Origin of the sequence: Akkermansia sp. JRP_AM1 (genome assembly GCF_049262625.1) — a bacterium.
GTDB lineage: Bacteria > Verrucomicrobiota > Verrucomicrobiia > Verrucomicrobiales > Akkermansiaceae > Akkermansia > Akkermansia massiliensis.
The window spans coordinates 115,344-230,686 of the sequence record NZ_CP118234.1 but is presented as its reverse complement, the minus strand read 5'-3'; the positions used below and the strand labels follow the sequence as shown (position 1 = coordinate 230,686).

Genomic DNA, 115,343 nt, shown 5'->3' with positions numbered 1-115,343 from the left:
AGACCATGGCGCTGACATGAATTCCATCATCTGGGAGAATGCGGGCAACCGGGTTCTGCGTGTGGAGGGATTTGGCAGCAATGCCACTCTGAATCTTACCGGAGCGGTCACGTTCCGCAACAATACGGGAATCTATGATGATTCCACCGCTCCGGGCGGCGGCGCGATTGCCATTCAGGGTCAAGGTCTCGCTTCAGTCTCGCTGGATGACAATGCCGTTTTCACCGGAAATTACGCATCTTCCGCAAGCGGAGAGGTTAGAGGAGGCGCAGTTCTGGCGTTCTCCAACGACGCCCGGATCACTCTGGGCAACGGCGCCGTTTTCCATGCCAACCATGTTTTGGCGTCAGACAAAGCAGGCGGCGGGGGCGGCGCAATGTTTACCAAGGGCGGTTCCTCCTCCATTGAAATAGGTGATGACGCCACATTCACGGACAACTATGTCCAGGCTGGCAAGTCCAGCTACGGAGGAGCGATAGGCGCCGATAGAAACGCCACCTCCATTACCCTGGGAGACCGCGCGACTTTCAGCGGCAACCATATTTCCACCTCGGCAGACGGAGCAGCCAGTGAAGGGGGGGCGATCAGCACCTACATCACGATTAGAGACGCCTCCGTCACACTGGGAGACAGAGCCGTCTTCACCGGGAATTACATCTTGGCCGCCGGAACGGGAAAAGGGGCCGGCGGGGCGGTTGCGGTGCGGGCAAATGGAGGCCCTGCATCCCTCACCGTTGGGGCGGGTGCAAGCTTCACGGGCAACTATATCTCCGCGTCATCCGGTGACGGAGGTGCCATCTGGATGTCTTCAGGGGGGCCTGCACTCTGGGAGCCAACGTTTCCTTCACCGGAAATTACATTCAGGCGTCTTCCGGAAGTGGCGGAGCGATTTACCTGAAGAATCAGCAGCTGACCATTCGGGACGGGGCGAATTTCACGAACAATTACGCGCCCACGGCAGGGGGAGCCATCCTGATCAACAATTTCGGCACCAACGCCGCCCAGCAATTCCTGGCGCAGACCCACGACGTTCTTTTCAGCGGCAATATGACAGGGGGAACCTTCACGCGCAACGATAACGGAACGTTTACCGTAGACGGGGGAACAGCCAACGCCATCCATGTTGAAAGGTTAGGCTCTTTGCAGTTGGCGGCCGGAGAAGGACGGAACATCCAGTTTGACGACCCGATCACCTCAGGAACGGACTACGCAATAACGCTCGCGATCAACCGGTATACGGATGACAATGGGACTGATCACGACACCTCCGGCACGGTCGTCTTCAGCGGAACACGCTATCAGGGTACGGACGCCCATCTGGTTGCCAGCCGTTACAACAATTTCCGGGGAAAAACCACTGTATACGGAGGTACGCTGGAACTCAGGGACGGGGTCGTTTTCGGCCGCACGGGGAGCATGACGGACACGGGAACCTCCTTTACGCTTAATGCCGGAGCCACTCTTCGAAGCAAAGGCGCCGTCAGCGAGATCAATGCCGCCTCGATCGTTCTCAACGGCACGGTAGACACCGAAGGCACGCTCCTGCTGAACGGAAACGTCACAGCTTCCGACGCAATGCTCAAAACCGGACAGGGAGTCCTTGACCTGAGGAATACCGGAACCAATCTGTTCACGAACGGAGTTGCGCTCAACGAAGGCAGCATCCTGATTAACGACATGGAACAGATTCGGACCGGCTCAGGCGCGTACATCACAGGTTCCGGCACACTGGACATCCGGTCCGCAGGCACCGTAACCCTCCCGGATTCGCTGGCCGGATTTGGCGGAACCATTGCCCTGACTGATACCCGGCTCCGTCCGGACGCCACAGGACAAACCGTGCTCGGCACCGCAACCCTGCGGCTCGGAAGCGGCTCCGAACTCTCCGTCGCGGAAAATTTTTCCATCAGCAAGCTGCATCTGGCCGGAGGAACGCTTACCGTCCAGGTGGATGGTGACGCTTCCCGGCTGGAACACCAGCTCTCCGTCTCCGGCAGTCTTGACATCACGTCGGCATCCACGCTGGCCGTCTCCGGTCTGAAAGACAGTCTGGACCACATAGCTCCCCAGCCGGGCTTCCTGGACCGCGATCTTCAGGAACTGGCTCTGGACGGCACCATCAACGCGGACGCCCTGCTGGTGGTACAAGCCGGGAACGTCGCGAATACAACTCTTCTGGACTTGGTGGATGCCGATACGGGCGAAGCCATCACCGGCGGCGAGGAACGCGAAGTTACCTATCAGGATACCGTTACCGCGACCTACAGCTACATTGCCGTAGCCGGCACCAATGAGCACAGCGGCCAGACGGGGATCCATCTCACCTACGGACTCAAGGAATTGAACATCCATGATGGGAAAACCTGGGTTCTGGACGCTCCGGCCGATCCGGACAGCGACCGGACGCTCATCGCCCGGATTACAGGCGGCGGCGCGCTGCAGCTGAATAGTGACGCGGCCGGCATCACCATCACCTCCGCCACGAGCCACACGGGGGAACCCTCATCAATTCCGGCCTGGTCACTGCCGGAGCGGACAACCTCTTCAGCGCCGGAATCCTGGAGGTCAAGGAAGGTACAACATTTGACACGGCCGCCACCGCACAAACCAACAGTAAAGGGTTTATTCTGCAAGGCTTGCTCAAGGGCGGCCAGGCATTCTCCAACACGGACGCCATGTATGTCTTCACCAGCGCGCAGGTGGAATCGGCGCTTGCCAACACCGGAACGCTCCTATTGGCCAATACATCGGGCACAGGGCAGGACTTCCAGCTTTCGGGAGGCCTGAAGGGCGACGGAGGGCATGTAGCCTTTGAAGGAAGCGGCCGTGACACATTGAAGCTCGGCTCCCTCTCCGGATCGCAGGCCTTTACCATGAACATCAACCTGGCCGCCGGAACAAGCGACCGCATCGCCATCGCCGGGGAGGCTTCCGGCACGCACACGGTTCATTTCATCCTGCAAGGCGGCATTCCCTCCTCCCCGTCCTTCATACACGACATGATCACATGGGACAGTCTGGCGGAAGACAGTAATGCGGCAACGCTCTTTACCGGAACGCTTGATGCGGGTTTTTACTCCTACGGCCTTAAACTCAACGCAGCAGGCAATGGATACGACCTGTCGCCGGAGGGCTACAACAACCTGGGCGGCGTACTGCTCAATGTGCTTGGCTGCATGAGTACGGGATGGTTTGAACAGCTTGACACCCTCTCCAAACGCATGGGAGAGCTGCGCATGGGAGCGGACTTTTACAGGCAGCAGGACCAACAGGCCAGGAACGCCGGAGAGGCGCCCAGGGGGCACTACTGGGCGCGCACGGCTTCCGGACGCACGGACACGGACCTGGGCATCGCCGGAGTATGCGGCTTTACGGAATACCAGTATGGGGCGGACAGCGGCGCGGACTGGATTGTTGCATCCGGGAGAAACAGCATGCTGGCTGCCGGTCTCTTCGGAGGATATCGCCGGAGTGACCGCCGCTTCCATGACGGCTGGGGAAGCAAGGGCAGCACGGACAGCGGTTACGGAGGCCTTTACGCCTCATGGCTGCACAGCAGGGGGTGGTTTGCGGACGCGGTTCTCAAGGGAATGAGCTACAATGCCGCATGGAGCGCGGTCCAGCCCGGGGGCACGGAACGTGGCGGCTATGACAACTGGGGATTGGGAATGAGCATGGAAGCCGGGCGGCAGTGGAGCAGCGCCGGAGGATGGTTCCTGGAACCCTCCGTGCAAATCGCATGGCTCCATTCCGGTTCCACGCATATCGTCACGAACCAGGGCCTGGAGGTGGCGGGAAGCGCAGCCGACGTCTGGCAATTTGCCGGACGCCTGCGAGCCGGACGCACATGGAGCGTCAACGGAGGCAGGCAGCTGGTGCAGGGCTACGTGAAAACTGGTGTTACGCAGCAGGCAAGCAATGGCGGTGAAGTAAAGGCCGCCGGCAATCAGTGGCGTCCGAATACGGATGGAACCCGCGGCATGGTTGGCTGCGGCGTAGCATGGCAGCTCAGCGCCCGCGATCAGGTGCACCTGGACTACGAATATGTCTACGGAGACAAATATGATCGTCCCTGGACGATCAATTTGGGATATACGCGGAGCTTTTAGGCACAAAGGAATTCATATCTCTTCCTCCACCCGGCAAGTTCACTCTTGCCGGGTGTTTTGTTTCTGCCGGTCCTGCCGGAAAGTCTTCTCATGAGGAATAAAAAAGACCGCTTCATGAATGAAGCGGTCCTGAAGATTGGAAAAATCAGTATTTGACGCTTAGTGCGCCTTGCAAATTCTTCAAAGCGGTCCAGCGCTTCTTTCAGAATGTCCAGCGTGGTGCAGTAGCTGATGCGGATGGCCTTGTCATTGCCGAAGGCGATGCCGGGGACGGCTGCCACCTTGTAGCGTTCCAGAAGCTTGTCGCACAGGTTCAGGGAGGTGAGCCCCAGCTTGCTGGTGTCCACAAAGAAGTAGAAGGCTCCCTGCGGTTCCACGACGCTGACGTTCGGGATGGCGTTGAGGCGGGAGAGGACGTACTGGCGGCGCATGTCGTATTCGTCACGCATGTCGCTGATGAAGCTCTGGTCTCCCGTGAGGGCCTCAATGCCGCCGTACTGCGCGAAGGTGCAGACGTTGGAGGTGGTGTGGTCCTGAATCATCTGGATGGCCTTGGCAATGGGGGCCGGAGCGGCGGAGTAGCCCATGCGCCAGCCGGTCATGGCGTAGCCCTTGGAGAAGCCGTTGATGGTGATGGTCAGGTCGTACAGTTCCGGGCTCAGGGAGGCGATGCTGACGTGCCTGGTGTCTCCGTACACGAGGTGTTCGTAGATTTCGTCAGCCAGGATGAGGATGTCTTCGCTCAGGGCCACTTCTCCCAGGGCGCGCAGTTCTTCTTCTGAATAAACGGCTCCGGTCGGGTTGTTCGGCGTGGTGAGGATGACCATCTTGGTGCGGGGGGTCATGGCTTCCTCAAACTGTTCCGCAGTGAGCTTCCAGCCGTTTTCCGGCGTGGTTTCCACGATGACGGGAATGCCGCCGCACATGCGGACCATTTCCGGATAGCTGACCCAGTACGGGGAGGGGATGATGACTTCGTCTCCCTCGGAGACGGTCGCCATGATGGCGTTGAAGCAGGCGTGCTTGGCGCCGGCGCCCACGGTGATCTGGCTGGGATCATATTCCAGATTGTTTTCCCTCTTGAGCTTGTCGGCAATGGCCTGGCGGAGTGCGGGCAGACCGGCGGAAGGGGTGTACTTGGTAGCTCCGTTATTCAGGGCCGTGATGGCTGCCTGCTTGATGTTGTCAGGAGTGTCCATTTCCGGCTCACCGCCTGCCAAACCGTAAACTTCTTCACCGGCGGCCTTCATAGCCTTGGCCCGGTTGGTCACCTTGAGGGTCAGGGAAGGGGTCAATGCAGCAATGCTGGGGGAAATCATGTCCATTGTTGTGGTGCGATCGTAGAATTTTGATGCCCTGGCGGAAAACAGGCTATTCCCCGCACAGGCGGAAAAACTTTACTCACTGAGCGCACCCCTGGCAAGGAGAATGCTTGTGAAGACCATTCTTTTTCTTGCGGAGAGCGCGCCTCCCCTCGCGGAAGGGAAGTTTCAATGTCAGCGTTTCATGAATTTGGCCCGTACCGCGTCCAGTTCCGGCGTCTTGAACAGGAAGGCCGCCGCCAGGTAAACGATCCCGGCGCAGCCGCAGACCAGGGAGATGCCCAGGAGCCTGGCCGGGAAGGACCAGTCCAGAAAGCCCTGGAGGAACCACGTTTTACCCGCCCAGCACACGGCTCCCAGCAGGACTCCCGCCGCCAGAATGCGGCCCAGGCCAGAGAACAGCGTCCGTCCGTCCACGCCGCCCAGCTGGCGGCGCAGGTAAAGGAAGTAGAAGAGGAAGTTGAAGGTGGTGACCACGGAGGTGGTCAGCGCCAGCCACGCCGCATTTTTATGCAGGCCGTAGACAAAGTAGTAGTTGAGGCCAATGCTGATGGCCAGCGCCACGGCGGCGGCGATCAGGGGAACCCAGCGTTTTTCCAGGGCCAGGAAGACGGGCTGCACCACCTTGGTCCCGGCGTAGCCCAGCAGGCCCAGGGAGTAGGCGCCCAGCACCTCCCCGGTATAGCGCACCGCCTCCTGGTTGAAGCGGCCCCACTGGTACACGGAGGAGACGAATTCCGTTCCCAGGATGAAAAGGATCAGGAACGCGGGCACCGCAAAAAACGCCACCAGCCGCAGCCCTTTGGCGATGTGGGCAGCCACTTCCTTCCTGCCGTCTCCCACCATCATGCGGGAAACCGCGGGGAGGACCACCATGCCCGTCGCCACGCCGAAGAGACCCACGGGAAGCTGCCAGAGGCGGAACGCCGTGGTCAGGGCGGTGACGGAGCCTTTCTGGAGGTCCAGGGCGAAACCCGTATTGATGAAGATGGTGAACTGCGTGACGCCGGAAGCCAGCACGGAGGGAAGCATCAGCCCCCAGATTTTGCGCACGCGGGGATCGTCCCAATGGAAGTTGGGCTTCCACCGGAAGCCGGTTTTGCGCAGCTTGGGGAGCTGCACGGCAATCTGGGCCGCCCCTCCAATCGTGACGCCGCAGGCAAAGCCGTACAAAGCCCTGGGGCCGAAAGTGGGGTCAATGAAGTATCCGATCAGCAGGCCGAACAGGATGGAGGTGACGTTGAAGGCGGCGGAGGCCAGCATGGGCAGCCCGAAGATCCCCACCATGTTCAGGGCCCCCATGACGAGGGCGGACAGGGAGGCGAAGCCGATGAATGGCCACATGATGCGGCTCAGGTCCGTGGCGAACAACTGGTCCGTCAGGGAATGGTCCCCGCTGTAAAGGGCCTCCATGACGGGGCCGGCAAACAGGATGCCCAGCGTCACGATGGCGACCATCAGCGTGGAAAGCTGGGTGGCTACCTTGTTGGTCAGCTCCCAGGCGGCCGCGTCGCCTTCCGCCTCCCGTGTTTTGGAGGCTACGCTGGTGTAGGACTGGGAGAGAGCCCCTTCCGCAAACAGGTCCCTCAACAGGTTGGGGATTCGGAAGGCCGTATAAAAGGCATCCAGCACCCCCGTAGCGCCGAACAGGGAAGTGTACACGATTTCCCTGGCCATGCCTGTCAGGCGGCAGGCAAAGATGGCGCCGGAGGCTACCAGGCTGTTCCGCATCAGGGACATGAAAGAGAAGGGCTTACTTGAACAGTTGGCGGCAGTACGGTTCCACGCGCTTCATGGCCGGATTGTCCTTGACGGCCTGGTCGCGGTCATCCCGGCAGGGGAAGAGATACAGGGCGTACCCTCCGTAGCCGCCGCCCAGGTATTTTTTGGCAAGGGCGTTCGGGATGTCCGGCAGGGGCTGCATTCCTTCGTCAAGCTGAACGCTGTAGTACAGGGCCACGCCTGCGGCCAGGGTGTTGATGTTGCGTTCCAGCACTCCGGTGCGGGCAATGAGGGAGGATTGGGAGATGCGCACGTAATCGCGCTGTTCGTCCGCCATTCTGGGAGTGTCGTGTTCCTCCCCGTGTACAGAATGGCCATTCTTCCTTCCAGGAAGTCGCCCGTGCCCTTGACGTCCAGCACGGGGGAACTGCCGGAACGCCAGACGCACAGCCCCGTTTCCGCAATGACGGCGGGGTCCTGCCAGCCGACGCCCAGAGCGAGTTCGGAAGCGACCGGGTCGCGTCCTTCCAGCATGGCCCACGCGCCGCTGCCGCCCAGTCCGGACCGCTTTTCATACGGCCATTCGCAGAGGGACACCATGGGGGTGATGGCGCAGTTGACCACATAGGAGCCTTTTCTGGCGTAGCGGGGAACGTCCAGCCATCCTCCGGCAAAGTCCACGCGGAGCGGCACGGTGGACGGGGCCTTGATCCGGTTCACCAGCATGGTGGTGGAAACGGGGGCGAATTTGGGAGGCGTCTTGGGAAGCACCACATAACTCGCGCCCACACGGGAGCACAGCTCCTTCTTGATGCCGCTGTAAAGGTCGTCCTCCGTCACGGCCAGGACGTCGGGCCTTTCCTGAAGAAATTCCTCTTCAAAGTCCAGGCCCTTCTTCATGCCGGTGCCCAGAATGACCTTGTCCACCATGCGCAGGCTTTCCAGCAGCACTTTCTTGTGTTCGTCCGGAATGGACGGTTTGCGCTGCTTGTGGTGCCACAGCACGGGTTCCGAGGCAAAGGAGACGATCAGATAGTCGCCCAGGGCCCGGGCTTCTTCAAAAAACTGGATGTGACCGGCGTGAACGATGTCATAGCAGCCTGAAACGAAAACTTTTTTCATGCGCGTGGTGATAGATAATTAGTCCACGGCAGTATGCCCTATTGCTCCGCCGGATGCAAGAGCCGGGTGGAAGTACGCCAAAAAACGGCACGGACCTTAGAAGGCCCGTGCCGTTGAAGAAAAAGAAAAATCAATGTCTGCCGGAACCGGTCAGGACGCCATGGCTTCCTGGTAGCGGCGTTCCACGTCGTCCCAGTTGATGAGGCGGCAGAAATCTTCAATATAATCCGCCCGGAGGTTCTGGTGCTTCAGGTAATAGGCGTGTTCCCAGACGTCGCAGACGAGGATGGGGACGAGACCGGGAATTTCCAGGTTCTGGTGCTTTTCCGCGCCGCAGATCACTAGCGTCTTGCTCATGGGGTCCACTCCCAGAATGCCCCAGCCGGAACCTTCCACGCCCTGGGAGGCGGCCTTGAATTCCTTCATCATGGCTTCCAGGGAACCGAATTTTTCCTTGATGGCGTCCACCAGGGGGCCCTGCGGTTCCTTCTTGGGATCGGGCGTCATGTTGGTCCAGTAAATGGTGTGGAGGACGTGGCCGGAAACATTGAAGGACAGGTTGCGCACCCAGTTGGTAGTGGCGGAGGCGTCCAGCTTGCCGTCCGCGATTTCACGGAGCTTTTCAGCCGCGGCGTTCGCGCCGGCGACGTAGGCCGCATGGTGCTTGTCATGGTGGATGCGCACGGTTTTTTCATCCAGCATGGGTTCCAGTGCGTCGTAGGCGTACGGAAGGGGCGGTAACACGTACTTGCCGTCGGCATAGCCGACCGTGGAGGGATCTTGCTTTTTAGTCATCTTGTGCTGTGGTTGTATAGACGGCCCTGTTGCCCGGGCCTGGCTGATTGTTCCCAGCGCCGCCAATGAGGAAAGGGCGATGAAACGCCTTCTGTTCATGTCCGCGCCACGGGAATTCATGGAAGTTTGGACATGGATGGATTTGGAGTTGTTCAAAAAACTTAGAACATCGGGCATTTTTTTCCTTTCCCGCCGGAGGCTGCCGGAAAAAGCTTCCTACCTTCTGGCCGCCGCGGCGGGGCCCTGGGCTCCGTAGGCGCTGACGCCCCTGACGGCGACGGACCCGGCATCCCCCAGGAAGGATTTGGGCAGCGTCACGCGGGTCTGGCTGCCCGGCAGAAGGATGCGCGTGGCCCACTGGCTGCCGTAGCGCGCCTGGACGGCCCATTTCCGGGAGGGATTGCCGGACGGCTGCCAGGAAAGGGTTACGGTGGAACCGTTGTCCGCCACGTAAAAATTTGCGGCTGGCCTGGCGTTCCGGTTCCGCACCAGGGCATGGCGGGAGGGACGGCCATGGAGGGATACAGCCTGTTCAGGTATTTCTGGATGCCTCCGGCATTCCGCATGATGGATTTGACGCTCCAGAAGCACTGCCCGGGGGCGCTTCTGGCCAGGGAGCGGGAATAGTTGACCTGCGCGGCTATTTCAGAGGCGGGGCGCCCCGGGTCTTCGCTGCTCATGATGCGCGCGGTGGCGATGCCGGGCCACACCGGGCGGCTCGTGTTCTGGGCGGCCCACCACTGCATCAGGACCGGAAAGCTCTGCTTGGCCGGGCTGCAGCGCCAGTAAAGCTGCGGGGCCAGGTAATCCACCCATCCGCGGGAAAGCCACTTGCGGGCGTCGCAGGCCAGGTGCTCGTAAGCGTCCACTCCCGCTTCAATGCCGCCGGGAACGCCCGGACGCCAGATGCCGAACGGGCTGATGCCCACGCGTACCCAGGGTTTGGAGGATTTGACGGACTTGTACATGTCATGCACGAAGTCGTCAATGCAGGCCCGGCGCTGGGAGGGAGACTTTCCGTCGCTGAAGCTGGCGGGGGACCAGGTGCGGCCGGGCGTGGGGTAGGGGTAGAAATAGTCGTCCAGGTGCACGCCGTCAATATCGTAGCGGCGCACGACGTCCAGGATAACCCTCATCGCGTGGTCACGGGAGGCGGAGGCGCTGGGGTTCATCAGCAGAACGGAGCCGTTGCGTTTCATCAGGTCCGGACGGGTGAGGGAAATGTGGTTGCGCCCCACGGCGTGCTTCACATTGGCCTTTGCCCGGAAGGGGTTGAACCAGGCGTGCAGTTCAATGCCGCGGCGGTGGGCCTCCTGAATGGCGAAGGCCAGGGGGTCATACCCCGGATTGACGCCGGGCCCGGAGAGCCACTGGCTCCACGGCTCCAGGGAGGACTGGTACAGGGCGTCCGCGTTCGGGCGCACCTGGAGAAAGACGGCATTCAGCTTCAACTGAGCGCAGGTATTCAGGATCGTCAGCAGCTCCGCACGCTGGGCAGCGCCGGAAAGGCCGGAACGGGAGGGCCAGTCAATGTTATGGACGGTGGAAATCCACGCCGCGCGGAATTCCTGCGGGGCGGCGGGGACGGATTCTCCGGAGGGCTGCCACCCCAGCGCCTGGGAGGCCAGGGCCAGCAGGGAGCAGGAAAGGGCATGGAAAAAGGGAAATCTGGTCATGATGGGATGGTGAGGAATGCTTCCGGGACATTTAACGCCCATTCGGTGAATCTGTCCATGGCGGATGCCGGCGGTTCCGTCATGGAAGGGCGGCGGCCGCGGCATTCAGCGGGGCCGGGACGCCAGGCTGTTGACCAGATGAGCGTTGAATCCGGCCCCGAAACCGTTGTCTATATTGACGACGGACACGCCGTTGGCGCAGGAGTTCATCATGGCGAGCAGCGTGGTTACTCCGCGGAAATTGGCTCCGTAGCCCACGCTGGTGGGTACGGCGATCACGGGGGCTTTTACCAGCCCGGCCAGCACGCTGGGAAGCGCTCCTTCCATGCCTGCCACAGCCACCAGCACGGTGGCCCGGCGGATGGAATCCAGATGGGAAACCAGGCGGTGCAGGCCCGCCACGCCGCAATCCCGGTACCGGAGCACCCGGCTGCCCAGGAATTCCGCCGTCAGGGCGGCTTCCTCCGCTACGGACTGGTCCGAGGTGCCCGCGCTGACGATGCCGACGAAGCCCTCCGTCTGCGGAACGGGGTTCGCCATGATGCGCATGAGGCGCGCTTCCGGGTGCATGTCCGCCTCCGGAAAGGCGCGGTTCAGGTAGTCCAGCGCCTCCACGTTCAGGCGCGTGGCCAGCACGTTCTGTCCGGCGGCAAGCAGGCCGCGGGCTATCTCTTCAATCTGGTCCGGGGTTTTTCCTGCGCCGTAAATCACTTCCGGGCATCCGGTGCGCTCCAGGCGGCCGTAATCAATATCCGTATGGGAAGATGCGGGCGCAGTGGCGGCCCGGATTTTTTCCGCCGCTTCCTCCGTGGAAAGGCGGCCTTCCTCAAGCTGATGCAGGATGGCGGTAATGTCATTCATGATGGTTCGTTCATGCTGCCTCTGGAATATCCTTCCAGGTCCAGGGTGATGTAGCGGAAGCCCAGCTCCCGCAGGCGGTGCGCTACGGGAGCGGCAAGCTCCCCGCTCCGGAACAGTCCGCGTTCCTCCTCCGGCAGTTCAATGCGGGCCAGGTCGTCCCCGTGAACCCGGACGCGGCAGCCTTTCAGCCCCAGGGAGCGCAGGAAGGCCTCCGCCGCATCCACGCGCCGCAGCAGGGATTCCGTCACGGGGCGGTTGTGCTCCAGCCGGGTCAGCAGGCAGGCATAGGCCGGCTTGCCGCTGACGGACTCCGGCAGGCCAAGTCCGCGGGCCACGCTGCGGATGTCCGCCTTGTCCATGGCGGCTTCCAGAAAGGGGCTCAGAATGCCGAGTTCCTGCAAGGCTTTGCGCCCGGGGCGGTAGTCGCCCAGGTCATCCGTGTTGGAGCCGTCTGCCAGCAGGGGAAAGCCCGCTTCCGCGGCTCTGGCAGCCAGGGCGGAAAACAGGGCATGCTTGCACAGGTAGCAGCGCAGTGGCGGATTATCCGCAAGGGAAGGCAGGATGGGGAACGCCAGTGTCTCCTGGCGAATGCCCAGGCGGCGGCACAGCTCCGCGCTGTCCCGCACTTCCTCCTCCATTACATAGGGAGTTTGCGCGGTCAGGGCCAGGCAGTGTTCCGGCCCCAGAACCTTGGCGGCAGCAGCCAGCAGCACGCTGCTGTCCAGCCCGCCGGACAGGGCGACGGCGATGCGCTCCCTGGGGAGCAGGACGGCGCGCAGCCGTTCAAACGGAGTCTGTGGAGGAGAAGTCATGGGAGGGGGTGGGGAAAAGCCCCATCAACTGGCACTGTTCCAGCGGCAGTCCGGTGTTTTCCGCCAGGGTTCTGCAATCTTCAAATTCCGCCTTCCGGTGATGGGGGCGTCCGTTCATGAAAGAGGTTTTTACATGCACCGTTCCGTGGGGAGTGCATACGGAGGCGCTCTCCCGGCGCAGGATGTGGCGGCACGTATCATGCTGGCGTATCCCCGGCGTGCTGCTGTGCAGGAAAAACGCTTCCCTCACGCGGTCCGCCTGTTCCGGCAGGCACAGGGCGCAGACTTTGACCGCCAGGCGCCCCTTCTTCATGCAGATGGACTCCTGCCAGGCGTCCAGCGCGCCGGCCTCCATCAGCTTTTCCGCCAGGTAGGCGGTCTGTTCCGGCGTCATGTCGTCTATATTGGCGCACAGCTCCGTCAGCAATTCCGGGAACTCTCCTGTTCCTCCGTTTCCACCAGCATCACCCGGAGGATATTAGGCAGGGGGAGCCCCTGGCGGTGGCCGATGCCGTAGCCGGTTCCGGTGATGCGGCCCGCCAGCGGGGCCGGGACAGGCCGCGCCAGGGCGGCAATATAAGCTGCTCCGGTGGGAGTGGTGGCCTCATGGGTGGTTCCGTTCAGGGTGGACTGGAAGCGGCTCGCCAGCAGGGCTGTGGCCGGGGCCGGAACGGGCATCGTTCCGTGCTGGCAGGTCACGGTGCCTGAGCCCAGTTCCACCGGTCCAGTGAAGACGGCGTCCGCCCGGAGCAGCTCCAGGCAGATGGCGGCCCCCGTGATGTCAATGATGGAGTCCACCGCTCCCACTTCATGGAAATGGACTTCCTCCGGCGTGGTGCCGTGCACCTGGGCCTCCGCCTCCGCCAGCAGGGAGAAAATGGAAAGGGCCGTCCGCTTTACGGCGTCTGAAAGGCCGCTTGCCCCAATAAGCCTGCGGATATCCGCCATGGTCCGGTGATGGTGTGCATGGCCGTGGCCGGAATGGCCTTCTTCCACCGTCAGTACGTCAATCCGCGTTCCCTGGATGCCGGACTGCTGCGCACGGCGGCATTCCAGTTTCCATTCCCCGTGCACGTGCAATTTGGACAGCTCCCGTTCCAGGCTTTCCCTGTCCACGCCCAAATCAATCAGGGCGGCCAGATTCATGTCTCCGCTGATGCCCGCGCTGCAATCATAGACCAAGGCTCTCATGATAGGCCAGTGTAGAAGGAAAACATCCCGGCTCAAGGTCAAAGTGAGCCTTATCTCCGCAGGGTTCCCGGCGTCCGGCAGCGCGGGTTTGGCTCATTGCCGCCCGGCCATGCAAAGATGGCCTGTGAAATACATTGCTAGAGAACTTCAAATATGCCACAATTCCTGCGGCGCTGACCAGCGCCGGCCCTCGTCCATATCATGTCCATCCCGTTCTTTTCGAAATTACGATCCCAGAAGCACTATCTTCAACTGGTCAAGCCGGAATTGAAGCAAGTTTCTGAGTTTGTGGAAGCCCAGGCATCCTGTTTTGACCCGGAAGTCACCGACTACATGGAAACAGTGTGCCAGTCCAAGGGGAAAATGCTCCGGCCGGCCCTGGTTCTGCTGGTAGCCGGCGCCACGGGCGGCATCAAGGAAGCCCACATCCGGCTGGGAGCCCTGCTGGAAATGGTGCATCTGGCCTCCCTCGTGCATGATGACGTGATTGACGAGGCCGACAAGCGCCGTGACGAGGCCACCGCGAACGCCCTGTGGGGCAACAGCCTGGCCGTACTGCTGGGGGATGTTCTCTTTTCCCATGCCATGGTGCTTGGTACCGAGTTCGGCAGCACGGAATTCTGCCGCAGGCTGGCGAACACCGTCAGGGACGTATGCCAGGGGGAAGTGGCCCAGTCCAGCCGCCTGTATGACCTGAGCATGACCCGCGAGGAATACTTTGAAATCATCCGGAAAAAAACCGCCTCCCTGTTCTCCGCCGCTACGGGCGGCGCGGCGTGGATCTCCGGAGTGGCCCCGGAAGTGGAGGAATCCCTTTACCAGCTGGGAGACCTGCTGGGGGTGGCCTACCAGATTTACGACGACTGCCTGGACATGGTGGGCGATGAAGACGATGCCGGCAAAACGCTCCACACGGACGCCACCAAGGGCAAGCTGACCCTCCCCATCTTCAACCTGCTGGAATGCGGGGACAGGAACGTGGAAGCCACGCTCAGAGACGCCATTGAAAACCGTGAAGTGGTGGATTACTCCGCCTTTCAGGATAACCCCGTTTTTGCGGAGGCCCTGGACAAGTCGATCCAGGTGGCTCTGGAGAAAAACGAGGCTGCCCGTGAAATCCTGTGGCTCCTTCCCCAGACGGAATACCGTGAGGCCCTGGCGGAAATGACCTTCTACATGGACGAGTTGCTCAACGACTGCCGTATCTCCTGAGCTTCATTCACATCCTTAAAAAAGGGAGGACGGTTTCCGGAAATGGACTTCGGCAACTTGTCTGGAATCCAGAACGCTGTTCACGAAGGCAGGCTCCGTGGCATTTTTTTAAACCGGGACCGTTTCCCAGGGCTCCTTCCTCATGAAACGGTCCCTCTATCCGGGCCTGCGTGCCTCCCTGCTTCACTGGACGGAAAATCCGTTTCCATGGGCTGGCTTTTTTAGAGCGGGAGACCGATGAAGATGCCTTGCAGGTCAGCAGGCGCAGCCTCTCCGGCGGCCTGGCGAAGCTTGTGCGGGCAGGATGGTGATGATTTGGTTCTGCAGCAACTACACTTTGGAGGCGCGCTGTGCTGTGATGTTATTGGTTTGCTGGAGGGGATAACACCCTTGATTGCTGTTACCGAGCTCATCTATATCAAATAACCGGTTTTCTCCCCAGTGCTTGGCGAGCAGTTTGGAGTTATCCGTTGTTGCATATCCGGCAATAACGCACCAATGTGCATGCGGAAGGTCCGTCCACTGGACGCCAGTCCGGGGAAACCGTGTTTTTCGTTTTGCTTATCATTGATAACTTGAAAAGGAACGAGGGCATACCCTCCCTGATCAATGGTGTCCCGGATGGTTTGTTCATGAAATAACTGGCAGGCGGCGGAGCAGCTTCCGTTGGCTCTCGCATGGATGAAACGGGCAAAATCGTGGGGATGGAAAACTTCCCCTACCTCGCTTAAACAGCCCTCTGCACGATTGGTGAGGGGATATTGAACGGCCAATTTTAAAAGCTCCATATTCGTCCATGCGGCATCAGGATTGAAGCAATTGAGGACATAGGAGGCTGCGTAAAAGCCGCAGGAGGGGTGGGACGTCTGCCGGTCCATCTCCTCCCGATAGGTATTGGGAACGGTACACATGACGTAGCCTGCGTAATGGGCTGAGGAGAAGGCGAGTATATTTTGGTTCCGTGTCATCTTGATTACCGGGGTTCATGGAGCCGGTGAATGAAGATATACGGCTGGAGGAAAATTCCGGAAAGGCTGGCTTGGCGGGAGGAGGCATCCGGTTTTTAAAAGGCGCCTAAACCATGTTGAAAAAGGGCGCCGTATTCAGGATTCGGGGTGTAGCGTTGGCTCGTTTGGAACTATACGGATGGGAACAGGTAGATAGCAAATGGAGAGGGGCAACGCGTTTTTTGGCGGCGGCAGGGAGCATCCGGAATGGTTTTATCTTTTTCCTCAGGCGTCAGCCGGGCCTGCGAGCATGCGCGGAGGCGGGACGGCTTGCAGACAGCCAGCTTCCATGCTAAAAGGCAGGGAAGGAAAGTAGAATAATTCGGCGGGTATGGAAGGAAAGTTTTCTCCTGCGTTCTGCTTCCCGGAAAACGGTGATTCCGGAACATTGAAGCAAACACGGAGCGGCAACTCCCATCAACATGATATGACTGAAAACGAGACCTTTGAGAAAGTGGATTTCCATGAAATGGAGCTGGATGATGAATACTATGATTGCGTATTCGTCGCGTGTGATTTTTCAAAGCTGGTCATCCGGAATACCGATTTTGAGAAGTGCGAGTTCAGGGCGTGCAATTTCACGCTGGCCAGCTTCAAGGGAGCCCTCCGGGATGTTGCCTTTGCCGACTGCAAGATGACTGGCGCAGACTTTACGGACATCGACAGGTTTTCGGACGGCCTGGTCTTTGAAAACTCGCATCTTGATTATGCCAGCTTTGTAGAAGCCAGGTTGCGGAAAACCGTTTTTCGCGGCTGCAAGATGTATGAGGGGTACTTCAATGACGCCGACATGGCGGAATCCGTTTTTGACCGCTGTGACCTGGAACGGGTTTCTTTCGTCGGAACCAATTTGGAGAAAGCCGATTTTTCAACCTCTTTCAACTTTTCGATCAATCCCGCCATGTGCAAGCTGAAAAAGGCGGTCTTTTCCCGGCATGGGCTGGAAGGGCTGCTCGCCCATCTGGACATTGACATCAGGGGATAGGAGCGCGGCCACGGTTTAACTGGAATACGGAATAGGCCGTTATAGCGGGTAAAACAAGAATGCGGGCATTCCCGTTTCAGGAATGCCCGCACCGTTTCAACGCAGGTTAGAATTTGGAATTCCGCTTCTTCACTTCCTCTACGAGTTTGGAAAGGGATTTTCCCTTTTTGCGCTTATCATGTTCCGAAGCGGAAAAGTATTCCGCTTCCCGCCGGAGCTTCAGATAGCTTTCATAAACCTCGCGGTCCAGCAGGCCGGTGTTCACTGCTTCCAGGACGGCGCATCCGGGCTCATGGATATGCCCGCAATTCTTGAAACGGCATGCCGCCGCGAAGTCGGAAATATCCAGCGCTTCTGCAAGGGAACCGGGCTGGCCGATCGCCAGGCCGAATTCCCGGACGCCCGGAGTGTCTATTAAAACGCCCGAACCGTCCATCAATACCATTTCCCGGCGGGTGGACGTGTGCCGTCCTTTGCCCGTGGAGGAGCTTATATGGGAGGTGGACAGGACCGGTTTTCCGCACAGCGCATTCACCAGGGAACTTTTCCCGACGCCTGAGGAACCGACAAACACCACTGTTTCCCCTTCCGGAATGGACTCCCGTAGCCGTAGAATCGACTGGGGTTCATGAATGCTTGTAAAAAATACAGGCATCCGGCGCTCCAGGTGTTTGACCTGTTCTTCAATGCCCTGCCTGTCAAACCCTAGATCGGCCTTGTTCAGCACCAGTACGGGTTTGATTCCCTCTTCCAATATCTGAACCATGAAACGCTCGGCTCTGCGGATATTGAAATTATCATCCAGGCTCTGGACAATGAATGCCTTGTCCACGTAAGAGGCGATGGCCTGCCTGTCGGAAACCGTTCCGCTTTTCTTGCGGTACAGGGTCCGTTCATGGGGCAGCACATCGACGATGATTCCTTTCGTTTCATCAAAGGGCTGGAAAATCACCCAGTCGCCCGTGCAGGGCAGTTCAAAGGCTGGTTTTTCATACATCATGTTTCCCCTTAATTCGCACTGGAACACTCCGTTCTCCGCCACGATCTCATAACACGTCCTGTGCACGATGGCGATGCGGCCATGGGGCAGGGCGCTGTACGTAGATTCCCGTTTGAGCCGGCTTAACTTCTCATTCCAGCCGTAAGCATTTAAATGAATCATTGTTCCATCTTTTTTGCGATGTAAAACACGTAGCCGTAGAATTCCTTGTACCTGCGGTATAATTCCTCTTCATGGCGCAGGGATGCGACTAATTCCGCGGCGGCTTCATTTCCCGGATATTGATGAAGGAACATTTCCTGCACGGGAACCTGCGGAGCGTAATAATGCTCCGTCCAGCAGCTTTCCGGCAGAATGAAGGAAGCGACAGGCACGTACCCGGCCCTCTGTATCTGGGCTATCTTATTGGGTATGGTGTCTATCTCCGGATACATGTCCATCCAGAAGCGGTGAATCTCTTCCGGACGTTCCGCGGTAAACCACGAGCTTTCGGAAATGGCCAGGTAGCCTCCCGGTTTCAGGAACTTGCGCCATTCGTTCAGCCCCCGTTCAAAGCCGATGTTGTAAATGGCCCCTTCCGACCAGATCAGGTCCAGTTCTTCTTCTGCAAAAGGGAGCTTGTCCATGGAACCGACGATGCCTTCTACCCTGTCCTGCAAGCCTGACTGCGTTGCCTGGCGGTTGAAGATGCGGATGAAATCCGGGAACAGGTCAAGCCCCGTAACGCTTCCCTGAACATGTGCGGCAAGCGTCCTGGTCTGTCCGCCCGTGCCGCAGCCGAGGTCGGCGATGCAGGATTGTCCGGTCAGATTGTCAATGAAGCCGAGGGCCTTGAGGGTAGCCTCCGGGCTGCCGGGGCCCTGCCGTTCCAGGCGCGAGAAATATTCGCAGATGAAATTGAAATCGAATTCGTGAATTGTTTTGTTTTTATTACTCATTAATTTAGTAAATGTTGTATGCCATGAGGGCACGGCACAGCGGCGCCGTCATCGTGGCAGATAGATTAACGTTGAAATTCCAATAATACGGAACTTCCTCCCGGAAGGGATCATCCGGGAGCAAACAAAAGGGGACAACCGCTACGGAAAGTACCGGTTGTTTACAAGGCCGAGGCCGATTTAAATGAAGTATTAAACATGAAGCAAAGATATATCGTCTTGTGCCGGACTGGAAATGCGCTGCCGATAAGATTGTTTCAGAAGCAACTTTTCCGGTGCGGCGGGGAACAGGGGTAAATCCCCGTTCGCCTCATATCTTCTCTGTAATTTGTATTTCCAATACTTTCCCGAAAGTATGCCCGCGTACAGGATGTGCGGGCCGTGCCGGAATTTCGCACGGTCCGGCTGTCTTTTTCAAGACATTATTATGTCTGCTGTTCTCCGGAGCCGGAAAAAACGTCATTCCCGCGCGTCGGGGATGCTTCCTCTACTCCGTCTTTCCGTACCTGCGCGCCCGGAAGGAATAGGCCACCGCCACCACGGCGGCGAGTATGGCGTACAGGATGAAGCGGTCCGTGGAGATGGCGTTGGCGGATTCTCCGTTGGACAGGAAAAAGGTGATGGCGGCCACCAGCATGTTGCCTGCAAAGATGGTGAGGTTCCAGAAGCTGGTGATGACGCTTTTCAAATGCAGCGGAGCCTGCGTGTAGGCGAATTCGAGGCCGGTGGTGCTGAGCAGGATCTCGGAAATGGTGAGTACGCAGTAGGGGATCAATTGCCACGCGATGGACATGGAGGCTCCTCCCTCCAGCCTGTATTGCAGGAAAGCGACAATCAGGAACGTCACGGAGCTCAGGGCCAGCCCCGTTCCAAGGCGCACCAGGGGCCGCGCCAGCGTCACCACCTTCGGATAGACGAATACGGTGATCAGTGGAATGAACACCATCACGAAAATGGGATTGGCCGCCTGGATTTGCGCCGGCCCGATGGACCAGTCTCCGCCGCCCGGGAGCGGGATGGAAAGGGGAATCATCCTGCTGCCCTGGGCCACCCAGGAGGAGGCCGTCTGTTCAAAGATGGACCAGAAGGGAATGATGAAGACAAAGATGGAGAGGATTTTCAGGATGTGCCGGGCGTCCTCCACGGCGGAAGCTCCGCAGCGTTGCTCCGCATTCTTCCAGCCCCCGTGGAACAGGACGATGAAGAGCACTTTCCAGAAGCCGGCGCGGCCGTTGTTGCGTTCAGGCGGCGTTCTGTGGTACTTCTTGCGGCCCAGCCAGAAGACGAAGGTGGCGATGCCCATGAAAATGCCCGGAACGGCAAACGCCCAACTGTACCCGTAATGCTGTTCCATGGCCGGAATGACCAGGAAGGAGAAGAAGGAGCCCAGGTTGATAGCCCAGTAAAAGGCATTGAAGGCCTTGGTCATCAACTGCGGGGATTTATTCGGAATCTGGTCCCCCATGAAGGCGGAGACGCAGGGCTTGATGCCTCCCGCGCCCAGCGCGATGATGAACAGGCCCGTCATCAGGATGTAACGGCGCGCTTCAATGGTATGGAAGAGGTCCGCCGTGGCCAGGACTCCGTGCCCTACGCAGTAAAGCAGGGAAATGTAAAGAATGGTCTTGTACCGGCCCCATACCTTGTCCGCCAGCCATGCGCCCGCCAGGGGAAGCAGGTAAACCATTCCCGCGAAGACGTGGAGGGTGGCGGTGGCCCAGTTTTCGCTCATCAGCAGGTGGCCCGTCATGTACAGCATGAGGATGGACTTCATGCCGTAGAAGCTGAAGCGTTCGCAGGCTTCCGTTCCGATGATGTACCTGGACTGGGCAGGGAGGGCGCTCATGGATGATGAGGGGGAGGGGGTCAGGGATGGCGGAACAAGGGCAATAAAAATGATGGCCCCGGTGCGGGGGCCATCATAGGAAGGCATTTTGGCGGCATTCCGCCCCTGTGCGGCGGGACACGGGGGTAATGACGGCTGCCATGGAAAGGAAGGGTGTTAGCGTTCCTGGTTCAGGATGGGGGCGATCTCCACCTTGTACTGGGCGATGCACGCTTTCAGCCAGTCCAGCATGATCATGGATTTGGCCTGGGCGGTCAGGGCCGGGGCAATCTGCTGGGTGGCCTTGATCTGGAACTCCGGCGTATCCTCCAGTTCGCGCTTGACGAGCTGGGTCAGCAGGATGCCGTCCCCCGTGTTGATGGGCTGGGCCATCCGGCCGGGGTTAATGACGGAAACCGCCTGGAATACTTCTTCAGGGACCGGGAGTTCCTTGGGCGGAGCCAGGCGGGAATTCATGGCGCGGTCCAGAAGGGCCTGGAGTTCTTCCTGGCTTCTGGCGTTTTGGAGGTTGACGCTGCTCAGGAGGGCGTTCGGATTGATGAAGGGACCGTAGGCGGCGGTCTTGGCTCCGGCCTTCCCGGCGATGGCGTTGAACTGTTCCACGGGCTTTTCAGCCTTCTGCAATTCCGTGTTGAGTTCGGCGGCGGCTTTGTTCATGGATTCCACGGTCATGCTTTCCAGCAGGTCAGCGCGGGCGCTGTTGCGGGCGGTTTCATAAGGCAGCGCCTTTACCGGGGTAACGCCTTCCAGGCGGACCAGGACGACCTGTCCGTTTTCCAGCACCTGCATGGTGCTGATCTGTTCGGCTCCGGTCTTGGCGCGCGCTTCTTCAATGGCCTTGGCGTCCGCATCCGCATTCAGGGCGGGGGCTCCCGTCAGGGAGAAGGCCACGTCCAGCAGGGTGGCGCTGCGTCCGTCGGAGGCGGACTGGTTGATCGGCTGGTTGATTTCCTGGGGCGCATTCTTGCGCGTCACGGCCGTGTAGGACTTCTTCTCCATCTTGCAGACGTCGGGAGTCTTGGCCAGGGCTTCACTGATGGCCTGGTCCATGTTCCTGCCGTTGGTGGCGTTCAGCGGTTCCCAGATGTCATTTTCCACCAGGTTCATGGTTTCCATGGTGGCGTTGGAAATATCGCCGGGCTTGGGAGCCTGGGCATCGCCCGCGGGGGTGAAGGTGTACACGGTGAAGAAGCGGGCTTCCTCGTTCTTGTAATTTTCCTTGTGCTTGTCCCAGAAGGTTTTGATTTCCTCTTCTCCCGGGTCCGTCTTGGGACGGAAGGCGCTCTTTTCCAGGAAGGCGGTGTTGACCGTGATCTGCTGGCTGTTGGACTCCGCCACGGCTTCGGCAAAGCCGGATTCCACGGAAATGCCGCCGGTCAGCACATCCTTGATGCGCACCAGGCTGATGGTGTCTTCCATCAGGCCGCGCAGCAGTTCCTCCTGAAGCTTCTTGCCCATGTTGCCGCGCATGGAAATGAAATTGTCGTACTTCCGGGGGTCGAAGACGCCCTTCTCATCCTGGAATTCGGGAATGTTGCAGATGGCGTCGTCAATCTCCGTAGTATTGGGCGTCAGGCCCAGCCGGCTCGCCTCCCTGCGGATGATGCCGCGGTAGGCCAGGAAAGCGGCGTTGGGATTATTCGTTTTCAGCAGGTGGCAGAGTTCCCGCAGGCTTTCTTCCGAGCTGAAATTGTCCTGGAGCAGCGGGCCGAAGGTGGAAGGGAAGGAGAAAGCCACGGACAGGCCGGTTCTGCCCATGCTGTTGTAATCCTTTTCTCCGTAAGACTTGCCGTCCACGGAAACGAAGGTTTGCTTGAACATGCCGGTCAGGGAGCCGCCGCTTACGTCCCCGCCGATGAACATGAGGCCCACAAACACCAGGGCCATGGCTGCCATGATGACGATTGTATGTTTACGTAAGTAATCTAACATGGAATGTTAAGTTGAAGATGCGCGTGTGGCCGGTCCCGGACTGACGGCAGCCTGGACAGCCCGGACCTTTTACACCTTTTCCCGCCGCTAGGCAAGAACGAAGCTTTCCGCTTCCGGCGGCTTTTCCAAAACATTGCGGCATGCGCTTTCCTGTCATGAAGGGCGTTTCCGGTCACGGCAGAACAGTTTTTGACCTCGACGGTGATGCAAATACCCCTTATGTTGCTCCTGCGCGGAAGGTTCCGGATGCCGCAGGGCGGTCCGGCCTCGTGGGGCCTGTTCCCTCCCGCGCATGTCCGTAGCCGGATGTTCCTTTAATCGCAAGGATTTATGCTGAACCAGGTAGTAGAACTCAAAAGAGAAGTGACGGCGGTCCAGATCCCCAGCGGGGATGTGCTCACGCTGCCGGAGGGGGAACGCGTGTATATCACCCAGATACTGGGCGGCTCCTATACCGTGGCTACGGACCATGGCCTGGCCCGCATCTCCAGGGAAAATGCGGACGCCCTGGGAGCGGAAGCGGCGGAAGCCTCCCCGGAGGCGGCTGAACTGGATGAAAACGCCACGCTTGAAGAACGGGTATGGGATACGCTGAAATGCGTGTACGATCCGGAAATCCCCGTGGACATCGTCAACCTGGGCCTGATTTACGACGTGACCGTCATCGAGCTGGAAAACGGCCTGCATCACGTGGCGGTCAAAATGACTCTTACGGCGCCCGGCTGCGGCATGGGACCCCATCTGGTGATGGAGGCCAAGGACCGCATTGAAGCGCTGGAAGGCGTGGAGGCCGCGGATGTGGAAATGGTGTGGGACCCCCCTGGAACCAGGACATGGTCAGTGAGGAAGGCAGGATGAAACTCGGATTGATCTGACTCCATGCCGGTGACATTGAAATTATCCGACGACGAGGCGCGCGATCTGGCGGAAATGCTTTCCACCGCCGCCACGGTGGCCGCCTCCAACCAGCAGGATGGGGCGGAAGGACGCCTGGTGGCGTGGGGAAAGCTGGTCTCCCGGCTGATGGAGGAACTATCCGCCACGCCCAAACTGAAGGGCCGCATTGCCTACGCGGACGATCTGGGCGGTTACGCCTTCACCCGGGAATATGAGGAAAACGCCTTTTTCCAGGACTGCCTGGACGAGTACCGGGACAACATTTTCTGGGCGGACCTGGTGACGCGCATGGCGGACAAGGCCATCAGCGAACACCTGGGGCCGGAGTACTTTGAAAGCATGCCGGAGGAGGAACGCCGCCGGACGGCGGAAGCCCTGGAAAAATCCCTGTGGCAGGAATGCGCCAGGTACGGCATTGACCGGCTGGGTTTCATCCTTCCCCCGTCGGACGGTTAAAAGGGAAAATTGTTCAAGGAATATCCGTGAACCGGATACTGCCTGAATGGCGGACGGCCCGGACTGCATGCGTGGATGCGCTGGGGATGGCTGGCGCGTGCGTCGTGCGTTTGCGTGGCTATTGAGCAGATGGACGGCGTATTTATCCTGTTCCAGGTTTTTGGCTGGCACGCGTTGCGGAAGCGCCGCAAGCCCTGCGTCAGCTGAAATGAAAAACGTCCGGCAGGGGGTACTGGTTTTCAGGATAAAAAGTCCGCTGGCGCTCAGTTTTACCTTGAGGGCCGCGGGGGGCTGCGGCAATCCCCGGATGGGCAGGACAAATCCGGGCAGTTTCCGCGGACCGGGAATTGTTCATGCGCCGGGCCGGAGCCTTATTCCTCCGGGTCCTCCGGCATGGGAGGGGTGGGGCTGCCCAGGTGTTCCGTCTCCTTGGGAGTGGAGAGCACCTTGTAATACGCCCATGCGGCGGCGGTCAATACGCCGCCGATGGAAACGATCATGGTTAGCCAGCCGGTAAGGGACATGATTATTTGATGTTCTCCTGAACGAGCCTGGTGACGACTTCATCAGGCTGGACAGGATTGGCATCCTGGGGCAGGGGACGGTTCTGGAACAGTTTGAAATCCGTCATTTTTGTTTCTCCGCCCGTCTGGAGCAGAACGGAACCGTTGGGCTGGATGTCTGCCATGACGTTGGTGGAGGGGGTGGGATTGCCGGTGAACGTCACGCTGGTGTTGGGGTGCCATTTGCCGTCCTTGTATGCGAAGCTGGGGCCGAAGAAGGCGCCGCGGGCTTTCTTGGCGGATTCAAAGTTGCGCATGAAGTCTTCCACGAATCCGACGGAGAAGGAAAGTTCCTTTTCCGAGGAATGCGTTTTCCATTTGGAAATGAGGTCCCAGGACTTGTCCTTGTTGTTGAAGTAGTAGCCGCTGATTTCCTTGAATTTCCCCATCTTTTTGACGCAGACGAGGAAACGCATGTTTTCCCCGACGGTCCAGGGATAGTCCACGAAGCTCTGGCCGCCCGTTCCTTCGCCGCCGAAGCGGCCGGAGCGCGCGTTTTCACCCAGCTTTACCAGTTTGGTGCGCTCTTCTTCCGGCACGCTGTTGGGGTTGTCCCCATGGGCCACCGGGTCCCAGATGGAAAAGATGATGACTTTTTTACCGTTGGACTGTTCCTGAAAGCCGATGTAGCCGTCGTCAAAATTCATGGCGCAGAAGTAGGTGCCCGGAACGGATGTCTTGGCTTTCACTTCATTGTACAGGGCGCTCGCCTGGGCCGGGTGGCCCTGCTGCATGACATGGACGGAACGGCACTGGCGTTTTGCCAGCAGTTCCGGGTCTTCCTGGGCATGCAGGAGAGTGGTTCCGGAGAACAGGGCGGCGCAAACGACGGCTGTGGCGGAGAAAAGACGCATGGTTTTGAATGATTGATTGATGGTTGGCCGCTCTCCGTCCGGAGGGATGGAGGCTAGCAAATAATTAGTACGGGCTAATTACGTTTGCCCTGTGGGAAATCTCGCATGGAAACTGCACTTTTTTCAAGATTTTTTCGGCATGAGCATTCCGGAGAAATTCATGAAACTGGGGGAGAACCGCAAGCCTTTACGGCAACCGGAATTGCATATCCGGAAGGACGCCCCCATGATGTGGTCTTCCATTTGTTTGCTTTCGTTCAATGCGGCTGATTGATTCCTTTAACTGCCGCAAAGGCCCGCGGCGCTTCCGGAATGAAGAAGGCCGTCCCGCGCGGATGCGGGAACGGCCTTCGGGATGATGAACGGGAAGTGTCGTTCTACCGGATGGGGTTCAGGAAGAGGGGCATCAGGCCTCCCAGCACGATGAAGATGGAGAAGGCCGCCAGCATCACTCCGGAAATGACGGGAACCTGTACGGGGTCCGCGTCTTCTGCGGGCTTGTCCCAGTACATGGAGCGGATGACCTTGAAGTAGTAATAGAAGCCGGAGGCCGCGCAGATGATCATGACGGGGAGCATCCAGCTCAGGTACAGGCCCGTGTTGATGACGTGCACGAAGGAGATCATTTTGGCGAAGAAGCCGGCCGTCAGAGGCACGCCCGCCAGGGAGGCGAACATGATGGTGATGGCCAGGGCCAGCCGGGGATTGGTCTTGCCCAGGCCGCGGAAGGCGGAGATTTCCTCGCTCCCGCGCTGGATGCGGATCATGGCGAGGGCGAAGAAGGCGCCGAAGGTCATGACCAGGTACACGGCCAGGTAGAACGGGGCGTTCGGGGCAAGCCGCCCATCCACGGTGCCGATGAAGAGGGGAAGGATGAAGCCGGCCTGCGCGATGGAGGAATAACCCATCATGCGCTTCAGGTTGGTCTGCGGAATGGCGCCCAGGTTGCCCACCAGCAGCGTAGCCGCAGCCATCAGGGCCACGACGAATTCAACGGGGGGCAATGCGGCGAAGGGAGCCAGAATGATGTTGAGCAGGGCGAAGCCGGCCACCTTGGAGGCTACGGAAAGGAAAGCCGTCACCGGAGTGGGTGCGCCCTGGTATACGTCCGGAATCCACAATTGCATGGGAACCGCGCCGATTTTGAAGGCCGTGCCGAGCAGCAGCATGGCGAGGGCCAGGTACATGGCGGGGGCCGTCTGGCCCGCCAGCGCGTGGCTGACGATGGCTCCGTCATAGATGAAGGTTCCCGTGACGCCGAAGTACCAGGCCAGGCCGAAGACGAGGAAGCCCGTGCTGACGGCGCCCAGAATCAGGTACTTGATGCCCGCTTCCGTGGAGCCCAGGTTCCGGCGGAAGTAGCCCACCATGATGAAGGAGCTCAGGGTAAGCACTTCTAGGGAGACGAACAGTTCCACCAGGTTGGAGGCTTTGCACAGGGAGGTGATGCCCACGCAGGCCAGCAGGGGAAGGATGTAGAATTCCCCCGTGCCGTCCTGGGACTTGGAGTCGTTGGAAGAGAGGTTGATGACGGCCCGGAAGTCCACGGACAGCAGCAGGGTGACTGCCGTGGCGACAAGCGCCAGGATGATGTAGACGTTGTCATAGAGTCCCCCCATGTAGAAGGGGAGCATCGCCAGGGCACCCGCCGCGCCAATCAGCCCGAAGACGAATTTGGGCGTCTTTTTGCAGAAGGTCTCGGCCAGGGGCATAAGCATCGCCAGGCCGGCCAGGATGAATTCCGGAATATACGCTTGCATGGGTAAAAGAAGATTGGGTTAAACTTGGATTGTATTCGGAAGGGGAATCAGGAGAAGAACTGGAGCACCAGCGTGGGGAAGAAGCCGAAGACCGCCAGGGTGATTGTCAGGAAGTAGTTGGCCGCCCGTTCGGAAGGCAGCAGTTCCGTGGCGTAGGCTGCGGCCTTGGAGAGGTCCCCCTGGAAGATGTTGCGGTAGGCCCTCAGCATGTACACCGCGCCGATGACCAGGCCCCAGAGGCACAGAATGGTGGCGATTTGGACAGGGCCAAAGCTGTCGTTAAATCCGGCGAAGCCGGAGAAGAAGACCATGAATTCCCCCGGGAAGTTGGCGAGGCCGGGGAGGCCGATGGAGGCCATGCCCGCCAGGCCGAAGACGAAGGCCATGCGCGGCAGTCTGGTGCTCAGGCCGCCCAGGGAGTTGATTTCCAGCGTGCCGGTCTGCTTTTCAATCTGTCCGCAGAGCAGGAAGAGCAGGGCGATGGTCAGGCCGTGGGCCAGCATCAGCAGGGCGGCCCCTTTCAGCGCCCAGGGGTTGGCTTCCGCGGAACCGGAGGCCACCAGGGCGGCGAAGGCCAGGAAGATGTAGCCCATGTGCATCACGGAGGAGTTGCCCAGGAGCAGATCCAGCCTCTTCTGGTTGACGGTTACGTAGCCTACCCAGATGACGTTGCAGACGAGCAGGACAAGGAGGATGTTCGTCCAGGGGAGGAAGCCAGTTTCCATCAGCGGCTGGAACATGAAGAGTCCGTACAGGCCGAACTTCTTGAGCACGCCCGCATGCATCATCGCCACCGGAGCGGGGGCGGAGGCATACGCGGGGGCTGCCCAGGAGTGGAAGGGGAAGAGGGAAATCAGCGTGCCGAACCCGGCGATCAGCAGGGCGCCGATGAGTTCCGCGTGGGCGAGCTCACGGCCGCCGGCCATGAAGTCTTTCAATCCGGAGAAGGTGAAGCCCGCCTGCGTGCCGATCATCAGCAGGGCGGCCAGCAGCACCATGGAGGCAAGCCCCAGGTAAAGCGTGGCTCGCCAGGCCGTGGTGCGGCGGTCGCCGCGTCCGTACAGGCCGATCATCACGAAGGTGGGGATGAGGGCCAGCTCATGGAAGGCGAAGAAGGAGATGATGTTGTCGGACAGGAAGGCCCCGGTGGCGCCCGCGGAAATCAGCAGGGCGGAGTTGTACCAGGAGGCTTCCCCTCCCTTGGGCGGGTTGGTTCCCAGCACGGTGGCGAAGGTCACCAGGATGGTCAGCAGCAGCATCACTTTGGCCAGGGCCGGGGCCAAGGTGAGCTGGAGGTCCATCCCTTCAAAGCGGGACCAGCAGGAGGAGCAGCCGTCAAAGCTAACCAGGGCCCAGATGCCGAGGGCCAGCGTCAGCGCGGCGCTGAGCAGGGCTGTCGGGCGTGCGGGCGCCTTGCACAGACCGATGAGGGCCGTGGCAATCAGAGGAATGAGAACAAGCCAGATAAGCATGGTGTGTGATTGGTTGGTAGGTTAGCAGGAATAGAAGACGGTGAAGTAGATGACCAGGAGCAGGCCGATGCCGAAGAGGGCCGTGTAGGCGGCCATGCTGCCGGACTGGAGGCGGCGCAGCAGGGACCCGACGGCGGCGGTCAGCCGCGCCAGGCCGCCCACGATGAGGCCGGAGATGATGAACTGGTCCATGAAGTCGATGATGGCGGCCAGGGAGCCCTGGATGCCCCTGACCAGCACCTTGTCATAGAACCAGTCAATGTAGAGGCGGTTGGCGAGGGCGCGGGAGACGGCATTGCCGGAGAGCTTGTCGGAGGCCGGGGAGCCCGCATAGAAGACGGCCGCCAGCAGGATGCCGAGCACCAGCGCGCCCATGGAGACGTAGAAGGGCATGCCGATATGGAAGCTTTCGGAAACGAACCCGTTGAAGGGCACCAGCCTGTCAGCCATGAAGCCGTAGCCGGAGATGAGGGCCAGCACGGCCAGAATCAGCAGGGGAACCAGCATGAGGCCGCCCACTTCCGTGGCGTGTTCCGAGCTGTGGCTGCGGCTCTTGCCGAAGAAGACCACGAAGATCACGCGCATCATGTAGAAGGTGGTCAGCAGGGCCACGCCCGCGCCGATCCAGAAGAAGACCGGGTTTTTGTGCAGGGCGGCTTCCAGAATGGCTTCCTTGGAGAAGAAGCCGGACGTGAACGGAATGGCGACCAGCGCCATGGTCGCGATGATGAAGGTAAGGGAGGTCAGCTTCATGCGCTTCATGATGCCGCCCATTTTCCAGATGTCCTGTTCATGGTGGCAGGCGAAGATGATGGCGCCCGCGCCCAGGAAGAGCAGGGCCTTGAACCAGGCATGGGTGAAGAGGTGGAACATGGCCGCTTCCCCGGCCAGCAGGCCCAGGGCCATGACCATGTAGCCCAGCTGGGAGAGGGTGGAGTAGGCCAGCACGCGCTTGATGTCATTCTGCTGGGTGGCCATGAAGGCGGCGATGACGGCCGTGACGGCGCCGATGACGGCAATGACGTTGCAGGCTAGGGCGGGGAAGGCTTCCACGCCGATGGAGTACTGGACGCGCACCATCATGTACACCCCGGCGGCCACCATGGTGGCCGCATGGATCAGGGCGGAGACGGGGGTGGGGCCTTCCATGGCGTCCGGAAGCCACACGTGCAGCGGGAACTGGGCGGATTTGCCCACCGCCCCGCAGAAGAGGCACAGCACCGTGATGTTCAGCAGGGTTTCACTGAGGCCCGCGGGCATTTCCATCAGGCTGAAGTCCAGCGTGTTGGTCAGCGCCCAGAGGGTCAGGATGCCGATCAGGAAGCCGAAGTCCCCCACGCGGTTGCAGATGAAGGCCTTTTTGGCAGCGTTTGCGGCGGCGTCCCTGGTGTACCAGTGGCCGATGAGCAGGTAGGAGGAAAGGCCCACCAGCTCCCAGAAGATGAAGGTCATGGCGATGTTGTTCGCCAGGACGATGCCCGTCATGGAGAACATGAAGAGGCTCAGGCTTGCGAAGTAGCGCGTTTTCGCCTTGTCGTCCGCCATGTAGCTCAGGGAGAAGATGTGGACCAGCAGGCCGATGCCCGTGACCACCAGCATCATGCGGGTGGAAAGGGGGTCCAGCACAAAGCCCAGGTCAACGGAAAAGACGTCGGAGATCGGAAGCCAGGAGAAGGAGTCCGAGCCGGTCTGGTCCAGCAGGCCCAGGGAAAGAACGAAGGTCGCCAGGCAGGAGAAGGTGGAGGTGAGGGCCGCGACGTTCGGACGCCGGGTCAGCAGGAACCAGTTGAAGGCGGCTACGACCAGCGGCAGGAAGAGCAGGAGCCAGGTGTATTGAATATCAATATTAAACATGTTCTTGAAGTGGTATGTTGCTCTTAGTCTTTCAGCGTGTTGAGGTCCTGCGTGCTGGCCGTGCGCCTGGCCCGGTACAGGGAGACGATGAGGGCCAGCCCGATGGCTACTTCCGCCGCGGCGATGGTCAGGATGAAGATGGAGAGGGCCTGTCCGTCGTAATTGGGCAGCCCCATGGTGCCCTGGGCGCGTGAAAACGCCACCAGTGACAGGTTGGCCGCGCTGAGCATCATTTCCAGGCACATGAAGATGACGATGATGTCACGCCGGACAATCACCCCCATCAGGCCGATGGCGAACAGGACGCCGGAGAGGATCAGGTAATGCGTAAGAGGTATCATGATGATGGCTGTGGTAAGGGGTTCGGGTTATTTGCCGAAGGGGCGGCGGCTCAGCACGACGACGCCGATGGAGGCCACCAGCAGGGCCAGCCCGGCGATGACCAGGCTCCGGTTGTATTTGTCAAACAGGGTGCGGCCCAGCAGGGCGGTATCCGGGAATTCCCCGTTGTCTATTTCCGCGCGGATGGTGGTGCCTTCCGGATAGAGGTGTGCGGAACATTGGGGGAGAGGGGAGGGAGGGTGATGGACGGTGCTATGCCGCAGGTGGAATGGAGCAATTGGTCAAGAGATGTCTTGGTGATGGCATAGTCCGATCCTCGTGTGCATCCGCCGGAAGCAACGCAGGGTTTCTGCGCGCATTCCCCGGAAAGGTTGTTGGTTTCCGTTTTCCCGGAATTGGCGCTGTCCTGGCCGATCTTCAGATCGTTCCACGCCTGTTCCGCGGTGGCCATCGGGCAGCGGTGCGTTTCCTTCGCGCCGGGCAGGGAGTAGATGATGCCGATGAGCTGGCCGAGGAAGAGGCCGGCGATGATGACGCCGATGGCGACGGAGACGGGCCGCCGGAAGGGGGAGGTTTCCCGCTTCACGTTCAGCAGCATGATGATGAACGCGAAGAGCACCATGATGGCTCCGGCGTATACCAGAATCTGGAGAATGCCCAGGAAGTGGGCGCCCAGCCCGATCATGACGGCGGCCGTGGCTCCGAAGGAGAGGGCCATCATCATGGCGGAGGAAACGGGGTTGCGCATGAAGACGACCATCAGGGACAGGATCACGGCCAGGGCCCCGAAGACGTAAAAGAGTATGTCACTGGCAAAAATGTTCATAACGTACGGAAATTGGAGTGAATGTTTCGGGGTGATTTATTTGTATTGGTTCCACTTGTTGACCAGTCCCTTGCGGGTGCCCCCCATTTCGTAGAGCTTGGCCTTGTTGTGGATGGCCTGGGCCTTGTCCGTGGGGGTGAACAGGTAGTCCTGGCTCATGAAGATGGCCTGTTCCGGGCAGGCTTCCTCGCACATGCCGCAGTAGATGCAGCGGAGCATGTCGATTTGGAATTCCCTGGGCGCTTTTTCCACCTTGCCCCAGGGGCCTTCCTTGATGGCGCCGGGGGTGATGGTGATGGCGCGGGCAGGGCAGATGAATTCGCAGAGCTGGCAGGACACGCAGCGTTCGCGGCCGTCTTCCCCCTTCACCAGGACGGGAGCCCCGCGGTAGTATTCCGGCAGGTGCTTGTCCCACCGGAATTCCGGGTACTGCATCGTGACGCCTATGCCGGAGCCGGCCAGTTCCTTCTTGTTGCGGGATTTGCCCAGCAGAGCCAGAACGAGGTGCTTGATGGTGATCCAGAGACCGCCAAGGATGGATTGCAAGTAGAACCGCTCTCCGAGGGAAATCTTCGGGCGCTTGATCGTTTTGAAGGCCATAATAGTGATGTTGTCGGGATGAAGAAGGTTGATTACTTGACGAAGTACAGGATGGCGGCCGTGATGAAGATGTTGATGACGGCCAGTTCAAAGAAGACCATCCAGCCGAGCTTCATCACCTGGTCGTAACGGAAGCGGGGAGCGTCCAGCGCACCCAGACGAAGAAGAAGACGAAGAAGAGGAGCTTGAGCACGTACGCGATGAGCTGGCAGATGACCGCCACCCAGTTGGCTACGTGTTCGTTGAGCCACCCGTCCAGGCCGAAGCCGATGGACCAGCCGCCCAGGAACAGCGTGATGACCAGGGAGGAGCCTACCACCATGGCGGCGTATTCACCCATGAAGAACTGCGCGAATTTCATGGAGGAGTATTCCGTGTGGTAGCCGCCCACGAGGTCCGTTTCACATTCGGACATGTCAAAGGGCGTGCGGTTGGCTTCCGCGAAGATGGAGGTCAGGAAGATGATGAAGCTGATGGCGATGGGAACCAGCAGGATCCAGCGCTGCCAGCTCAGGCCCTCGCCCCACACGGGAAGCAGCAGCCATCCGTTGGCGGCCTGGTATTCCACGATGTTGGAGAGGTCCAGCGTGCTGTAAATCATCAGCACGGGGATGATGGACAGGCCCATGCTGATTTCGTAGGAGATCATCTGGGCGGAGGAACGCACGCCGCCCAGGAAGGGGAATTTGGAGTTGGAGGACCATCCGGCCAGCACCAGGCCGTATACGGAGAGGGAGGAGATGGCGAACATCCACAGGGGCCCTACGCTGAGGTTGGCCACCGCCATGTTTACGTTGCCGTAGGAGGTGTGAAGGTCTCCGGCAAAGGGGACCACGGCCGCCGTCATCAGCGGGGGGGCCAGCACCAGGATGGGGGCGATCCAGAAGTACACGCGGCGCACGAAGGGAGGCGTGAAGTCCTGCTTGAGGAACAGCTTGCCGCCGTCCACCATGGGCTGCACGAGGCCGAAGATCGGAATGTCGCGGTCCAGGCGGAAGAAGCGGCACAGGTTGGCGATTTTGCCGTCGTGGGGAAGGCCGAAGTAGTCCAGCGTCTTTTTAAACGGCAGGTCTGACTTCGCCCCGAAGCGGCGGAAGATGCTCAGCGGGATGCCGGCGCGGTTGGGCCCCACGCGGTCCTGAATCCAGGCGGCCACCCGGCGTTCAATGTACACGCAGACCGGAATGAACAGGATGGTGATGGCGAAGCAGATGACGATTTTGATCAGCAGGGTGATGACGTAGAACCACACAGGGTTGCTGAGCACTTCGTCGCAAAAGGTTAGAATCGAATCAATCATGGCGGATTAACAGGTTGTGTGCGTGTGAAGTGTGATTAGCGGCCCTGGCTTTTTTCATGTTCCACCACGGGAATGGTGACGCCGGTTTCCAGAATGGGCTGGCCCCCGTCTCCTATGGAGCCCCAGGTGACGCCGTTAAGGGCGCCGTATTCCGTGCTCATGACGGTGAGGATGTCCAGGGCGGAGTTGAAGTCTTTCAGCGCGGGGTTGCCGCCCAGCAGAAGGGTGATGTCCCGGAGAATCTGCCAGTCATCCCTGGCGTAGCCCACGGGCTGGATGGCGCGGTTCAGGCGCTGGATGCGGCCCGTGACGTTGATCATCGTTCCGAATTTTTCAGCATACGTGACGCCTGGCAGAACCAGGTCCGCGTGGCGCGCCGTTTCATTCACGCTGTGGGCGGTCATGAACAGGTAATCCAGCTTTTTCAGGTCTTCCGCCGTGAAGCCGGCTTCCGGGGCGGTGAGGTCTTCCCCCAGCGTGAGGATGCCCTTGATGGAGCCGTTGCGCACGCCGTCGCGGATGGCGGCCAGCCTGGAGCCGGGTTCAATGCCCAGCACCAGCTTGGCCCCGTTCGTGTTCGGGTTGCGGTCCGCGGCAATCAGCATGCCGTCGCTTTCTCCCATGCGGGGGACGATGTCCACCATGTCCGTGCCGATTTGCGCGGCCAGGTGGCGGACCATGTAAAGTTCTTCGTTGGTCATGCGCCCGGAGGCGATGATGGCGAGCTGGTGCGGGGAGACGCGCTTGACGGCTTCCGTGACGGAGGCCAGGGCGGGTTCCCAGGTGGACGGGCGGTGGGGCGCTCCCGCGTCCGTGCGTATGACGGGCTGGGGAATGCGCGTTTCCGCGTTGATGTATTTGTAATTCAGGCGGTGGGAGTCCGGCATCCAGCAGGAGTTCACGGCGTCGTTCGGGCGCGGGGTGATGCGGTACACCTTGTCTTCACGCGTCCAGAGGATGATGTTGGTGCCCGTGCCGCAGTCCACGTCAATGGTCTTGGTTTCCTTCAGGAACCAGACGCGCATCTTGAAGCGGAAGTCCTTGGAGGTAAGAGCGCCTACCGGGCAGAGGTCCACGGTGTTCAGGGAGTAGTTGCTGTCCAGCTCACGGCCCGGATAGACCGTGATGGCGTTGAAGGTGCCGCGCTGGGCCATCGTGAGAACTTCGTCATGCATGATGTCGCGCATGAAGCGCACGCAGCGGCCGCAGAGCACGCAGCGCTCCTGGTCCAGGTTCACGCGCGGGCCGATGCTCAGGTTCTTGCCCTTCTTGGTCTTCTTTTCCTCATAGCGGCCTTCCACTTGGCCGTAGTCGTTGGAGTATTCCTGGAGCTTGCATTCCCCGGCCTGGTCGCAGATGGGACAGTCCAGCGGGTGGCTGGTAAGCAGGAATTCCATCACGCCGCGGCGCGCCTCGCTGGCGAGGGGGCTGTCCGTACGGATGCCCATGTTTTCCGCCACCGTGTTCGCGCAGGAGATGATGGGGCGCGGCATCCACTGGATGCGCTGGTAGCCGTTTTCATCATAGGAGGGAGTCTGGCCCGGAGCCAGCCGGGGCGGCATCCCCTGTTCCACCATGCACATGCGGCAGGAGCCGACGACGGCCAACTTGGGGTGGTAGCAGAAGCACGGGATGGGAACGCCTACGGAACGGCAGGCGTCTGCAATCCGCGTGCCGCGCGGGAACCGGTGCCACGTTCCGTTGATCTGGACGTTCACCTTGCCTTCCTCGGCGGCAATGTCTTTGGGGAGTTTGGAAGCTTCTTCACTCATGATGACGGATGGGAGGGAAATGGTATTGAAAAGTGGTGTTGCGTTCTGCTGTTAGCGGGTGAGGAAACGGGTTTGTTCCCGGCCTTCCCTGGTATGGGGCAGGCAGGCGTTGAAAGGGTCCGTCAGGGCCACGAATTCCTCCTTGAACTTGGAGACCATGGCCTGGGTGGGCCATGAGGCGGCTTCACCGAAGGCGCAGACCGTTTTCCCTTCAATCTGGTTGGCCACTTCAATCAGCAGGTCCACGTCGGACGGAGCGGCCTTGCCTTCCAGAATGCGGGTGCTGAGCTTCATCATCCACGGGCAGCCTTCCCGGCAGGGGGTGCACTGGCCGCAGGATTCATGCGCGTAAAAGCGGTTGATGTTGTTCATGGCCCAGGGCATGGAGCGGGAGTCGTCCATGACGATGACCGCGCCGGAGCCGGACATGGAGCCGTGCTGGGAGATGCTGTCCAGGTCCAGCGGAATGTCGAAGAAGGAGATTTTGCCCATGGTGCCGTCCGGGTTCTGCACCTTGTATTCCACGTCCGTGCGCATGACCTTGGAGGAGGAGCCGCCGGGAATGACGGCCTTGAACTCGCGGCCGTCCCGCGGGCCTCCGCAGACGTCATACAGCAGTTCGCCGAAGGTCATGGAGCCGGAAACGATTTCATAGAACCCCGGGCGTTTCACGTCGCCGGAAACGCCGATGATGCGGGTACCGGGGGAGCGCCGGGCACCTTCCTGGCTGTAGGCTTCTCCGCCCATGGCGATGACGTGCTTCACCTGGCAGAGGGATTCCACGTTGTTCACGATGGTGGGGCAGCCGTACAGGCCGATGGCGGCCGGGAAGAAGGGAGGCTTGATGCGCGGGTAGGGGCGCTGGCCTTCCAGGGAGTTGAGCAGGGCCGTTTCCTCACCGCAGATGTAGGCGCCCGCGCCGCGGTGCACGTGGATTTCCAGATCGTAGCCGGAACCCTGGATGTTGCTGCCCAGGAAGCCGCGTTCGCGCGCTTCCTGAAGGGCCTTGAGCATGATTTCCGCGGCCATGGGGAATTCCTCCCGCATGTAGATGTAAGCCAGGTGCGCGCCTACCGCGTAGCTGGAGATGACCATCCCTTCAATGAGCTGGTGGGGGTCCTGGTGGACGATGTAGCGGTCCTTGAAGGTGCCGGGTTCGGATTCGTCGCAGTTGCAGACCAGGTAAACGGGCTTCGTGTTGTTCGGCGGAATGAAGGTCCACTTCACGCCTGTGGGGAAACCCGCGCCGCCGCGGCCGCGCAGTCCGGATTTTTTCACCTCGTCAATGACGGCCTTCGGCTCCATGCCGAGCGCCTTTTTCAGTTCCTCATAGCCGCCGTCGGCCAGATAGCAGTCAATGGAAGTGTTCCATCCTTCGCGGTTGACGTTTTTCAGGATGCGGCGCGTTTCCCTGGGGTGGGGTTCTTTACCGGGAAGATAGGTGATGCTCATGGCGAAAATCTGGTGCGGGGTGGAAAGGGTTAGGCGTTCTGGTGCTTGGCGATCACTTCCTCCAGCAGTTCCGGAGTGACTTTTTCATACAGAAGGTCGTTGACCATCATGTTGGGGCCGAATCCGCAGTTGGCCAGGCATTCCACTCCCTCCACGCTCCACAGGCCGTCCGGGCTGACGCCGATGGGGTGGTGGTGGTCAATGCCGCTCTTGTCAATGCCCAGGCGCGCGCAGATGGCGTCAAAGAGGCTGTCCGCTCCCGCCATGGCGCAGGAGAGGGTGCGGCACACGCGGATGTGGGTCTTGCCGGGGCACATCTGGCGCAGGCCGGGATAGAAGGTGACCACACCCAGCACGTGGGCGGCGGAGATGTTCAGTTTTTCACCCACCCAGGTGATGGCGTCTGCGCTGATGAAGCCGAATTTTTTCTGGATTTCATGCAGGATGGGAAGCACGGCGGATTTCTGCTTGCCTTCCGGATAATGCGTGACGTATTCGCTGGCGGCGGCGTCAAGCTCCGGCGTTACTTCAAAGGCCGGGTAGAACCGTTCGCCCGGGCTGGGCTGGTGGGCGATAGTCGCGTCGATGGCGTTTTCAGCGTAATCGGACATGGGGAGGAAATTTGGTGTTTGAGTTGGAAAGGAAAAGGGAAGCGTGTGTTTAGCGGTCGCATTCGCCCATCACGAAGTCGAAGGAGCCGAGAATGGCCGGAACGTCGGAAACCAGGTGGCCTTTCAGCAGTTCCGGCAGGATGGACAGGTTGCAGAAGGAGGGGGAGCGCATGCGCAGGCGGTTGGGAAGGCCGCCGCCCTTGGAGTCCAGGAAGAAGCCCAGCTCGCCCTTCGGGTTTTCCGCGGCAAAGTAAACCTGCCCGGCGGGGGCGTTCACGCCCATGGTGGTGGCCATGAACTGGCGGATCAGGGATTCCATGTCCGTCATGACCTTTTTCTTTTCAGGCAGCGTGCCCTTGGTGTCCACCATGTTGATGGGGCCGTCCGGCATGGTTTCAATGACCTGGCGGATGATGCGCAGGGACTGGCGCATTTCTTCGATGCGCACGGTAAAGCGGTCGTAACAGTCGCCGTGTTCACCCACGGGAACGTCGAACTCGTAATTCTCATAACCCAGGTAGGGGTTGGTTTTGCGCAGGTCGCGCTTGACGCCGCTGGCGCGCAGGTTGGCTCCGGTAATGGCCCAGGAGAGCGCCTTTTCACGGCTGATGACGCCCACGCCCTGAAGGCGGTCGATGAAGATTTTGTTCTTGAGCAGCAGGGCTTCCGTTTCATCCAGGGTCTTGCCCGCTTCGTCACAGAAGACGAGCACTTCCTTCAGCATTTCATTGGGGACGTCGCGCGTCTGTCCGCCGATGCGGGTGTAGGAGGAGGTGAAGCGCGCTCCGGTGAGCTGTTCGTAAAAGTTATGGATTTTTTCGCGTTCCTCATAACAGTACAGGAACACGGTCATGGCGCCTACGTCCATGCCGTACACGCCGACGCCCAGGATATGGGAGGAAAAACGGGAAAGCTCCAGGGCCAGCACGCGCAGGGCCTGCCCGCGGGGCGGCAGCTCCCAGCCCAGCAGTTTTTCCACCGCGCAGGCATAGGCGATGTTGTTGGAAAGAGGGGCCAGGTAGTCGAAGCGGTCGGTGTAGGGGACGAACTGGTTGTACTGGATGGTCTCCCCGATTTTTTCCATGCCGCGGTGCAGGTGGCCCACCACCGGATCGCAGCTAATGATCTCTTCACCATCGAGTTCCAGCACCAGCCGCAGCACGCCGTGGGTGGCGGGGTGGGAGGGGCCCACGTTCAGGGTCATCGTTTCTCCGAGCGGTTCGGAAGTATTGGTGAGATAGTCTGCGTTAGCGGCTGTATCTGCAATGGCGAAAGTTTTAGTGCTCGTCTTCATGTGGATGTCCGTGCCTGGCTGAACCTGATAATGGTGCCGAATGATTATGCCACTTCACACCATGCGGGCAAGCCAAATGTCAGTTTTTTTGGCATTCCGGGGAGCTTTCCACGTTGATGCGGAAGTCTCCTCAACTTATGAATGTTAGGCTATTCTAACATTGAGCCCCCATGTGGGAGAGGAGGAATGGGAGGAGGAATGCATTTGGAATCCCATGCCGTCTGCAACGGCAGGAAAAACATGAACCGGGGATATATTTTTCTGTCCGGAGGACCCCATGTCCGGGAAGAGAGGGCGGCGGATTTTCCGGCATAAAACTTTTCCGCAGGAGAACGGAGAGGGTGTTAATGATTTTCTCCATTTTCTCACGTTTTGCAAAAGATGCGGCTTCTGGCCGCATATGCTCTCAGCTGCCGCAAGAGCTTGCAGCGCTCCCTTCAATTTGCTGGAAAGAGCCCTGGTTTCTCAGGGGTTTTGAGACTTGCGGGTTTTTAGGAGCTTTTTCCGCCACATTGCGGAGGGAGAGTGCCATCTCTTTTTCCGTTCGGAGTTTTTACAAGGGGCCGGAGACCCTTGTTCCCAGGAAGGAGTTTATGGCGGAAAACACGGGTATGAAGTTTCCGGTTGCCCGTTTACCCGCGCTCCGGAGGGACGATGGCTGCGACAGCAGCCGGAATTATTTGACTACATTCTGGGGAATGAAGTGCATTTCCTGCTCCGCGATGCCGAATTGCCAGGTGGCTGTCTGCCACAGGTTGGCGGCAAGGTTTTTCCAGCGCACCTGGACGGTTACGGGGCTGAGGCGCAGGGGGCGGGAAGGCGTCCATTTCAGGATTTTTTCCTTGGGGTCATACTGGGCATTCACCAGGCCGAAGCCGGAAACGCGCATTTCCACCTGTTTGGGATCGAAGGCTGGTTCACGGGCCAGGGAAATGGAGATGTCCGGGTTCTGGTTTTTCACCACGGTATTGGCCGCCGGGTAGACAGGCTGGGCCGGGGCCGGATAGGAATTCAGGCTGTTCCCGCTGCTGCTATTGTTGCCGGGAGTGGCCGACGGCGTTTCCGGAGCCGTGGGCACGTTGAAATTCAGGGCTCTGGTGAATGTCTTGGGATCCTTGCCAAAAACCATGTAGCGGTGAACCCGCCAGCGGTCCGTGTCCTTGGTTACTTTCTTGGGAATCACCGTGAAGGCCGCCTGGAATCCGGCTTCCTCCGCCTTGGTGATCATGTCCGGCAGGACGAATCCGCCCGGGTAGCAGTAGGCTTCCACGGCGGAACCGGGGAATTTTTCCTGAAGGATTTTCCGGGAATTGCTTATTTCCGCCGTAGCCAGGTCCAGAACCGCCTGGGTTCCCTTCCGCTGGGCGGCGCGCCATGATCTGGGGTACAGGTGGCTGACGGAGTGGCTGCCCAGCGTGGCGCCGTTATCCAGCATTTCCTGGATTTGGTCATGGCTCATGGCGGAGCCGCGGCCCGTGATGAATTTGGTATAGGGGAAAACGGTGAACGGGAATCCCGTTTCCTTCAGGATGGGGTAGGCATCCGTGTAAACGCTCTTCCAGCCGTCGTCAATGGTGATCATCACGCATTTGGCGGGGAGCTGCCTGCTTCCCAGTTTCCATTCCAGGAATTCCTTCATGGAAATGACGGGCACGCCGCTGGCCTTCAGGGCCTGCATCTGGGCGCGGAACACGTCCGTATTCATGCGCATTTCCGTGGCGGGAAGGGTACGGCTGAAATCATGATAGCCCAGGATGGCAACGCGGGTTTCATGCTGGGGAACCGGAACGGGGGAAAAGGCCGTGGGAGGAATGACCGGGACCGGGCCTGCGGGCTGCACCGGGGCATGCAGGTTCGTTTCCCCGGGAATAGGCTCCGCATTCGGGATGGGCTCCGCCTGGGGGATGGAGGAAACCGTTTCTCCGGGAATGGGTTCCGCCATGGGAATGTTTTCATTCCTGCGGTTGGCTTCAATCAGTTCCCTGACGGGGACAACGCCGGCGGCAGGGTTCCCCTTGATAGTGCCGCCGATGACCGGTCCGGGCGCGAGGGGAAGGGGAGTGGCGGGCGGCAGGTCGGGCGGAAGCTCCGCGCACGCGACACCGGCTGCAATCAAGAAAATGGAAAGGAGGCCTGGGGCGGAGCGCATACCTGCAACTACTATTTTTAAGTTTCCTGTTCAACCTTAAACTCAGGCAGGCATGACAGCCTTTTCCCTGCCGTGCGCGCTCCTTTTCAGGTCCGTGCGGGCTTTTCCCGCCTGAACGCGTTCCCGTTAAAAAGCATACAGACTCATTTTCAGCTCGCGGAAGAAAGGGGAGGTGTTTAGTCTGTCCGCAGACATGAGCTGTATTTGTCATTTCTTCAAAGTTCTGGCGCGCCGTGCGGGTCTGCTCACTACCGTGGCTGCCGCCGCCTTTTTCCTGGGGGCTCCTGCCGGTGAAGCTTCAGCTCGCGCGGCGGAACCTGCCTATCCCGCTACGGAAGTGGGGGGGAATCACAGTACAGCCATTTTCCCATTCCCCTGAACCAGTACAAGCCCGCGCCGCCGGATGCCAGCCTGTCCCAGGTGCTCACGGAGCGCAACAAGCAGTCCGGCGGGTTCAACCTGGCCGTGACGCTCGTGTTCCTGGGGGCTATTATCCATACGTTCCTGGCCGGGCGGTTTGAACGCTATTCCCACAAGCTGGCCCTGCGCTACAAGGAAAAGCTCAAGGAAACCAACTTCCGCGTGATGCACCCGGAGGAGCGTCTTCCGGTCTCCTTCGCGTCCGCCATCTTCCATTTCCTGGGGGAAGTGGAAGCCGTGTTCGGCATCTGGATCATCCCCTTCATGTTCGTGTGCTGGAAGTATTATTCCTTTGAGGACTTCTCGGCCTACTTGAATTACGACTGCTCCTTCACGGAGCCCATGTTCGTGATGATTATCATGATCATCGCCTCTTCCCGCCCCATCTTCAAGCTGGCGGAATCCGTAGTCAACTACGGCGCCAAACTTGGAAAATCTTCGCCCGGGGCCTGGTGGATTTCCGTGATGACCCTTGCCCCCCTGCTCGGCTCCCTGATTACGGAACCTGCCGCCATGACGATCGGCGCCCTGATCCTGAGCAAGAAGTTTTACGACCTCAAGCCGAAGAAGACCCTGATGTATGCAACGCTGGGGCTGCTTTTTGTGAATATTTCCATCGGGGGCACCCTGACGCATTTTGCCGCCCCCCGTGGTGATGGTGGCGGAAAAGTGGGACTGGGGTCTTGCGCACATGATCCAGCACTTCGGCTGGAAGGCCGTTTCAGCCATCATCATTTCCAACCTGGCCTACTTTTTCCTCTTCCGCAAGGAATTCGCCCGCCTGGCCGCCCAGCAACGCGAGTTCAACGAGTTTGACGACGCCGTTCCCCAGTCCTGGGAAGACCGCAATGACAAGATACCGGCGTGGGTGACGCTGGCGCACGTCTGCTTTCTGACCTGGACGGTTCTCTTCGCCCATGAGCCGGTCATGTTCATCGGCAGCTTCCTCTTCTTCATTGGCTTTACGGTGGCTACCCCGCAGTACCAGAACCAGATGTCCCTGCGCGTTCCCATGATGGTGGGCTTCTTCCTGGCGGGCCTGGTCATTCTGGGCGGCGTCCAGGCCTGGTGGCTGGAACCGGTGCTGACGCGGCTGGGGGACTACGCCATGATCGGGGCCACGCTGCTGACAGCGTTCAACGACAATGCCGCCGTCACCTTCCTGGCGTCCACGGTTCCCAACCTGCCGGAAGCCGTCAAGTATTCCGTGGTGGCCGGCGCCGTGACGGGCGGCGGCCTGACGGTAATCGCCAACGCCCCCAACCCGGCGGGGCAGGCCATTCTGGGCAAGTACTTCAAGGGCATCAATCCCCTGTGGCTGTTTGCCTGGGCGGCTTTTCCCACCGCCATCGTGTTCATCTTCTTCACCTGCTTCGGCCATTAAGGGCCGGAACCGGAGCTTACTCTTATGTTTACCGGACTCGTTGAAACAACAGGAACCGTGGAAGGGTTTACGCCCATCAACGGCGGAGCCAGACTGACGCTGATTATTCCATTCGGCCATGAACTTTCCCTGGGGGATTCCGTCGCCGTCAACGGTTGCTGCCTGACGGTGGACGCCCTGGACGGTGAGCGCGTCTCCTTTGACCTGCTTTCCCAGACCCTCCGCGTCACCAGCCTGGGAAACCTCCAGCCGGGGGGGCTGGTGAACCTGGAACGCGCCATGTCCGCCATGGACCGCTTCGGCGGCCACTTCGTGATGGGGCATGTGGACAATACCGGAACTATTACGGCCCTGGAGCCCGTGGGGCAGGACCACCGCCTGGAAGTGCGCATTCCGGATGAACTGGCCCGCTACTGCATTGACAAGGGCTCCATCACCATTGACGGCATTTCCCTGACGATTGCGAATTTGAACGGCTCCCTGCTTGAATTCTGGATCACGCCCCATACCTTCGGACGCACGAACCTGCAACGCGCCGTTCCCGGCCAGCCGGTGAACCTGGAAGTGGACATGCTGGCCAAGTATGTGGAAAAACTGTTCGCCTCCCGGGGAAATACAAGAATATCGTTCTAGAATAAATTAATTTACGGAATTATATAGAATAATCTTGTAACGTCGTTTTTCTTTTCTGCCGATGGTATTTGAATGACAGCTACAGAAGAATGTTGGTCGGAGCAAGATTAAAGTAAATAATTCTGTTAATTTATTTCTGAGATTAACTTCTCTACTCCCCTGATAGAATCCATAACTTCATCAGGAGTAGGTTCTCTTTCTTTAGAATGAGCGCTCATATTTCTAATATCTCCGAGCCTTTGTATTAATCTCCAAGTTGGGAGATCAATGATTTCTAATTTTTTTAATTCTTCATTAAAATCAGATATTGTTGGATTTTGTTTCCGGAATATAATGTTATGAAATTTACACACTTTTAATAAATGAGTTTCGAGAGTTACTCCTGCTAGTACTCCAGCTGCCCTTATGTACTTTTTATTAAGTAAATTTTGTGCAGCTTGCAACTCATTTTCAAAGAGTTCATATTGTAACAATTCTTCAATATTTTCTAATTTAGAATCTATAAGTTTTAAACAAGCTTCTAATATTGAAATTTGTATAGACATTTTTGAAGAAAATATACTAATACGATCTACAATTTCCTCTGATCCTTTTTTAACGACTAATCCTAAAAAATAATCACTTATTGTATATGTTAAAGAATCGATACTTTTTCTTTTTTCTGTTTTATATAAATCGTAAAATTCCTGATGTCTATCAGGTAATATCTGCCGTACGATATTGTAGGATTTTGTAAACCAATCTTGATAGGAGGAAAGCAGCGAGAGATTTTTGTTTTTGTATTCTTGATAGCTCGGTTTATTTTTTATTATATTTTCTGTTTCTTTAGGAATCTTTTTATATTTAATGGCTTCGTCTATAAGAATCATGTTGCCGTATTCATATAGATATTCTAATTCACGTTTTATATGTTCTTTGCTTTTTGACATAAATTATATTAAAATGATTAAGTTGATTAAAGGGAACCTTTAGCCGTGACCCATTTGCCGCGTTTGATGACCCGATCAAAGGAAAGGCCGTGATGTTCCGCTGCCGCCTTCGTTTCTTCCCACTGGGAGGCCAGAATCCCGGAAATGACCAGCACGGCATCCTTCTTCATCGCCGCGATGATATGGGGAAAAGCCTTTTGCAGAATGGTGGAAAACAGGTTGGCGACGACCAGGTTGCCCTTCTGCCGGGCTGCGGGCGTCCATTCAAAGACGTCCCCTACAAATAAATCCAGCTGTTCCGCCGTGACGGCATTGCGTTCCATGTTGTGACGGGCCACTTCAACCGCCATGGGGTCAAAGTCGAAGGCCGTGGCGTGTTCCGCCCCCAGCTTCAGCGCCGCAATCGCCAGTACGGCGGTTCCGCAGCCGATGTCCGTCATGGTCCAGGCTGTTTCTTTGCGTGATTGGGCGAAGTCGGCAATGAAGCGCAGGCAGGTGGACGTGGTGGCATGGTCTCCGGTGCCGAAGGCCATTTCCGCCGGAACGCTCAGGATCCGGCGTCCGGGGAATTGTTGTTGCAGGGCGGCAAGCTTTTCTGCGGAGCTCTGTTCCGTGATGACCAGGGAATTCCTTATCCTGAGCGGGGCGCGTTCCTCCCGGTTCTGGGCCGCCACCCAGTCACGTGTCTTGATTTCCCGGACAGTGCCGCCAAAATACTGCTTCAGGGTCAGGGCGTCTTCTTCCCGGTCACAGTAAACGGTAATCCTGATGGTCTTGCCTCCCTTGATGATGGTGATGGAGGCATTGGGATTTCCGGCAATGCGCTCACTCCACGCGTCTTCCCATTTGGCGGGGGACAGTTTGTTCCAGCTCCAGGTCATGCGGGGAGTATGGAAGCTTTTCCGGCAGGAGGCAAGGACGGATGCAACGGAAGGAAAAGTTGAAGAAAGCTGCAATGGGTTATCCATTCCAGGGGGTTATTCCCATAAAGGCCATGAAGCGGCGCAGGGGCTTGCGGCGCTCCGGAAACTGGCCGGAACTTACAGGGATTTTCCGTTGGGCCACATCAGCATCCGTTTCAGGAAGCGTTCATTGTTGACGGTGACCTTCGGGAAGAGGCGCCTGCTGGATTCCTTGAGCGCCCTGATGGCGTCTTCGCCCTGCAGCGGCGTGCGGTCCGAACCGCCGATGACGGCGCGCAGCCATGCGGTCTGGGGCATGTCATAAGCTTCCACGGCTTTGAAGGGCATGCGTTCACGCCAGTTGGCGCCTCCCGTGGTGCCGGGAATGTTCAGGCGCTTGTTGACGTCAAAGAGGGCGGGCCAGAGGATGGCCGCGTAACGGGAGTTGGAACGGAACAGGGCATTGTACATGGCCGTCTTGATTTCCAGGTTCCAGCAGGAGAGCCATGTTTCCGGCTGCATGCCGGCGAAGTCCGCAAACCATTTCAGCAGGCGCGCTCCGTCTTCCGCCTGGTGCACAATGCTTTCCTGCTCCGGGCCGGACGGCGTTTTGGGAGAGGTGCCGTCCCACAGGCCCAGTTTCTGCGCACGCTCAATCTTGGCGTAGCTGTCATTCCAGGTCTGCATGATGGTTTCAAAGTCATGCGTGCCGAACGCCGCAAAGGAGCATTCATGGTATTCCTTTCCGGGGGTGATGGTGCCGTCCGTCCTGATTTCCCAGTGGGGTATCTTGAAGCCGGGAATGTTAAGCTGGCGCATGTTCGGGCGCACGTAATCCGGCACGCAGCCCAGGTCTTCCCCCACCACGCTGACCCCGGGGGCGGCGGAGAGCAGGAGGCGCAGGTACAGGTCTCCGTCCGTCAGGTTCAGGTTGCGGTCCACGGCGTTGTCATCCCCGCGGGGCTTGAAGCCGGGAAGCCTGCCGCCCGTCCTCTGGGCCGCCTGCTCAAGGGTAAGAGGCAGGAAAACCTCGTTTTCCGTGGGTTTCCACGGGAAGGAGTAAATGCGGTAAAAACCCAGGATGTGGTCAATCCTGTACATGCTGAAAATCTTGGTGCAGTATTTCACCCGGCGTCTCCACCAGGCAAAGTTGTCCTGGGCCATGACGTCCCATTTGTACAGGGGAATGCCCCAGTTCTGCCCCCATTTTCCCGTGAACGGGTCCTCCGCGTAATTGCCTTCCGCCGGGGCACCGCCGCACCAGTCCGTATCAAACAGGTAGCGTTCAAAGAAGACGTCCGCGCTGCTCAGGGAAACGCCGATGGGGATGTCCCCCATCAGTTTCACGTTGCGTTCGTCCGCGTAAATCCGGATGAATTCCCACTGCTTTTCACAGAGCCATTGAAGCCAGCGGGTGAAGTCCTTTTCCTCCTCGTAATCGGCGGCGATGGCCTTGGCCCGTGCGGGGTCCTGTTCCGGCCAGTGCCACCAGATTTCCGTGCCGAACAGGTCACAGAGGACCTGGAAGCAGGCAAAGTCTTCCAGCCAGCTTCCCTGTTCCCTCACCCATTCCCGGAACTTGGGCATGATGCCTTCATATTCCGGCTTGGTCTTAAAATTGTTCCATGCATCCCGCAGAATCCACATTTTCCAGAACCTGACCTTGGGGTAGTCCACCAGGTTGGGGCCGGAGGGCTGTTCCCACGGCAGCGTATCCCCGGTTTCATTGAAGACGCGTTCTTCCAGGCCGGGAATGGTCCAGGGTTCCAGGGAAAGGTACAGGGGCTCCAGAGCGATGGAGCTGATGGCGGAATAGGGGGAAGGGCATTCGTCCCGCCCCAGGGCATTGACGGGCAGGAGCTGGAGAAATCCCACGTGGGCGTCCGCCGCCCAGTCAATCCACTGGCGCAGGGCCGTCAGGTCCCCGATGCCGTGGTCGTTGTTGCGGCGCAGGGAGAACAATGGCAGAACTACGCCGGCTAATCTCTTTTCATCCATATCAGAACGCATGCTTGAACGGTTTCCCGGATGGACCTGTGCCAGCCGTGGAAACCGTGAGAGGCAGAATAGCATTCCCCGGAGGAATGCGGCAAGCCTAATACGTTGCCTTTGCGCCATGATTCGGGGTTGGCGCAGGAAAAACGCGCGGTAGTTTTCCCGCCTGTCCGGCATGAATGGAAGGCGCTTGGACAGGAAAGACAGGATTTTTCTTTTTGAAATGGCATCCTGAATAAACAGGCGCAAATTCTGCTTCCATCCGCAATCTGTGCCAGTTAAAATCATACGCAAATGAAATTGGCACTTCTCCCTTCCGCCCTGCTGGCGCTTCTGGCTTCCTGCGGTCCCAACAAGCATATGAATGCCTGGGAGCGGCAGAGTTCGGCGCTGGATCCCGTGGGCATCACGTCCAAGAAAATGGCGGCCAAACACAGGGCGGACCAGGCGTCTTACAAGCCGGGGGAATCCGTCACGTTCAAGAAGGAAAAGTTGATGGTGTTCGAACAGAATCCGGAGAATAATTTTTCCACGAGCGGAACCGTCAAGGGGGGCGTGAAAACAGCCAAGGTGCTGGTTTGCGGAGATTTGTTCGCCAAGGTTGAATTTGAGGACGGCAGCCAGGGATACGTGAGCCTGTCAGAAGTAGTCAATCCGCAGGAAATGATGGGCTTTTATCCCGTCACCGCTCCCGACATGGCAGGGCCGGACGGGGCCCTGCTTCCGCTGCCCGCCAATATGGGCGCCGTCAGCCCGGAAGCCGCAGCGGCTTCCCGTGAGCTGGATATGTCCCGCATGAACACCTCCCTGGTTCCTGTGCCGGACTCCGCTTCCCCGTCACCTTCGGGAGCCGCGCCGCAGGAAGCCCCTCCGGTCAGTGCGCCTCTCCCGGAATCAAGCGTGAAACAATAAGCGCCTTTGGCGCAGATGCCGGGGAGCAGGGATGGGACGATATATTTCGGCTCGCGCCGTGCTGGTTTCCCTGAATCCTGTTTCCTCCCTGCCTGACCAATGGCGGCAGCCTATTCCGCCGTCAGTTCATACGCCACGGCATCCGTTACGGTGACGGTGGCGAATTCGCCGACAGGCAGCGTCAGGGGGACGGAAACGGTGCCGTCGATGTCCGGGGCGTCCCATTCCGTTCTGGCAACGCCGGGAGCGTCCACCAGCACGCGGATTTTCCTGCCGATCTGTTCCTGGCCCGTTTCCGAGGCAAGGCGGGTCAGGAGCATGGTGGCTTCATTGTAGCGGCGCGCCTTGGTGCGGTGGTGCACCTGGTTCGGCATCTTGTAGGCCTTCGTGCCTTCCTCCCGTGAGAAGGTGAAGATGCCGGCCCGTTCAAAGCGGAACTCCTCAATGAACTCCATCAATTCCTGATGGTCGTCCTCCGTCTCTCCGGGGAATCCGGTGATGAAGGTGGTGCGGATGGCGATTCCCGGAACGGCCTTCCGGATGTCCCGCAGGAGGTTGCGGATGTAGTCCCCGTCCGTCACGCGCTGCATGGCGCTGAGCATGTTGCCGGAAATGTGCTGAAGGGGGATGTCCACGTAGCGGGCCACCTTGGGGCTTTCCGCGATGGCGGCGGTCAGTTCGTCGCTCCAGTGGGCGGGGTGGGTGTAAAGAAGCCTGATCCAGAATTCCCCTTCAATGGCGTTCAGGGCGCGGATCAGGGAGGCCAGGGATTCCCCGCGGGAGGAGTCCACCGCGCTGCGGCGGTTCGGGCGCGCATCCGTCCATTTGTCCATGCCGTAGTAGGTAATGTCCTGCGCAATGAGGCAGATTTCCTTCACGCCGGACCGGATGAGGGCTTCCGCTTCACGCACCACGTCCTGCTGGGAGCGGCTGCGGTGGCGTCCCCGGATTATCGGGATGATGCAGTAGGCGCAACCGTGGTTGCAGCCTTCCGCTATCTTGATGTAGGCCGTATGCGGGGGAGTAAGGCGGTAGCGCGGCGTGTCCCAGTCCGGAACATACTTGCACTTGCCTTCAATAAAATTTTATCCGGAGCGGTCCGCTCCATCACCTTCGTGATGATTTCCGGGAGTTTGGTGACCTGGTCCGGGCCGATGAAGGCGTCCACCTCCGGCAGCAGGGCGGGCAGTTCCTTCTGGAAGCGCTGGGACAGGCAGCCCGCTACAATCAGCTTCTGGTTTTCCGGATAAGCTCCGCTCTCCCGGGCGCGCACGACGTCCAGAATGGCGTCGATGGCTTCCTGCTTGGCCTGGTCAATGAAAGCGCAGGTGTTGACTACCATCACGTCCGCCAGCTCAGGTTCCGGAGTCATGGTCATGCCGGCCTTCTGCATGTGGCCGATCATGATTTCAGAGTCAATCAGGTTCTTGGGGCAGCCCAGGGAAATAAGTCCAACGGTGAGAGGCATGGCAGTGAGTGAAAAGCGTGATGGCGTCAGTCCCCGGAGGGGGAGTCGTCCCTGACGACGACGAGGTCGAACGGACGGATGTCCACGACGCGCACAGGGGTACCCTTAATGAGTATGCCTTGTCGAGAGAAAACCTCGCATATTTCGCCATGGATCATGGCCTTGCCGTTGGGCTTCAGCTCCGTGACGGCGTTCCCCCGGTCGCCTACCTGCACGCGCGCAATGTTGACGGCTTCCCCGGCGGGGCCGCCGCTGACCGTGGCGTTCGTGACGCGGCGCATCAGGACGGAGTCCGGCAGGTACTTCATCAGCACGGCGATCAGGATGGCGCCCCCGGTCAGGCCCAGGGCCAGTTTCAGGAGGGGGATGCCCAGGACCATCGCCAGCGTGTTGACGTCGTCCCACTGTCCGTTCCGGATGATGTGGTCCCATTCCCAGGAGCTGATCATGCCGCCGAACAGGGCCAGGAAGATGCAGATACCGCCCGCAATGGCCGCAATGAAGGTGCCCGGGATGACGAAGAATTCCACGCACAGCAGGACCACGCCCAGAATGAGCAGGGCCGCCGTTTCATACCCGGCCAGGTTCCCAGCGATGTTGTTGCCGAAGAAGAACAGGGCAAACGCGGCAATGGCCACGATGCCGCCGATGCCGAACCCAGGCGTCTTGAATTCCATGTAGATGCCGCCGATTCCCAGCAGGATCAGTATGGGGGAGGCCCACGCAATCCAGAGGCCGATGCGTTCAAAGGCGGTGGGTTCCGCCGTGACCGTGGGGGCGTCCACCTTCTCCTGGGCCAGCAGGTCCGTGACGGAGGTGGCCGTTCCCTGGGCCAGCAGGGGCCTGCCGTCTTCCAGCCGCGTGGCGGCCTCCTTGCCCGTCAGGGTCAGGAGCGCGCCTTTTTCCAGCTTGACGGGGCCGAATTGCTGCTCCTGGTCGGAGGGGATCATCATGGCCTTCACTACTTCCGGGCGGTAGCCCTTTTCCGTTACCACGGAGCGGGTGAAGGCCCAGAAGGCGCTTTCCGCCTTCTTGCGCATGACGGGGTCCATCTCCTCCCCGGAGGAGGTGATGATGCCCGCCGCGCCGATGGAGGAGACGGGCGCCATGTAAATCTTGTCGCACGCCGCGGAGATGAGCGCCCCGGCGGACATGGCCTTGGGATTCACGTAGGCGTAAGTGGGGATGGTCAGCGGCTGGATGCTTTTCATCATCATCTCGCTGGTTTCCCAGGCCAGGCCGCCGGGCGTGTTCAGGTCAAACACCACGGCGCGCGCCTGTTCCTCCTGCGCCCGCTTCAGGATGCGGTTCATGAAGCCGAAGCTCTGCTTGCTGGTCAGGGAGTCCTCCCCCACCGGAATGACCACTACCCGGTCGCGGAAGGATTCCTCCGCGGCCGCCCGGAACGGGGAGCCGGCGAACAGGGCCAGCAGAGCCAGCAACAGAAGGTGAATGTGCTTCATGCAGACAGGCTAACACGTTCCGCGCCCGCGCTCAATGGGGAAATGCGTTCCGTGCGGACGGGGAGGCCGGATGCCGCCGCGCCGTTTCACCCGGTTTTCCTGAGGAACACGGGAGCTCCTCTGTTTTTCCAGTGCGCGCCCGGTTGTTTCCTCCCCCTGTTTTCCTGTGAATGGCGTCCTGATTCTGTCTTCTTGTGCACCCGGCGGGGCTGTGATAGACTGGCCGCGCCTTATGGGAAGGATTGATGAAGACAGCATCCGGCGCGTTCTGGAAGCCACTGACATTGTAGATGTGGTGGGTTCCTATCTTTCCCTGAAAAGGGCCGGGTCCCGGTGGAAGGCGTGCTGCCCGTTCCATAATGAGAAGACGCCTTCCTTCATCGTGGACCAGACCCGGCAGAACTTCAAATGCTTCGGCTGCGGGGAAGGGGGATCCGCCATCACCTTCGTGATGAAGATGGAAAACCTGGGCTTTGCGGATACCGTGCGGCGGCTGGCGGAAAAAGCCGGCATTACCCTGGTGGAGGAAGTGTATGACGCCGCGGAGGAAAAGCGGCGCAAGGCGCGCACGGCCCTGCTGGTGGCCCATAAGAAGGCGGCCGAGTTTTTTCACAGGCTCCTGCTCCGCTCCCCGAAGGCGGCGGAGGCCAGGGCCTACCTGAATTCCCGCGGATACGGGGCGGACATGGCGAAGCGCTGGCAGGTGGGCTGGGCTCCTGATTCTTCACGGGAGTTCCTGGCCTGGGCGCGTAAGGAGGGGCTTCCGGACCAGGTTTTGATAGATTCCGGCCTTGCCAACCGCGGAGAGCGCGGGGACCTGTACGCCCGGTTCCGGGACAGGCTGATGTTCCCCATTAACAATGTGTACGGGGAATGCGTGGCGTTCTCCGGACGAATTCTGCGGCCCCAGGAAAACGTGGGCAAGTACGTCAACTCCCCGGAAACGTCCATTTTCAAGAAAGGGGATGTGGTGTTTGCCCTGGACAGGGCGCGCGGTCCCATGGGGAAGAGCGGCAAGGCCCTGCTGTGCGAAGGGCAGCTTGACGTCATCGCCTGCCATGAGGCCGGCATTTCCTTTGCCGTGGCTCCCCTGGGAACGGCGTTCACGCCGGAGCACGCCAGAACGCTTTCACGCTATGCCTCCCGCATTGTCGTTTGTTTTGACGCGGACAAGGCGGGCATGGCGGCGGCGGACCGCGCCTTCCGGGAGCTGGCCCCATTCGGCAAGGATGTTTACCTGGTGAATCTTCCGGAGGGGGACGATCCGGACTCCTTCATGAAGAGGGAAGGGAAGGAAGCGTTTTCAGAGATGGTGGAGCAGGCCCGTCCTTTCTTTGAGGTCCGCATTGAACGCGCCAAGGAACGCGGCCTGCTGACTGACGCCGCCGCCAGCGCCGCCTTTGCCCGTGAGATGACGGCTCTGCTGGCCTGCATGAGCGACCCCGTGGCCCGCGACCTGGCAACGGCGGACGTCGCCACCAGGATGCGCACGACCGTGAATGACCTGCGGAGTGCCGTCAGGACGGCCGGACGCCGCAAGGGAAGGGAACAGGCACAGTCCGCGGACCGTGCGGCGGCTGCGGAAGTTTCTCAGACGCAGCCCCCCGTGAAGATGGACCGTGCCGTGGCCGTGCTTTGCGAGTTGTCCCTCCAGAACGCCCGTGCCCAGGGGCTCATCGTGGACCGTATTGAAGAATTGCTGGAGCCGATGCGGATGCTGCAAGGGGGGGGATCCTGAAAAAAATCCTGGCACGGCTTCCTTCTCCGGACAGTCCCGCGGCCATTCAGGCTTTTCTGGCGTCCCTGCCACAGCCGGAACGGGATGCCCTGAACCTGCTGAACCTGGACCCGGTGCCCATCCCCGATGTGGACCGGAGCGTCCAGGAAGCCTGCTCCGGCATTGCTAAGGCGGCCCTGGAAAGGCATATCGCGTCCCTGATGGCGGAATTGGCGGACCCCTCCACGGACGCCGCCAGAAGGCTGGAATTATCCAAACTTAGTGTTGACTTGAAGCGTTTGCTGGGTACAATGTAGTGCCTCGATACCTCCGGGTATTGATATAATGGTGAATTGTGCCCTCTTCTTTTCAAGATATGTCCAAATCCGGTGACCCATCCTCCTCTTCTCCCAAGAAGACTTCCGCCAGCAAAAAAGCTTCTGAATCCAAGGAAAAAGTAGCATCCAAGCCTGCCGCAAAAACTTCCAAAACCACTTCCAAGGCAGCCCCTGCCAAAAAAGCCCCCGCCAAGGCCGCCGCTCCGGCGGCTAAAAAGCCCGTTGCCGCCAAGCCCGCAGCGGAAAAGAAAGCCCCGGTGAAAAAGGCGTCTCCGGCCCCTGCCGCCGGGAAGGCCGCAGTACCCGCCAAAAAGGCTCCGGCAAAGGCGCCCGCGGCCGCACCGGCCAAGAAAGCCGCCGCTCCCGCCGCCAAGAAGGCTCCTGCCAAGCCGGCGGAAAAGAAACCCGCCGAAAAGAAGGCCTCCAAGCCTGCCGCTAAGGCGGAAGCTCCCAAGAAGTTGAGCGAAATCCTGGAAGAGGAACGCAAGAGGGCCGCCAGCCGCAAGGTCACGAATCCGATTGACGCCCCGGAAATCCAGGAAAAAATCCGTGAACTGATCAAGCTCGCCAAGGAGCAGGGCTACCTGACTTTTGACGACATCAATGACTCCCTTCCCAACGACATCGTTGACCAGCAGGACTATGAGGCCATCATGGACCGCCTGCGCAGCATGGCGTTTGACATCATTGACGCGTCCGACGTGGACAGCTACACGGACCGCACCCGCATCAACACGGAGGAAGAAGACGAGGAGGAAAAGCTTGAAGCCAAGATGGACATTCTGGACGACCCCGTCCGCATGTACCTGAAGCAGATGGGCCAGGTTTCCCTGCTCACCCGTGAAGAGGAAGTGGCCATCTCCAAGAGGATTGAGGATGCGGAACAGAACGTCCAGCGCTGCGTGCACCGCTTCGGCTTCATTGCGAACGCCTATCTGGACGTGGCCTACCGCCTGCTGGACAACGAGGAACGCTTTGACCGCGTCATCCTTGACAAGAAGATCGACTCCCGCGAACGCTACATGAAGGGGCTGGCCCAGCTCTGCGCCCAAATCCAGCAGACCCATCAGGACGCTTCCAGCGCCTTCCGCAAGCTGTACCGCAGCAAGGAGGCCGCCAAGTCCGTGAAGGCCCGCCAGGCGGAGTTTGACAAGATCACCGGCGTTCTGGTGAAGCTCTTCGGCCGCCTGTACTTCAAGCACAAGGTGATTGAGGATTTCTGCTCCATGATTGACGAGGCCCGCGACCGCGTGCTCCGCATGCAGAAGAAGGTAGCCCAGGACCCGTCCAACAAGGAGCTCAAGGAACACCTTGCGGAACTGGAACTGCGCATGTGGATGACTGCGGATGAAATGGGGAAGCCTATCAGGAGCTCCGCAAGTGGCTCCGCGAAGCCCGCCGGGCCAAGGACGAGATGGTGGAAGCCAACCTGCGCCTGGTCATTTCCATTGCCAAGAAGTACACCAACCGCGGCCTTTCCTTCCTGGACCTCATTCAGGAGGGCAACATGGGCCTGATGAAGGCGGTGGAAAAGTTCGAATACCGCCGCGGCTACAAATTCTCCACGTATGCCACCTGGTGGATCCGCCAGGCCATCACCCGCTCCATTGCGGACCAGGCCCGCACCATCCGCATTCCCGTGCACATGATTGAAACCATCAACAAGCTGATGCGCGTTCAGAAACAGCTGGTGCAGGAATACGGCCGTGAACCTACGCCGGAGGAAATCGCGGAGGAAATCCACCTGCCCGTGGAACGCGTGCGTTCCGTGCTGAAAATGGCCCAGCAGCCCATTTCCCTGCAAGCCCCCGTAGGGGATTCCGACGACACCTCCTTTGGTGACTTCATTGAAGACAAGGCGGCGGAAAATCCCATGGAGGAAGCCTCCTTCTCCTTCCTGAAAGAGAAAATCAAGGATGTGCTGGACACCCTTACGGACCGCGAGCGCGAGGTTATTGAACAGCGCTTCGGCCTCCGGGACGGCAGCCCCCGCACCCTGGAGGAAGTGGGGCGCCAGTTCAGCGTCACGCGGGAACGCATCCGCCAGATTGAGGCCAAGGCCCTCCGCAAGCTGCGCCATCCCACGCGCATCAGCAAGATCAAGGGATTCCTGGAAATGACGGAATCCTGACCGGATTTGCGCCGCATGCCGTGCTACGCTCCGTGGTCATGAAGACCTGCGTGGCCGCGGCATGCGGCATTTTCATTTTACTGGCTTCCTGCTCAGGCAGCGGGGAATTCAAGCCCTCTTTCAACCAGCCCCTCCAGCCCGTGATGCAGCCGGGCTTTGTGTACGTGGACCAGGTGGCCCCGCTGGTGAAGACCAACCTGAAGTATGCCGGGTATGACAATTTCGTGGGGCGTCCGCTGGACGGCTACCACGGCAGGCGCGCCATCCTGCGCACCCAGACGGCGCACGCCCTGAAAAAAGTCTCGGAAGACCTGTACAGGCAGGGCTACCTGCTGGAAATCTATGACGCCTACCGCCCCCACACCGCCGTGCTGGACATTTGCAAATGGGGCGCGGACGCCGGAGACCAGAAGATGAAAGCCCGGTATTACCCGAACATTGACAAGGCCAAGGTGTTCGGGGACCACTACGTGCGCGACTTCTCGGAACATTCACGCGGCGTGGCTGTGGACGTCTCCCTGCTGTATGCCAAAACTGGAAAGCCCGTGGACATGGGCGGCCATCATGACCTGCTGGACCCCAGTTCCGCTACGGACACCGCACTGGTGACCCCGGCCCAGCACCGGAACCGGATGATTCTGAAAAAGGCTTTTGAAAAGCAGGGGTTCGCCAACTATTCTCCGGAATGGTGGCACTACCGCCTGCTGAATGAACCCGCGCCCTCCCTGCATTATTACTTCCCGGTGTGGGACGGCATGGCCTCCCGGTAAATCTTTGACGCGTCCGCTGTCACGGACCGGGCATTTTATCCTTTGATTTTTTTCCGACGGAAATAGGATGGCGGAATACTGAAGAATTTGACCAGATGAAAGAAGAACATTCCCATGATTCCGCCATGCAGCCCGAAGCCTACCGCTGGGCTGCCGTAATGGCCCTCCCTCTGCGTCTGGTAGTAGGCTGGACGTACTTCTCCGCGTTCTGGCGCCGCCTGGTGCTGGAAAACAAGCTGATTCCGGATGATCCGGGATACATCGGCGTCAAATTCAACCACTTCCTTCCCAATGCGCTGGGAATCAAGCCGGTCATTGAATATCTGGTGACGCACCCGTCCGAACTCTGGTGGTTCATGGTGGCGTTTACCATCATTGAATTCCTGGTGGGGCTGATGCTCATGCTGGGGCTGCTGACGCGCCTGGCGAGCGTGGGCGTTTTCTGCCTGGCGCTGGGCATTCTGCTGGGTTCCGGCTGGCTGGGAACCACCTGCCTGGACGAATGGCAGATAGGCATTCTGGGCATGTGCGCCGGACTGCTCCTGTTCCTGACCGGGGGCGGTTCCTGTTCGCTGGACGGCAGGCTTTCCAAACTTCCGTGCTGCGCGCGCCGTTCCTCCCTGTTTGCCTGGGTGGGGTCCGGTCCGCTGCCGCTGGGATACGGCCGCATGGCCCGCGTTTCCATCTGGGGAGCCGTGTTCATGATGCTGGTCACGCTGGGAACCAACCAGTTCTTTCATGGCGGCGTATGGGGGCCGCTCCATAACAAATCCGTGAAGCCCCTGCTGGAAGTCAGCGGGGCCTCCCTGTCCGGGCAGGAATTGCGCTTCAACGTATTCCGCACGGAAGGCGTGGATACCTACGGCTCCTTCCTCGTCCGCATCAGGCTGACGGACGGCCAGGGCAACACCCTGTGGAAAATGGAGGCGGACCAGCTTTCCGCGCTTCCCCCCTCCGCTATGGAGAACGCTTATCTGGCAAAGGTCAAGCCGGGCGCCTTCGGGCTGGTCGTTCCGCTGGGGGCCAGGGCCGGCGTAACACTCCCCGCCGCGCTTTCTGCGGTTCCGGAAGGTCCGCTTTCCGTAGTGCTGACGGATGTAAGCGGCAAGGAATGGTCCGCCCCGGTCCGGAAGGCCGGCGGCGTATGAGCGGCCCCGGAAGAAGGAGAAAGGCAGGATAAAAGGAAAGAATTCCCGGCTGGGGATTCTTTCCGGAGGTGGCTATGTTTGTCCGTGCTGCGCTGTTTTTCATCTTCGAGAGCTTCTTTGTTTCAAAGCGATACGTTCCTTTCCATCTTGACAGAATAAAGGGAGGGGATAAAAGGGGAGTAATGAAAACTACCCTGATCATACTCTGTCTCGTCTGCTTTTCGGCCGTTTCCCCGGCGGAAGAAACCTTGAAATACCTTCTCAAGGAAAGGGAACGGCTTTTATCCAGCATGGCTGAACTGGCGCAGGAACAGTACAAGTCCGGCATGGTTCCCTGGGAGGAAGTGACGCGGGCCAACTTGAACTTGCTGGAATTCCGCCGAAACAACGCCGGATCTCTGAAAGAAGCCATCGCCGTCCAGAAGGAACTGGTCAAGTATCTGGAGCAGCTCTTTCGGGATGCGGAAAAGGCCTATGCTTCCAGCGTGGGAGATAAAATGATGGTTCTCAAGGGCCGGGACGCATGGCTTGCCGCCAAGTGCACCCTGTTGTCCATGGAGAGCCGTTTGGGAGGGGAAGGGAAGTAGCCGGAAGCTGCGGCCGCACGGTGGCGGTATAAACGGCATTTGTTCATGCCGGGTTTTTCCATGCCGCTGAAAGGCGCGCATGGCTGTTGTGAATGATGGTTCCCCGTATTGGGAAAGCCCCTGTTTTCTTTCCGGACGCGGGAGGCCAGGGTATTCGTGCAGCGTTTGCCGCTGGACGCGTCCTTTCCGGATGCGGCGGCAAACCGCAACCCATGTTGAAACATCATGTCTGACGAGAAAAATAATGATTCATCCTTCCATTTTCCGGAATCGGATGAAAAGCAGTTCCTGGAAAAAATGGAACGGCTGGAAGGCAAGCTGGATGATCTGGAGCAGCAAGTGCTCCAGGCTCTGTCTGAAGTGGAAATCCCGAATACCTGGCTGGAGGAATGGGAGAAGTTTACGAACTCTGCGCCTGAATCCGGTGAACGGGAAATCAGGAAGTGGGTGGAAACCCAATTGGGCAAGCTGAAGGGGTTTGAAGCCCTGGACCAACTGGAACAGAACCAGATCGCGTCTCTATACCAGGACGCCCTCCTGTTCTCCCGGGAGATTTTGTCCAGAAAAGAGCAATTGGGCGGCACGCTGACGGATGAAGAACGTGATGTGCTGAATTATATTCAAAATTCAATTCGATAAATACCATGACTCCATTACTTCATCTCAGGCACTTGTTTGACTTTATAGCAACCAGGTATTTTTCCCGCCAGGATGGAAAGCGCAGGCTGGATGCCTTTCTCGTTCAGGAAGGCCATGCGGCGCTTCCTCATTATAATTATATCATGGAAAGACTTTCGGGGTTGCCTCTGACCCGGCATTCCGCTCTGGTCCAGATATTGGCCGGCATTATGACGGCCAGGATAAGTTGTCGCCTTCATTACAGGGACAATACGCATTATCCTGCCCTCATTCCCACTTGGATCACTTTTTCCCGGTATGCCTACCTTAATCCGGGAGCCGGAGGGTATCTGATGGGAATGGCGCCGCACCCTGACGCAGCCCTTCTGCCAGGCGTTCCATTGGCCTCCCTGGATCATGCCTTCTCTCCCTTTAGAGGTGCACCCGGCTACGATCCCGACAGCGGACATGTCCATGTGCGCCATGGGTTTAATGCCTACATCAAGCAGGAGGTCGCCGAGAACGGTGATTGCAACGTATATGTGGCGTTTCGCGGAACGGATACGGGACATGTGCGTGTCTTTGTTCCCAATGTATTGACGGATATTTTCCAGTTGTATTCCTGTGACATTTGCTACATTAGGGCGGCGGGACTGATTCGCCATTTGTTGAATCATGTGCCGGGAATAGTGTCCTTGCAGGCCACCGGGCATTCCCTGGGCGGCGGCATGGTCCAATTCGGGGTGGCGGCCAATGTAGGGTCACCTCTCCCGGTTGGCGGTGTCGCGGTGAATGCTGCGGGATTGTCCGGTAATTCCTTGCAGGCGCTGGGTGCAGACCGTTTGGCGGCCGCTGCCGGCGTCTTGGACCATATAACCACTTGCTGTGATCCGGTCAGTACGTATGGCGGAGGATTGGTGGGCGGCCGGTACCGCATCCCCAGGCAGAATGCGCCCCTTTCCAACGGCCATGGCATTGCCGATGTAGCCGCCTGTTATATGGCGGCTACAGGGGGTGGGGGAAACATCCCGGCAGATCCTCGCTAGTGTACCGGAGGGAGTTGAACGCGGAAAGGGGAGCCCCTTGAAGCAGCTCCCGGCACTTCCCTCTTTTCTTGTGAAAACGCAAGCCGTCCCATTGCTGGCAATGGGACGGCTTGAACGTGAAAGAGCAATTTGATTAGTGAGGCAGGCGGAAGTTGCGGTTGAAGGCGGAGACTTCCTTCTTGAGCTGGGCGAAGCCGTCCGGGTTCGGGCAGACCTGGTCGCCTACGTACAGCGCCAGGGCGCGGGCGATGAATTCCGCTACCTGTTCCACGTCTTTTTCCTTCATGCCGCGGGTGGTCACGGCGGGCGTGCCGATGCGGATGCCGGAGGGCTTCATGGGGGAACCCGTGTCAAACGGGATGGCATTCTTGTTCACGGTGATGCCCACGCGGTCCAGGGCTTCCTGCGCGTCCGCCCCGTTGATGCCCTTGTTGCGGAGGTCCACCATGAATACGTGGTTGTCCGTGCCGTTGGAGACGACGCGGAAGCCGAGTTCCGCCATTTTGGCCGCCATGGCCCTGGCGTTTTTCACGACCTGGGCCGCATAGTCCTTGAATTCGGGTTTCAGAGCTTCCCGAAGCAGGCCGCCTTAGCGGCAATCACGTGCATGAGGGGGCCGCCCTGCATGCCGGGGAAGACGGCGGCATCAAGCTTCTTGGCGTATTCCTCCTTGCAGATCACGAAGCCGCCGCGCGGGCCGCGCAGGGATTTGTGCGTGGTGGAGGAGACGAAGTCCGCATAGGGAACCGGGTTCGGATGCTGTCCGCCGGCCACCAGGCCCGCGATGTGGGCCATGTCCACGAACAGGTAGGCGCCGCAGGCCTTGGCGATCTGGCCCATGCGTTCAAAGTCGATCGTGCGGGAATAGGCGCTGGCTCCGGCCGTGATCATCTGCGGCTTCACTTCCAGGGCCAGTTTTTCCAGCGCGTCATAGTCGATGGCTTCCGTTTCCTGGGATACGCCGTAGTGAACTACGTTGTACAGCTTGCCGGAGAAGTTCGCGCGGTGGCCGTGGGTGAGGTGGCCGCCGTGGGAAAGGTCCATCGTAAGAATGGTGTCGCCGGGCTTCAATACGGAGAAGTAAACGGCCATGTTGGCCTGGGAGCCGGAGTGGGGCTGCACGTTGGCATGGTCCCCGCCGAAGATTTTCAGCACGCGGTCAATGGCAAGCTGTTCCACCTTGTCCACTACCTCGCAGCCGCCGTACCAGCGCTTGCCGGGATAGCCTTCCGCGTATTTGTTGGTCAGCAGGGAGCCCTGGGCTTCCCGGACGGAGGGGGAGGCGAAGTTTTCAGAAGCGATCAGCTCAATGTTGTTGCTTTCGCGGCGGCCTTCCTCCTGGATGAACGCGGCCAGTTCGGGGTCCGTCCATTGCAGGGGGCTGCCGGAGGATTTGACGACGCGGCGTTCATGGCGGCCGCCTTCAAAGTCCGCGTGCAGCCATGCGTCCAGCACGTCTTCCACGCTTTCATTGTCCACATAGGCGGAGGCCAGGCACAGCAGGTTGGAATCGTTATGCTGGCGGGAAAGGGCCGCGGCGGGGGCCGTGCGGCAGAGGGCGGCGCGCACGCCCACCCAGCGGTTGGCGGCGATGCTCATGCCGATGCCGGACCGGCAGATGAGGATGCCGCGGTCGTTGGTACCGTCAGCAATGCTGCTTGCGACTTCATTGGCGTAGTCGGAATAATCGCAGGAATTCTTGGTCATGGTACCCATGTCGGTCACTTCATGGCCCCATGCCTTGAGGAGTTCTACTACGGTTTCCTTGAGGTCGACTCCGGCGTGGTCCGCGCCGATGGCAATTTTATATGTCGTATTCATGATGGTGCTCATTGCTGACGGGCAAAGATACTGCCTTATTTCACCCCGGCTGGCAAGTCCCGGATTCATTCCGGCACGTTCCGGAAGGAGCGGCGGCCGCCTTTTACCCCGGAAAAAGGGCCCCGGTTCCTGGAGGAAACCGGGGCGAGTGGGAAGGAATGGGGAAGGGACCGTTATTTTCCGGAGGATTCCAGCTTCAACATGTCCTGGACGATGTTGATGCCTTCGCGGAGTTCCGGGTCAAGGCCGGAGGGATATTCCGGGGAGTCGTCCAGTTCCGCCGTGGGGTCTTCCGCCAGGTGCATGAACTGTTCGTTGTCCTTGTCCGGGTCCGCCAGGGGAAGCTCCCTGGCGTTGACGTCGTCCAGCGTCAGGCGGTAAATCTTGTACTTGGTGGCGTCTTCCTTGGCCATTTCCGCAAAGCGGCCCTTGCGTTCCTTGTTGATGGATTTGCGGCGCTCTTCCAGCGTGGAGTTTTCCTGTTCCCGCGTCTTCTTGTTCAGGGAGAGCTTGTTGTCCTTAATGCGCTGCTTCATCATGGCGATGTCTTCCCTGGCAATCTGGAGGTCGCGGTCTTTTTCCACGCGCTTCGCGCTGGCTTCCTTCAATGCGGGCAGCATGGCCGTGATGGAGGAGTCCTTTTTGTAATTGGTGCAGGGCGTGATCTGGTCATAGGGCATCGCGTAGTCCAGAATGTCTTCCCCCAGTTCAAACGCCGCCGTAGCGGTGGGAAGCTGAATGTCGCTCTCCACGCCCTTGAGCTGGGTGGAGCCGCCTGCCACGCGGTAGAATTTCTGGGTGGTGACTTTCAGCAGGCCGGCACGGTCCCTGGCTGCAAAGAAGGGCAGGTACTGGCCGATGTCCACCGGCTGCTGCACGGAACCCTTCCCGAAGGTGGAGTCATCCCCCACAATCACGGCGCGGCCGTAGTCCTGGAGGGCCGCGGCCAGAATTTCAGAGGCGGAGGCGCTGAGCTTGTTGATGAGCACCACAATGGGGCCGTTGAAAAGCTTCTGGCGGTTGTGGGCGGATTTGATGTCCACGTTGCCGCGGGTGTCCTTGATCTGCACCACGGGGCCGTTCCCGGTAAAGAAGCCCGTCATCAGGCGCACTTCCTCCAGGGAACCGCCGCCGTTGCTGCGCAGGTCAATGACCAGGCCGTCCACGTTTTCCTTGTTCATCCGTTCCAGGATTTTTTTGACGTCCTTGGCGCAGCGGCGGTCGCCGCCTTCCATGTCCGCATAGAAGGAGGGAAGGCTCAGCACGCCGATGCGGTTCTGCCCTTCCGGCGCGCCGGTGAGTTCGATGATTTCGCCCTTGGCGAGTTCGTCCTTCAACGGCACCTTGGAGCGGGTCAGCGTGATGATCTTGGCCTGGCCGGGAGCGTCCGCCGGTTCCACCTTCAGGCGCATCTGGGTGTTTTCAGCCCCGCGGATCATGTCCACCACCTTGTCCAGCTTCAGGAACAGGATGTCCACCATTTCTCCGGAGTTGTTGGAGTCAATGGCCACGATGCGGTCGTTCAGCTTGAGCTCTCCGGATTTGTCAGCCGGACCGCCCACGACGATACCCGTGATTTTGGTGGAGCCGTCGTCTTCACTGCCCAGCAGGGCGCCGATGCCGGTGAGCTCCGTGCCCATGGAAATCTTGAAGCGGTCCACCTGGCGGGCGCCCATGTAGTCCGTGTGCGGGTCATAGGTCATGGCTACTGCGCTGAGCAGGGTTTCCGCCACGTCTTCCAGGTCCGTTTCCTGAATGTTGCGCTGGATGCGTTCATAACGCATGAGCAGTTTTTCCTCCGCAGGCTTTTCATTGGCCAGCGGGTCGGGCTTGTTCTGTTCCTTCGCCAGGCGCGCCACGGTTTCACGGCGCAGGATTTCAGACAGGAGCTGTTCCTCCACCATGTCTTTCCAGACCTGCTGCATTTCCGCCTCATCCTTGGGCCACGCGGCGGTCTTGCGGCGGGAGCGTTCAATGGACCGGTCCTTGTCAAAGGTAAAGCCGCCCTTTTTCAGCAGGTCCCGCGCATAGGCGATGCGCTGCATGGCGCGCTGCCGGTACAGGGCGTGCATGGCCTGGGCCGCGTCCATCATCTGGCCGGACATCAGGTAGTCGTCCAGTTCCCTGCCGTATTTCTTCTTGAGGGCGTCCACATCCTGCTGGGTGAAAAATATCTTGTTGGGATCCACCTTGCGCAGGTAGGTTTCCAAGAATTTTCCGGACAGTTCGTCGCTGAATTCCTTGCGGGAGAAGTGGAAGTTCTGGAGCAGGAGGGACATTTGCTTGCCCACCTGGTTGAAGTCCGTGGCCGCGGAGGCGCAGGAGGTGATGGCGGCTGCGGCCAGGGCCGAGAATGCTGTAAGTCGAATCCAACGGAATGAGTGCATGTTCATAACGGAAAAGGGTGCGGTTTTCTCCATCAGGGAAAAAAGCTAGTGCTGGGATGTGAGTGTTACTGATTTGTAGGTGATTGTCTATCTTATAAAACGTCCACATGACGCTATTTTACGCGCCGGGTTTCCGGAAGGGGGAAAGGGACTGCCGGAGGGCGGAAGAACCCCCGTCCGTCCGGAAGGAACGGCATCCGGCGGGGTTGCAATCCTCTGCGAATGCAGGGCGCGGGAGAGAGGAAGAAAGAGGCAAATTCATTAGTGGACAAATACACCATAAAGTTTGAAATTCTGTGCGGAAGTCCGGCATTTGTCATATTGGGGCCGTACAGGAAGGAGAACGCGGTTTCCGGAGACTTTTTCCCGTGCGCCGTAGCGCCGCCCGCTTGACGGCAGCCTTTTTCTTTTTCCGCCGCCGCATTTCTCCCGGAGCGGGGAAGGCATTCCTTCCTTGTCAGCGGCGGGGGAGGGCCGGACGGGGCGCGGATGTTTCCAGTATGGCCGCCGCGGGGAGGGGAACATTTCAGGATTGAGGTCACGGAGGTTTTCTGTACACTTCGCGTGATGATGAGAACACCGAACCAGGACAAGAAGCCTTCCGGAAGCAAAATGGGCGTTCTGCTGCAGCGTTCATTCAGCACCGTGGTTCTGCTGGGTTTGCTGGCGGGGGCCCTGTGGTGGGACCGTGAACTTGGGTATTACGGGCTGGTCTGCATCTTCTGCATCCTGGCCTCCTGGGAATGGAGGCACATGCTGCTGCGTTCCAGAAAAGCCTCCCAGCCGAACCTGAGCTTTCTTTTCGGCGCGGCGTATCCCGTGCTGCTGTCCTGGGCGTGCTACGTGACCAAGTTCTGGGAAATCGCCCCTACGGAGAATGCCCCGTTCCTGATTCCCCTTCCTCTTCTGGTGGCGCTTGCCGCCCCGGTCCTTCTGGTCGTGATTTCCTTTATCCGTGAAATGAAGTATCCGGTGGTGGGAAGCCGGGCGCTCCGTTCCGTCGGGACCACGCTGCTTTCCTTCATTTATCCCGGCTGGCTGTTCGCCTTTGCCATTCTGGCCCTGCATCTGGCCTATATGAGGGTAGGGTATGTTTATCCGTCCATCGTCATGTGCGTGCTATGGGTCATTCTGGTGACGAAGATGGCGGACATTTTTGCCTATGTCAGCGGGTTCCTGCTGGGAGGCCGCATTTTTTCACGCAGGCTCATTCCCCACATCAGCCCCAAGAAGACGTGGGAGGGCATCCTCGGTTCCTGGGTGCTGACGAATGCGGCGGCCATCGGGCTGGTTTTCCCGATGTTCAGGGTCTCCGTCCTGTCCATGCCCCAGATGCTGGTGCTGGTGGGCTGCGTCTCCTTCATTTTCCTGCTGTCCGTTTACGGGGACCTGGCGGGCTCCCTGGTGAAGCGCAGCCTGGCCATCAAGGATTCCGGCTCCCTGCTGCCGGGGATAGGCGGCATTTTTGATTTGATTGACAGTCCTTCCTTTACCGTGCCGTTCTTCTGGTTCCTGCTGGCCTGCATCGGTTGAACGGCCCGGGCATGAACGGATTCCCCTGTAACCCGGTATGGATTCCCCCTCCCTTCCCATTGAGGAAATCCGCGGAGAATTGCTGGACGCGCTGCAAGCCCCCTCTCCGCGCATCCTGCTGAAAGCGCCCACGGGCTCCGGCAAGTCTACCGGCGTTCCCCCCATGATGGATGACGCCGGGCTGGGGGAACGCGGCCTGATCGTCGTCGTTCAGCCCCGCCGGATGGCCGCGCGCCTGCTGGCGCGCCACGTGGCCCGGCTGCGCGGAGTGGAGCTGGGGAAGGAAGTGGGGTATGTGGTGCGCTTTGAACGGCACATTTCCCCCCGCACCCGCATTGCGTACGTGACGGACGGCATGCTGGAACGCTGGCTGACGGAGCGGCCCGCCCTGGAAGGGGTGAGCGCCGTGGTGTTTGATGAGTTTCACGAACGGAGCCTCTCCGGGGATTTGTCCCTGGGGCGCGTATTGGACTTGCAGGAAGGCCCGCGCCCGGACATGGCCGTAGCGGTGATGTCCGCCACGCTGGAAATATCCGGCCTGCGGGATTACATGGGCGCCTCCTGCCGGGTGCTGGAGGCGCACGGAAGGCAGTATCCCGTAGAAACCGTTTACCGGGCTCCCCGGCTGGTCAGCGACGGCCGCGGCAGGGTGGCTCCCCCTCCCGTGTGGGAGCAGGCGGCGGACGCCGTGAAGGAGGCGGTGAAGGATGACGGCTGCGGGGACGTGCTGATATTCATGCCGGGCGTGTATGAAATCCGGAAAACGGCGGAGTTGCTGGCCGGCAGGCCGTGGATGGGCGGCCGGGACGTTTTTCCTCTTTACGGAGCGTTGACCCCGGAACAGCAGAATCGCGCCGTGGAGCAGGGGAAGAATCCCCGCGTCATCGTTTCCACCAATGTAGCGGAAACCTCCCTGACGATTGAGGGGGTGCGCACGGTGATTGATTCCGGTCTGGTGCGCCGGTCCGGCTGGGACCCCTACAGGGGCATGGATACGCTGCACCTGACGAAGATTTCCAAGGCGTCCGCCGCCCAGCGCGCGGGCCGTGCCGGGCGCGTGGCTCCGGGCCGCTGCTTCCGGTTGTGGAGTGAGGCGGAGCAGGCGCGGAAGGCGGATTTTGATCCGCCCGAATGTTTCCGGGTGGATTTGGCGGGGGCCGTGCTGAATCTGGCCGCGTGGGGCATAACCGCGCCGGAAGGGTTCCGCTGGCTGGATGCGCCGGACCCCCTGGTGATGCAGCGGGCCGTGAACCTGCTGGCCGCCCTGGGAGCTACGGAGGCGGACGGGAGCCTGACGGACGTGGGAAGAAGGATGACCGCTTTTCCTCTGCCGCCGCGGCTGGCGCGCCTGATGGCGGCCGGGCAGGATGAACAGTGCGTGGTGGAGCTTGCCGCCATTGCGGCCCTGATGCAGGGGGAGGGCGTGGCGATGAAGGGCGGCTTGAACGACAACCTGCGCGATTCTGCGGACTATACGGATTTTCAGGCGGAGTGGCGCGCGGTGGAAAAGGCTGTGGACGCCGGGTTTGAGGCGGGGGCGTGCACCCGCTGGGGCATTTCCGCCCGTGGGGCGCGGGAAGTGTGGATGGCGTATCGGCAGCTTTTGTCCATCGGCAGCCGGGGGAAATCCCGGGAAATGCCGGAGCCTGATTTCACGGCGGCGCGGCCTGCCGTGGTCCGCGCCATGATGGAGAGCTTTGCGGACCATGTGGGCGTCCGGAACGGAGTGGCCGCCAACACGTGCCGCATGGCCGGCGGCGTGGGGGGCAGGCTGGCGGAAGGCAGCGTGGCGTTCCACGGGGAGCATTTTGTGGCGGCGGAGGTGGCGGAGTTGTCCGGAAAGGCGGTGGAAACCCGTGTGGGCCGCTGTACGCTCATTGACCCGGAGGAGCTGCGCGCCGTCTGGCCGGAGCGTTTTTCCGGCGGGGAGGCGGCCGTCTTTGACGCCGTGCTGCGCCGCGTGCGCCTGCACCGGAGACTGATGTATGAAGACCTGGTGCTGGAAGACCGGGACCGCGGGGACGCTCCGCCGGAGCTGGCCGCCCCCATTCTGGCGGAAAAGGTGGTGGACGGAACCTTGAAGCTGGTGAAATGGGATGACGCCGTGGAGCAGTGGATACGCCGCCTGAACGGTTTAAGCGTCTGGATGCCGGAACTGGAACTCCCCCGTTTTTCAGAGGAAGACAAGCTGGTTGCCATCTCCCTGGTTTGCGAGGGAGCCGTGGGCTACAAGGACATCAAGGAGAGGGAGATCATTCCCGTGCTCCGGGACTGGCTCTCCGGCTGGCAGGCGAAGGCGCTGGACGATTACGCTCCGGTGAGCCTCACGCTGACCAACGGCCAGCACGCGAAAGTGAGGTACGGGGAGGATTCCACGCCTGTGATCGGCCTTACGGTGCAGCGGCTGTTCGGCGTGGCGGCGTCTCCGCGCATTGCCAACGGCTCCGTGACCGTGAAGGTGGAGGTATTGGCCCCCAGCCAGAGGCCTTGGCAGGTGACGGGCTCCCTGGAAAGCTTCTGGCGGAACGGCTACGGCCAGATGAAAAAAGACCTGGCGGGGCGCTATCCCCGGCACCGCTGGCCCGATCCTGAAGAGCTGGATTTCCTCCCCCGTTCCCGTTGAGAAGGCGAAAGGATTTTTCTGTAACAAAACAGTAGCAAAATCGTCCGTTTCCGTGTAAAGAGGCGGTGGTGCAGCTCGCGGACGCCCTCCGCCCACCATTCACAAGAGACAGTTATGGACTCAATTTACTGGATTATCATCGTAGCCCTGCTGCTTCTGGCGGCATTTGACCTGATCAACGGCGTAGCGAATGACGCCGTCAACTTCCTCAACTCCGCCATTGGTTCCAAGGCCGCCCCCGTGCGGGTGATCCTGACCGTGGCTTCCATCGGCGTGCTGGTGGGCGCCTGCTTCTCCGGCGGCATGATGGAGGTGGCCCGCAACGGCATTTTTCACCCGAACATGTTCAGTTACCACGAAGTGATGCTGCTCTTCCTGGGGGTGATGATCAGCGAGGTGATACTCCTGGATACCTTCAATACCTTCGGCCTTCCCACGTCCACCACCGTTTCCCTGGTGTTCGGCATTCTGGGCTCCGCCGTGGCGACGGCCCTGTTCAAGATTTCCAAGCTTCACATGACGCAGTCCGTGTGGGACTTCATCAATACGGACAAGGCGTTTGAAATCGTCACCGGCATTCTCCTTTCCGTAGCCATCGCCTTCACGGTGGGCACCATCGTCATGTGGGTTTCCCGCCTCGCGTTTACGTTCAAATACCAGTCCCGCTTCAAGTGGTTCGGCTGCTTCTGGTGCGGCATCGCCATGACGGCGGTGGCCTACTTTGCCGTGTTCAAGGGCTTGAAGGAATCCACCCTGATGGAGCCTTCCTTCATTCAATACATTGACCAGAACCTGGGCATGGCCCTGCTGGTGGCCTTCGGCGGTTTTTCCGTGCTCATGTTCCTGCTCCAGCACCTGTTCATGACGAACATCCTGCGCCTGACCGTGCTGGCCGGCACCTTCTCCCTGGCCCTGGCCTTTGCGGGCAACGACCTCGTGAACTTCATCGGCGTGTTCATGGGCGGCCTGGATTCCTTCCAGTACGCCACAGGCGTAGTGGAGGCCGGCGGCTCCGCCTCCTCCATCACCGCCATGGAATGCCTGATGCCCGGGCAGGGCGTTCCGGTGAACCATTACATTCTTTTTGCCGCCGGATGCATGATGATTTTTGCGCTGTGGTTCTCCAAGAAGGCGAAGACGGTGATCGCCACCGGCGTGGAGCTTTCCCGGCAGGGTGAAGGAGGCATTGAACGCTTCGGCTCCGTTCCCCCGCCCGCGCCATCGTGCGCAGCGCCATCGCGCTGGGGCGCGGGGTGAAAAAGCTTATCCCCGCCCGCATGCTGGTGCGCATGAACCATCAGTGGGATGCTGCCCCGCAGCCACTGAACCCCAAGGACCGCGTGGCTTTTGACCTGATCCGCGCCACGGTGAACCTGACGGTGGCTTCCCTGCTGATCGCGTGGGCCACGGGCAAGCAGCTCCCCCTTTCCACCACATACGTGACGTTCATGGTAGCCATGGGTTCCTCCCTGGCGGACAAGGCGTGGGGCAGGGAAAGCGCGGTTTACCGCGTGACCGGCGTACTGACCGTAATCTCCGGCTGGTTCATGACCGGCCTGGCCGCCTTCACGCTGGCCGCCGTCATGGCGACCGTCTTGCACTACGGGCAGGTGTACGCCATCTTCGGGCTGCTGGCCCTGGTGGTCGTCATCCTGGTGAAATCCACCATCATGCACCGCAAGCGGGAGAACAAGCTTTCCGTAGAGCGTTTTGACCAGATTACGGAGGAAAACATTCTGGACGTGTGCAGCCACCAGGTCGTGGACAGCACGCTCAAGCTGCGGGAAATCTACAATGACACCGTGGAAAACTTCTTCCAGGGGGACCGGAAGGCCCTGAAAGAGCTGGCGGACGCCGCGGAACGCCTGGCCCTGACCAGCAGCGAGCACCACAAGTACGACATTCTCCCCATCCTGTACAAGATGCAGTCCCGTTCCCTGGACATGGGCTACCACTTCGTGCAGGCCCTGGAGCATTTGAACGAAGCCACGCAGAGCCTGGCGCAGTTTTCCGAGTCCATCTTCACGTATGTGGACAATAACCACACGCCGTTCACGATTGACCAGGTGGACGACTTGAAGGAGGTGCATACCGCTCTAATGAAGCTTCTGGATGAATACTGCAAGATGCTCCAGACGGGAACGTACATCCAGTTCGACTATACCATGGTGGCCCAGGAACAGCTCCTTCAACTGGTGGCAAAGGCCACCAAGCGCCAGATCAAGCGCGCCCAGCGCAACCAGACGCGCACCCGTTCCTCCCTCCTTTATCTGAACATGCTTAATGAAATGAGGTTCATGGCCGTGCAGGTGCGGGCCCTGACCAATGACGAACGGAACTTCGTGGCGGCGTAAGGCGGCGGGGAACCGGGCTTTTTGCATGAAAAGGAAAGAAAAATCTTGAGCGTTTGGTTCATGCAAGTATGCTGAATGGACAGGGGTGTTCGATAAAGAAGGAACGAGAGCCTTCCGAATCACCAGGAACGACCCTGATTTCATAGGTAGTTAGTTGGAGCGGCTGCGGAAGGAATTCCGCAGCCGCTTTTTTGCCCCCGCAGGAGGGGGCGGACCTTGTGTCATACAAAAGAAGGAATGTTTGAACATATTTCCCGCCCGGCTGTCTCACCCATAACGGTTATGATCCGGATGCAGTGAAAGAGAGAGCACTTCATCCACTTAAGGACTCAACCGTCTTCATAGGTAGTTAGTTGAACAGCAGCCCCGGCGAAGGGATTCGCCGGGGTTTGTTCGTCTCCGGATGGCGCATTCCACGCCGTAAACGGCTGGAAAGAAGCGGGGAAGGAAGAATAGGAGGCGTTTTGCCGCGGGGTTTGATTGACGAGCGGGACGCATCAGGGCATAGTGGCAGGGTATGAAGAGAGCGTTTTGCGTGATAGCCGGTGCATGCAGCCTGCTTGGATGGGCTCCGGCGGACGAGGCTGGCATGAAGAATGCGCTGGCGGACTGGCAAATGAGGCAGTCCGACTGGGAATCCGCATTCAAAACGGCTGAAAGCGATGAAAAAAGAGCGGAACTGATGGAGAGCCGTCCGAACGCCATTCCGGTGGCGCAGGAATTGTGGAGGCAGGTGGGGAGGGACCTTCAAAAGCCCGAGACTCAAAAACCCTACCTTCTCCCGGCTGTCATTTGGTTTCTGGACCATCCCCAGGCCGTGGCGCAGGCTTTCCCCAACGGAGACGTTGCCAGGAAAATTGTCGTGCTTTGCCTGGACTCCCTGGAAAATACCCTGTTCCGGGAAAAGGGAGCGGGAAAAGCGGCGTATGCGTTGAGCAACTCCCGCGACCTGCGCTGCCGCGTTATTCTGGAACAAATCAAGGATTACAACCAGTTTCCGGAAGACCAGGGGCTGTCCGCCCTGGGGCTGGCCATGGTGATGAAGGAAACGACGGGAATGCTCCAGGATGACGTCAGGCTGGTGGCGGCACGCGGAAAGCTGCTGAAAGACGCCATCATCAAATGCTATGATTCCAGCTTCGGTCCCGTTCCGGTCCGGAATCTGGTGAAGGAAGAGCTGTATGAAATACGCAATCTCAACATTGGACAGACCGGGCCCAAAATAAGCCTGCCTTCCACCGCCACGGGCGCGGAAGTGACGGTCCCCTCCGGAGACAAGCCCGTGCTGCTGGTTTTCTGGGATCCCCGGGATGTGCGCTCTGTCCAGTTTTTGCAAAAGGCCGTTTCCCTACGGAAGGAATTTCCGGGCCTGACGGTCATGCCGGTGGCCCCCGGAAACAGTGAGGACGTGAAAAAGGCCCTGCTGAATTTGGAGATGGATACTCCCTCCCTGGTAGATGAAAAGGCGGCGGCGTTCAAGGATTACCGCGTGATGCTCACGCCGCGGGTGTACCTGCTGGACCCTGCGGGGAAAATCCTGATGCGCGGCACGCCGGACATGCTGTTTGACGCGAATCTGTACGCGGTCATGGGCAAGCTGGAAGGGAAAAAGAATGGAAAGGCGGACGAGAAAAAGGCCCCGGCCGCCCCCGCTGCCGTGAAGCCGGCTCCGCTGCCGGCCAGGATCAACTCTCCGGATACGCGCATTCCCTCCGTTCCGCAGCCTGCCGCGCCCCGGCCAGCGGCCCCGCCTGCTTCCTCCGGTGTGGAGCAGCCCTCTTCTCTTTCCGCTCCCCCTTGCGGCCCATGCCCGAATAGCCTGTTCCATGGAAAATATTCCATTGAGAAAGGCCGCGGAGGCTGTGGCGCGCTTGCTGGCCGGAGCGGGGCACACGGTGTATTTTGTGGGAGGCTGCGTCCGGGACAGGCTGCTGGGATATCCCGTGAAGGACATTGACATTGCCACCTCCGCCCGTCCGGACGAGGTGTTGCGCCTGTTCCCGGACGCCTGGGAAGTGGGCGCCGCCTTCGGCGTGGTGCTGGTGCGCCGTGGCGGTTTCTCCTTTGAAGTGGCTACGTTCCGCAGGGACGGCTGCTACAGGGACGGCAGGCGCCCGGAATCCGTCTGCTTCACGGATGCGGAGGAGGACGCCCGGCGCCGTGATTTTACCATGAACGGCCTCTTGGAAGATCCGTTTTCCGTTCCTCCGGGTTATGTGGTGGATTATGTGGGCGGCGTGGAAGACATCCGGGCCCGCGTGCTGAGGTGCATCGGGGAGCCGGACCGCCGTTTTGAGGAGGACTCCCTCCGGCTGATGCGCGCCGTCCGTTTCGCCGTTACCAGGGAAGTGCGGGTGGAAGCGGAAACTTATGCCGCCATTTGCAGGAACGCCCCGCTGCTGGCCCGCATCGCGCCGGAGCGCATCCGGGAGGAACTGGACCGGATTCTATTGTCTCCAGGAAGGAAACGGGGCGTGGAAATGCTGGTGGAAACGGGGCTGATGAAGCATGTTATTCCAGAGGTATACGGCATGATCGGCTGCACGCAGCCTCCCCAGTGGCACCCGGAGGGGGACGTGTATGCCCATACGCTGATGATGCTGGACGCGCTGGGGAAGGACGGCGCCCCCGTGTCTCTGGAGCTGGCCCTGGGCGTGCTGCTGCATGATGTCGGAAAACCTCCCTGCCGCCAGGTGGATGAAACGGGGCGCATCCGTTTTTCCGGTCATGACAAGGAGGGCGCCTCCATGGCGCGGGACATTTTAAGGAGACTGAAATATTCCAATGCCGTGATTGATGCGGTGTGCGCCATGGTGGAGCGCCACATGCGCTTCATGAACGTGCAGCAGATGAAGAAGTCCACCCTGCGGATGTTCATGAGCGCTCCGCATTTCAGCGACGAGCTGGAGCTTCACCGCCTGGACTGCCTTTCCTCCAACGGATTGATGGACAACTGGCAGTTTGTCAGGGACGCCATGGATTCCTACCGGGACGCACCCCTGGTGCCTCCGCCCCTGGTGACCGGGCGCGATCTGCTGGACCTGGGACTGCCCCCCGGTCCCGATTTCAGGAAATGGCTGTCCCGTTTGCAGGAGCTCCAGTTGGAAGGAACGCTCCGGACCAGGAAGGAGGCCCTGCTGATGCTGGGGCAAATTGCCCCGGTGGAACAGAATACACTTGCAGAGTACCTGGAAAAGTTAGCATTATAGGCCGCAAGACCTCATCCTTTCAGCTCATGCGCCCGGTCATTTATCAACTGTTTGTCCGCCATTTCTCCAACATGGAAACCCATGGGGTGGACTGGGGGACCCGGGAGACGAACGGGTGCGGCACCTTTAACGGCGTGACGGACAAGGCCCTGAGGGAAATAGCCCGGATGGGCTTTACCCACATCTGGCTGACCGGGGTGCTGAGGCACGCCACGCAGACGGCCTATCCCGAGCTGCCCGCCCAGCCGGAATCCATCGTAAAAGGCCTGGCCGGCAGTCCCTATGCGGTAGTGGATTATTTTGACGTGGACCCGGACCTGGCCTCCACGCCGGAAAAAAGAATGGAGGAATTCAAGGCCCTGGTGAAGCGCTGCCGGACGGTGGGACTGCTGCCGATGATCGACTTCATCCCCAACCATGTTTCCCGCGCCTACCTGGCGGACTGGGACGGCCATGACGATTTCGGGGAAGGGGACGACCACCATACGTTTTTCTCTCCGGAGCAGGGGTACTTTTACCTGACCTCCAACAGCCCGGGGGACGGCCCCCCCTGCATCTGCCGGACGGCCTGTTTGAAGGGGAAATGACCTTCGGCCGCGTCACGGGCAACAATGCCGTTACGTGGAACCCCACCAGGTATGACTGGTATGAAACGGTCAAGCTCAACTACGGCTATAACTTCCTGGCCGGACTGCCGACCCTCCGCCTGCTGCCGGACTGGACCAGCCCCAAGCAGCACGTGCCCAAGACCTGGCGCATCATGGACGACATCCTTTCCTTCTGGCAGGGCCTGGGCATCGGCGGTTTCAGGTGCGACATGGCCCAAATGATCCCCATGGCCTTCTGGAAATGGGCCATTTCCCGTTCCCGCGTCCGTCTGCCTGACGTGTTTTTCATGGCGGAGGCGTACAACGACCACATGAAGACCACTCCCGGCGATCCCTGCGCCGCGCTGCTGGAAGCCGGGTTCAATGCCGTTTACGATTCCGATTGCTACCATCTGGCGCTCCACATGTACACGGAGAATAACTGGGCCAACGATTTCGACCGTCTTTTCCGCAGCAACCCCAAGTACATGACCAACGGCGTCCGCTATGTGGAGAACCATGATGAAACGCGCGTGTGCTCCCCGCTCTCCTGGGGCGGCGTGGGGCGTACCGTCCTGCCGGCCATCATGACGCTGGTGTACGCGTCCGGTCGCGGTCCCGTGCTGGTGTACAACGGGCAGGAAGTAGGGGAGCGGGCGGAAAGCCCCGGCGGCTATGGCGGCCATGACGGCCGCACCAGCATTTTTGACTACACCTGCCTGCCCCAGCTCCAGCCCTGGGTGGCGGACGGACGGTTTGACGCCTCTCTGCTGCCGGAGGACTCCGCGGAGCTGAGGAACTTTCATCAGCGGCTGCTTCCCCTGATGCAGCATCCGGCACTGGACCGCGGGGATTTTTACGGCCTGAACTGGGCCAACATGAAAAACACCACCTTTGGCAGGGAACCTGCGGAAGACACCTCCGGCCACTGGGTGTACGCCATGCTCCGGCATGATGCCCGTGCCAGGGCCACCGTGCTGGTGGTGGGGAACCTTTCCCCGGAGATCAACTTCTACAACCTCCGCATTTCCATTGCCCAGCACGCCTTCGGCTGGTGCGGCATCCAGACGGACCGCGTGCGTGTCAGGAACCTGATGGCCGGAGAGGGGGAAGACCGGGTTTTTGACCGGAAGGAACTGATGGAACGCGGGCTTCCCCATCCCCTGAAACCGGGGCATGTGGGCGTGCTGGAACTCTCTGCCGTTTAAAGGCGCATTCCCTCCGGAGGGGTGCGGCTGCTCTTTCCGATATTTTTTGCTCTGCTGGGCGTTTTTATAATGACGGGCGGTTTTTAATTCGGTATAGTCCCGGAAATTCCTATGACTAGACGTTTCCCTCACTCCATGTCTGCCATTCAGCAAATTGCCCTGGCGCTTGCCGTTGCCGGTATTGGAGCCGGCCAGGGGCTGGCCCAGGAAGGAGCAGGGGCCGCCCGCCGGACTGCGGCCCGGATGGAAGAGCAGGCCCAGGCTTCCATGCTGCTGCTGGGGCAGGCGCGTCAGCTGTATTCCGAGGGCAAGTACCAGGAAGCCCTGGACAATTACCGCAGGAGCCTGACCGCGCTGCCCAAGTCCCCCAACATGGAGAAGCGGCGCCGTTTTCTGGAAACCAGCATTGCGGACGCCAGCGTGGCCGTGGCGCAGGAATACATCAAGGTGGGGCGTTACGACGAGGCCGTCAAGCTGCTGGAAGATGCCTTGAAAGCCACGCCGGACCATGCCCTGGCCAAGCGCACGCTGGAAATAGCCCGGGACCCGGTTCGCACGAATCCGGCCCTATCCCCGGAACACGTCAAGAACGTGGAGGAAGTCAACCGCCTGCTTCGCCTGGCTTACGGCTATTATGAACTGGGCCAGTATGATGCGGCCCTGAAGGAATTTACCTCCGTCCTCCAGACGGACCCTTACAACACGGCGGCGCGGCGCGGCATGGAGCTGGTCAACCGCGCCAGAACCGCCTACTTTGACGCTGCCAGGGATGAAACCCGGAGCAGCGCCCTGGCGGACGTCTCCAAGCTGTGGGAGATGCCCGTTCCGCTGACGGAAACGCCGGAGGAACCCGCTTCCTTCTCCCAGCCGCTGGACAATCCGGTGGTGAATGTGGACCAGAAGCTGGGCATGATCCGTCTGCCCCGCGTGCAGCTGGACGGCGCAACGGTGCAGGAAGCCGTGGACTATCTGCGCAGCCTGGCCAGGACGCATGATACAACGGCCATGACGACGGCAGAGCGCGGCGTGAACATTTCCGTGGACCCCGGTCCTGCGGACAGCGTTTCAGCCAAGGAGACCGCCGGCAAGAGAATTACGCTTAATCTTCAAAACGTGCCGCTCCGCGACGCCCTGGAATACGTGGCGCGCGCTTCCGGCCTCATTCTGCGCACGAACGCCTTTGGCGCGGAGCTGGTATCCAGTTCTGACGGCACCTCCTACATGGTGACCAAGGCCATTGCCCTTCCTCCGGGTTTCTTCTCCGGCCTGTCGGAATCCTCCGATTCGGAAAATGCCGATCCCTTCGGTTCCGGGGATGCCGGTTCTTCCGGCATGACCCTGAAACGGGTGGACCCGCAGAAGGCGCTGGCCTCCCTGGGCGTGAAATTCCCGGAAGGCAGCTTCATCAAATACAACTCGGGCAACTCCACCCTCCTTTTCCACGGCACGCCCAAGGACTTGAGCATGCTGGAGGAGCTGGTGGCGTCCAAGACGGCGGAACAGCCCCTGCAGGTGGTTGTCAGCGCGACGTTCCTGGAAGTCAATCAGACGGACCTGGAAGAATTGGGCTTCAACTGGATCGTGAACCTGAACCTGGACCCCTCCAAGTGGTTCATGGGCGGTGCGGGCACCAACAAGAATGACTACAACAACACTGTGCTGGACAGCGCCGCCAGCGTGGTCGGAGCCGCCGTCCCGGCAGGGGTGGTGGGTGGACTGAGGTCCGGCAACCAGGTTTTTACGGAAGACAGCATTGACGGCATGATTGAGCGCGGTTCCTCCGCCAGAAGCACCGGCGTGGCCTACGTTCCCGGCGGTGCACCCAGCATCGTCACCATGCGCGGCATGTGGAGCCAGGCGGACATCACGATGATCATGCGCGGCCTGAGCCAGAAGAAAGGCACGGACATCATGCAGCATCCTTCCGTGATTGTGCGCCCAGGGGAAAAAGCCACCTTCTTCAGCGGCAAGGAACTGATTTACCCCACGGAATACGATCCGCCCGAAGTTCCCAACAGCACGGGCAACAACAATAACGGAGACGACTGGGGCGACTATGACGACGATGGCGGAGACCGCCTGCCGGTCATGCCCATCACGCCCGCCCACCCATCCGCCTATGAAACCAGGCAGCTCGGCACGGTATTCAACGTGGAGGTAACCGGCATCAGCGATGACAAATCCATCGTGGAAATGACCGTAGTGCCGGAAATCGTGGACTTTGACGGCTTCATCAACTACGGTACGCCGCTCTTCGTCCCCGTGGCCTCCCAGGAGAAAAATGCGAAGGAAGACATCGTCATGGTGAAAGCTTCCGACAACTTCATTCTCCAGCCCGTATTCTCCACGCGCCGCCTGACCGCTCCGGTACGCATTGCCACCGGCAGCACGCTCGTCATCGGCGCCTTGAAAAAATCCACCTCCATCACGTATGAGGATAAAATCCCCATTCTGGGGGATATTCCCTGGGTGGGCCGCCTTTTCCGCTCCAAGGGATCCAAGGAAGAGCGCAAGGCCATCATCATCATGGTGAAGGCGGAAGTGGTGGACCCGGGCGGCAAGCAGCTTTACACGCCGGGCACCGCCGTTCCGGATGAGGAAGCTCCGGCAGGGCTCGCGCCTCTTCCCGCCCTCAGCAATGCCCAGTAACCTTTAACCGGATTAAGACTATTGAAGAACAGTGATTCCGATCCTGAGTCCTCTTCTTCCTCCCAGGGGGCGGACAATATCATGCGCCAGCTGCATGCCTCGGATTCCCAGGGCGTGGAGCGAAAGAGGGAAGTAGTGGTGCGCCCGGACGGCAGCAAGGTCATCCGTGTGGAAAAACGCCGGCGGACCTACAATGACGACCACGGGGACGCCAAGCAGGCCGTGCTGAAAAACAAGCGTTTCCTCATTGGCCTCTGCATCTTGGTCCTGCTGGTTGTGGGCGCCCTGGCGGGAACGTACATGTACCGCCTGACTTCCTTCAATACGGAGGAATTCGCCGGGCGGCTGCAATCGGACCTCTCCGCCGCCTGGGGCGGGAAGGTGGAAGCCTCCGGCATGGCGATGGACGGCCTTTCCATGAAGGCCGCCCGCATCAAGGTCACTTTCCCGCAGGATTCCTGCCTGTCTTTTGTAATGATGGAAGGCGTTTCCGGAGAAATCTCCGCCACGTCCCTGTTCATGGGAAAAATCAAGGGGGAAAGCCTGAACATGGCCAAGGTCACGATTGGCCTGCGTCCCGGATTCTCCAAATTTGCCGTGCCGCAGACGAAGCGGGAACTCCCGTTCGTCTTCCGGCGGTACACCTCTCCGCGCCTGGAGGTAGGTTACGCCCACAAGACGGAGGAACTTACCCTGGAGCGGAATGACGGCCCCTTCTACATGACGGCGGAAGCCTACATCCGCACGTCCGGAAACGGTACGGAACCGGAATACGTGCTGGACCTGTCACAGCAAAAGCTGAAAATCAAGGGCTGGCCTCTGATGGGCGTCGACTCCGGCTCCATCATTTTAAACGGAAACGGCGTCAAGCAGCTCACCTTCTCCGGTTTTCTGGACAAGGGGCGCCTGCTCAACAAGCCTACGGACCTCAGCCCCTTCATGATTACGGGGAATTTCCTCTTGGGTACGGATTTCCGCCACCAGGCCTGGACCCTGACGGGCAGGAATTTTGACCTCCTCTCCCTGGTGGGGGATGACTTCGCTTCCTTCCTCAAGGTACAGATGGGGGAACAGGAAGTGGATGAAAAGCATGAATTGAAGCTGGACTTTGCGCTGCCCGTGACGGACGAACAGAAAAGGCCCTCCGTAAAAGGGTACAGCGGTTCCGTCATCAAGGCGACCATGCTCAGGCTGCCCGTCCTGCGCCTGCTGGCGGCCATGACCGCCCGGAACACGGAAATAAGGCTGCCTTACTCTTCCCCAGTCTTTACGTCCGGCTCCTTTCTGCTGGAAAGCGACGGAACGGACCGTTCCGCCTCCCTGAAAGAGATTTCCCTGTTTGAGCAGGGCTTCCTGGGAGTGACCGGGGTTCTGTACAGCAACGGTTCCGCCGTGACGGGAGAGCTGGTCTTTAAAATCCCCTCCTACATGGTGGATAGCCGACGCCTGCCGTCCGGCGTTACGCAGGAGGGGCATGAAATCATTCTCCCCGTGAAAATTTCCGGTACGCCGGCATCCCCGCAGGACAACTCCGCCGGCATGCTCCAGGAAGTGGAGCCGCGCGCGGACCGTCCGGGAATGGGGACTGCCCCCTCCCGCGGAACGGCTCTTCCCGCTCCGTCAAGTACCCCGCCCGCCCGCATTACGGTGGACGGATTCATGTGATATTGCCGAGGATTCATGTTGCTGCTCAACCCCATTGTCCGAAAAACGTCCGAAAAGCGTTCCCGCTGGTGGACCAAGCTGGCCGGCTTCGGCCTGTGGTCGTTGCTCCAGCCCATCTGCATGAGCCTGAATATCCGCTCCATCAAGGAGGAGCACGACGACGTTTACACGGCGCCCTTCCTGGTGGCCCTCTGGCACAACCGCACGACGGTGCCCGGCTACGCCTGGTCCCTGGCCCAGAAGCCGCTCAAGATGTGCGTGCTCACCAGCGCCAGCAAGGACGGCGCCCTGGTGGAGGCCGTATGCAAACACTTCGGCTTGGATTCCGTCCGCGGTTCCTCCGGACGGCGGGGAGCCCTGGCCTACATGGAAATGATGAGGAAGGTGCAGGAGGGGGACGTCTGCTTCTGCCTCACCCCGGACGGTCCGCAGGGCCCCATTTACCAGGTGCACCACGGCATCATCAAGATGGCCTCCCAGTCCGGGCTTCCCATCGTTCCCGTGTGCATCGAATATGAAAGCTGCTGGAGGCTGAACAAGGCCTGGGACCGCTACGCCATTCCCAAGCCGTGTTCCAACGTGAACATTCTATGGAAAAAGCGCCTGTTCATTCCTCCGGACGCAACGGATGAGCAGGTAGCGGACTACGCCCGCCTTCTGGCCGGGCTGCTGAGCGAGGGGCTTCCGGACTTCCCGCCACTTAATCAATCATTATTATGCAAATCATCGACGGAAAACAGGTAGCCTCCCAGGTGCTGGAAGAGGTTGGAAAGGACATTGCCCGGCTCAGGGAACAGGGAATAACGCCCGGCCTGGCCGTGGTTCTGGTGGGGGAGGACCCCGCCTCCCAGGTGTATGTGAATTCCAAGGTGAAAAAATGCGCGGAGCTGGGAATGAACTCCCGTAAAATCGTTCTCTCCGCGGATGCCTCCCAGGAAGAACTGCTCCAGGTCGTCCGTGACTTGAATGCGGACCCCTCCATCCACGGCATTCTGGTGCAGAGCCCGCCTCCCCCCATATCGACGAGGCGGCCGTGGTCCTGGAAATAGACCCCGCCAAGGATGTGGACGGCTTCCACCCGGAGAACGTCGCCAAGCTGGTGCTGGAGGATGAAACCGGTTTTGTGCCCTGTACCCCGCTGGGCTGCATGAGGCTGTTGCAGGCGGCCGGCATTGAAACGGCGGGCGCGAATGCCGTGGTCATCGGCCGCAGCATGATCGTGGGCAAGCCGATGGCCCATCTTCTGATGTCCAAGCAGGCGAACGCCACCGTTACGGTGGCCCACTCCCGCACGAAGAACCTGCCGGAGCTTTGCCGTTCCGCAGACATCATCGTGGCGGCGATAGGCAGGCCCGCATTTGTGACGGCTGATTTTGTGAAGGACGGCGCCGTGGTGGTGGACGTGGGCATCAACCGCGTGGAAGATGCCTCCGCCAAGCGCGGCTACCGGATTGTTGGAGACGTGGCCTATGATGAAGTGGTGCCCAAGTGCCGGGCCATTACCCCCGTGCCCGGCGGCGTGGGGCCGATGACCATCGCCATGCTGATGGCTAACACGGTCAAGGCCTGCCGCCAGCAGACGGGGGCCTGACGGAGTGCCGTGACGTCCGTTTTTCTTGTCAAATGAAGGAAAGTAGGGCAGTATTCACTTACCATTATGTCAAGTAAATTACTCGAAGGCAAAGTTGGTGTCGTAATCGGCGTGGCGAACAAGCGCAGCATCGCGTTCGCAATTGCCAAGGCATGGCATGAAGCGGGCGCAAAGCTCATCTTCAATTATCAGGGCGAACGCCTCAAGGACGGCGTGCTCAAGCTGGTCCATGAAAACTTCGGCGAAGACGTCCCCGTTTACGATCTGGATGTCAGCAATGATGAATCCATCAATGCATTCTTTGAAAAAGTCCGGGAACACACGGACAAGGTGGATTGCATGCTGCATTCCGTGGCTTTTGCCCCGAAGGAAGCCCTTGGCGGCAGTTTCCTGGATACGGGACGCGAGGCGTTCAAGATTTCCCTGGATATCTCCGCCTACTCCCTGGTGGCCCTTTCCCGCGCCGTGGAGCCCATGATGTCCGACAACGGCAGCATTCTGGCGATGTCCTACCTGGGTTCCGAAAAGGTGGTGCCGAACTACAACCTGATGGGCGTTTCCAAGGCCGCCCTGGAAGCCTGCACCCGTTATCTGGCGTATGATCTGGGCCGCGCCCGCGGCATCCGCGTCAACTGCATCAGCGCGGGCCCCATGCAGACGCTTGCGGCACGCGGCGTTTCCGGCTTTAACACCATGTTCAAGGTGTATGAGGAACATGCCCCCCTGGGCCGTTCCTGCACGGGCGAGGAACTGGGCGCTACCGGCGTCTTCCTGGCCAGCGACGGCGCAGCCGCGATCACCGGACAGGTGATTTACGTGGACGGCGGCTATCAGATCATGGGCATGTAGCATTCCCTCCGGGAAAATTTCCCCTTTGTTTCAGGCCGTACCGCTTGTCGGTACGGTCTTTTTGCGCTGTTTCCGCGGGTATGACAGGGATGCGCCATCTCTCCTGTCAAAATTCTTGTGTTCCGGTGTCTCATTTTTATAAATAAGAAAATGACAGCCTCCCCTCGTTATCTGTTTAACGGAGAAACGTGCGGCAGCTTGGATGAATTGTTCCTCCGCTACGGGAACTCTTCTCATAAAGCCCATATCTCCCTTGTTGGCGGGGACGGAATGCACATGCAGTCCGTTCCGGTGGGTAACGGCCTTTATTATTGCGAGGTGGGGGATGACGCCCATGGCTACGTCTGCCCCCATGAAATGCCGGTTGAGGAATTGGAGGAACAATTCCGCCGTTTTGATTCAGGGGAGGATTTCTCCTTTGTGAAGGAAGATTGGAGCTTTTACGAACCTTCCGCCTCCCCGCTTCCGGCGATGGTCAAATGGATTGGCGTCGCGGCCCTGATGGATGCCGCCATTGTACTGGCCTTCATCGGGCTTCCGGAGGGCCACACCGTCCATCTTTCCTGCATGCTGGATACGTTTACCCGTTTTCTGCTCAGTTAAGGCGCGCAGGGGCGGCCTGTTGAAGGAAGCCTTTTGCGGCTCCTCTTCAGGGGGCGAGTACCTTCAGCGTGCCGTGGCGCGTGATGCGGACCGGGGCGTTGCCCATATAATCGCCGTCCAGTTCACAGGCGGCCTGTCCGGCGGAAATGACGGTTCCCCCCGTCATCCGGATATATTCAAAGGAGCCGTTCCGCCGGGAATGGAAGCCTCCGTGGACGGCGGCCATCAGGCATTCCCCGATGATGGAGGGAATGGAATGTTTGAAAACCACGGCGTCCAGAAGACCGTCGTCATTATCCGCTTCCGCAAAGAAATTCAGCGGTCCGCCGTACCTGCGCCCGTTGCCGAAGAGGATGGAACGGCCTGCCACCACCCGCCCGTCATCCGTGGACAGGGTCAGCCGGGGCTGCCGCTCCGTGCAAACCCGGGCGCCGGCAATGACGTAGGCGAAGGCCTTCCATTTCTTTTTCATTTCCCACGTGGTCAGTTCCACGGCACGGGCGTCCGCGCCTATGCCCGCCATCTGGAGAAAGGGCTGCCCGTTGAAGGCGAACAGGTCCACGTCCCTGGGACGTCCCGCATTCAGAACATGCAGAGCATGGTCAAAATCCTGCCGGATACCGATTTCACGGGAGAAGACGTTCATGGTTCCCGCGGGGAAGGGGGCCAGCGCCGTTTCCGTATTGCAGAGGGCCCTGGCCGCCACGCCCAGCGTGCCGTCCCCGCCCGCCACGGCCACGACGGGAGTTCCGGAATCCGCCCGGGCGGCCAGGTGGCGCAGCATGTCTTCCCTGCTTTCCGGCTCAATGACGTCAAAAAGATCCCGGTGGCCGTCCAGCCAGCGGCGGAAGCGGTCGGCCCTGGCGCTGCGCGCCGTATTATTGAAAAACAGGGGAATCCTCATGGAGCGGTCACGGAGAAATTCAAAATCTGCACCGGGGCTTCCGTATGGGCCACGGGTTCATGGCGCACTGTTCCGTCGGGCAGCATGAATTCCAGAATGCCGCGGGAGACGTTGTCCGGCAGGCGCACTTCCAGAAACTTCCTCATGTCGTCGGATGGGCCGGGGGTGGTGCCTTCCGCCAGGACTTTCCCTTCTTCCGACTTGAGAACGACGCGCAGGGGCAGTCTTCTGCCGCTGCCTTCCTTCCCATCCCTGATATCCAGCATCAGCCTGCTGCCCGGCAGGTACTCCGGCTGTGCCGCCACCCAGTCCGACGCCAGTTTCATATAACGGTCCGTGATCCTGACGGCGGGGACGGTCCGGCTTTCCGGAGGGAAGGTCAGCGCGCGCCGTTTTTCGTCGTAGCGGGCTTCCCAGATCAGCGGGAAGAACTCTCCGGCGCCCTCCTTCTTCCAGGAGGTGGCGTAAATGGCGTTCTCCGGTTTGCGGGGGTCCAGCATGCTGATGGCGGACATCACCCACGGGGTGTTGAAATCCTTCTCGTTGTACTCCAGCATTTTCCATTCCCCGTCACACCAGGCTTCCACCCAGTTGTGGTTGCCGCGCACATGGTTCCAGGTAAGGACGCCGGCCATGCGGGCCGGAATGCCCACGGAGCGGAGCGCGCAGACGAGCAGGATGCTCTGGCCCGTGCAGGAAACCTTGCCGGATTGCAGGGATTCCTTCACCCCCTGGTGAGGAACCCTTCTTTCCGTGGAATAGCGCACATTCAGGGTTTTCTGGATGCAGGAGGCAATCGTGAGGGCGGCTTCCCGGCCCGTCTTGCATGCGGAAACCAGCGGCGCAAAGAGGTTGTGGAACTGTTCCCGCCATTCGTCGCGCGGCTCGTTGACCACGGCATAGGGGAGCACGTTGTTTTCATAAAGCTCCCACGGAACCTTGCCGGCCCAGGGGAACTGGCTGCGGGCGTCCAGCGCCAGGCGGACTTCCCGGTCCAGCCGTTCTTCCGTAATCGTTTCCCTGTCCTGCGCGGGCATGTAGGCGCGCAGGAATTCCACTCCGTCCGGAATGGCGTCATGGGCGGCGCAGAGAGCGGCGGTCAGGCCCAGGAGAAGGGCGGAAGGCAGCGGATTCATGAACACCGGAATTCATACCTGAATTCCGGGAGGGAGACAAGCTTCCTCTTGCGCAAGTAGGGCATGGAAATGGGCGAACAGGTGCGTGTCTTCCGGCGGCGTGGGGGCAAACGGGGCGTCATTGTCCAGGATATCCTCGCAAATGCGCATGAAATCGCGGGAGGTTTTCGCCCTTTTCATGTAATGGTCAAAGGAATAGGGAAGCCCGCGCGCGGTGTAAACCAGGTATTTTTTCATGCGGTGGATGTGTTTTTCCTCCACATAACGCTCCTGCATTTCCAGCGTGCGCTCATGGAGGCGGCGGATGTAATGCAGCACGTCCCGGAAGGTGGGGAAGCAGGGACTCTACCCTGGAAACGGTCGTGAAGCTGGGAAAATATCCATGGATTGCGCAGGGCCGCGCGCCCGATCATCAGGCCTGCGGGCCGGGCCAGCCGCACCCACGCGTCCGCCGTGGCCGCATCCACAATGTTGCCGTTGGCGACCACCGGACAGTCCAGCGCTTCCACGGCCCATTTTACCCATTCCGGATGCACCGGGGAGCGGTAGCCTTCCCGTACGGTGCGGGCGTGGATGCACACCCTGTCCGGGGTGTGGGCGGCAATCACGGGGAGAATGCGTTCAAACTCGTCCGGATTCTCGTATCCCAGGCGGCATTTGACGGTGAAGGCCCCGGCGGGAAGAACGTCCCGGAGCGCGCCCAGGGCCGCGTCCATGGCCTTCAGGGAGCGCAGCATGCCCCCTCCGGCGTTTCTCCTGCACACCATCGGGGCGGGGCAGCCCATGTTCAGGTCCACCCCCGCGCAGTCGTGCTCCATCAGGGCCAGCGCGTCCCTCGCCAGGTACTCCGGCTCATGGCCCACGAGCTGGCCGTAAATGGGGCGCCCCGTGGGATTTTCATCAATGGAGCGCAGGATGTATGGCGACATCTTTTTATGATGGGCCACCGTTCTGAAATACTCCGTGATGAAATAATCCGGCAGTGAATTCAAGTCCTTCAACGTCTTGAGGAAAGCCAGATCCGTCACATCTTTCATGGGGGCCAGGGCCAGGAGCATGCGCCTGTGCATACCGTGAAAAGCCCCGGTTGGCAAGCTGTGATTGTCTTGACGAAAGAAGGAAAGTGTGGAAGCTGTGAGCATGAATCAGGACTCAACCCGCAAAGCCAGAGTGAATGTGAGACGAGCCGAGGTGATGGAACAGGTGGAGAAGGAAATCCAGCAGCATTACCAGAGTGAATTGATTTCCCATATCCGGTCTGCGGGCAACGTGTACAACCTGGGCCACACGGAATTTTCCTGGCGAGGGAGTTTGGATTCTGCAACGGCGTGCGCCGCGCCATAGACATAGCGTATGCGGCCCGCAGGGTGTTCCCGGACCGGCGGATTTTCCTGATCGGGGACATCATCCACAATCCGGAGGTAAACCGGCAGCTGGAGGAAATGGGCATTCAGAAGCTTCCCTGGAAGCAGCTTGATTCCTCCTATGACCGGATTGCCGCGGACGACGTGGTGATTATTCCCGCGTTCGGCGTGCCCACTCCCTTCATGGATGCGCTGGAGGAAAAGGGCGTGCAGATTGTGGACACGACCTGCGGGGACGTGATGAAGGTCTGGAAAAGGGTGAAGAATTACGCCGCCATGGGGATTACCTCCATCATTCACGGCAAGGCCACCCATGAGGAAACCAGCGCCACGGCCTCCCGGGCCCTGGGGGAACGGGGAAAGGGGAAATACCTGGTGGTTTACGATTTGGAGGACGCCCGCATCCTGTGCGACTACATGCTGGGCCGCGGAGACCGCGAGGCGTTCCTGAAACGGTTTGAAGGCTGTTATTCCCGGGATTCGATCCGGACCGGGATCTGGAGGAAGTGGGCATCGCCAACCAGACCACCATGCTGAAGACGGAGACGCAGACGCTCCAGAGGATGGTGAAGGACGCCGTCGTCCAGAGGGACGGGGACGATGATAATTTTTATGTGTTCGACACTATTTGCGGCGCTACCCAGGACCGCCAGGACGCCCTGTACGAGCTGTTGAAGAACCCTCTGGACGTCATGTTCGTGGTGGGCGGCTACAATAGTTCCAACACCACGCACCTGGTGGATATCGCCAAGGAGCATGTGCCCACGTATTTCATTGAATCCGCAGAAAGCATCAAATCCATCCAGTACGTGGATGCCTTTGACACGGAAACGCGGGAAGTCCGCCGCATGACCACGGAACCGGTGGTGCAGAATCTGGGCAAATCCCTGAAGGTGGGGATTACGGCGGGCGCTTCATGCCCGGCCAACCTGATTGAGGCCACTATCCTGCGCATTGCAGAATTGCGCAAGTAGCGGCGCGCATCCGGAGCTGGAGGGATGCGGAGAAATGGGCACGCCTTCCACCGGGAAGGCATCTGCCGTTTTTCTCACGAAAACGGAGCGGTGGCCGAACCCGCGGGAGAGGAAAACAGAGAAACAGGAATACGGCGGAAAACGGCGCCGGGCGGGACTCCTTAATTTTCCAGGTCTTCCGGGGTGACGGAACGCTGTTCCCGGGAGGCAAGCAGTACGGCCTGTTCCACGACGTACTCCGTATTGGAGTCGAAACGGTAGGCGTTGCAGTTGGGACACACGGCAGTGGTCAGGGACACGATGGAGCCGCAGGCTTCGCAAACCTTGAAGTCCCCGGGACGGTCAATAATCAGTTTGGCTTTATCCAGGCGGGATTGCTGCATGGGAGGGGAAAATAAAACAAGCCGCTCAGCAGAACAGAGCGGCTTGCCATAAAGATCGTCAGAAAACCGAAGTGAAAACTCAGGCGATTTTTGCGATGGCCTTGGCGGCCTTGCTCTTGTAGTTGGCGGCGCGGTTGGCGGGAATGGTGCCCACCTTGGCGGCCTTGTCAACGGCGGAGGAGAAAGTGTTATAGGCAACGGCAGCGGCTTCCTTGTCAGACGTTTCCACCGCAGTGGCAATCTTCTTGCGGAGGGTCTTCAGCTTGGAGGACACAGCGCGGTTGCGGGCGGTGCGGGTTTCTGTCTGACGGATGCGCTTGAGTGCGGATTTGGTATTGGCCATGTTTTAAAAGAGGTTCGGTTTCCGTTTCGAGGTGGCAGAAACATTAGAATAACAGGACAAAATGTCAAGCTCTTGATATATTTTTTAAGGCATTCCTCCTAAGCGCGGGCAGACTGCGGGCTTTACCGGAAAAAGGGTTTGTGGCATCCTGTGCCTCCGTTATGAAGAAACGCGTGGATTTGCCTGAAAAAAAATATGAAGGATATATTTTTGATCTGGACGGCACCCTGGTGGACAGCATGCCGCTCCATTACAAGGCATGGCGCAAGGCCCTGGCCCGTGCGGGGGCGCCGGACCGCGTGTTCCTGGCGGATGAATTTTATTCCTGCGGCGGTAAATCCGCCAACGACGTGGTGCGTTTTCTGAATGAACGGTACGGCATGCACATGGATGCTGCTTCTACCGCTGCGGACAAGCGCCGAATTTATCTGGAAATGCTGGAAGAGGAGGGCATGCAGCCCATCCGGGAGGTGGTGGAATTCGTGCATTCCCTGGGAGACGCCCCCAAGGCGATCGCCACGGGAAGCGCCATGCCGGGAGCGTCCCGGACGCTGGCCGCCGCCGGACTTTCAGGTCTCTTTGACGTGATTCTGACGCCGGATGAAGTGGAGCATGGCAAGCCTGCGCCGGACATGTTCCTGAAAGCGGCGGAACTTCTGGGGGCATCCCCGGACCGCTGCGTGGTTTTTGAAGACGCGGAACCCGGCATGGAGGCCGCCGCAGCCGCCGGAATGGACTGCGTGCACGTCCGCCGCGCGTCCCTGGCCTGATTCCCTCTCCAGCGGCTTCCGCAGAGGGGCGCTTTCCGGCCTTCCCCTCCTCCCGGGATGCACGCCTGCATTTTAATGAAAAGGCTTCACATTACGCCCGGAATGCGCTAGAACCTTTTTTCCTATTGAACAAATAAAATATTATTTGCACATGAGCACAAACGACAAAACATCATCCGCCCCGACGAAAACCCGCATGACAGGAGCCGAAGTGCTCGTGGAATGCCTCGTGCGTGAAGGTGTAGACGTCGTCTTTGCCTATCCCGGCGGCGCCAGCATGCCGATTCACCAGGCCCTGAGCCATCAGCCCAAAATCCGGACCATCCTGCCCCGCCACGAACAGGGCGGCGCGTTCGGCGCGGAAGGCTACGGCCGCGTTACGGGCAAGGTGGGCGTCTGCATCTCCACTTCCGGCCCTGGCGCCACCAACATGATCACCTCCATTGCGGACGCCTATCTGGACTCCACTCCGCTGGTGGCGATTACGGCGCAGGTCATGCGTTCCCTGATCGGCCGCGGCGCCTTCCAGGAGACGGACGTGTTCGGCATGACCGCCCCCATCGTGAAGCACAGCTATCTGGTGACGGAACCGGAAGAACTGCCCCGCATCATCAAGGAAGCCTTTTACATCGCCTCCACGGGCCGTCCCGGCCCGGTGGTGATTGACATGCCCAAGGACGTGCAGGAAGCCGTGTTTGCGCCGGACTTCGACATGGAGATGGACCTCCCCGGCTACAACCCCGTGCTGCCCGTTCCCACGGAAAAGCTGGAAGAACTCATTCCGCTGATTGAAGGCGCCAGCCGTCCCGTCATTTACGCCGGCGGCGGCATCATCTCCGCGGAAGCCTCCGCGGACCTGCTGGAATTTGCGGAACGCTCCCAGATTCCCGTGGCGACCACCCTGATGGGCATAGGAGCCATGCCGGAGACCCACCCTCTTTCCCTGCGCTGGCTGGGCATGCACGGAGCCGTGTTTGCGAACAACGCCGTGAATGAAGCGGACCTGGTGATCGCCCTGGGCGCCCGGTTTGACGACCGCGTGACCGGCGCCGTCAACATGTTCTGCCCGGACTTCACCATCGTCCACATTGACATTGACGCCAGCGAGATCAACAAAAACAAGAAGGTGGCGCACCCCATCCGCGCGAACGTGAAGGACGCCCTCCAGGTTCTCAACGCCGCTCTGGCCGCTCAAGGCTGGGAACGCAAATCCTCCGGCTTTACCCGCACTCCGGAATGGTTCGGAGTGATTGAAGACTGGAAGAAGCAGTACCCCTTCTCCTATGAAGACCGCAAGGGCTATATCTCCCCGCAGGCCGTCATTGAGGAACTCTACCGCCAGACGGCGGACAAGGATCCCATCATCTGCACGGGCGTGGGCCAGCACCAGATGTTTGCCGCCCAGTTCTTCAAATTCGACAAGCCCCGTCGTCTGGCTACCTCCGGCGGCCTGGGAACCATGGGCTACGGCCTTCCCGCCGCCATGGGCGTGTGCCTGGCCTGTCCGGACAAGCTGGTGGTGAACATTGACGGAGACGGCTCCATGCTCATGAACATTCAGGAGCTGGCTACCATTCACGTGGAGCGCCTGCCTGTCAAATGCATCATCCTGAACAACCAGCACCTGGGCATGGTGGTGCAGTGGGAAGACCTGAAGTATGACTCCAACCGGGCCCAGACCTTCCTGGCGGACCCGCACGACAGCTATGACCCCACCCACAAGACGGAAGACGTCATCTACCCGAACTACCCGCTCATCTGCGCCGGATTCGGCGTCAAGTGCGAGCGCGTGCTCCGCATAGAGGAACTTCCGGCGGCCATCACCCGCATGATTGAATCCCCGGAGGCGTACGTGCTGGACGTAATGGTTCCTCACGACGTGCATGTGCTGCCGATCATCCTGGGCGGCATGAGCTACAAGGACGTGATTCTGGAACGCATTGCCGGGGACGGCTCCGCCAAGAAGGCGTCCGAACTGGGCAAGGAAATTCCGACGGCCCTGTAAGGAATATTCCGTCATTCATTCGTTAACGGGAGCCGTCCGCAAGGGCGGCTCCTTTTTAATGGCAGCGGAAACCGGAGGGGAATTCGGCTTCCGGCAATGGGGAAAACGGCACGCCGCCCGGGAGGCCTGTTGTTTTTGTGTCTCCATGTTGGCGGCTCCGGGGATGCACGGTTCTGTTTGAAGGAACATGGAAGATGTTGCTGGACGCGGCAGAGGGGAACGGCTAGCATCAATGAACCAAGTTGAATGCAAGCCGGACCGGACGCGGCGAAGATGGAATATTACGGAATAACGCCGCGTCTGATGCCGCCTTGCGCCAACCCCAAGCTCACAGAAAATTCCCGGGAGACCGGCGCTTGCTGCAAGTGATTGGGAAATGGATATTGACAAAAGAATCACCTCTTATCGGACCTGACCGTATCCGGCTTCCGCATCAGGTTGGCGCAAACCCCTTGCTGCGCCCTTGATGCTCAACCCGTATCCTTCAGGCCGTCGCACCCTCACGGGTGCGTGGATTGAAACTTTCTAAGGTAGGCTACTCTGGAATTTGAGTATCGTCGCACCCTCACGGGTGCGTGGATTGAAACAAAAGATTATCCATGATCTGCTGGCTCTTGATAAGTCGCACCCTCACGGGTGCGTGGATTGAAACCAGACAAGATAGCCGTAATATTGTGTGAAGGGAAGTCGCACCCTCACGGGTGCGTGGATTGAAACGTAAACAGAGTAGGTGATAGCGTCCGTCACGTCCGTCGCACCCTCACGGGTGCGTGGATTGAAACTTGCCAAAAGCCAGAATATCTGTTACGAAGGCTTGTCGCACCCTCACGGGTGCGTGGATTGAAACTATTTCCCTGCCTGTCTACATGCTCTTGAAAAAAGTCGCACCCTCACGGGTGCGTGGATTGAAACCATGACAGAGCCGGAACAAACCAGTTACACGGCGTCGCACCCTCACGGGTGCGTGGATTGAAACTACAGTTCCTTATGAGTGAATGTGTTGCAAATGGGTCGCACCCTCACGGGTGCGTGGATTGAAACCCCATATTATATCCCCTTTTATTATATCCCTATCGTCGCACCCTCACGGGTGCGTGGATTGAAACCGGCCTTGACGCGCCAGGGCGGCCATTACATCAAGTCGCACCCTCACGGGTGCGTGGATTGAAACAACGCAGGCGACGGGCATCAAGGGGCAATACGCCGTCGCACCCTCACGGGTGCGTGGATTGAAACCAGCTCCTTGATTCTGGTCTCCTGTTGGGCGACCGTCGCACCCTCACGGGTGCGTGGATTGAAACAGAGTTAAACCCCTTCAGGCCGCCGGAACCCTTGGTCGCACCCTCACGGGTGCGTGGATTGAAACTCGTCAACTCCGCTCTTTGTAACGCGGCCAAGGAGTCGCACCCTCACGGGTGCGTGGATTGAAACCCGGGAGCCAAGACAAAGCGGCTTGTCCATGTCAGTCGCACCCTCACGGGGTGCGTAGAATGAATAGTGCAGTTGTTTTTAATGATGTCTGCATGGTAAGGGAGGTGATTATTATGATAAATGGTTATTTATTGAATATTCTTTTAAGGAGGATTTTTATGTTGGGGAGGACGCCGGATGAACAACTTTCCGGATGGTTTATTATGGTTTCCGGACAGCCTGTCCGGAAAAGGGAAGCAGGCAAGCGGTGCATTTCCTGCGGCATGGGATTTTTTTCCGCGTTCACAGTTTGTGATGGATGAAGCCGGAGCAATCCAATATAAAGATAAGATGCATATAGACTGGTTGAATGATTTTTTGGAATGGACGCCTATTTTGCTGATGGTGCTGGTAGCGGTCGTTTTTCTGGTGGCGCTGAAATGGAGAAGCGGCAGGATGAAGAAGTTTCTGGAGGAGTGGAAACGTAAGATCGTCCGGCAGGCGGAAGCCGGGAATCCCTCCGCCCAGTTCCGTCTGGGGCGCATTTACCAGGAGGGGGACGGCGTGGAGAAGGACCCGGACCGGGCGGAGGATTGGTTTCACAGGGCGTTGCCCGGGTTGAAGCAGAAGGCGGATGCGGGAGATGCGGATGCCGCCTTTGACCTGTATGATTGTTTTCATGAAGGTCTGGGCGCGGAGAAGAGCGATACGCAGGCCCTGCACTGGCTGCAGCTTGCAGCGGAGCAGGGCAAGCCGGAGGCCATGTTTGACCTGGCCCTGGAGTACCGGGAAGGCGGCCTGGTGGAGAAGAATGAGGATTTGTTCATGTACTGGCTGCGTAAGGCTGCGGAAGCGGACGAGAGGGACGCCCAGTACCTGCTGGCCGCCTGTTATGAACACGGCAATGGAGTTCCGCAGGATTTGAATCTTGCACGGGAATGGTATGACCGCGCGGCGGAAGGAAAGGATTCCGGTACGGAGGAGGATCCGGAGCGCGCACAGGGGAAATAGGAGGCGGCGAGCCTCTTTCGGCTGGACAAATGGGGAAGCGGGCGACACTCTAGGCGTTTCATGGAGGGCATACGCTATTACAACCGCTACACGGGCAGGGAAGAACGGGAACAGGTGCTGGGGGAGAAGTACCTGCAATGGATTTACGGCACTTCCACAGGCCGGGCTGCACTGCATGTCCTGATCAAGCGCGGCGTTTTTTCCCGTCTGCTGGGGTGGTTGAAGAACCGTTCTTCCAGCGCGCGGTCCATCCCCTCTTTTGTGGAGGAGTACGGCATCAATATGGAGGATTCCCTCAAGGGGATGGGAGAGTTCAAGCATTTCAACGATTTTTTCTACCGCCGCCTGAAACCGGGAGCTCGCCCTCTGGCCGGTGGGGAGGATACGGCCGTTTTTCCCGCGGATGCCCGGCACATGGGCTGGGAACGCGCTGACCGAATCAAGAGCGTTTTCGTGAAGGGGCAGAGTTTTGACCTGCCCGCCCTTATGGGGAGTGAAGCGCTGGCCGGACGGTATGCGGAAGGCGCCGTCGTTTTGTCGCGCCTGTGCCCCACGGATTACCACCGTTTTCATTTTCCGGTGTCCGGGGTGCCCGGCCCGTGGACGAGGCTGGGCGGTCCGCTGGCGAGCGTGTCTCCGTACTGCCTGCGCCGCCGGCTGGCGTGGCTATGGACTAATAAAAGGAATTTGACCCTGATCCGGTCGGAGTTGTGGGGAGAGGTCGCCATGCTGGAGGTGGGCGCCACCGGGGTGGGGCTGATTGAGGAGACGTATGTTCCGGACGTTCCCGCCGCAAGAGGGGGAGAAGGGGTATTTTGCCTTTGGAGGCTCCACGGTGATGTGCTTTTTTGAACCGGGCAGAATACGCCTGGCTCCCGACCTGCTGGAAAAGACGGCGGAAGGCATGGAGTTGTTTGCCCGTCAGGGAGATATGATGGGCGTCTCTGCGGAGTAGCTGCGGTCCGGGAAGGGGTGCGGCCATGATGTCTCCGGATTATGAATCCGGAGTCAAGCTTACAAAATTGAAAGAAAAAGGTTTTGGAGAATTTGAGCTTGTCCATATCATGGGAATTGTCAGAGGGTGTTCCTGATGTAATGGGCTTTCTTTTCGTTCCAGTAATGGTTAATAACCGTCTTTACGCTTCGGCGGCGCCCTCCATCAGGGCGGGAGGCCCTGGCTCCCGGGAGATATGCGGCTGTGAAAGGGGACGGTGGAAGTGTGGATGGATTGTGGCTTTGCGGCACTGGCGCCTGAAAGCGGCAGAGTTCCTGCTTTTCGTTGTTGAAACTCTTTCTGGAGCATAGCGGAAGTTTTTTTTAATAGCCGTCACTGCATTCCGGTGAGGGCATCCATCAGAGCCGGGAGGTCCTGGACTACCAGACGATATGCGGCCGTAAAAAGTGAATGTGGGAAATGTTGATGGAATGTCCATTTGGAGTTTTTTCCAGCCAAGCCGGAGCCTGGAGAAAGACAGCTTTTCCGGATTGTAGAATCTTTAACGGATTCATAATCCGCTATTTCCTTGGGCAACGGGTTCCATTCCGTATTTCACCCATTAATAAGAATAAATTTATGAAGTGCCTATGTATTCTTGGTGTTCTGGCCAGCCTGGCAACGGCACAGGCGGCTACTGTGTTGAGCACGACGACCAAGGACGATCCTTCCACCCTGACTTCCGGGGGATACGGAGCCTATTACGGTTTTTCCTTTGACCTGGACCACATGCTTCTTTCCTCCGGGGAAGGGATTTCACCGAATTCCACGGTGTTCCTGCAATCACTGGATATTGCCAAGGCGACGAACAGAACGGATGCCACCGACGGGCTGTACGTGACGATTTTTTCCTCCGCCGCTACCAAGGACGGAACGACGTTCGTGGGGCAGTCCACGACCACCGTTGACATGGCCGGAGATGGCGCCGGAGACGGAGCGGCCTCCTGGGAGAAGGCCGTGTTCAATAATTTGCAGCTTGATAGCGGCGTAACTTATTACGTGGCTTTTACGACGACGCAGATTTCAGATGCCACCAGTTGGGGTGATGTGAGCTTTTCCTCCGCCAGGTTGAGGCTTGGCAAGGAAGCCGACGGCGTGGACATCGGGGATGTGTATAAGAATGCGGGCTTTACCAGTACGGAGGGTTCCGTATGGGGACCGGCGTTGAGGGCGGAAGTGACGCTGGCCGCCGTGCCGGAACCGGCTTCCGCCTCCCTCGGCCTGCTGGGGCTGGCCGCCCTGCTGATGCGCCGCCGCAGGTTCTGATTAACGGAGCCATGAATGAAAGAGTCCGGCACTCCTCCCGGGAATGCCGGATTTTTTGATTTTCCGGAATAACGGGCTGGGTAAGGACCGTTCGCAGGTTACTTCATTTCCGCAATGGCGCGGGCCATGTCCGGAGCCTTGAAGGTGGAGGAGCCCGCCACCAGCACGTCCGCCCCGGCCAGGGCGCACTGCGCGGCATTGTCTTTGCCGATTCCTCCGTCCATTTGAATCAGGAAAGGGGCCTGGTGCTCCGTGCGCCATTCGGCGGCTTTTTCCACCTTGTCCAGCACGGAGGGCATGAAGGATTGTCCGCCGAAGCCCGGCACCACGGACATGACCAGCAGCAGGTCTATTTCCTCCAGGTAGGGAACTACGGCGTCAAAGGGCGTGGCCGGGTTGACGGCCAGACCGTTTTTCACTCCGGCTTTCCGGATGCGCCTGAGGGTGTCGCGGATGTAGTGGGGGTCCCCCAGCTCTACATGGAAGCAGATGAGGTTGACGCCCGCTTTGACAAAGCGGTCAAAGTAGTGGTCCGGCCGTTCAATCATCAGGTGGGCATCCAGGAAACGGTCCGGCCCCACCGCTTTTCTGACGGCGGCGCAGATTTCCGGGCCGAAGGAGATGTTGTCCACAAAGTGGCCGTCCATGATGTCCAGGTGTAGCCAGTCGGCTCCGGAGTCAAAGGCACGGCGCGCTTCCTCCCCGATGCGGGAGAAGTCGGCGGCCAGCAGGGACGGGGCGATCATGGTCATGATGGCAGAGTCTTTCCGGGGTGTCAGTTGGCTACGATGTTGACCAGGCGGCCGGGCACGACAATTACCTTGCGCACGGTGACGCCGTCCAGGAAGATTTTTACCTTGGCGGAGGCCAGGGCCAGCTTTTCCAGTTCTTCCCGGGAGATGTCCCTGGGCACTTCCAGCTTGTCCCGCAGCCTGCCGTTCACCTGGATGACCATGGGAACGGTGTTTTCCACCAGCAGGGCTTCCTCCCAGACAGGCCAGTTTTTCTGGCAGAGCTGCGTTTCCGCCAGGGCGGGGAATTTCGCTTGCAGGCGGCTGTGAATTTCTTCCGTGAGATGGGGGGCAAAGGGGTTCAGCAGCGTCAGGAAGGCGTCATAGTCCTGTACGTCCACCACGTCCGCGGAGGTCATGGCGTTGGTGCATTCCATCATTTTGGCGATGGCGGTGTTGAAGGACATGTCATTGATGTCTTCCGTCACTTTCCTGATGGTTTTGTGCAGTTCCTTGCGCACGGGGAGCACGGCGGCTTCCGGAGCGTCCGCCGCCAGCTTGGGGTTGATTTCCCATTCGCCTTCCTGGTTTTCCCGGAAGGCCACGCGCCAGACGCGGGCCAGGAAGCGGGAGATGCCTTCCACCCCCTTGGTGGCCCAGGGCTTCACGTCCTTGAGGGGCCCCATGAACATTTCATACAGGCGCAGGGAGTCCGCTCCGTATTCGCGGACGATGTCGTCCGGGTTGACGACGTTGCCGCGGGACTTGGACATTTTCTGGCCGTCTTCCCCCAGGATGAGGCCCTGGTTGACGAGCTTCTGGAAGGGCTCGCTGGTGGTGAGGTAGCCCAGGTCAAAGAGAACCTTGTGCCAGAAGCGGGCATAGAGCAGGTGGAGCACGGCGTGTTCCGTGCCGCCCACGTACAGGTCCACGCCTCCGGGGTTGCCGGTGGAGCCCATCCAGTATTGTTCCGCCTCACGGCTGACGAAGCGTTCCGTGTTTTCCGGATCCAGGTAGCGCAGGTAGTACCAGCAGGAGCCGGCCCACTGGGGCATGGTGTTCGTTTCACGGTGGGCCGTGGGAGTGTACGCAATCCATTCCGTGGCCCTGACCAGCGGGCCGCGGGGGTCGCCCGTGGGGGCGAAGTCGTCCAGATCGGGCTGGAGCACGGGGAGTTCGCTTTCCGGCAGGGCGCGGTGGCGGCCGTCTTCCCAGACGATGGGGAAGGGTTCCCCCAGTAGCGCTGGCGGGAGAAGAGCCAGTCACGGAGCTTGTAGTTTACCTTGCGGCGGCCCTTGCCGTTTTCCTCCAGCCAGAGGATCATTTTTTCCTTGGCTTCCGGAGTGGGCAGCCCCGTCAGGAAGCCGGAGTTCACGCTGGCGCCTTCATAACCGCAGAAGCCGCGCCAGTCAATGTCTTCACTGGGCGGCTGGACCACCTGGAGAATGGGGAGGCCGAATACCTGGGCGAAGGCGAAGTCGCGTTCGTCATGGGCCGGAACGGCCATGATGGCTCCCGTGCCGTAACCCATCAGCACATAGTCCGCAATCCAGACGGGGACCTGTTCCCCGTTGGCGGGGTTGACGGCATAGGCTCCGGTGAAGACGCCCGTTTTTTCCTTGGAGAGGTCCGTGCGTTCCAGGTCGCTCTTGGAGGCGCACTGGGCGCGGTACTGTTCCACGGCGTCTTTCTGTTCCGGCGTGGTGATGGTGTCCACCAGCGGGTGTTCCGGGGAGAGGACCATGTAGGTGGCTCCAAAGAGGGTGTCCGGCCTGGTGGTGTAAACGGTGATGGTTTTCCCGTTCAGGGTGAAGTCCACTTCCGCCCCTTCAGATTTGCCTATCCAGTTGCGCTGGAGCAGTTTGATGGATTCCGGCCAGTCCAGCGGCTCCAGTTCGTCAATGAGGCGCTCCGCGTAGTCCGTGATGCGCAGCATCCACTGGCGCAGGGGGCGGCGTTCCACCCGGTGGCCCTTGGATTTCCATTCCTCCACTTCCTCGTTGGCCAGGACGGTGCCCAGGTCCGGGGACCAGTTGACGGCCGCTTCCGCCACGTAGGCCAGGCGGCGCTGGTCGATTTCCTCCCGGCTCAGCCCCTGTTCCTCCAGTTCGGAGACGGGGCGCGCCTTTTTCAGTTCCCTGTTGTAGTAGGAGTTGTAAAGCTGGAGAAAGATCCACTGGGTCCAGCGCACGTATTCATGGTCCGTCGTGGCTATTTCCCGGTCCCAGTCATAGGAGAAGCCCAGCATCTTGAGCTGGCGGCGGAAGTTGTCAATGTTTTGGAAGGTGGTGACGGAGGGGTGCTGCCCGGTCTTGATGGCGTATTGCTCCGCGGGAAGGCCGAAGGAGTCCCACCCCATGGGGTGAAGGACGTTGAAGCCGTTCATGCGCTTGAAGCGCGCCACGATGTCCGTGGCGGTATACCCTTCCGGATGGCCCACGTGCAGGCCCGCGCCGCTGGGGTAGGGGAACATGTCCAGCACGTAGTATTTGGGTTTGGACGCGTCAAAGCCCCCTTCTCCGGGATTGCTTACTTTAAAGGTTTTCCTTTCGTCCCAGATCTGCTGCCATTTGGGTTCAAAAACGTCAAAGGGATATGGTTTCTTGCGCTCGGACATGATGGGGAGGAATGTATACTCCGCCTGCTGGCCAATCAAGCCTAAACCCGGTGGCGCAAAAGCGTTTCCGCCGCTTCCCGGAGGATGATGCCTTTTTCCGGAAAAAAGAGGAAAGACCAGAGGTTGCTTGTGCGTATTTTTAGGTTGAAAGGATTTTGACGATTATATTAAATATGCTGCGACCATGAAGTTCTCCGCCTGTCTCCTGTCCGCCGCCTGCGGCGCGTTTTCCCTGCTTGCCGGGGCGTCCGCCCAGAGCAATACTTCCCACCCCGTTTCCGGAAAGAAGCCCAATATCATCGTTTTCCTGGTGGATGACATGGGCTGGCAGGATACGTCCCACCCGTTCTGGTCCGACGACCGGGGCAACCCGAAGAAGACGTTCCTGAACAAGCGCTACCGCACGCCCAACATGGAGAAGCTGGCCGCGCAGGGCATGACGTTTACGGATGCGTACGCCCATCCCCTCTGCACGCCTTCCCGCGTGAGCCTGATGTCCGGCATGAATCCGGCGCGGCACCGCGTGACCTGCTGGGTGAGGGAGCAGAACGGAACGACGGACCGCAACAACAAAAATCTCCAGCCGCCGGACTGGGCCCTCAACGGCCTCCAGCCGGTCGGGATTCCCGCCCGGGGGACGACGAAACGCCCCATTTCCGGGGAAGACATGCATTACAACATGACGCGCCCCTTCGTCACAGCGGCCACGCTGCCGGAGATGCTGAAGAAGTGCGGCTACGTCACCGTGCACTGCGGGAAGGCCCATTTCGGCACCCAGGGAACGCCGGGATCCAACCCGTTGAATATGGGGTTTGACTACAATATTGCGGGTACGGAGATCGGTCACCCGGCAGATTACCGCGGTTCCAAGCATTACGGAAAAGGGTTCAACCATGTGCGCGGGCTGGATGAGAATAATTATTACCAGGACGACGTATTTTTGACGGAGGCGCTGACTCTTGAGGCCCTCAAGCGGCTGGAAGCCATCAGGACCAATCCGAAGGAGGCCGGCAAGCCCTTTTACCTGTACATGGCCCAGTACGCCCTGCACGCCCCGCTGGATGAACGCGCCTACGACAAGAGGTTTGCGGATTCCTACAAGAATCCGGAGGACGGGCACAAGTGGTCTCCGGTGGAGAAGCATTATTCCGGGTTGATTGAGGGGATGGACAAGAGCCTGGGGGATATCATGAAGTACCTCAAGGAGCATGACATGGACAAGAACACGGTGCTGGTGTTCATGTCGGACAACGGCGGCCTGGCCATTTCCGGCAGGCTGGGCAATGAGGACGCCAATTATCCCCTTTCCTTCGGCAAGGGATCGTGCATGGAGGGCGGCATCCGGGAGCCCATGATCGTTTCCTGGCCCGGCGTGACGAAGGGCGGTTCCAGGTGCGCTGTTCCGGTGGTGATTGACGACTTTTTCCCGACCCTTCTGGATATAGCGGGATGCCGGAACGCCAAGGTTCCGCAGAAGCTGGACGGCCTGAGCCTGGTCCCGCTGCTCAAGGGAGGCCGGTTCCCTGCGGACCGTCCCCTGCTGTTCCACCAGCCCAACAACTGGGGGAAAACAATCGTCAGGCTCCTCAGTACGGCGCTTCCACCGCCCTGCGCCACGGGGACTGGAAGCTGATTTACCGTCACGGGAACCAGAGCTTTGAGCTGTACAATTTGAAGAAGGATATCGGTGAAAAGGAAAACCTGGCTGCCAGGGAACCGCGGAAGTTGAAGGAAATGGCCGGCCTGATGGGCAAGCTGCTCCGCGAGCGGAAGGCGCAGATGCCCACCTACAAGAAGGGTAATGAACTGGGCGCGCCGGAAGGAAGCTCCGTTCCGTGGCCCGACCAGGTGAAGAAGGGCGGGAATTGAGATTCCGCAGCAGTTTCCGGTTTCTTTTCCATCAGGGCCGGCAGATGTGCCTCTGGTGAAGGCGGGTGAATGGGAATGCCCTGCTTCCGGCAGGGCATTCAGCTTGTGACCGCCTTTGCCGGAAGGGCAGTTTCCCCATGAAACGGGCTGTTCACAGGCGCTTTTCTCCGCGCCGCGTTCCTGTTCTGAAAAGACTTGCGGTAAGAGCCGCCAATTTCTGCGGCTTCCGCATGAACAGGCGGACGGAGGGCGTACGCTGTTTTGATTAACGGACTTTTTTCAATATCCGTTCGCTGGCCCTCAGTTTCTTTTCATCTGCCGCAAAGGCTTGCGGCGCTCCATGCGGTCCGCGTGGAATCCTCCGGGCTTTTCAGGCAAGCCATTTTTCCGCAGGCTGTCCATGGAAAAACACGGGAAAACGGCGTATTCCCCGGGACGGCCATTCTGCCCCCATCCGGGCAGGGAGCCTCCCTGCCTTTCCTGCGGTAGCTTTTCCGATATTCAGCGGAGGAAGTTTCCCCTTCCCGGAAATACGGTCCCGCTTAAAAACGCATTTTTTCCATTCTCTTTTTTCAGGATGGGGAGAAGGTGAAAATAACGGCAAACTTGCTTTTGTTCCGGAGGAACGGGGATAAAAACGCTCCGCCGTACGTGCCGGCGGAGCGTGATGGAAATTAAGGCGATGGCATCCCCGGAAGGGGAGGCATCTTAAAAGTCGTCGGAAGCGGCGTCATCCGTCGCCGTGGCGTCGCCGCCTTCAGTCGCGTTATCCGCAGCGGGAGTTTCTTCCGTTCCGGTAGCGTCTTCCGCAGGAGTTTCCTCCGTCGTGCCGGGTTCGGCAGCCGGAGCTGCGGCAGGCTTGGCGGCGGGGGCGGCAGCCGGAGCGGTTTCCTTGGGAGGAACGACCACCTTCACGGCGGGGGGCGCCGGAACGGGCGTTTCCAGGCCGTCAGCCTTGCGTGTGCTGACGCGGAGGCCGTCCGCATAGGCCAGGTTTTTCAGGATGGCATAGCCCAGGGCGGGAGCGCGGTCCGTCGTGTTGACCAGCATCTTGAAGTGGTTGTTGACGGACATCTTGCGGGCGTCCCTGCCATTGCGGAAGGGAATGATGCCCACCAGGTTGCCGTCATTGTCAATGCAGATCGCCCAGTAGGAGCGGTCCACCTGGATGAAGTACTGCGGACGGATGTAGTCCATCGTTTTCCATTCGGCTCCCTTGATGTATTCCTCCATGGCGCGGCGCGCATTGGCCGGCATGCCGCCCCAGTCGGCGTAAACCCTGGTGGTCAGCGTTTCACGGCCGTTGTACCCGTGTACGGAAACGTGCTGGGCAGTAGCGAATTGACGGGCGTAGCTCTCGGGAGAGGTAGGTTGGCAGGAGCTGGTGAAGAGCGCTGCTCCGGCGGTCAGGATGCAGGCTGCTGCAGTGGTGAAGGGATGAATGTTAGTCATGGCAATCGCAATGGTTACGTTATAAAAGAGGAAAACACATCCCATTTCAAGGAAAAGAATGCAGGAAGTGCCGATTTGTGGCGTTTTTTGACGTTTCCGTTTGATGAGGGGAACCGCGCAGGCGCGGCGGAAGCCTTTCATGCGTGCCGCCTTGAGGGTATGATGGTAGATTACTCAAATTTTTCTCGCAAATCGTTCTGAATCGCTTAGGTTGTCGTTGCTTTATGTCCGCCTTCGTCATCAGCGAGTCTGCCCTGGAACGCAACGCCCTTATCCTGAGGGATGTGGCGGATGCCGCCGGGTGCCGTATCGTGCTGGCTCTGAAAGGTTTTTCCTGCTGGCCCTGCTTTGATGCCCTGTCCCCCTGGCTGGACGGCTGCTGCGCGTCCGGCCTGTGGGAGGCGCGGCTGGCCCGGCGCAGGTTCGGGAAGCATGTGCTGACCTATTCTCCCGGCTATGCTTCGGAAGAAATAGCGGAGCTGGCGGAGATTTCCGACCACCTTGATTTTAACAGCCTGACGCAGTGGAGCCGCTTCCGGGAGGAGGTGATGCGGCATCCCCGCTTTCTTTCCGGGGAACTGAAGTGCGGCTTGCGCGTCAATCCCCGGTTTTCCACCGGCCACACGCCCCTGTATGACCCCTGCGCGCCCGGCTCCCGCCTGGGCGTCACGCCGGACGTCATGCAGGGGGCGGATTTGGCCGGTATTTCCGGCCTTCATTTCCATACCCTGTGCGAACAGGGGGCGGATGACCTGGCGGCTACGCTGGGCGCGGTGGAACGGCACTTCGGCCACATCCTGTCCCGCCCGGAGATGACGTGGCTGAACATGGGCGGGGGCCATTGGATTACCAAGCCCGGCTATGACCGGAAGCTGCTGGCGGAGCTCGTCCGCCGCATTCGCGAGCGCTACGGGGTGGAGGTCTGGCTGGAGCCGGGAGAGGCCGCAGCCATTCATACCGGCGTGCTGCGGTGCAGGGTGCTGGATATTTTTTCCTCGGAAGGGGTGGAGCACGCCGTTCTGGATGTTTCCGCGTCCGCCCACATGCCGGATACGCTGGAAATGCCCTACCGCCCGGACGTATTCCAGATTGTCCGGGACGCCTCCCTCCGTTCCGCGCGGCAGCCCGCCGTGCAGATGGCCGGGGAGAGCTACGCGCTGGCGGGGAACGCCGGGGAGGGCTCCCATACGTACCGCCTGGGCGCGCCCACCTGTTTGGCGGGAGACCGGATAGGGGATTATTCCTTTGCGGAGCCCCTGGCGGCGGGCGACGAACTTGTGTTTGACGATATGGCGCATTATACGATGGTGAAGACCACGTTTTTCAACGGCGTGCGCCACCCGGACATCGCCGTCCAGAGGAAGGACGGCTCCGTGGAGACGGTGCGCCGCTTTACTTATGAAGATTTTGAAGCCCGCCTGGGCTAGAACATTTGACCAGACAGATTGACATGGCAGCAGCTAAAGAAGGCATCAAGCAGAAAGTCCGGGGTTGGAGTCATCATGATTCCGCAGATTTGTACGGCATTGACGACTGGGGGAACGGTTATTTCCGGATCAACAAGAAAGGGGAGGTGACCGTACGCCTGAACGACGAGGACGGCGGGAAGAAGGATATCAGCCTGTGCGACCTGCTGGAAGGCCTGAAGGAGCGCGGCACCACCGTTCCCGTGCTGTTCCGTTTCCGGGACCTGCTGCGCAGCCGCATTGCGGAGCTGAACGACAGCTTCCGGAAGGCGATCAAGGAAGCGGATTACCAGGGCAAGTACCAGGGTGTCTACCCCATCAAGGTGAACCAGCAGCGGCAGGTGGTGGAGGAGATCGCGGAGTTCGGCACCAAGTATGATTACGGTCTGGAGGCCGGTTCCAAGCCGGAGCTGATTGCCGCCATGGCCCACATGCACAATCCGAATGCCTACCTGATTTGCAACGGGTACAAGGATGACGAGTTCATTGACCTGGCGCTGACGGCCCAGAAGATGGGGCTGAATATTTTCATTGTGCTGGAAATGCCTTCCGAGCTGGACGTGATTCTGGAACGCGCCCGGAGGATGGACATCCGCCCCAATCTGGGCGTGCGTATCAAGCTGGCGGCCAAGGGGTCCGGCCTGTGGCAGGAGTCCGCGGGGGACAAGTCCGTGTTCGGCCTGAACGCGGCCCAGGTGGTGGACGTGGTGGATAAGCTGAAGCAGGTGGATGCGCTGGATTGCCTGAAGCTGCTCCATTACCACCAGGGTTCCCAGATTCCGAATATTTCCGTGGTGCGCGAGGGGCTGACGGAGGCCGCCCGCATTTACGTGGACCTGGTGAAGGAGGGAGCGCCGCTGGGCACGCTGGACATGGGCGGCGGCCTGGCCGTGGATTACGACGGGTCCAAGACGAATTTCCATTCCTCCTGCAACTATTCCATTGCGGAGTTCGCCCGTGACGTGGTGGAGGTGGTGGGGGATATGTGCACCAAGTACGAGGTGCCCCATCCCACGCTGGTGACGGAGTCCGGGCGTGCCGTGGTGGCCTATTATTCCGTGCTGGTGTTCAACGTGCTGGACGTGACGAGCGCGCCGGGCGAGGAACCGCCGCCCGAGCTGCCGGAGGATGCGCCGGAGCTGTTGAAGGCTTTTGCGGATACGGACCGGACCCTGGCCAGGAAGAACATGCAGGAGTGCTACAATGACGCCTGCTATTACCGGGACCAGCTGCGCGCCCAGTTTTTTTACGGGAACGCCACCCTGCGCCAGCGCGGGCTGGGAGAGGCCTATTACTGGCACATCCTGAGCCGCATTTCCCGCATGCTGGCGGAGATGGAAACCATTCCGGAAGACCTCCGGGAGCTTTCCTGCTCCATGGTGGACTTTTATTACGGCAATTTCTCCCTGTTCCAGTCCCTGCCGGATTCCTGGGCCATCCGCCAGCTTTTCCCCGTGATGCCTCTGCACCGTTTGAACGAACGGCCCACGAACAAGGCCGTGCTGGCGGACATTACCTGTGACTGCGACGGGAAGATAGACCATTTCATCGACCGTGAGGACGTGGCTACCGCTCTCCCCCTCCATGCCATCAAGCCCGGAGAGGACGATTATTACATAGGCGTGTTCCTGGTGGGGGCCTATCAGGAGACCCTGGGAGACCTGCACAACCTGCTGGGGGATACGAACGTGGTGGGCGTGCACCTGGAAGGCGGCCGCCCCGTTTACACCCATGAAGTGGAGGGCGATACGGTGGCTGACGTCCTTTCCTACGTGGAGTATGACCCCAAGGAGCTGATCAACAAGTTCCGCACGTTTGCGGAACAGGCCGTAGCCGACGGGAAAATATCGCCGTCAGAACGCCGGAGGGCTCTGGAAGTGTTCCGTTCCGGCCTGAACGGATATACCTATTACGAGCTGTAGGAAACGGCCTTTTTTCCATGCCCCGGCAGGGAAAAGGGCCTTCCGTTCCAAAGCGTTTTTCTCTTTGCCCATCAGGCCGCCGGCGGTTCTTCCGGCGGTTCCGTCTCCGCAATGACCTTGGCCGGCGTCAGCCCCCAGAAGCGCGTGGCCGTTTGCGGGGAAATGCCTTTCATGTTCAGGTACCGCGTGCGGAGCAGGGAGGAGGAGCGGTGGCCCATTTCCATTTGCAGCAGGTTGTAGTCCTTGAAGTGCTTGGCGTGATAGCTGGCATAGGTATGCCGCAGGCAGTCAGGCACCCATGATTTCTTTCTTCCGCCCCAGCCGGCTTTTTTGCGGATTTTGCGCCACTTGATCGTCCAGCCCTTCGGGCAGATGGGCGTGCCGGGTCCGGGCTTGCTTTTGTCACGGCAGAATTTGAGCCATTTGGCAAGCACGGGCAGGATGGTGACGTGTCTGGCGCCTCCGGTCTTGGTATGCTTGGAGTTCAGGATCACGCAGCCGTCGCGGATGGCGATGTTTTCCCAGAGCAGGCGTTCCACTTCCTGCGGACGGATGCCCGCAAAGATCATCAGGGCCGCTCCAGCCACGCAGCTTCCGTCAAATTCATCCATGCACGCCTTGAGAAGCTGGGTCACTTCTTTCAGCGTCAGGGCGGGAATTTCCTGCTCCCGCAGGAAGGGCGTATCCACGCGGAGGATGGGGTTTTCATCACACCATCCGCGCTTGACGGAGAAGGAGAAGATGCCGCTCAGGATGAGCCTCGCCTTGTGCCTCTGACGGGACGTGGTGAAGGTGTTCATCAGGATGCTCTGGCATTCCTCCACGCTCAGGTTCCGGAGGGGCGTGTGCTCCAGTTCCGGGTTGCTCTTCTTGAGCTTGTGGATGATGCTCCTGATGTCCGTCAGCGTCCGGGGACGGCGATGGCTTTTGGAACGCAGGCATTCCACGGCCGCCGTACCGAAGCTGACGGTATGGTGTTTGTTCTTGATGGCGTTCAGTCCCAGGGAGACGACTTCCCTGCACCGGGTGATGGTGCAGATTTCATCTCCCAGGGCCTCCTTGATTTCCAATACCAGCCTTGCAGCCTGGATCAGGGTGACTGATTCCCCTTCCAGAAGCGCGGCTCCAACGTATTTCAACTTATTTGTATTCGGTGCTTTTCTCATACTCATTCCTCGTGTTTGTACAAACACGGTTTTAATGAAAAAGGCCATCCTTATAGTAAAGAAAACTTATGCTTTCCATCGGAAAACGCGTAACCGTAAAGGATATGTTGTTACTTATGTTTTCTTTGATCCGATCGGAAAATCAAAGTTTCTGGTAGTGCAGGAACCGAAAATGTTAGAAAGCATGGTTATGTTCATGAATGTCAAATTGAACACTATCCATTTGACGCCAATAAATTCTTGTTAGAAGAAGGGGAGAACTCCCCCGCAGGATGAAAGTATTTTACATGCCTGAACGTATGAGATAAATTATTCCGCTGTACCATGAACATCAGAATTCACTCTTTCAACGTATCGTGTGCCGGGCTGTGCTGCGCCCTGGGCTCCTTTCTGGCGGCTGATGCCCGTGAGGTCCATTCCCTGAACGGCTCCTGGGATTACAGCTTCAACGGAGGCTCTTCCGGGAAGGTGGCGGTTCCCCATACCTGGAATGCGGAGGATGCCGCGGACGGCGTGAAGGGGCAGCGCGGAGACGCCAAGTCCGTCAACAGCGACGCCTACCGGCGCGGCTCCGCCGTTTATTCCCGCACTCTTCCGGTGGCCCCCAGGCCGGGCAAGAGGTATTTCATCCGCGGCGGAGGCGCCAGCATCGTTTCCGAGGTTTCCGTCAACGGGAAGCCTGCCGGCAGGCATGAGGGGGCGTTTACCGCTTTCTGTTATGAAATCACTCCCCTCCTGAAACAAGGCGCCAACACGGTTTCCGTTCTGGTGGACAATACGCAGCGGGAACATATAGCGCCCCAGCGCGGGGATTTTTCCATGTTCGGCGGCCTGTACCGGCCCATTGAGCTGATTGAAACGGACGGCGTGTGCATTGACCCCCTCTTTTACGCCTCCCCCGGCGTCTTCATTACGACGAAGTCCCTGGATAAGTCCAAAGCGGAGGTGGAAGTGAAGACCCTGCTGAACTCGGACGGGAAGGCGCGGGACGTGGATGTAGCCGTGGAAATCCTGGACATGAAGGGCAGGAAGGTGGCCGGAAAGACGGTGAAAGCCGCCGGGGAAAAGAAGAACCTGGAGGTTCCCGTAACGCTGGCGATCGCCAAGCCCGTGCTCTGGAACGGAGTCAGGAATCCCTACCTCTACCAGGTGAAGACTTCCATCAGGACGGCGGACGGCCAGACGGACGAAATAGTGCAGCCTCTGGGCCTCCGGACCGTTTCCGTCGATCCCGGGAAGGGCTTTGTCCTGAACGGGAAGCCCATGCAGGTCAAGGGCGTCAGCCGCCACCAGGACATGAAGGGGAAGGGCTGGGCGCTTTCTCCGGAAGATGAGGCGCGGGACATCCGGCTGATTGCAGACATGGGAGCGGACGGCTTGAGAACGGGCCACTATCCCGCCTCCAGTAATGTTTACGACCTGTGCGACAAGACGGGGCTGGTCGTCTGGTCCGAGGTGCCCAACGTCAACCTGGTGCGTGATACGCCGGAGTTCCGGGAGAACAACCGCCTCCAGGCCCGGGAAATGATTTACCAGCACTGGAACCACCCCTCCATTTGCATGTGGGGCATTTTCAATGAAATCGGCCACCAGCCGGAGGCTTCCTCCAAAGGGGTGGACATGGAGGCTGAATTGACGGAACTGAACAAGTTCGTGAAGGAGACGGACCCCTCCCGCATGACAGTGGCGGCCAGCAACCAGGCGGGCCGCAAGAAGCTGAACAATATTCCGGACCACATCGCGTTCAATACGTATCCCGGCTGGTACGGGGGCGGCCCGGAAACCATGAAGGGGAACCTGAACGGCTACATCCGCGATTACGGCGGCAAAATGGGAATCGCCGTCAGCGAATACGGCCATGGCGCCAGCACGGGCATGCATGAGAATCCGGCCAAAAGGCCGTCCCCCACGGGGTTCTGGCATCCGGAGGAATGGCAGTCCCAGGCGCATGAGATCAATTACAAGTGCATCAGGGAGAGGCCGGAGGTGTGGGGCTCCTTTGTCTGGAACATGTTTGACTTCGGTTCCGCCTCCCGCTTTGAGGGGGAAAGCCCCGGCATCAATGACAAGGGGCTGGTGACCTATGACCGCAAGACGCCCAAGGACGCCTATTTCTTCTACAAGGCCAACTGGAGTCCCCAGCCGACTGTGTACATTACGTCCCGCAGGTTTGCGGAGCGCACGGAAAAGACGGTGCCCGTGAAGGTTTACAGCAATGCCCCTGCGGTGAAGCTGGCCGTCAACGGGAAGGCCGTGGGAAGCGTCAAGCCGGATGAATTGAAGCGCGCCGTCTGGCCTGAAGTGACTCTCAAGCCCGGTGTCAACACCATCACGGCCACGGCCTCCGTGGGCGGGAAAACGTACACGGATTCCTGCAAATGGACCTTGAAGCCTTCCGGGGGGAGGAAGGAAAGAAGGATTCCGAGCGCTATCAGGACCCTTCCATCAACAAGTACAAGTAAGCAATCCAGCACCTGACCCGAGATGAAGACGGTACGAGCATTCCTGTTTTCCGTGATGTGCCTGGCTCCGGCGCTTCCCCTGCTGGGGGAAGCCCCGGACTGGGAGAATGAAGAGGTGACGGGAATCAACAAGGAGGCTCCCCGCGCCTCCGTTCTCCCGGCGGGAGACAAGACGCTGAGCCTGAACGGTGACTGGAAGTTCAAGTTTTCCATGACGCCGGACGGGAGGCCTGCCGATTTCTTCAAGCCTTCCTATTCCGTTTCCGGATGGGATACGGTCAAGGTGCCTTCCAACTGGCAGCTTGCGGGCTATGGAACGGCCATTTACACGAACGTCCCGTATCCCTTCAAGCCGAATCCCCCCAAGGTGATGGGAGAGCCGCCCAGGAACTGGCCGGCATACAAGGAGCGCAATTCCGTGGGCTCCTACCGACGGGATTTCAATCTCCCCGCCTCCTGGAAGGGGGAGCAGGTAATGATCCGGTTTGACGGGGTGGAGTCCGCCTTTTACGTGTGGGTGAATGGCCGGAAAGTCGGCTATTCCGAGGATTCCTATACGGGCGGCGAGTTCGACCTGACTCCCTATGTGAAGCCGGGCAGGAACACGATTGCCGTGGAGGTGTACCGCTGGAGCGACGGCTCCTATCTGGAGGACCAGGATTTCCTGCGCCTTTCCGGCATTTTCCGGGACGTGACCCTGTTCGCCCAGCCGCAGGTGCACGTGCGCGACCTGTTCCTGAAGGCGGGGCTGGACAGGAAGGATTACACGACCGGGGTGCTGGACGGAACGTTCACCATCCGCAATTCCGGCAAGAAGGATATTCCCGCCGGAATGAAGCTGGATTATTCCATTGAAGGGATTTCCACCAATTTAAATTGGGAGGGCGCGAGCGGCTCCGGCCGCGTGCAGACGGACAACAGGGGCAGGCTGGATTCCGGCACGCTGGAAGTTCCCGCCATTCCCGCCGGAGGCGAGGTTCAGGTGGCTCTGGACAGGAAGTTTCCCGGCGTGAAGCCGTGGACGGCGGAAACGCCCAACCTGTACAAGGTGACCTATTCCCTGAACGGGAAGGACCCCCGGTCCGTCAATATCGGCTTCCGTTCCGTGGAAATCGCCGATAACGGCGCGGTGCTGGTCAACGGAAAGGCCGTCAAGTTCAAGGGCGTCAACCGTCATGAAGCGCATCCGGACTACGGGCGCGCCATCCCGCGGGAGGTGATGGAAAAGGACGTGCAGATCATCAAGGCGCACAACATCAACACCGTCCGCTGCTCCCACTATCCCAACCATCCCTATTTCTACGAACTGTGCGACCGCTACGGCCTGTACGTGATGGATGAAGCCAACTGCGAGGCCCACGGCATCCGCAACAGCGGCATGGATATTTCCCGGAAGCCTTCATGGAAGAAGGCGCATGTGGAACGCAACATGAGCATGGTGCACCGTTCCAAGAACCATCCCTCCATCGTGTTCTGGTCCCTGGGCAACGAGTCCGGCAACGGGCCGAATTTTGAAGCGGCCTCGGAAGCCATCAGGGCCTATGACGATACGCGCCCCCTCCATTACTGCGAATTCCCGCACGGCCATAAGGCCGTGGACATGGATTCCGCCATGTATCCGCCCGTGGACCGGGTGGAAAACTGGGGGAGGCAGAAGACTTCCCGCCCCTTCTTCGTGTGCGAATACGCCCATTCCATGGGGAATGCCCTGGGCAATTTCAAGGAGTACATGGAAGCCTTTGAGTCCTCCCCTCGCATGGTGGGCGGGGCCATCTGGGATTTTGTGGACCAGTCCCTCCGCGCCAACCCTGCCGGGAACGGCATTTACAAGCCCGCTCCCTTCAAGGGCGTGACGCAGGCCTACGGCGGCATGTTCGGGGACAGGCCCAACCAGGCCAATTTCTGCGACAACGGCATCATTCTGGGCAACCGGAACACCACGGCCAAGACGAAGGAAGTAAAGAAGGTGTACCAGTACATGGCCTTTGACCGCAAGGACGGTTCCCTGACCGTTCGCAACAAGTATTTCCACAAGCCGTTGAAGGGCTATACGCTTTACCTGGTGTCCCTCGCGCCCGGCGGCAAGCATGCCGTGGAGCGCATGGCTCTGCCGGAGACGGCCCCCGGCAAGTCCGTGACGGTGAAACTGCCTTCCGCCGCCATGCAGACGGGCTCCCTGATGGTTCTGGCGGACGCCCGGTTCAAGCTGCCGGAAGACGTGAAGGAGCTTTCCGCCAAACAACTGGAGCATGTGGCGGACGAGTGCGAAGCTTACGAGTGGTTCCCGGCGGCCGTGGAGAAGGAGGCTTCCGTGAAGGCTCCGGCGGCGCTGCCCGCCGTCTCCGTGCGCCAGGGCGATCCCGTGGTGGTGCAGGGGAAGGGCTTTTCCGCCTCCTTCAAGGACGGCATGCTTTCCGCCCTCCGGTACGGCAGCCAGGACCTGATTCTGCCCGGCTATCCGGTGGCGCTCCAGGCGTACCGTTCCCCGGTGGACAACGACGCCTGGATCAGGAGCAAGGTTGAGGGGAAGATGAAGATGCAGACCATGAAGGCGGAGTATTCCGATGTGAAGGCCGCCGTCATTTCTCCCGGCGTGGCCCGCATTACGGCGCAATTCCGGACGAAAGGCTCCGGCCTTTCCTTCTCCGGGGAGGTTGCCTGGACGGTGTTCGGCAACGGCGTCATCAATGCCTCCGTCAGAATGTATCCCTCCGCCAAGGGGGAAGAGCTCCTGCGGCTGGGCGTCACCTTCGGGATGCCTGCCGCCTATGACCAGGTGGAATACCTGGGGCTGGGGCCGTGGGACAATTACCGGGACCGCCGCACGAGCTGCTGGAAGGACGTGTTCCGCACTTCCGTGGACGACATGTTTTTTGCCTATTCCCGCCCCCAGGACATGGGCAACCGCATGGAGACGGACTGGGTGGCCCTGTCCAGACCCAAGGCGGCTCCGGCGCTGTGGGTAGGCTCCGCCTCTCCCAGGGCCCCGCTGGAAGTGTCCATCCTGCGTTATACGCCGAAGGAGCTCAACAACGCCAAAAGCCTGGACAGGCTGCCGGAGAAGGACAAGGTGGTCGTGAATCTGGACGCCTTCCAGATGGGGCTGGGCGGTTCCTCCTGCGGGCCGCGCCCCCTGGCGAAGTACCAGACGCTGAGCGAAGCCACCCCCCTGGGCTTTGTGCTGGCCCCCACGTCCGCCCTGCTGAACCTGGCGCGCGCGGGACTGGGCGTGCCCCATTCCCCCGTGATTGAACGGGACGGGGACGGCATGGTCAGCCTGGTTTCCTCCACGCCCGGAGCGGAGATGAAGTATTCCGTCAACAAGGGACCGGAAAAAACGTACCGGAAACCCTTCAAGCTTCCCGAAGGGGAAGTGAGGGCCTGGGCTGCCGCCGGAAAATCCGGCAAGGTGCCTCCCACGTCTCCCGGCGAGCGGAAATTCCCCCTCGTCAAGGGGCAGGGCGAATGGAAGATCCTGAGCGCTTCCTCGGAAGAGCCGGATACCGGCTTCGCCCACTTCGCCATTGACGGGAATCCGGATACCTGCTGGCACACGTCCTATACGAACGGCCTGCCGGGCTTCCCCCACTCCATTGCCGTGGACATGGGAACCAGAATGAAGTTCACCGGATTCATCTACACGCCCAGAATGGACAAGGACAAGGGCCTCATCAGCCAGTACACGTTCTCCGTTTCCGATGACGGGCAGAACTGGAAGGAAGTGAAAAAAGGCCAGTTCACCTACCATTACATCCGGAAGGATCCCGCCGTTCAGCGCATCGACTTCGGCAAGCCTGTGGAGGCCCGCTATTTCAAGCTGGACGCCCGCTCCCCGGTGAAGGGCGGCGAGCAGAGCGCCACTGTGGCGGAGTTGAATATCATTACCCAGTAGCGGACCGGCGCAAGCGCCGCTTTCCTGAAGGAAGGCTTTTTCCAGCCGTGCAGCCCGGAAGGGGTGCACGGCTTTGCCGTTGCGGGGCTACAAGGCGCGGGAATGTTTTTTGATTGAAAGAAAGAATGCCGCGGTCTGGTAGTATGCTCATGCGCAAGATGATTGCTTACATGCTGGGCGCCGCCGTTCTGTGCCTCTCCGCAGCCGGAGCGGAAACGCCCGTTTCCGTCGCTGGGGAAGCTCCGGCCCCCTGCAAGAGGATGGTCTGGAACCGCGGCTGGGAGTTCCGGCTGGAAGACGAGCCCGGAAAGAGCGGCTGGCAGACGGCGCATCTGCCCCATACGTTCAGCCTGCCCTATTTCATGTCCGATTCCTTTTACACGGGGCGCGGCTCCTACCGCAAGAAGCTCGTGATGCCGGAGGAATGGGTGGGGCAGAAGGTTTTTCTGGATTGCGGCGCAGCCTTCCAGGTGGCGGAGGTGACGGTGAACGGAAAGGCCGCAGGAACGCATGAAGGAGGGTATACGGCGTTCCGGACGGATCTGACGCCTTTCCTGAAGCCCGGAGAGAATTGGGTGGAGGTGCGCGTGGACAACCGCTGGAGTCCCCGCATCGCCCCGCGGGCGGGAGAGCATACCTTTTCCGGCGGCCTGTACCGGAACGTGCATCTGAACGTGTGTTCTCCCGTGCATCTTCCCGCGCACGGCGTCTGGGTGCAGACGCCGGAAGTGACTCCTTCCTGCGGGAAGGTCCGCATCCTGACGGAGGTGAAGAATGATTCCCCGGAAATGAAGAAGTTTTCCGTGCGCCACACGGTGCGCGAGGAGAAGGGCGACCGTGTGGTTCTGCGCGGGGAGAAGCCCGTGGAGCTGGGCGCGGGAAAGGAAGCCCGTGTTCAGACGGACCTGCCCCCGCTGGCCGCTCCCAGGCTGTGGAGTCCGTCAGCCCCCAACATGTACCGCGTGACGACGGAGCTGGTGGGCGAAGGGGGAAAAGTGCTGGACCGGGCGGAGAATCCCCTGGGCTTCCGCACCCTGGAGCTGACGGCGGACCGGGGCATGCTGATTAACGGGAAGCCCGTTTACCTGCAAGGAGCCAACGTGCACCAGGACCACGCAGGATGGGGGGATGCCGTGACGGACGCCGGAGCGCGCCGTGACGTGCTGCTGATGAAGAACGCCGGGTTCAATTTCATCCGCGGCTCCCATTACCCCCATTCCCCGGCTTTTCTGGACGCCTGCGACCGGGAGGGGATGTGCATGCTGAATGAAGGCATTTTCTGGGGCATGGGCGGTTTCAAGGAGCACGACAGGTACTGGAATTGCGACGCCTACCCCACGGACGAGAAGGACCGCGCCGCGTTTGAGGAGAGCTGCATGCGCCAGGTGAGGGAGATGGTGCTGCAATTCCGGAACCACCCTTCCATCGTCATCTGGAGCATCAGCAACGAACCGTTTTTTACCCGGCATACGCCGGAGGCCAGGGCCCTGTGCGGCAAGCTCATTGCCCTGGTGAAGGAGCTGGACCCGACGCGCCCCGTGTGCGCGGGAGGTGGCCAGCGCGGAAAATTCGACCAGCTGGGGGACATGGCCGCCTTTAACGGGGACGGCTCCCACGTGAAGACGCCCGGCAGGCCCAGCATGGTGACGGAGTACGGTTCCGTGAGCTGCAAGAGGCCGGGGGCGTATGCGCCGGGCTGGGGGGATATGAAGAAGGACAAGGAGGCGGGAGTGCGCTATCCCTGGCGCGTGGGGGAGGCGGTCTGGTGCGGTTTTGACCACGGCAGCATCTGGCCCTCCGGCGGCCGCATGGGCATTGTGGATTATTTCCGCATTCCCAAGCGGGCCTGGTACTGGTATAGGAATGAGTTCAGGAACATTCCCCCGCCGGAATGGCCCGTGAAGGGAACTCCGGCGCAGGTGAAGCTGTCCGCGGACAAGAAGGCCATCAGCCCGGCTGACGGCACGGACGACGTGCACGTGACCGTGAAGGTGGCGGATGCCTCCGGCAGGCAGGTAGCCAATGCCGTTCCGGTAACGCTCACGGTGGAGTCCGGCCCCGGGGAGTTTCCCACCGGCAAGAGCATCACGTTCACGCCCGGGACGGACATTGACCTCATTGACGGCTGCGCGGCTATTGAGTTCCGGTCTTATTACGCCGGGAAAACGGTCATCAAGGCGTCTTCCCCGGGATTGAAGGGGGACAGCATCCAGATTGTTTCCCGGAACGCCCCGGCGTACGTGGCGGGCAGGAGCGCGGAAACCCGGGAGAGGCCCTACAAGCGTTTTACCGCGCAGGAGAGGGACGCCCAGGTGGCGCGGTACGGGCAGTCCGGAACCGGAGCCGGAGAGAAGGCGAACCTGGCGGTTTTGAGGCCTTGTTCCGCTTCCTCCAATCTTCAGGACGCGATGAAGGCGTCCGATGGCGACGGCGCTTCCGCATGGGTGCCGTCCGCAGAAGACAGGGAGCCATGGTGGAGGCTGGACATGGAGTTTGAGTTCAGCCTGGACCGCGTGGAGGCGAAAGCCGCCGGAATATGGAAAGGGCAGCCTCCCGTGGTGCAGGTCAGCAAAGACGGCAAAACCTGGAAGGATGTGAAAACCGTTCTTCTGAAGGACGGGGCCGGATTGACCGCCGCGTGTTCCGGGGAGGCGAAGGCCAGGTATGTCCGCATCCGGCTGTCGCCGGGGCAGGGGATTGCGGAAGTGGCCGTGTGGCCGGCGGATGCCTCATGAGGGGGCCTGTTCCTCCGGAGCGGGGGGCTTTTTCCGGCTCCTCCGCGTGCCGGAGCTTCCGGAATCCTCCTCTGCCCGCTGGCGGCGCAGTTTGTCCCAGTATGCCAGCCGCTTGTTGATTTCCCGTTCAAAGCCCCGTTCCGGCGGCTTGTAGAACTGGCGGCGGGGCATTTTGTCCGGAAAGTAGTTCTGCCCGGAA

89 protein-coding genes, 7 pseudogenes and 1 CRISPR repeat array (2 of these 97 cut by a window edge) are annotated in these 115,343 nt (G+C 59.8%); of the genes and pseudogenes, 49 read left to right on the top strand and 47 right to left on the bottom strand.

Features of this window, described 5'->3' with window-relative positions; genetic code table 11:
* The 3 genes from PVA48_RS01000 to PVA48_RS00990 form a co-directional block, all read left to right on the top strand.
* Window positions 1-898 carry the 3' portion of a hypothetical protein gene (locus PVA48_RS01000; protein WP_423232097.1) on the top strand. Its footprint begins 326 nt before the window's first position, so only the last 898 of its 1,224 coding nucleotides appear in the window; its start codon lies beyond the left edge, outside the window; its stop codon occupies window positions 896-898.
* Between the two features lie 149 nt (window positions 899-1,047).
* Entirely contained in the window at window positions 1,048-2,787 is a 1,740-nt protein-coding gene (locus PVA48_RS00995; RefSeq protein ID WP_423232096.1) for a hypothetical protein, read from the top strand.
* Window positions 2,736-4,109, top strand: a complete 1,374-nt coding sequence (locus PVA48_RS00990; protein ID WP_423232095.1) for an autotransporter outer membrane beta-barrel domain-containing protein — start codon at window positions 2,736-2,738, stop codon at window positions 4,107-4,109. Before PVA48_RS00995 ends, PVA48_RS00990 begins: the two co-directional genes overlap by 52 nt.
* Here PVA48_RS00990 and PVA48_RS00985 read toward each other — a convergent pair.
* The 10 genes from PVA48_RS00985 to PVA48_RS00940 all read right to left on the bottom strand — a co-directional run bounded on the left by PVA48_RS00985 (window position 4,106) and on the right by PVA48_RS00940 (window position 13,610).
* Entirely contained in the window at window positions 4,106-5,434 is a 1,329-nt protein-coding gene (locus PVA48_RS00985; RefSeq protein ID WP_423232094.1) for a pyridoxal phosphate-dependent aminotransferase, read from the bottom strand. The genes PVA48_RS00990 and PVA48_RS00985 overlap by 4 nt on opposite strands.
* A 171-nt stretch (window positions 5,435-5,605) precedes the next feature.
* The gene (gene murJ / locus PVA48_RS00980; protein WP_102728263.1) at window positions 5,606-7,171 is read right to left on the bottom strand and encodes a murein biosynthesis integral membrane protein MurJ; all 1,566 of its coding nucleotides are present in this window, start codon (window positions 7,169-7,171) and stop codon (window positions 5,606-5,608) included.
* A 51-nt stretch (window positions 7,172-7,222) separates the two neighbouring features.
* Window positions 7,223-8,275: an adenylyltransferase/cytidyltransferase family protein gene (locus tag PVA48_RS00975; protein ID WP_423232093.1), complete on the bottom strand. Its 1,053-nt coding sequence runs from the start codon at window positions 8,273-8,275 to the stop codon at window positions 7,223-7,225.
* 150 nt (window positions 8,276-8,425) lie between these two features.
* Complete coding sequence (locus tag PVA48_RS00970) at window positions 8,426-9,190, bottom strand: superoxide dismutase (protein WP_249852994.1); 765 nt, start codon at window positions 9,188-9,190, stop codon at window positions 8,426-8,428.
* Between the two features lie 96 nt (window positions 9,191-9,286).
* Window positions 9,287-9,520 carry a hypothetical protein gene (locus PVA48_RS00965; protein WP_423232092.1) on the bottom strand — a complete coding sequence of 78 codons (234 nt, stop codon included), beginning with the start codon at window positions 9,518-9,520 and terminating at the stop codon, window positions 9,287-9,289.
* The gene (locus tag PVA48_RS00960; RefSeq protein ID WP_423232091.1) at window positions 9,496-10,746 is read right to left on the bottom strand and encodes a glycoside hydrolase family 10 protein; all 1,251 of its coding nucleotides are present in this window, start codon (window positions 10,744-10,746) and stop codon (window positions 9,496-9,498) included. The genes PVA48_RS00965 and PVA48_RS00960 overlap by 25 nt, the downstream gene beginning before the upstream one ends.
* 105 nt (window positions 10,747-10,851) lie before the next feature.
* Entirely contained in the window at window positions 10,852-11,607 is a 756-nt protein-coding gene (gene larB / locus PVA48_RS00955; RefSeq protein ID WP_022396648.1) for a nickel pincer cofactor biosynthesis protein LarB, read from the bottom strand.
* Window positions 11,604-12,419 carry an ATP-dependent sacrificial sulfur transferase LarE gene (gene larE / locus PVA48_RS00950; RefSeq protein ID WP_423232090.1) on the bottom strand — a complete coding sequence of 272 codons (816 nt, stop codon included), beginning with the start codon at window positions 12,417-12,419 and terminating at the stop codon, window positions 11,604-11,606. The genes larB and larE overlap by 4 nt, the downstream gene beginning before the upstream one ends.
* Complete coding sequence (gene larC / locus PVA48_RS00945) at window positions 12,391-12,846, bottom strand: nickel insertion protein (RefSeq protein WP_423232089.1); 456 nt, start codon at window positions 12,844-12,846, stop codon at window positions 12,391-12,393. The genes larE and larC overlap by 29 nt, the downstream gene beginning before the upstream one ends.
* Window positions 12,840-13,610, bottom strand: a complete 771-nt coding sequence (locus PVA48_RS00940) for a LarC family nickel insertion protein (RefSeq protein ID WP_423232088.1) — start codon at window positions 13,608-13,610, stop codon at window positions 12,840-12,842. The genes larC and PVA48_RS00940 overlap by 7 nt, the downstream gene beginning before the upstream one ends.
* A 267-nt stretch (window positions 13,611-13,877) precedes the next feature.
* Between PVA48_RS00940 and PVA48_RS00935 the strand changes: the two genes are divergently transcribed.
* Window positions 13,878-14,822 (top strand): polyprenyl synthetase family protein, encoded by a 945-nt coding sequence (locus PVA48_RS00935; RefSeq protein ID WP_180970945.1) that lies wholly within the window; start codon window positions 13,878-13,880, stop codon window positions 14,820-14,822.
* Between the two features lie 413 nt (window positions 14,823-15,235).
* Here PVA48_RS00935 and PVA48_RS00930 read toward each other — a convergent pair whose 3' ends face one another.
* Window positions 15,236-15,700, bottom strand: coding sequence for a hypothetical protein (locus PVA48_RS00930; protein ID WP_423232087.1), 465 nt, complete (start codon window positions 15,698-15,700; stop codon window positions 15,236-15,238).
* A 556-nt stretch (window positions 15,701-16,256) separates the two neighbouring features.
* On the opposite strand from PVA48_RS00930, the gene PVA48_RS00925 reads away from it, so the two are divergent.
* On the top strand, window positions 16,257-16,814 hold the full coding sequence (locus PVA48_RS00925; protein WP_022396653.1) for a pentapeptide repeat-containing protein: 558 nt from the start codon (window positions 16,257-16,259) through the stop codon (window positions 16,812-16,814).
* A 106-nt stretch (window positions 16,815-16,920) separates the two neighbouring features.
* On the opposite strand, the gene rsgA is transcribed toward PVA48_RS00925, so the two are convergent.
* The 4 genes from rsgA to PVA48_RS00905 all read right to left on the bottom strand — a co-directional run bounded on the left by rsgA (window position 16,921) and on the right by PVA48_RS00905 (window position 22,530).
* Entirely contained in the window at window positions 16,921-17,976 is a 1,056-nt protein-coding gene (gene rsgA, locus PVA48_RS00920; protein WP_022396654.1) for a ribosome small subunit-dependent GTPase A, read from the bottom strand.
* Complete coding sequence (locus PVA48_RS00915) at window positions 17,973-18,752, bottom strand: class I SAM-dependent methyltransferase (RefSeq protein WP_102728266.1); 780 nt, start codon at window positions 18,750-18,752, stop codon at window positions 17,973-17,975. Before PVA48_RS00915 ends, rsgA begins: the two co-directional genes overlap by 4 nt.
* 487 nt (window positions 18,753-19,239) lie before the next feature.
* The gene (locus tag PVA48_RS00910; RefSeq protein ID WP_423232086.1) at window positions 19,240-20,685 is read right to left on the bottom strand and encodes an MFS transporter; all 1,446 of its coding nucleotides are present in this window, start codon (window positions 20,683-20,685) and stop codon (window positions 19,240-19,242) included.
* 69 nt (window positions 20,686-20,754) lie between these two features.
* Entirely contained in the window at window positions 20,755-22,530 is a 1,776-nt protein-coding gene (locus PVA48_RS00905; protein WP_102728268.1) for a peptidylprolyl isomerase, read from the bottom strand.
* Window positions 22,531-22,860: 330 nt separating this feature from the next.
* Here PVA48_RS00905 and PVA48_RS00900 point away from each other — a divergent pair, with 330 nt between their 5' ends.
* The 3 genes from PVA48_RS00900 (at window position 22,861) to PVA48_RS00890 (ending at window position 24,090) form a co-directional block, all read left to right on the top strand.
* Complete coding sequence (locus tag PVA48_RS00900; RefSeq protein ID WP_423232085.1) at window positions 22,861-23,388, top strand: iron-sulfur cluster assembly protein; 528 nt, start codon at window positions 22,861-22,863, stop codon at window positions 23,386-23,388.
* A 21-nt stretch (window positions 23,389-23,409) separates the two neighbouring features.
* Window positions 23,410-23,883, top strand: coding sequence for a hypothetical protein (locus PVA48_RS00895; RefSeq protein WP_022396659.1), 474 nt, complete (start codon window positions 23,410-23,412; stop codon window positions 23,881-23,883).
* A 75-nt stretch (window positions 23,884-23,958) separates the two neighbouring features.
* Entirely contained in the window at window positions 23,959-24,090 is a 132-nt protein-coding gene (locus PVA48_RS00890; RefSeq protein ID WP_418378952.1) for a hypothetical protein, read from the top strand.
* A gap of 164 nt (window positions 24,091-24,254) precedes the next feature.
* Here the strand turns inward: PVA48_RS00890 and PVA48_RS00885 are convergent, their stop codons facing one another.
* Window positions 24,255-24,407, bottom strand: coding sequence for a hypothetical protein (locus PVA48_RS00885; protein ID WP_022396660.1), 153 nt, complete (start codon window positions 24,405-24,407; stop codon window positions 24,255-24,257).
* Between the two features lie 2 nt (window positions 24,408-24,409).
* A complete protein-coding gene (locus PVA48_RS00880; protein ID WP_423232084.1) occupies window positions 24,410-25,300 on the bottom strand; it encodes a DUF3472 domain-containing protein in 891 nt (296 codons plus the stop codon).
* A gap of 105 nt (window positions 25,301-25,405) precedes the next feature.
* On the opposite strand from PVA48_RS00880, the gene PVA48_RS00875 reads away from it, so the two are divergent.
* Window positions 25,406-25,570, top strand: a complete 165-nt coding sequence (locus PVA48_RS00875; protein ID WP_180973742.1) for a hypothetical protein — start codon at window positions 25,406-25,408, stop codon at window positions 25,568-25,570.
* A gap of 107 nt (window positions 25,571-25,677) precedes the next feature.
* Here PVA48_RS00875 and PVA48_RS00870 read toward each other — a convergent pair whose 3' ends face one another.
* The 12 genes and pseudogenes from PVA48_RS00870 to PVA48_RS00815 form a co-directional block, all read right to left on the bottom strand.
* Complete coding sequence (locus PVA48_RS00870; protein WP_102728269.1) at window positions 25,678-27,060, bottom strand: NADH-quinone oxidoreductase subunit N; 1,383 nt, start codon at window positions 27,058-27,060, stop codon at window positions 25,678-25,680.
* Window positions 27,061-27,107: 47 nt separating this feature from the next.
* Window positions 27,108-28,532, bottom strand: a complete 1,425-nt coding sequence (locus PVA48_RS00865; RefSeq protein ID WP_102726993.1) for a complex I subunit 4 family protein — start codon at window positions 28,530-28,532, stop codon at window positions 27,108-27,110.
* A gap of 21 nt (window positions 28,533-28,553) precedes the next feature.
* Window positions 28,554-30,386: an NADH-quinone oxidoreductase subunit L gene (gene nuoL, locus PVA48_RS00860; RefSeq protein WP_102728270.1), complete on the bottom strand. Its 1,833-nt coding sequence runs from the start codon at window positions 30,384-30,386 to the stop codon at window positions 28,554-28,556.
* A gap of 23 nt (window positions 30,387-30,409) precedes the next feature.
* A complete protein-coding gene (gene nuoK, locus PVA48_RS00855) occupies window positions 30,410-30,727 on the bottom strand; it encodes an NADH-quinone oxidoreductase subunit NuoK (RefSeq protein ID WP_012420642.1) in 318 nt (105 codons plus the stop codon).
* Window positions 30,728-30,897: 170 nt separating this feature from the next.
* Window positions 30,898-31,554 carry an NADH-quinone oxidoreductase subunit J gene (locus PVA48_RS00850; RefSeq protein WP_423232083.1) on the bottom strand — a complete coding sequence of 219 codons (657 nt, stop codon included), beginning with the start codon at window positions 31,552-31,554 and terminating at the stop codon, window positions 30,898-30,900.
* Between the two features lie 36 nt (window positions 31,555-31,590).
* Window positions 31,591-32,154 carry a NuoI/complex I 23 kDa subunit family protein gene (locus tag PVA48_RS00845; RefSeq protein WP_022396667.1) on the bottom strand — a complete coding sequence of 188 codons (564 nt, stop codon included), beginning with the start codon at window positions 32,152-32,154 and terminating at the stop codon, window positions 31,591-31,593.
* A gap of 32 nt (window positions 32,155-32,186) precedes the next feature.
* A pseudogene (locus PVA48_RS00840) lies at window positions 32,187-33,454 on the bottom strand (complex I subunit 1/NuoH family protein).
* A gap of 35 nt (window positions 33,455-33,489) precedes the next feature.
* Window positions 33,490-35,226 carry a molybdopterin-dependent oxidoreductase gene (locus PVA48_RS00835; RefSeq protein ID WP_218957709.1) on the bottom strand — a complete coding sequence of 579 codons (1,737 nt, stop codon included), beginning with the start codon at window positions 35,224-35,226 and terminating at the stop codon, window positions 33,490-33,492.
* Between the two features lie 51 nt (window positions 35,227-35,277).
* Window positions 35,278-36,678, bottom strand: a complete 1,401-nt coding sequence (nuoF, locus tag PVA48_RS00830; RefSeq protein ID WP_102726997.1) for an NADH-quinone oxidoreductase subunit NuoF — start codon at window positions 36,676-36,678, stop codon at window positions 35,278-35,280.
* 29 nt (window positions 36,679-36,707) lie between these two features.
* Window positions 36,708-37,289, bottom strand: coding sequence for a complex I 24 kDa subunit family protein (locus PVA48_RS00825; RefSeq protein ID WP_022396671.1), 582 nt, complete (start codon window positions 37,287-37,289; stop codon window positions 36,708-36,710).
* A gap of 49 nt (window positions 37,290-37,338) precedes the next feature.
* Window positions 37,339-38,583 carry an NADH dehydrogenase (quinone) subunit D gene (gene nuoD / locus PVA48_RS00820; protein WP_102722830.1) on the bottom strand — a complete coding sequence of 415 codons (1,245 nt, stop codon included), beginning with the start codon at window positions 38,581-38,583 and terminating at the stop codon, window positions 37,339-37,341.
* Window positions 38,584-39,259: 676 nt separating this feature from the next.
* Window positions 39,260-40,699 (bottom strand): polysaccharide deacetylase family protein, encoded by a 1,440-nt coding sequence (locus tag PVA48_RS00815; protein ID WP_180975164.1) that lies wholly within the window; start codon window positions 40,697-40,699, stop codon window positions 39,260-39,262.
* Between the two features lie 453 nt (window positions 40,700-41,152).
* Here PVA48_RS00815 and PVA48_RS00810 point away from each other — a divergent pair.
* A pseudogene (locus PVA48_RS00810) lies at window positions 41,153-42,536 on the top strand (putative Na+/H+ antiporter).
* Between the two features lie 24 nt (window positions 42,537-42,560).
* Window positions 42,561-43,169, top strand: coding sequence for a riboflavin synthase (locus PVA48_RS00805; protein ID WP_102728272.1), 609 nt, complete (start codon window positions 42,561-42,563; stop codon window positions 43,167-43,169).
* Window positions 43,170-43,294: 125 nt separating this feature from the next.
* Here PVA48_RS00805 and PVA48_RS00800 read toward each other — a convergent pair whose 3' ends face one another.
* The 3 genes from PVA48_RS00800 to PVA48_RS00790 all read right to left on the bottom strand — a co-directional run bounded on the left by PVA48_RS00800 (window position 43,295) and on the right by PVA48_RS00790 (window position 47,010).
* A complete protein-coding gene (locus PVA48_RS00800; protein WP_423232082.1) occupies window positions 43,295-44,098 on the bottom strand; it encodes a hypothetical protein in 804 nt (267 codons plus the stop codon).
* 26 nt (window positions 44,099-44,124) lie between these two features.
* Window positions 44,125-44,979 (bottom strand): 50S ribosomal protein L11 methyltransferase, encoded by an 855-nt coding sequence (locus tag PVA48_RS00795; RefSeq protein ID WP_102728434.1) that lies wholly within the window; start codon window positions 44,977-44,979, stop codon window positions 44,125-44,127.
* Window positions 44,980-45,138: 159 nt separating this feature from the next.
* Window positions 45,139-47,010, bottom strand: coding sequence for a 4-alpha-glucanotransferase (locus PVA48_RS00790; protein WP_180975165.1), 1,872 nt, complete (start codon window positions 47,008-47,010; stop codon window positions 45,139-45,141).
* Between the two features lie 279 nt (window positions 47,011-47,289).
* Here PVA48_RS00790 and PVA48_RS00785 point away from each other — a divergent pair, with 279 nt between their 5' ends.
* Window positions 47,290-47,907, top strand: coding sequence for a hypothetical protein (locus tag PVA48_RS00785; protein WP_146021105.1), 618 nt, complete (start codon window positions 47,290-47,292; stop codon window positions 47,905-47,907).
* A 110-nt stretch (window positions 47,908-48,017) separates the two neighbouring features.
* Here the strand turns inward: PVA48_RS00785 and rimO are convergent.
* Window positions 48,018-49,375, bottom strand: a pseudogene (rimO, locus tag PVA48_RS00780) (30S ribosomal protein S12 methylthiotransferase RimO).
* Between the two features lie 26 nt (window positions 49,376-49,401).
* Window positions 49,402-50,838 (bottom strand): NfeD family protein, encoded by a 1,437-nt coding sequence (locus PVA48_RS00775; RefSeq protein WP_102728277.1) that lies wholly within the window; start codon window positions 50,836-50,838, stop codon window positions 49,402-49,404.
* A 232-nt stretch (window positions 50,839-51,070) separates the two neighbouring features.
* Here PVA48_RS00775 and dnaG point away from each other — a divergent pair, with 232 nt between their 5' ends.
* From dnaG to PVA48_RS00735, 8 genes and pseudogenes are all read left to right on the top strand, one after another.
* A complete protein-coding gene (gene dnaG, locus PVA48_RS00770; protein WP_309557028.1) occupies window positions 51,071-52,576 on the top strand; it encodes a DNA primase in 1,506 nt (501 codons plus the stop codon).
* Window positions 52,577-52,689: 113 nt separating this feature from the next.
* The gene (locus tag PVA48_RS00765; RefSeq protein ID WP_309557029.1) at window positions 52,690-52,872 is read left to right on the top strand and encodes a hypothetical protein; all 183 of its coding nucleotides are present in this window, start codon (window positions 52,690-52,692) and stop codon (window positions 52,870-52,872) included.
* 59 nt (window positions 52,873-52,931) lie between these two features.
* Window positions 52,932-55,024 (top strand): annotated as a pseudogene (gene rpoD, locus PVA48_RS00760) (RNA polymerase sigma factor RpoD).
* Between the two features lie 38 nt (window positions 55,025-55,062).
* A complete protein-coding gene (locus tag PVA48_RS00755; protein WP_022396683.1) occupies window positions 55,063-55,794 on the top strand; it encodes a M15 family metallopeptidase in 732 nt (243 codons plus the stop codon).
* A 95-nt stretch (window positions 55,795-55,889) separates the two neighbouring features.
* A complete protein-coding gene (locus PVA48_RS00750; protein WP_215451193.1) occupies window positions 55,890-56,942 on the top strand; it encodes a TQO small subunit DoxD in 1,053 nt (350 codons plus the stop codon).
* Window positions 56,943-57,124: 182 nt separating this feature from the next.
* Window positions 57,125-57,529, top strand: a complete 405-nt coding sequence (locus tag PVA48_RS00745; protein WP_102728280.1) for a hypothetical protein — start codon at window positions 57,125-57,127, stop codon at window positions 57,527-57,529.
* A 225-nt stretch (window positions 57,530-57,754) separates the two neighbouring features.
* Entirely contained in the window at window positions 57,755-58,168 is a 414-nt protein-coding gene (locus PVA48_RS00740) for a hypothetical protein (RefSeq protein ID WP_102722817.1), read from the top strand.
* A gap of 5 nt (window positions 58,169-58,173) precedes the next feature.
* On the top strand, window positions 58,174-59,193 hold the full coding sequence (locus tag PVA48_RS00735; protein ID WP_146021107.1) for a hypothetical protein: 1,020 nt from the start codon (window positions 58,174-58,176) through the stop codon (window positions 59,191-59,193).
* A gap of 133 nt (window positions 59,194-59,326) precedes the next feature.
* Here PVA48_RS00735 and rpiB read toward each other — a convergent pair.
* A pseudogene (gene rpiB / locus PVA48_RS00730) lies at window positions 59,327-61,014 on the bottom strand (ribose 5-phosphate isomerase B).
* 173 nt (window positions 61,015-61,187) lie between these two features.
* Window positions 61,188-63,401 (bottom strand): carboxy terminal-processing peptidase, encoded by a 2,214-nt coding sequence (locus tag PVA48_RS00725; protein ID WP_249852995.1) that lies wholly within the window; start codon window positions 63,399-63,401, stop codon window positions 61,188-61,190.
* Between the two features lie 567 nt (window positions 63,402-63,968).
* Here PVA48_RS00725 and PVA48_RS00720 point away from each other — a divergent pair.
* The 14 genes and pseudogenes from PVA48_RS00720 (at window position 63,969) to PVA48_RS00655 (ending at window position 82,272) form a co-directional block, all read left to right on the top strand.
* Entirely contained in the window at window positions 63,969-64,934 is a 966-nt protein-coding gene (locus PVA48_RS00720) for a phosphatidate cytidylyltransferase (RefSeq protein WP_180975166.1), read from the top strand.
* Window positions 64,935-64,971: 37 nt separating this feature from the next.
* Complete coding sequence (gene hrpB / locus PVA48_RS00715; RefSeq protein ID WP_102728285.1) at window positions 64,972-67,557, top strand: ATP-dependent helicase HrpB; 2,586 nt, start codon at window positions 64,972-64,974, stop codon at window positions 67,555-67,557.
* Window positions 67,558-67,671: 114 nt separating this feature from the next.
* Complete coding sequence (locus tag PVA48_RS00710; RefSeq protein ID WP_423232081.1) at window positions 67,672-68,814, top strand: inorganic phosphate transporter; 1,143 nt, start codon at window positions 67,672-67,674, stop codon at window positions 68,812-68,814.
* Window positions 68,781-69,911 (top strand): hypothetical protein, encoded by a 1,131-nt coding sequence (locus tag PVA48_RS00705; protein ID WP_423232080.1) that lies wholly within the window; start codon window positions 68,781-68,783, stop codon window positions 69,909-69,911. The genes PVA48_RS00710 and PVA48_RS00705 overlap by 34 nt, the downstream gene beginning before the upstream one ends.
* A 589-nt stretch (window positions 69,912-70,500) precedes the next feature.
* A complete protein-coding gene (locus PVA48_RS00700; protein ID WP_423232079.1) occupies window positions 70,501-71,868 on the top strand; it encodes a TlpA family protein disulfide reductase in 1,368 nt (455 codons plus the stop codon).
* The gene (locus PVA48_RS00695) at window positions 71,855-73,120 is read left to right on the top strand and encodes a CCA tRNA nucleotidyltransferase (RefSeq protein ID WP_423232078.1); all 1,266 of its coding nucleotides are present in this window, start codon (window positions 71,855-71,857) and stop codon (window positions 73,118-73,120) included. The genes PVA48_RS00700 and PVA48_RS00695 overlap by 14 nt, the downstream gene beginning before the upstream one ends.
* A gap of 26 nt (window positions 73,121-73,146) precedes the next feature.
* Complete coding sequence (locus PVA48_RS00690; protein WP_423232077.1) at window positions 73,147-73,707, top strand: alpha-amylase family glycosyl hydrolase; 561 nt, start codon at window positions 73,147-73,149, stop codon at window positions 73,705-73,707.
* Window positions 73,704-74,915 carry an alpha-amylase family glycosyl hydrolase gene (locus PVA48_RS00685; RefSeq protein ID WP_423232076.1) on the top strand — a complete coding sequence of 404 codons (1,212 nt, stop codon included), beginning with the start codon at window positions 73,704-73,706 and terminating at the stop codon, window positions 74,913-74,915. Before PVA48_RS00690 ends, PVA48_RS00685 begins: the two co-directional genes overlap by 4 nt.
* 135 nt (window positions 74,916-75,050) lie before the next feature.
* Entirely contained in the window at window positions 75,051-77,564 is a 2,514-nt protein-coding gene (locus PVA48_RS00680; RefSeq protein ID WP_180970941.1) for an Amuc_1098 family type IV pilus outer membrane protein, read from the top strand.
* 21 nt (window positions 77,565-77,585) lie between these two features.
* Window positions 77,586-79,229, top strand: a complete 1,644-nt coding sequence (locus tag PVA48_RS00675; RefSeq protein ID WP_102728289.1) for a hypothetical protein — start codon at window positions 77,586-77,588, stop codon at window positions 79,227-79,229.
* Between the two features lie 15 nt (window positions 79,230-79,244).
* Window positions 79,245-79,973 carry a lysophospholipid acyltransferase family protein gene (locus PVA48_RS00670; protein ID WP_022396698.1) on the top strand — a complete coding sequence of 243 codons (729 nt, stop codon included), beginning with the start codon at window positions 79,245-79,247 and terminating at the stop codon, window positions 79,971-79,973.
* Window positions 79,946-80,820 (top strand): annotated as a pseudogene (gene folD, locus PVA48_RS00665) (bifunctional methylenetetrahydrofolate dehydrogenase/methenyltetrahydrofolate cyclohydrolase FolD). The gene PVA48_RS00670 and the pseudogene folD overlap by 28 nt, the downstream one beginning before the upstream one ends.
* 66 nt (window positions 80,821-80,886) lie before the next feature.
* Window positions 80,887-81,669: an enoyl-ACP reductase FabI gene (locus tag PVA48_RS00660; RefSeq protein ID WP_022396700.1), complete on the top strand. Its 783-nt coding sequence runs from the start codon at window positions 80,887-80,889 to the stop codon at window positions 81,667-81,669.
* A 150-nt stretch (window positions 81,670-81,819) separates the two neighbouring features.
* On the top strand, window positions 81,820-82,272 hold the full coding sequence (locus tag PVA48_RS00655) for a hypothetical protein (protein ID WP_102749507.1): 453 nt from the start codon (window positions 81,820-81,822) through the stop codon (window positions 82,270-82,272).
* 46 nt (window positions 82,273-82,318) lie between these two features.
* On the opposite strand, the gene PVA48_RS00650 is transcribed toward PVA48_RS00655, so the two are convergent.
* The 4 genes from PVA48_RS00650 to PVA48_RS00635 are packed head-to-tail and all read right to left on the bottom strand — an operon-like array spanning window position 82,319 to window position 85,382.
* Window positions 82,319-83,176 carry a diacylglycerol/lipid kinase family protein gene (locus PVA48_RS00650; protein WP_102722802.1) on the bottom strand — a complete coding sequence of 286 codons (858 nt, stop codon included), beginning with the start codon at window positions 83,174-83,176 and terminating at the stop codon, window positions 82,319-82,321.
* Window positions 83,173-84,312, bottom strand: a complete 1,140-nt coding sequence (locus PVA48_RS00645; protein WP_102736288.1) for a transglutaminase-like domain-containing protein — start codon at window positions 84,310-84,312, stop codon at window positions 83,173-83,175. The genes PVA48_RS00650 and PVA48_RS00645 overlap by 4 nt, the downstream gene beginning before the upstream one ends.
* A 12-nt stretch (window positions 84,313-84,324) precedes the next feature.
* Window positions 84,325-84,549 (bottom strand): hypothetical protein, encoded by a 225-nt coding sequence (locus tag PVA48_RS00640; RefSeq protein ID WP_423232075.1) that lies wholly within the window; start codon window positions 84,547-84,549, stop codon window positions 84,325-84,327.
* Window positions 84,546-85,382 (bottom strand): tRNA dihydrouridine synthase, encoded by an 837-nt coding sequence (locus PVA48_RS00635; RefSeq protein WP_423232074.1) that lies wholly within the window; start codon window positions 85,380-85,382, stop codon window positions 84,546-84,548. Before PVA48_RS00635 ends, PVA48_RS00640 begins: the two co-directional genes overlap by 4 nt.
* A gap of 70 nt (window positions 85,383-85,452) precedes the next feature.
* Between PVA48_RS00635 and PVA48_RS00630 the strand changes: the two genes are divergently transcribed.
* Genes PVA48_RS00630 through PVA48_RS00620 form a run of 3 tightly spaced genes read left to right on the top strand, consistent with a single transcriptional unit; the run spans window position 85,453 to window position 86,650 of the window.
* Entirely contained in the window at window positions 85,453-85,656 is a 204-nt protein-coding gene (locus PVA48_RS00630; protein WP_423232073.1) for a hypothetical protein, read from the top strand.
* The gene (locus PVA48_RS00625; RefSeq protein WP_423232072.1) at window positions 85,641-86,213 is read left to right on the top strand and encodes a hypothetical protein; all 573 of its coding nucleotides are present in this window, start codon (window positions 85,641-85,643) and stop codon (window positions 86,211-86,213) included. The genes PVA48_RS00630 and PVA48_RS00625 overlap by 16 nt, the downstream gene beginning before the upstream one ends.
* Window positions 86,183-86,650: a hypothetical protein gene (locus tag PVA48_RS00620; RefSeq protein WP_423232071.1), complete on the top strand. Its 468-nt coding sequence runs from the start codon at window positions 86,183-86,185 to the stop codon at window positions 86,648-86,650. Before PVA48_RS00625 ends, PVA48_RS00620 begins: the two co-directional genes overlap by 31 nt.
* Before the next feature lie 161 nt (window positions 86,651-86,811).
* Here the strand turns inward: PVA48_RS00620 and PVA48_RS00615 are convergent, their stop codons facing one another.
* On the bottom strand, window positions 86,812-87,033 hold the full coding sequence (locus tag PVA48_RS00615; protein WP_022396706.1) for a hypothetical protein: 222 nt from the start codon (window positions 87,031-87,033) through the stop codon (window positions 86,812-86,814).
* A 79-nt stretch (window positions 87,034-87,112) separates the two neighbouring features.
* Window positions 87,113-87,376 (bottom strand): 30S ribosomal protein S20, encoded by a 264-nt coding sequence (rpsT, locus tag PVA48_RS00610; RefSeq protein WP_022396707.1) that lies wholly within the window; start codon window positions 87,374-87,376, stop codon window positions 87,113-87,115.
* A gap of 161 nt (window positions 87,377-87,537) precedes the next feature.
* On the opposite strand from rpsT, the gene PVA48_RS00605 reads away from it, so the two are divergent.
* From PVA48_RS00605 to PVA48_RS00585, 5 genes are all read left to right on the top strand, one after another.
* The gene (locus PVA48_RS00605; protein WP_102728294.1) at window positions 87,538-88,146 is read left to right on the top strand and encodes an HAD family hydrolase; all 609 of its coding nucleotides are present in this window, start codon (window positions 87,538-87,540) and stop codon (window positions 88,144-88,146) included.
* 196 nt (window positions 88,147-88,342) lie between these two features.
* The gene (ilvB, locus tag PVA48_RS00600) at window positions 88,343-90,151 is read left to right on the top strand and encodes a biosynthetic-type acetolactate synthase large subunit (protein WP_423232070.1); all 1,809 of its coding nucleotides are present in this window, start codon (window positions 88,343-88,345) and stop codon (window positions 90,149-90,151) included.
* Between the two features lie 491 nt (window positions 90,152-90,642).
* Window positions 90,643-91,582: direct repeats of the CRISPR family, unit length 31 nt; unit sequence GTCGCACCCTCACGGGTGCGTGGATTGAAAC.
* A 330-nt stretch (window positions 91,583-91,912) separates the two neighbouring features.
* Window positions 91,913-92,572 carry a tetratricopeptide repeat protein gene (locus PVA48_RS00595; protein WP_180970939.1) on the top strand — a complete coding sequence of 220 codons (660 nt, stop codon included), beginning with the start codon at window positions 91,913-91,915 and terminating at the stop codon, window positions 92,570-92,572.
* Between the two features lie 60 nt (window positions 92,573-92,632).
* Entirely contained in the window at window positions 92,633-93,424 is a 792-nt protein-coding gene (locus PVA48_RS00590; protein ID WP_423232069.1) for a phosphatidylserine decarboxylase, read from the top strand.
* 721 nt (window positions 93,425-94,145) lie between these two features.
* Window positions 94,146-94,832, top strand: coding sequence for a PEP-CTERM sorting domain-containing protein (locus tag PVA48_RS00585; protein WP_180975168.1), 687 nt, complete (start codon window positions 94,146-94,148; stop codon window positions 94,830-94,832).
* A gap of 98 nt (window positions 94,833-94,930) precedes the next feature.
* On the opposite strand, the gene rpe is transcribed toward PVA48_RS00585, so the two are convergent.
* The gene (gene rpe, locus PVA48_RS00580) at window positions 94,931-95,584 is read right to left on the bottom strand and encodes a ribulose-phosphate 3-epimerase (protein ID WP_022396713.1); all 654 of its coding nucleotides are present in this window, start codon (window positions 95,582-95,584) and stop codon (window positions 94,931-94,933) included.
* 23 nt (window positions 95,585-95,607) lie between these two features.
* A pseudogene (gene leuS, locus PVA48_RS00575) lies at window positions 95,608-98,180 on the bottom strand (leucine--tRNA ligase).
* A gap of 184 nt (window positions 98,181-98,364) precedes the next feature.
* On the opposite strand from leuS, the gene PVA48_RS00570 reads away from it, so the two are divergent.
* On the top strand, window positions 98,365-99,813 hold the full coding sequence (locus PVA48_RS00570; RefSeq protein WP_423232068.1) for a sulfatase: 1,449 nt from the start codon (window positions 98,365-98,367) through the stop codon (window positions 99,811-99,813).
* Between the two features lie 38 nt (window positions 99,814-99,851).
* The gene (locus PVA48_RS00565; protein WP_423232067.1) at window positions 99,852-100,049 is read left to right on the top strand and encodes a hypothetical protein; all 198 of its coding nucleotides are present in this window, start codon (window positions 99,852-99,854) and stop codon (window positions 100,047-100,049) included.
* 708 nt (window positions 100,050-100,757) lie between these two features.
* On the opposite strand, the gene PVA48_RS00560 is transcribed toward PVA48_RS00565, so the two are convergent.
* Window positions 100,758-101,501: a hypothetical protein gene (locus PVA48_RS00560; RefSeq protein ID WP_146017735.1), complete on the bottom strand. Its 744-nt coding sequence runs from the start codon at window positions 101,499-101,501 to the stop codon at window positions 100,758-100,760.
* Window positions 101,502-101,725: 224 nt separating this feature from the next.
* Between PVA48_RS00560 and nspC the strand changes: the two genes are divergently transcribed.
* Window positions 101,726-102,928, top strand: a complete 1,203-nt coding sequence (gene nspC, locus PVA48_RS00555; protein WP_102728299.1) for a carboxynorspermidine decarboxylase — start codon at window positions 101,726-101,728, stop codon at window positions 102,926-102,928.
* 23 nt (window positions 102,929-102,951) lie between these two features.
* Window positions 102,952-104,889: a biosynthetic arginine decarboxylase gene (gene speA, locus PVA48_RS00550; RefSeq protein WP_022396718.1), complete on the top strand. Its 1,938-nt coding sequence runs from the start codon at window positions 102,952-102,954 to the stop codon at window positions 104,887-104,889.
* A gap of 71 nt (window positions 104,890-104,960) precedes the next feature.
* Here speA and PVA48_RS00545 read toward each other — a convergent pair whose 3' ends face one another.
* Window positions 104,961-106,028, bottom strand: coding sequence for a tyrosine-type recombinase/integrase (locus PVA48_RS00545; RefSeq protein WP_180970937.1), 1,068 nt, complete (start codon window positions 106,026-106,028; stop codon window positions 104,961-104,963).
* 351 nt (window positions 106,029-106,379) lie between these two features.
* Between PVA48_RS00545 and PVA48_RS00540 the strand changes: the two genes are divergently transcribed.
* The 3 genes from PVA48_RS00540 to PVA48_RS00530 all read left to right on the top strand — a co-directional run bounded on the left by PVA48_RS00540 (window position 106,380) and on the right by PVA48_RS00530 (window position 115,144).
* Complete coding sequence (locus tag PVA48_RS00540; protein ID WP_423232066.1) at window positions 106,380-108,533, top strand: glycoside hydrolase family 2 protein; 2,154 nt, start codon at window positions 106,380-106,382, stop codon at window positions 108,531-108,533.
* Window positions 108,534-108,539: 6 nt separating this feature from the next.
* Window positions 108,540-112,409, top strand: a complete 3,870-nt coding sequence (locus tag PVA48_RS00535) for a glycoside hydrolase family 2 TIM barrel-domain containing protein (RefSeq protein ID WP_102728301.1) — start codon at window positions 108,540-108,542, stop codon at window positions 112,407-112,409.
* 149 nt (window positions 112,410-112,558) lie between these two features.
* Window positions 112,559-115,144, top strand: a complete 2,586-nt coding sequence (locus PVA48_RS00530) for a glycoside hydrolase family 2 protein (RefSeq protein WP_180975169.1) — start codon at window positions 112,559-112,561, stop codon at window positions 115,142-115,144.
* Here PVA48_RS00530 and PVA48_RS00525 read toward each other — a convergent pair.
* On the bottom strand, window positions 115,139-115,343 hold the 3' portion of the coding sequence (locus PVA48_RS00525) for a replication-associated recombination protein A (RefSeq protein WP_343207013.1). The gene runs 1,181 nt beyond the window's last position; only the last 205 of its 1,386 coding nucleotides appear in the window; the start codon falls outside the window, past its right edge; the stop codon is at window positions 115,139-115,141. The genes PVA48_RS00530 and PVA48_RS00525 overlap by 6 nt on opposite strands.

Coding starts and splice junctions, on each gene's coding strand:
- PVA48_RS00995 (WP_423232096.1), top strand. CDS start 1,048: ATGACAGGGGGAACCTTCACGCGCAACGATAACGGAACGTTTACCGTA.
- PVA48_RS00985 (WP_423232094.1), bottom strand. CDS start 5,434: ATGGACATGATTTCCCCCAGCATTGCTGCATTGACCCCTTCCCTGACC.
- murJ (WP_102728263.1), bottom strand. CDS start 7,171: ATGTCCCTGATGCGGAACAGCCTGGTAGCCTCCGGCGCCATCTTTGCC.
- PVA48_RS00975 (WP_423232093.1), bottom strand. CDS start 8,275: ATGAAAAAAGTTTTCGTTTCAGGCTGCTATGACATCGTTCACGCCGGT.
- PVA48_RS00970 (WP_249852994.1), bottom strand. CDS start 9,190: ATGAATTCCCGTGGCGCGGACATGAACAGAAGGCGTTTCATCGCCCTT.
- PVA48_RS00960 (WP_423232091.1), bottom strand. CDS start 10,746: ATGACCAGATTTCCCTTTTTCCATGCCCTTTCCTGCTCCCTGCTGGCC.
- larB (WP_022396648.1), bottom strand. CDS start 11,607: ATGAATGACATTACCGCCATCCTGCATCAGCTTGAGGAAGGCCGCCTT.
- larE (WP_423232090.1), bottom strand. CDS start 12,419: ATGACTTCTCCTCCACAGACTCCGTTTGAACGGCTGCGCGCCGTCCTG.
- PVA48_RS00940 (WP_423232088.1), bottom strand. CDS start 13,610: ATGAGAGCCTTGGTCTATGATTGCAGCGCGGGCATCAGCGGAGACATG.
- PVA48_RS00930 (WP_423232087.1), bottom strand. CDS start 15,700: ATGGACCGGCAGACGTCCCACCCCTCCTGCGGCTTTTACGCAGCCTCC.
- PVA48_RS00925 (WP_022396653.1), top strand. CDS start 16,257: ATGACTGAAAACGAGACCTTTGAGAAAGTGGATTTCCATGAAATGGAG.
- rsgA (WP_022396654.1), bottom strand. CDS start 17,976: ATGATTCATTTAAATGCTTACGGCTGGAATGAGAAGTTAAGCCGGCTC.
- PVA48_RS00915 (WP_102728266.1), bottom strand. CDS start 18,752: ATGAGTAATAAAAACAAAACAATTCACGAATTCGATTTCAATTTCATC.
- PVA48_RS00910 (WP_423232086.1), bottom strand. CDS start 20,685: ATGCCTTCCTATGATGGCCCCCGCACCGGGGCCATCATTTTTATTGCC.
- PVA48_RS00905 (WP_102728268.1), bottom strand. CDS start 22,530: ATGTTAGATTACTTACGTAAACATACAATCGTCATCATGGCAGCCATG.
- PVA48_RS00900 (WP_423232085.1), top strand. CDS start 22,861: ATGCTGAACCAGGTAGTAGAACTCAAAAGAGAAGTGACGGCGGTCCAG.
- PVA48_RS00895 (WP_022396659.1), top strand. CDS start 23,410: ATGCCGGTGACATTGAAATTATCCGACGACGAGGCGCGCGATCTGGCG.
- PVA48_RS00890 (WP_418378952.1), top strand. CDS start 23,959: ATGCGCTGGGGATGGCTGGCGCGTGCGTCGTGCGTTTGCGTGGCTATT.
- PVA48_RS00885 (WP_022396660.1), bottom strand. CDS start 24,407: ATGTCCCTTACCGGCTGGCTAACCATGATCGTTTCCATCGGCGGCGTA.
- PVA48_RS00880 (WP_423232084.1), bottom strand. CDS start 25,300: ATGCGTCTTTTCTCCGCCACAGCCGTCGTTTGCGCCGCCCTGTTCTCC.
- PVA48_RS00875 (WP_180973742.1), top strand. CDS start 25,406: ATGGAAACTGCACTTTTTTCAAGATTTTTTCGGCATGAGCATTCCGGA.
- PVA48_RS00870 (WP_102728269.1), bottom strand. CDS start 27,060: ATGCAAGCGTATATTCCGGAATTCATCCTGGCCGGCCTGGCGATGCTT.
- PVA48_RS00865 (WP_102726993.1), bottom strand. CDS start 28,532: ATGCTTATCTGGCTTGTTCTCATTCCTCTGATTGCCACGGCCCTCATC.
- nuoL (WP_102728270.1), bottom strand. CDS start 30,386: ATGTTTAATATTGATATTCAATACACCTGGCTCCTGCTCTTCCTGCCG.
- nuoK (WP_012420642.1), bottom strand. CDS start 30,727: ATGATACCTCTTACGCATTACCTGATCCTCTCCGGCGTCCTGTTCGCC.
- PVA48_RS00850 (WP_423232083.1), bottom strand. CDS start 31,554: ATGAACATTTTTGCCAGTGACATACTCTTTTACGTCTTCGGGGCCCTG.
- PVA48_RS00845 (WP_022396667.1), bottom strand. CDS start 32,154: ATGGCCTTCAAAACGATCAAGCGCCCGAAGATTTCCCTCGGAGAGCGG.
- PVA48_RS00835 (WP_218957709.1), bottom strand. CDS start 35,226: ATGAGTGAAGAAGCTTCCAAACTCCCCAAAGACATTGCCGCCGAGGAA.
- nuoF (WP_102726997.1), bottom strand. CDS start 36,678: ATGAGCATCACCTATCTTCCCGGTAAAGAACCCCACCCCAGGGAAACG.
- PVA48_RS00825 (WP_022396671.1), bottom strand. CDS start 37,289: ATGTCCGATTACGCTGAAAACGCCATCGACGCGACTATCGCCCACCAG.
- nuoD (WP_102722830.1), bottom strand. CDS start 38,583: ATGAAGACGAGCACTAAAACTTTCGCCATTGCAGATACAGCCGCTAAC.
- PVA48_RS00805 (WP_102728272.1), top strand. CDS start 42,561: ATGTTTACCGGACTCGTTGAAACAACAGGAACCGTGGAAGGGTTTACG.
- PVA48_RS00800 (WP_423232082.1), bottom strand. CDS start 44,098: ATGTCAAAAAGCAAAGAACATATAAAACGTGAATTAGAATATCTATAT.
- PVA48_RS00795 (WP_102728434.1), bottom strand. CDS start 44,979: ATGACCTGGAGCTGGAACAAACTGTCCCCCGCCAAATGGGAAGACGCG.
- PVA48_RS00790 (WP_180975165.1), bottom strand. CDS start 47,010: ATGCGTTCTGATATGGATGAAAAGAGATTAGCCGGCGTAGTTCTGCCA.
- PVA48_RS00785 (WP_146021105.1), top strand. CDS start 47,290: ATGAAATTGGCACTTCTCCCTTCCGCCCTGCTGGCGCTTCTGGCTTCC.
- PVA48_RS00775 (WP_102728277.1), bottom strand. CDS start 50,838: ATGAAGCACATTCACCTTCTGTTGCTGGCTCTGCTGGCCCTGTTCGCC.
- dnaG (WP_309557028.1), top strand. CDS start 51,071: ATGGGAAGGATTGATGAAGACAGCATCCGGCGCGTTCTGGAAGCCACT.
- PVA48_RS00755 (WP_022396683.1), top strand. CDS start 55,063: ATGAAGACCTGCGTGGCCGCGGCATGCGGCATTTTCATTTTACTGGCT.
- PVA48_RS00750 (WP_215451193.1), top strand. CDS start 55,890: ATGAAAGAAGAACATTCCCATGATTCCGCCATGCAGCCCGAAGCCTAC.
- PVA48_RS00745 (WP_102728280.1), top strand. CDS start 57,125: ATGAAAACTACCCTGATCATACTCTGTCTCGTCTGCTTTTCGGCCGTT.
- PVA48_RS00740 (WP_102722817.1), top strand. CDS start 57,755: ATGTCTGACGAGAAAAATAATGATTCATCCTTCCATTTTCCGGAATCG.
- PVA48_RS00735 (WP_146021107.1), top strand. CDS start 58,174: ATGACTCCATTACTTCATCTCAGGCACTTGTTTGACTTTATAGCAACC.
- PVA48_RS00725 (WP_249852995.1), bottom strand. CDS start 63,401: ATGCACTCATTCCGTTGGATTCGACTTACAGCATTCTCGGCCCTGGCC.
- PVA48_RS00720 (WP_180975166.1), top strand. CDS start 63,969: ATGATGAGAACACCGAACCAGGACAAGAAGCCTTCCGGAAGCAAAATG.
- hrpB (WP_102728285.1), top strand. CDS start 64,972: ATGGATTCCCCCTCCCTTCCCATTGAGGAAATCCGCGGAGAATTGCTG.
- PVA48_RS00710 (WP_423232081.1), top strand. CDS start 67,672: ATGGACTCAATTTACTGGATTATCATCGTAGCCCTGCTGCTTCTGGCG.
- PVA48_RS00700 (WP_423232079.1), top strand. CDS start 70,501: ATGAAGAATGCGCTGGCGGACTGGCAAATGAGGCAGTCCGACTGGGAA.
- PVA48_RS00690 (WP_423232077.1), top strand. CDS start 73,147: ATGCGCCCGGTCATTTATCAACTGTTTGTCCGCCATTTCTCCAACATG.
- PVA48_RS00685 (WP_423232076.1), top strand. CDS start 73,704: ATGACCTTCGGCCGCGTCACGGGCAACAATGCCGTTACGTGGAACCCC.
- PVA48_RS00680 (WP_180970941.1), top strand. CDS start 75,051: ATGTCTGCCATTCAGCAAATTGCCCTGGCGCTTGCCGTTGCCGGTATT.
- PVA48_RS00670 (WP_022396698.1), top strand. CDS start 79,245: ATGTTGCTGCTCAACCCCATTGTCCGAAAAACGTCCGAAAAGCGTTCC.
- PVA48_RS00660 (WP_022396700.1), top strand. CDS start 80,887: ATGTCAAGTAAATTACTCGAAGGCAAAGTTGGTGTCGTAATCGGCGTG.
- PVA48_RS00655 (WP_102749507.1), top strand. CDS start 81,820: ATGACAGCCTCCCCTCGTTATCTGTTTAACGGAGAAACGTGCGGCAGC.
- PVA48_RS00650 (WP_102722802.1), bottom strand. CDS start 83,176: ATGAGGATTCCCCTGTTTTTCAATAATACGGCGCGCAGCGCCAGGGCC.
- PVA48_RS00645 (WP_102736288.1), bottom strand. CDS start 84,312: ATGAATCCGCTGCCTTCCGCCCTTCTCCTGGGCCTGACCGCCGCTCTC.
- PVA48_RS00640 (WP_423232075.1), bottom strand. CDS start 84,549: ATGAAAAAATACCTGGTTTACACCGCGCGCGGGCTTCCCTATTCCTTT.
- PVA48_RS00635 (WP_423232074.1), bottom strand. CDS start 85,382: ATGCACAGGCGCATGCTCCTGGCCCTGGCCCCCATGAAAGATGTGACG.
- PVA48_RS00630 (WP_423232073.1), top strand. CDS start 85,453: ATGAATCAGGACTCAACCCGCAAAGCCAGAGTGAATGTGAGACGAGCC.
- PVA48_RS00615 (WP_022396706.1), bottom strand. CDS start 87,033: ATGCAGCAATCCCGCCTGGATAAAGCCAAACTGATTATTGACCGTCCC.
- rpsT (WP_022396707.1), bottom strand. CDS start 87,376: ATGGCCAATACCAAATCCGCACTCAAGCGCATCCGTCAGACAGAAACC.
- PVA48_RS00605 (WP_102728294.1), top strand. CDS start 87,538: ATGAAGAAACGCGTGGATTTGCCTGAAAAAAAATATGAAGGATATATT.
- ilvB (WP_423232070.1), top strand. CDS start 88,343: ATGACAGGAGCCGAAGTGCTCGTGGAATGCCTCGTGCGTGAAGGTGTA.
- PVA48_RS00595 (WP_180970939.1), top strand. CDS start 91,913: ATGCATATAGACTGGTTGAATGATTTTTTGGAATGGACGCCTATTTTG.
- PVA48_RS00590 (WP_423232069.1), top strand. CDS start 92,633: ATGGAGGGCATACGCTATTACAACCGCTACACGGGCAGGGAAGAACGG.
- PVA48_RS00585 (WP_180975168.1), top strand. CDS start 94,146: ATGAAGTGCCTATGTATTCTTGGTGTTCTGGCCAGCCTGGCAACGGCA.
- rpe (WP_022396713.1), bottom strand. CDS start 95,584: ATGACCATGATCGCCCCGTCCCTGCTGGCCGCCGACTTCTCCCGCATC.
- PVA48_RS00570 (WP_423232068.1), top strand. CDS start 98,365: ATGAAGTTCTCCGCCTGTCTCCTGTCCGCCGCCTGCGGCGCGTTTTCC.
- PVA48_RS00560 (WP_146017735.1), bottom strand. CDS start 101,501: ATGACTAACATTCATCCCTTCACCACTGCAGCAGCCTGCATCCTGACC.
- nspC (WP_102728299.1), top strand. CDS start 101,726: ATGTCCGCCTTCGTCATCAGCGAGTCTGCCCTGGAACGCAACGCCCTT.
- speA (WP_022396718.1), top strand. CDS start 102,952: ATGGCAGCAGCTAAAGAAGGCATCAAGCAGAAAGTCCGGGGTTGGAGT.
- PVA48_RS00540 (WP_423232066.1), top strand. CDS start 106,380: ATGAACATCAGAATTCACTCTTTCAACGTATCGTGTGCCGGGCTGTGC.
- PVA48_RS00535 (WP_102728301.1), top strand. CDS start 108,540: ATGAAGACGGTACGAGCATTCCTGTTTTCCGTGATGTGCCTGGCTCCG.
- PVA48_RS00530 (WP_180975169.1), top strand. CDS start 112,559: ATGCGCAAGATGATTGCTTACATGCTGGGCGCCGCCGTTCTGTGCCTC.